The 87,955-nt window shown below is 59.7% G+C and carries 77 protein-coding genes, 1 tRNA gene and 2 pseudogenes (1 of these 80 only partly in view); 43 read left to right on the top strand and 37 right to left on the bottom strand.

Features of this window, described 5'->3' with window-relative positions; genetic code table 11:
• Window positions 1-255: 255 nt before the first annotated feature.
• From CK228_RS08815 to CK228_RS08795, 5 genes are all read right to left on the bottom strand, one after another.
• Complete coding sequence (locus CK228_RS08815; protein WP_095787560.1) at window positions 256-2,028, bottom strand: ATP-dependent helicase; 1,773 nt, start codon at window positions 2,026-2,028, stop codon at window positions 256-258.
• Window positions 2,025-3,830, bottom strand: coding sequence for an AAA family ATPase (locus tag CK228_RS08810; protein WP_095787559.1), 1,806 nt, complete (start codon window positions 3,828-3,830; stop codon window positions 2,025-2,027). Before CK228_RS08810 ends, CK228_RS08815 begins: the two co-directional genes overlap by 4 nt.
• Before the next feature lie 342 nt (window positions 3,831-4,172).
• Window positions 4,173-5,108 carry a pentapeptide repeat-containing protein gene (locus CK228_RS08805; RefSeq protein WP_095787558.1) on the bottom strand — a complete coding sequence of 312 codons (936 nt, stop codon included), beginning with the start codon at window positions 5,106-5,108 and terminating at the stop codon, window positions 4,173-4,175.
• A gap of 158 nt (window positions 5,109-5,266) precedes the next feature.
• A complete protein-coding gene (locus tag CK228_RS35210; RefSeq protein WP_179295848.1) occupies window positions 5,267-5,419 on the bottom strand; it encodes a hypothetical protein in 153 nt (50 codons plus the stop codon).
• A gap of 259 nt (window positions 5,420-5,678) precedes the next feature.
• Window positions 5,679-6,257, bottom strand: a complete 579-nt coding sequence (locus tag CK228_RS08795; protein ID WP_095787556.1) for a hypothetical protein — start codon at window positions 6,255-6,257, stop codon at window positions 5,679-5,681.
• 119 nt (window positions 6,258-6,376) lie between these two features.
• Here CK228_RS08795 and CK228_RS08790 point away from each other — a divergent pair, with 119 nt between their 5' ends.
• On the top strand, window positions 6,377-6,616 hold the full coding sequence (locus tag CK228_RS08790) for a helix-turn-helix transcriptional regulator (protein ID WP_095787555.1): 240 nt from the start codon (window positions 6,377-6,379) through the stop codon (window positions 6,614-6,616).
• Here the strand turns inward: CK228_RS08790 and CK228_RS08785 are convergent.
• Window positions 6,613-6,810 (bottom strand): AlpA family phage regulatory protein, encoded by a 198-nt coding sequence (locus CK228_RS08785; RefSeq protein ID WP_095787554.1) that lies wholly within the window; start codon window positions 6,808-6,810, stop codon window positions 6,613-6,615. The genes CK228_RS08790 and CK228_RS08785 overlap by 4 nt on opposite strands.
• Window positions 6,811-6,937: 127 nt before the next feature.
• The gene (gene traA, locus CK228_RS08780) at window positions 6,938-9,985 is read right to left on the bottom strand and encodes a Ti-type conjugative transfer relaxase TraA (protein ID WP_095787553.1); all 3,048 of its coding nucleotides are present in this window, start codon (window positions 9,983-9,985) and stop codon (window positions 6,938-6,940) included.
• Between the two features lie 172 nt (window positions 9,986-10,157).
• On the opposite strand from traA, the gene CK228_RS08775 reads away from it, so the two are divergent.
• Both CK228_RS08775 and CK228_RS08770 read left to right on the top strand, forming a co-directional pair.
• Window positions 10,158-10,484 (top strand): conjugal transfer protein TraD, encoded by a 327-nt coding sequence (locus CK228_RS08775; protein ID WP_179295854.1) that lies wholly within the window; start codon window positions 10,158-10,160, stop codon window positions 10,482-10,484.
• Between the two features lies 1 nt (window position 10,485).
• Window positions 10,486-10,734, top strand: coding sequence for a conjugal transfer protein TraD (locus CK228_RS08770; protein ID WP_095787551.1), 249 nt, complete (start codon window positions 10,486-10,488; stop codon window positions 10,732-10,734).
• 51 nt (window positions 10,735-10,785) lie between these two features.
• On the opposite strand, the gene CK228_RS08765 is transcribed toward CK228_RS08770, so the two are convergent.
• The 4 genes from CK228_RS08765 to CK228_RS35700 all read right to left on the bottom strand — a co-directional run bounded on the left by CK228_RS08765 (window position 10,786) and on the right by CK228_RS35700 (window position 19,218).
• Window positions 10,786-11,679, bottom strand: coding sequence for a zincin-like metallopeptidase domain-containing protein (locus CK228_RS08765; protein WP_095787550.1), 894 nt, complete (start codon window positions 11,677-11,679; stop codon window positions 10,786-10,788).
• 355 nt (window positions 11,680-12,034) lie between these two features.
• Complete coding sequence (locus CK228_RS08760; RefSeq protein ID WP_095787549.1) at window positions 12,035-12,472, bottom strand: hypothetical protein; 438 nt, start codon at window positions 12,470-12,472, stop codon at window positions 12,035-12,037.
• A gap of 86 nt (window positions 12,473-12,558) precedes the next feature.
• A complete protein-coding gene (gene avs3b / locus CK228_RS08755; protein WP_095787548.1) occupies window positions 12,559-13,326 on the bottom strand; it encodes an AVAST type 3 anti-phage proein Avs3b in 768 nt (255 codons plus the stop codon).
• Between the two features lie 4,230 nt (window positions 13,327-17,556).
• Window positions 17,557-19,218 carry an NACHT domain-containing protein gene (locus tag CK228_RS35700; protein ID WP_245437994.1) on the bottom strand — a complete coding sequence of 554 codons (1,662 nt, stop codon included), beginning with the start codon at window positions 19,216-19,218 and terminating at the stop codon, window positions 17,557-17,559.
• A 383-nt stretch (window positions 19,219-19,601) separates the two neighbouring features.
• Between CK228_RS35700 and CK228_RS08745 the strand changes: the two genes are divergently transcribed.
• The gene (locus tag CK228_RS08745; protein WP_095787547.1) at window positions 19,602-20,774 is read left to right on the top strand and encodes a hypothetical protein; all 1,173 of its coding nucleotides are present in this window, start codon (window positions 19,602-19,604) and stop codon (window positions 20,772-20,774) included.
• A 16-nt stretch (window positions 20,775-20,790) separates the two neighbouring features.
• Here CK228_RS08745 and CK228_RS08740 read toward each other — a convergent pair whose 3' ends face one another.
• Window positions 20,791-21,414 (bottom strand): hypothetical protein, encoded by a 624-nt coding sequence (locus CK228_RS08740; RefSeq protein WP_095787546.1) that lies wholly within the window; start codon window positions 21,412-21,414, stop codon window positions 20,791-20,793.
• A 157-nt stretch (window positions 21,415-21,571) separates the two neighbouring features.
• Window positions 21,572-22,318, bottom strand: a complete 747-nt coding sequence (locus CK228_RS08735; RefSeq protein WP_095787545.1) for a hypothetical protein — start codon at window positions 22,316-22,318, stop codon at window positions 21,572-21,574.
• A 195-nt stretch (window positions 22,319-22,513) separates the two neighbouring features.
• On the opposite strand from CK228_RS08735, the gene CK228_RS08730 reads away from it, so the two are divergent.
• Complete coding sequence (locus CK228_RS08730; RefSeq protein ID WP_095787544.1) at window positions 22,514-24,685, top strand: hypothetical protein; 2,172 nt, start codon at window positions 22,514-22,516, stop codon at window positions 24,683-24,685.
• A gap of 21 nt (window positions 24,686-24,706) precedes the next feature.
• Here CK228_RS08730 and CK228_RS08725 read toward each other — a convergent pair whose 3' ends face one another.
• The 3 genes from CK228_RS08725 to CK228_RS08715 form a co-directional block, all read right to left on the bottom strand.
• Window positions 24,707-25,507 carry a TIGR02391 family protein gene (locus tag CK228_RS08725; protein ID WP_095787543.1) on the bottom strand — a complete coding sequence of 267 codons (801 nt, stop codon included), beginning with the start codon at window positions 25,505-25,507 and terminating at the stop codon, window positions 24,707-24,709.
• Window positions 25,508-25,676: 169 nt separating this feature from the next.
• Window positions 25,677-26,597, bottom strand: coding sequence for a hypothetical protein (locus CK228_RS08720; protein WP_179295847.1), 921 nt, complete (start codon window positions 26,595-26,597; stop codon window positions 25,677-25,679).
• A 140-nt stretch (window positions 26,598-26,737) separates the two neighbouring features.
• A complete protein-coding gene (locus tag CK228_RS08715) occupies window positions 26,738-27,283 on the bottom strand; it encodes a DUF6650 family protein (RefSeq protein WP_095787542.1) in 546 nt (181 codons plus the stop codon).
• 275 nt (window positions 27,284-27,558) lie between these two features.
• Here CK228_RS08715 and CK228_RS08710 point away from each other — a divergent pair, with 275 nt between their 5' ends.
• From CK228_RS08710 to CK228_RS08690, 4 genes and pseudogenes are all read left to right on the top strand, one after another.
• Entirely contained in the window at window positions 27,559-30,321 is a 2,763-nt protein-coding gene (locus CK228_RS08710; protein ID WP_245437993.1) for a UvrD-helicase domain-containing protein, read from the top strand.
• 181 nt (window positions 30,322-30,502) lie between these two features.
• Window positions 30,503-30,958: a MucR family transcriptional regulator gene (locus CK228_RS08705; RefSeq protein WP_095787540.1), complete on the top strand. Its 456-nt coding sequence runs from the start codon at window positions 30,503-30,505 to the stop codon at window positions 30,956-30,958.
• A 492-nt stretch (window positions 30,959-31,450) separates the two neighbouring features.
• Window positions 31,451-32,358, top strand: a pseudogene (locus CK228_RS08695) (tyrosine-type recombinase/integrase).
• Between the two features lie 2 nt (window positions 32,359-32,360).
• Window positions 32,361-33,554 (top strand): IS91 family transposase, encoded by a 1,194-nt coding sequence (locus CK228_RS08690; protein ID WP_095787539.1) that lies wholly within the window; start codon window positions 32,361-32,363, stop codon window positions 33,552-33,554.
• A gap of 633 nt (window positions 33,555-34,187) precedes the next feature.
• Here CK228_RS08690 and CK228_RS08680 read toward each other — a convergent pair.
• Window positions 34,188-35,234, bottom strand: coding sequence for an HlyD family secretion protein (locus CK228_RS08680; RefSeq protein ID WP_095787538.1), 1,047 nt, complete (start codon window positions 35,232-35,234; stop codon window positions 34,188-34,190).
• A complete protein-coding gene (locus CK228_RS08675; RefSeq protein WP_095787537.1) occupies window positions 35,231-36,799 on the bottom strand; it encodes an MFS transporter in 1,569 nt (522 codons plus the stop codon). Before CK228_RS08675 ends, CK228_RS08680 begins: the two co-directional genes overlap by 4 nt.
• Before the next feature lie 205 nt (window positions 36,800-37,004).
• On the opposite strand from CK228_RS08675, the gene CK228_RS08670 reads away from it, so the two are divergent.
• The 7 genes from CK228_RS08670 (at window position 37,005) to CK228_RS08640 (ending at window position 44,402) form a co-directional block, all read left to right on the top strand.
• On the top strand, window positions 37,005-39,386 hold the full coding sequence (locus tag CK228_RS08670; protein WP_095787536.1) for a PAS domain-containing protein: 2,382 nt from the start codon (window positions 37,005-37,007) through the stop codon (window positions 39,384-39,386).
• A complete protein-coding gene (locus CK228_RS08665) occupies window positions 39,383-39,757 on the top strand; it encodes a response regulator (RefSeq protein WP_095787535.1) in 375 nt (124 codons plus the stop codon). The genes CK228_RS08670 and CK228_RS08665 overlap by 4 nt, the downstream gene beginning before the upstream one ends.
• Window positions 39,758-39,910: 153 nt before the next feature.
• Window positions 39,911-40,537, top strand: coding sequence for a VOC family protein (locus CK228_RS08660; protein ID WP_095787592.1), 627 nt, complete (start codon window positions 39,911-39,913; stop codon window positions 40,535-40,537).
• Between the two features lie 400 nt (window positions 40,538-40,937).
• Complete coding sequence (locus CK228_RS08655; RefSeq protein WP_095787591.1) at window positions 40,938-41,213, top strand: hypothetical protein; 276 nt, start codon at window positions 40,938-40,940, stop codon at window positions 41,211-41,213.
• A gap of 228 nt (window positions 41,214-41,441) precedes the next feature.
• Entirely contained in the window at window positions 41,442-42,767 is a 1,326-nt protein-coding gene (locus CK228_RS08650; protein ID WP_095787534.1) for an epoxide hydrolase family protein, read from the top strand.
• A 68-nt stretch (window positions 42,768-42,835) separates the two neighbouring features.
• Complete coding sequence (locus tag CK228_RS08645; RefSeq protein WP_095787533.1) at window positions 42,836-43,246, top strand: cupin domain-containing protein; 411 nt, start codon at window positions 42,836-42,838, stop codon at window positions 43,244-43,246.
• 40 nt (window positions 43,247-43,286) lie between these two features.
• Window positions 43,287-44,402: a redoxin family protein gene (locus CK228_RS08640; protein ID WP_095787532.1), complete on the top strand. Its 1,116-nt coding sequence runs from the start codon at window positions 43,287-43,289 to the stop codon at window positions 44,400-44,402.
• 60 nt (window positions 44,403-44,462) lie between these two features.
• Here the strand turns inward: CK228_RS08640 and CK228_RS08635 are convergent, their stop codons facing one another.
• A complete protein-coding gene (locus CK228_RS08635; protein WP_095787590.1) occupies window positions 44,463-45,512 on the bottom strand; it encodes an alpha/beta hydrolase in 1,050 nt (349 codons plus the stop codon).
• 520 nt (window positions 45,513-46,032) lie between these two features.
• Here CK228_RS08635 and CK228_RS08630 point away from each other — a divergent pair.
• The 12 genes and pseudogenes from CK228_RS08630 to CK228_RS08575 all read left to right on the top strand — a co-directional run bounded on the left by CK228_RS08630 (window position 46,033) and on the right by CK228_RS08575 (window position 58,227).
• Window positions 46,033-46,710, top strand: coding sequence for a type 1 glutamine amidotransferase domain-containing protein (locus tag CK228_RS08630; protein WP_095787531.1), 678 nt, complete (start codon window positions 46,033-46,035; stop codon window positions 46,708-46,710).
• 184 nt (window positions 46,711-46,894) lie between these two features.
• Entirely contained in the window at window positions 46,895-49,849 is a 2,955-nt protein-coding gene (locus tag CK228_RS08625) for a PAS domain-containing protein (protein ID WP_179295846.1), read from the top strand.
• On the top strand, window positions 49,849-50,220 hold the full coding sequence (locus CK228_RS08620; RefSeq protein WP_095787529.1) for a response regulator: 372 nt from the start codon (window positions 49,849-49,851) through the stop codon (window positions 50,218-50,220). Before CK228_RS08625 ends, CK228_RS08620 begins: the two co-directional genes overlap by 1 nt.
• A 59-nt stretch (window positions 50,221-50,279) precedes the next feature.
• Window positions 50,280-50,900, top strand: a complete 621-nt coding sequence (locus CK228_RS08615; RefSeq protein WP_095787589.1) for a response regulator — start codon at window positions 50,280-50,282, stop codon at window positions 50,898-50,900.
• 231 nt (window positions 50,901-51,131) lie between these two features.
• Window positions 51,132-52,529, top strand: a complete 1,398-nt coding sequence (locus CK228_RS08610; protein WP_095787528.1) for an epoxide hydrolase family protein — start codon at window positions 51,132-51,134, stop codon at window positions 52,527-52,529.
• A gap of 125 nt (window positions 52,530-52,654) precedes the next feature.
• Entirely contained in the window at window positions 52,655-53,500 is an 846-nt protein-coding gene (locus tag CK228_RS08605; RefSeq protein WP_095787527.1) for an alpha/beta hydrolase, read from the top strand.
• A gap of 52 nt (window positions 53,501-53,552) precedes the next feature.
• The gene (locus CK228_RS08600; RefSeq protein ID WP_095787526.1) at window positions 53,553-54,293 is read left to right on the top strand and encodes a hypothetical protein; all 741 of its coding nucleotides are present in this window, start codon (window positions 53,553-53,555) and stop codon (window positions 54,291-54,293) included.
• Between the two features lie 65 nt (window positions 54,294-54,358).
• A complete protein-coding gene (locus CK228_RS08595) occupies window positions 54,359-55,180 on the top strand; it encodes an SDR family oxidoreductase (RefSeq protein WP_095787525.1) in 822 nt (273 codons plus the stop codon).
• Between the two features lie 534 nt (window positions 55,181-55,714).
• Window positions 55,715-56,074 (top strand): hypothetical protein, encoded by a 360-nt coding sequence (locus CK228_RS08590; protein ID WP_245437992.1) that lies wholly within the window; start codon window positions 55,715-55,717, stop codon window positions 56,072-56,074.
• A gap of 529 nt (window positions 56,075-56,603) precedes the next feature.
• A complete protein-coding gene (locus CK228_RS08585) occupies window positions 56,604-56,828 on the top strand; it encodes a helix-turn-helix domain-containing protein (RefSeq protein ID WP_095787588.1) in 225 nt (74 codons plus the stop codon).
• A gap of 115 nt (window positions 56,829-56,943) precedes the next feature.
• Window positions 56,944-57,105 (top strand): annotated as a pseudogene (locus CK228_RS08580) (JAB domain-containing protein); the annotation flags it as partial.
• Window positions 57,106-57,456: 351 nt separating this feature from the next.
• Complete coding sequence (locus CK228_RS08575; protein ID WP_095772830.1) at window positions 57,457-58,227, top strand: hypothetical protein; 771 nt, start codon at window positions 57,457-57,459, stop codon at window positions 58,225-58,227.
• A 90-nt stretch (window positions 58,228-58,317) separates the two neighbouring features.
• Here CK228_RS08575 and CK228_RS08570 read toward each other — a convergent pair whose 3' ends face one another.
• From CK228_RS08570 to CK228_RS08560, 3 genes are read right to left on the bottom strand one after another with little or no spacing between them, the layout of a single operon-like run.
• Window positions 58,318-59,280, bottom strand: coding sequence for a 3-keto-5-aminohexanoate cleavage protein (locus tag CK228_RS08570; RefSeq protein ID WP_095772831.1), 963 nt, complete (start codon window positions 59,278-59,280; stop codon window positions 58,318-58,320).
• Complete coding sequence (locus tag CK228_RS08565) at window positions 59,277-60,224, bottom strand: 3-hydroxyacyl-CoA dehydrogenase (protein WP_095787522.1); 948 nt, start codon at window positions 60,222-60,224, stop codon at window positions 59,277-59,279. The genes CK228_RS08570 and CK228_RS08565 overlap by 4 nt, the downstream gene beginning before the upstream one ends.
• A gap of 10 nt (window positions 60,225-60,234) precedes the next feature.
• On the bottom strand, window positions 60,235-61,041 hold the full coding sequence (locus CK228_RS08560; RefSeq protein WP_095772833.1) for an SDR family oxidoreductase: 807 nt from the start codon (window positions 61,039-61,041) through the stop codon (window positions 60,235-60,237).
• Window positions 61,042-61,357: 316 nt separating this feature from the next.
• Between CK228_RS08560 and CK228_RS08555 the strand changes: the two genes are divergently transcribed.
• The 7 genes from CK228_RS08555 to CK228_RS08525 all read left to right on the top strand — a co-directional run bounded on the left by CK228_RS08555 (window position 61,358) and on the right by CK228_RS08525 (window position 67,425).
• The gene (locus tag CK228_RS08555) at window positions 61,358-62,038 is read left to right on the top strand and encodes a GntR family transcriptional regulator (protein ID WP_095787587.1); all 681 of its coding nucleotides are present in this window, start codon (window positions 61,358-61,360) and stop codon (window positions 62,036-62,038) included.
• 263 nt (window positions 62,039-62,301) lie between these two features.
• Window positions 62,302-63,186, top strand: coding sequence for a cytochrome c oxidase subunit II (gene coxB / locus CK228_RS08550; protein ID WP_095773090.1), 885 nt, complete (start codon window positions 62,302-62,304; stop codon window positions 63,184-63,186).
• A gap of 23 nt (window positions 63,187-63,209) precedes the next feature.
• A complete protein-coding gene (gene ctaD, locus CK228_RS08545) occupies window positions 63,210-64,979 on the top strand; it encodes a cytochrome c oxidase subunit I (protein ID WP_095772834.1) in 1,770 nt (589 codons plus the stop codon).
• The gene (locus CK228_RS08540; protein WP_095787521.1) at window positions 64,976-65,680 is read left to right on the top strand and encodes a cytochrome c oxidase subunit 3; all 705 of its coding nucleotides are present in this window, start codon (window positions 64,976-64,978) and stop codon (window positions 65,678-65,680) included. Before ctaD ends, CK228_RS08540 begins: the two co-directional genes overlap by 4 nt.
• A gap of 14 nt (window positions 65,681-65,694) precedes the next feature.
• Window positions 65,695-66,414, top strand: coding sequence for a heme-copper oxidase subunit III family protein (locus CK228_RS08535; protein ID WP_095772836.1), 720 nt, complete (start codon window positions 65,695-65,697; stop codon window positions 66,412-66,414).
• 9 nt (window positions 66,415-66,423) lie between these two features.
• On the top strand, window positions 66,424-66,813 hold the full coding sequence (locus CK228_RS08530; RefSeq protein WP_095772837.1) for a cytochrome C oxidase subunit IV family protein: 390 nt from the start codon (window positions 66,424-66,426) through the stop codon (window positions 66,811-66,813).
• Window positions 66,814-66,951: 138 nt separating this feature from the next.
• Window positions 66,952-67,425: an aminoacyl-tRNA deacylase gene (locus CK228_RS08525; protein WP_095772838.1), complete on the top strand. Its 474-nt coding sequence runs from the start codon at window positions 66,952-66,954 to the stop codon at window positions 67,423-67,425.
• A gap of 155 nt (window positions 67,426-67,580) precedes the next feature.
• Here the strand turns inward: CK228_RS08525 and CK228_RS08520 are convergent, their stop codons facing one another.
• The 5 genes from CK228_RS08520 to tig all read right to left on the bottom strand — a co-directional run bounded on the left by CK228_RS08520 (window position 67,581) and on the right by tig (window position 72,528).
• On the bottom strand, window positions 67,581-68,393 hold the full coding sequence (locus CK228_RS08520) for a DUF2189 domain-containing protein (protein ID WP_095772839.1): 813 nt from the start codon (window positions 68,391-68,393) through the stop codon (window positions 67,581-67,583).
• Between the two features lie 456 nt (window positions 68,394-68,849).
• Complete coding sequence (locus CK228_RS08515) at window positions 68,850-69,785, bottom strand: heme o synthase (protein ID WP_095787520.1); 936 nt, start codon at window positions 69,783-69,785, stop codon at window positions 68,850-68,852.
• 36 nt (window positions 69,786-69,821) lie between these two features.
• A complete protein-coding gene (locus CK228_RS08510) occupies window positions 69,822-70,202 on the bottom strand; it encodes a cytochrome c family protein (RefSeq protein ID WP_027046909.1) in 381 nt (126 codons plus the stop codon).
• A gap of 153 nt (window positions 70,203-70,355) precedes the next feature.
• A complete protein-coding gene (locus CK228_RS08505; RefSeq protein WP_095787519.1) occupies window positions 70,356-70,880 on the bottom strand; it encodes a hypothetical protein in 525 nt (174 codons plus the stop codon).
• 163 nt (window positions 70,881-71,043) lie between these two features.
• Complete coding sequence (gene tig / locus CK228_RS08500; RefSeq protein WP_095787518.1) at window positions 71,044-72,528, bottom strand: trigger factor; 1,485 nt, start codon at window positions 72,526-72,528, stop codon at window positions 71,044-71,046.
• A gap of 371 nt (window positions 72,529-72,899) precedes the next feature.
• Here tig and CK228_RS08495 point away from each other — a divergent pair.
• Window positions 72,900-72,984, top strand: a tRNA-Leu gene (locus CK228_RS08495).
• An 89-nt stretch (window positions 72,985-73,073) separates the two neighbouring features.
• Here CK228_RS08495 and CK228_RS08490 read toward each other — a convergent pair.
• Complete coding sequence (locus CK228_RS08490; protein ID WP_095787517.1) at window positions 73,074-73,466, bottom strand: RidA family protein; 393 nt, start codon at window positions 73,464-73,466, stop codon at window positions 73,074-73,076.
• Window positions 73,467-73,904: 438 nt separating this feature from the next.
• Here CK228_RS08490 and CK228_RS08485 point away from each other — a divergent pair, with 438 nt between their 5' ends.
• On the top strand, window positions 73,905-74,978 hold the full coding sequence (locus tag CK228_RS08485; protein WP_143750541.1) for a hypothetical protein: 1,074 nt from the start codon (window positions 73,905-73,907) through the stop codon (window positions 74,976-74,978).
• Between the two features lie 217 nt (window positions 74,979-75,195).
• Here CK228_RS08485 and CK228_RS08480 read toward each other — a convergent pair whose 3' ends face one another.
• Together CK228_RS08480 and CK228_RS08475 are read right to left on the bottom strand one after the other, a co-directional pair.
• Window positions 75,196-75,780, bottom strand: a complete 585-nt coding sequence (locus CK228_RS08480) for a GDYXXLXY domain-containing protein (RefSeq protein ID WP_095787515.1) — start codon at window positions 75,778-75,780, stop codon at window positions 75,196-75,198.
• Window positions 75,777-76,895: a DUF2157 domain-containing protein gene (locus CK228_RS08475; protein ID WP_095787586.1), complete on the bottom strand. Its 1,119-nt coding sequence runs from the start codon at window positions 76,893-76,895 to the stop codon at window positions 75,777-75,779. The genes CK228_RS08480 and CK228_RS08475 overlap by 4 nt, the downstream gene beginning before the upstream one ends.
• A 235-nt stretch (window positions 76,896-77,130) precedes the next feature.
• Here CK228_RS08475 and CK228_RS08470 point away from each other — a divergent pair, with 235 nt between their 5' ends.
• The 4 genes from CK228_RS08470 to CK228_RS08455 all read left to right on the top strand — a co-directional run bounded on the left by CK228_RS08470 (window position 77,131) and on the right by CK228_RS08455 (window position 80,032).
• The gene (locus tag CK228_RS08470) at window positions 77,131-77,271 is read left to right on the top strand and encodes a DUF1127 domain-containing protein (protein WP_013531315.1); all 141 of its coding nucleotides are present in this window, start codon (window positions 77,131-77,133) and stop codon (window positions 77,269-77,271) included.
• A gap of 49 nt (window positions 77,272-77,320) precedes the next feature.
• The gene (locus tag CK228_RS08465) at window positions 77,321-77,461 is read left to right on the top strand and encodes a DUF1127 domain-containing protein (RefSeq protein ID WP_019858543.1); all 141 of its coding nucleotides are present in this window, start codon (window positions 77,321-77,323) and stop codon (window positions 77,459-77,461) included.
• A gap of 567 nt (window positions 77,462-78,028) precedes the next feature.
• On the top strand, window positions 78,029-79,438 hold the full coding sequence (trmFO, locus tag CK228_RS08460) for a methylenetetrahydrofolate--tRNA-(uracil(54)-C(5))-methyltransferase (FADH(2)-oxidizing) TrmFO (protein WP_095787514.1): 1,410 nt from the start codon (window positions 78,029-78,031) through the stop codon (window positions 79,436-79,438).
• Window positions 79,439-79,549: 111 nt separating this feature from the next.
• Window positions 79,550-80,032, top strand: coding sequence for a T6SS immunity protein Tdi1 domain-containing protein (locus CK228_RS08455; protein WP_095772847.1), 483 nt, complete (start codon window positions 79,550-79,552; stop codon window positions 80,030-80,032).
• 10 nt (window positions 80,033-80,042) lie between these two features.
• Here CK228_RS08455 and CK228_RS08450 read toward each other — a convergent pair whose 3' ends face one another.
• The 6 genes from CK228_RS08450 to yajC all read right to left on the bottom strand — a co-directional run bounded on the left by CK228_RS08450 (window position 80,043) and on the right by yajC (window position 85,718).
• Window positions 80,043-80,993, bottom strand: coding sequence for a sterol desaturase family protein (locus tag CK228_RS08450; protein ID WP_179295845.1), 951 nt, complete (start codon window positions 80,991-80,993; stop codon window positions 80,043-80,045).
• The gene (locus CK228_RS08445; protein WP_095787512.1) at window positions 80,993-81,421 is read right to left on the bottom strand and encodes a hypothetical protein; all 429 of its coding nucleotides are present in this window, start codon (window positions 81,419-81,421) and stop codon (window positions 80,993-80,995) included. The genes CK228_RS08450 and CK228_RS08445 overlap by 1 nt, the downstream gene beginning before the upstream one ends.
• Before the next feature lie 79 nt (window positions 81,422-81,500).
• The gene (locus CK228_RS08440) at window positions 81,501-82,352 is read right to left on the bottom strand and encodes a phytoene/squalene synthase family protein (protein ID WP_179295844.1); all 852 of its coding nucleotides are present in this window, start codon (window positions 82,350-82,352) and stop codon (window positions 81,501-81,503) included.
• A 1-nt stretch (window position 82,353) separates the two neighbouring features.
• Window positions 82,354-82,749, bottom strand: a complete 396-nt coding sequence (locus tag CK228_RS08435; protein ID WP_179295843.1) for an Mth938-like domain-containing protein — start codon at window positions 82,747-82,749, stop codon at window positions 82,354-82,356.
• 26 nt (window positions 82,750-82,775) lie between these two features.
• Entirely contained in the window at window positions 82,776-85,325 is a 2,550-nt protein-coding gene (gene secDF / locus CK228_RS08430; RefSeq protein ID WP_095787511.1) for a protein translocase subunit SecDF, read from the bottom strand.
• 51 nt (window positions 85,326-85,376) lie between these two features.
• Entirely contained in the window at window positions 85,377-85,718 is a 342-nt protein-coding gene (yajC, locus tag CK228_RS08425; RefSeq protein ID WP_010909882.1) for a preprotein translocase subunit YajC, read from the bottom strand.
• Window positions 85,719-86,006: 288 nt separating this feature from the next.
• Here yajC and CK228_RS08420 point away from each other — a divergent pair, with 288 nt between their 5' ends.
• Entirely contained in the window at window positions 86,007-86,897 is an 891-nt protein-coding gene (locus CK228_RS08420) for an ATP-binding protein (RefSeq protein ID WP_095787510.1), read from the top strand.
• On the opposite strand, the gene CK228_RS08415 is transcribed toward CK228_RS08420, so the two are convergent.
• Window positions 86,887-87,711 carry an AraC family transcriptional regulator gene (locus CK228_RS08415; RefSeq protein ID WP_095787509.1) on the bottom strand — a complete coding sequence of 275 codons (825 nt, stop codon included), beginning with the start codon at window positions 87,709-87,711 and terminating at the stop codon, window positions 86,887-86,889. The two genes, CK228_RS08420 and CK228_RS08415, sit on opposite strands and share 11 nt — an antisense overlap.
• Window positions 87,712-87,822: 111 nt before the next feature.
• Between CK228_RS08415 and CK228_RS08410 the strand changes: the two genes are divergently transcribed.
• Window positions 87,823-87,955, top strand: partial view of an NAD-dependent epimerase/dehydratase family protein gene (locus CK228_RS08410; protein WP_095787508.1) — the beginning only. Its footprint extends 758 nt past the window's final position; the window shows 133 of its 891 coding nt (coding positions 1-133); it begins with the start codon at window positions 87,823-87,825; its stop codon lies beyond the right edge, outside the window.

Here is an 87,955-nt window from a genome sequence, read left to right as displayed (position 1 = left end):
ACTGGATGGAGGCAAATCGCTACATCAACATGGACGACCTGCGCGAGCACAAGAAGCTCGCTCTACGCCAAGCCGCTTGACCAGCACAATGGCCGCCCCCTTTTTGCAGAACTTGACGCACACAACCAACGCCGATTACCGCCGACTCATGTCGCCCTTTCTCATCCAAACCTCGGGAGACGTCTATTGTGTGTGGGTGCGCTGCGGGTAGCGCCCCTAAAGCTCAGTGGCTGGCAGAGATGCTGACGGCAGGATTCAGTTGGATCGAACGATGCCGCACTCCCTGATGAAGCGCGTGGGACGGTCACGATAATCCAGTTGATGCGATGCGATCAGCAGAAGTTTTTTTGGGCGCGTGATGCCGACATACATCAAGCGCCTCGCTTCATCGAACTCCGCTTGAGTTCGTGCGGAAAAATGCGGGACGCTTCCTTCGTTCATACATACCAATGCTGCCGCGTCGAACTCCCGGCCCTTTGAGTTATGAAGTGTGATCAGCTTGATCGCTCGGTCAGGATTCGCAAAAAGACCAAGGTCAGAGATTTGTAGGTTAGCGACATCGACATTTCGTCTTACCATGTCGGCCTCCATCTCGTCGACCGAACTCCGCAGAAGCCATTTTTGCGGTTCGGGTATCCAACCATCCCGAGTTAGAATTTCTGCGCACTGCTCCGAGCAAACCCTCATCCATTCAAGGCCGCCTGGATGCTTTAGAGCAATCCTCTTTGCCTCATAGACCAGAGAAAGAGCTGTCTTGCGACCCTCGTACGAAAACACATCGAAGCGCGTTACGCCGACTACCTCTTGCGAGAGGCCAAAAATGGCCTTCTCAACTCCTGGCAGCCCAAGCAAATGGTCTTGCTCAACGCAGGCACCAAGTTGCTCCGCAAGCGCGGCGAACGTTCGTCGACGCTGATACGGACGAGCGCCCGGACCGAATACCGGCACGTCGAGATCTCGCAGGTGCCTTCCGATGGGAACAAGATGTGTCCACCAAGGGGCCAAGATTGCGCATCTTCCAAGAGGAATTTTATGCGCATCGATCCAAGGCAGAAAGTAGTCAGTGACCGCAACCTTAGGATCGTTGACGTGAACATAGATCGGCGCCTCACCGTAATTTGACGCCGCTCCCACGCTCTGCATTCGTGGTGTGCGTGCTATGAGGTTTTCGGCAGCGTCGACGATCTTGGGACCGGACCGGAAGTTTCCTGAAAGGGCAAAGTCAAGCGATGCGTCAATATGATCCGCAAAGTCCTGTGCCATTGCCGGCTTAGCTCCTGCAAAGCCGTAGATGGACTGGTTCTCATCGCCCACCAGAAAGAAGCTGCTTCTTTTGTGGGCGAAAATGAGCTTGAAAATCTCAATTTGGACGGCTGTGGTGTCCTGAAATTCGTCGACAAGAAACCACTTGAATTTGGACGCGGCGCCGGTAGCCACGAAGCCATAACTGCTAAGGATCTTATACGAGTAGTAGAGGATCATCGAGAAATCGATAAATCCGTTAGCTAGCATCAATTGCCATAGCCGTTTTGCTAGCGGCACCGAGCCTACTCCCCGTTCAATACCGGGACCGAACGGCTCGCCATTCAGCCCCATGCTGATCGACGCGTAGTCATCGAAAGTAGTCCGTCCGACGCTTCGTCCAATCTCATCCTCTACGGCGGTTACCAAGCGCTCGAAATCTTGCGAATCCCTCGTTAGTATTTTAAATTTCGCTGGAACCTCTTTAACCAACCAGCGATATGGCCGGAGTATGTATTGCAAACAGAAAGAGTGGATCGTGCATACTTCAGTAACGTCAATAATGGCGCGGCTGCCAACCTGTTTAAGTCTGCTCTCAATCTCGTCTACAGCAGCGTTCGTGTAAGTGATGCACGCGATCGAGCGTGGCGAGCCAATTTGCCCCTCAGCCAGCAGCAAGAGCTTTGCTGTGATGACACGGGTTTTGCCGCTGCCCGGGCATGCTGACAGATAGATATTGCCTTCTTCAACGACAGGAGCGCGCTGCTCAGCGGTAAGGCTTATCATTTACTGAGCCAGTCAACAGCGTCTTCGATATAACGAGGCAAGGCGGTACAGAGACTTGCGTGGCGAGCACAGACTTGCGCAAACCGGGCCTTTCCGAATCGCTTCGCAGCTGCGAGGACGGCGTCCCCGGCATCCTCCAGAATGGTATCTTCGTCTGCGTCGCCAAAGATGTCTGTAAGCTGTGCAAAACTCTCTTCAAGGTGCATGAAGGTCCTTGTCGCACCCAGGTCTTTTAGAGCGGCGATGAACATAGGCAGGGTACTGACGGAAACGAGCTCACGCTCGAAAGTGGTCGCTCCAGCAAAGACCTCAACGAAGGGACCGCGAAGCGCTGCAAGGTCCGGCGCATCCACATCAACGTCAAAATTCTCGTCGGCATCAGACGGAGAAAGGTCGGCATCTGCGACAATGGCGCACCGTTTTTCCAAAGAGCCTTCGCGGAACAGCTTGGCGTACACGCCGAAATGAATGCCGTAAATGGCGATGACAGAGATGCCAACTCGCTCAAGCTGAATCCCTTTCACGGACTCGACCATAGCGGGGATCAGGAAAATTTCTGCTGGTCCTTCGACCAGCATCACACGGCGCGCAAACAGTAGATTGCTCTTCGTTGCGTCGAGATACCGCTCAAGGTCGGCGACGTCCGATTCATCAAGAGCATCATTCTTTGCGAGCGTCCCTGCCGCAACACTCAGATCTTCCTTACGGGTGAGGGATACGAAGGTCTTGAACGGCGCTTGAGACGTAACCTGCGGGCTATGGGTTGTTAGAATTACCTGTATGCCAAACTGACGGAGCGCAATCAGAAGTGCAGTCTGAAGCTGAGGGTGCAGATGCGCCTCAGGTTCTTCGATCAGTAGGAGCTGACCGGCGCTTGAAGCCCGCGCAATGCGCTTCTGCAGGTATTCAACGAGTATTGCGATATAGAGAATATTGTTCATGCCGAGGCCGTTGCGGGCAGGCTCGAACTTCATCAACGTTGCGTCTGATAGCAGTACTTTGAGGTTGCGGATAATCGATTGAAATGTTGCGGAGGCAAGACCCAGGCCTACATCCATCTCGAACGCCGGGCCAGATACGGTTTTGAACGATTTGTCGACAGCCGCAGCAACATCGGAAATCGTTTTGGCACCCTCAATCTTCGCGTTTGCCTCATTGAGGATTGCAATGAGGGCTTGCTGCTCGGTGGGCGGTACGTCGAATGCTTCTATCAAACGTACGAGGGGTGAAACCCGAGCGTTGCGAAGATCGGCCTCAACGTCACGAAGCGCCGCAAGCGAAACGACCAAATAGGATTGAAGGTCGGCGAAGCGAACCGGCTCGCCTACGTCCTCGTCGTTCCATTCGAGCTTGCTGAGGTCTAAAGCAGGATCACCTCCCGCTCGCAGGTCCCATGAATAGTCCTCAAGCGTAAGTTCACCTGGAGCGATCTCGGAATTGTTCAGCTTTTCGCGAATGCTCGGCTTGGGACGGAACCTATAGAAAATTCTTGCCGTATCCGGCCCCGTTTTCCATGTGCTGACGAGCGCCTCTTCGTTGACCTTGCCTTGAAAATCGGAGAGTTCAATCCCGATCAATACTTGGTTGGGGACCGAAATGTCGACTGACGAATTAATATCTTCCCGTATAAGGGAGCGATAACTGGACGGCAGTGTGACATCAAGACATATCTGGATCGCTCTCAGGAGAGCGCTCTTTCCCGTATTGTTTTCGCCGATAACGCAACAAAGCCCTTCACAAACACTTATGTCGACGGCAGCAAGCGCCCTGTAATTACGAACGACGATGCGAGAAATTTGCATGCTAGTCCCCCCTTTCTATATGCTTTAGAAGGGAAATTGGTCTGACGCAACTGCGCTAGATCATTGAGTGCAAAAGAATATTTGCGATATGAACATCGCCCTCTTCAGGCCTACGGCGCTTAAGCGCGGCGCTTTGCACCGCCACATGGGCTCACGGTTTCAAGGGCAGGCCTTCAATTTGGTGTGCTCCAACGGGAGCGAAAAGCCCTTCCCTATGCTTGGATGGAACGGCGTGTGTAGCTATAGTTAGATTAGGCTCGATGCCGGCGCCCCCGAACAGTTTCGAACTCCTGCCCGCCAGATTCGTAGAGAGTGTCATATGACGCCACCTTGCCCAATGAGCTAGGATTTGGAAGATGCTGGCGTCTGGCCATCATCGAAGTGGCAGGTTTCCAGCCCCGTTGCACCAACGAAAATCGCTTTCTCGATATTTTGGGCACCGCGAAAATCGGCATTCTGAAATCGCACTTTTTTGAAAATGCAATTCGTTAGGTCTGCGCCATAAAAGGCCGGGTTGTAAATCTGGGCATAAATCGGTGAACCGTCTTCCGCTTCATCGACAAGTTCTTGCCAATCGGCTTCATCGGCTATGACTCTTTCGACCGACCAATTCAAAGAGGTTCCGTTGAATCTAGCACCAACAAGAGATGCGCCCTGAAAAACGCAGTCATTAAACGTAGCCAAAGAAAACTCGCCGCTGCTGAAACAAACGTCGCTACAATCCACTCCAGTGAAAGCCACTGAATTGAGCTTCGCGAAGTTTTTCATTTCGTCGTCAAAGTAGAGACCATCCGAGATTACAGCGCCAGAGATAGAGCGGATCCCGTTACTGGGAAAGGAGAAATTAGTCAGCCGTGCGCCACGCAGGTCGATGTCTGTAAGGCCGAATTTGGCAAGTCCGCGTATCGCGGAACCTATGATACTATGCGCACGCGGATCATCGAACCTTTTCACGTCTTCGATACGCCCACGCAAACGGGCAATGTCATCGCTCCGACGACGAAATTGCTCATAAGCTCCAAATGTGAACACCACCACAACCACGTCGAAGAATCCCGCCGTGGTGTTTGTGGCTACGCCTTTCCAATACTCGTCCAACCGGTCGTAAACGTACCAAAAGAAGACTGCGATGCCGGCGGAAAGCAGAAGAACAGTGACGGCCACAGTCCACCAACTTGAACCGACGGCAATCACCGTCTTGCGCCAGTTCCAAGTTTTCTTTTTTGGCAATAGGAACCTCCCCGCCGATTTCAGCCAGTCGGCTGTCGCTGCGCTCACATCCTAAGCCTGCTGGGAGAGCGCCTGGAATATAGGCTAGCGGTGTCTCAGATTCTTCAATGCCGATTAGTCGGCCATGTTCTTCTCGCATGCGAAGCATGCTTCGCCCGGATGACTTTCGTATGCCTCTTTAAGGAGGTCAGTGTATTCGCGGGCTTTCATGGCGGCAGCCCACGGAACAGGCCCAGTAGCACCACGGTTCTGGTGCCGTGGGCCTCGCAGCGTTCCATTCTTTCGATGTCCACTAGGTAGGACGCAGCCATAGCCAAATTTTCTTCGTGTTCCATCATTGCCGCCTTAACACCACCCATGATGTTCTCCTTCCCTAAAACACAGCGCAAGTATCCGGCCCGGCGGGACGACGCAAGGTAGGTGGGCACTGGCATTTGATGAAACAAGATGTCGTAAAGGAAAGCTTACTTGACTACGCGTCCCATGGCGCGGCCCGTCGTATTTCCATGGCCTGATTGGCAAGGAGTCTCCCCGGCGACCGCCGATCCGTCTGGCTACGCGCCGCTTTCATCAATCCGCCGCGCAACATCTGCATCTCGGTAAGGTCGCCGAATCGCGTCATTCCGAGTTGATGCCAAATGCAGGCCGGCGCCCCAAATGCGGGTCGGTGGCCTGCCTTTCCAGACCGACGAAGTCAGCGGCTATCGCTTGATATGATCTACAATCCTCTTGAACGATTGATCGATCAGGCCGCTCAAGCGGCAGGCTTCCGGCGAGTTTTTTCAAATCATCAAGGACAGAAGCTATATGCGGCCAGGGGAAGTCTGTTGGATCATCGATGTCGCGATCCGCGCCAGCGATGATTTCGAGCTTGGCGACAATGCCTAGAAGCGATCGCGCCGGTATCCGGGGGAGTTTGTCTTGAAGCTTCAAGGCCGCTGTCGTGGCCTCGACCTCCGCCTGATAGGCGATCGTGTAGCCGACCTTTTCATCAATCGCTTCCGGGCCTGCAGCGTCGAGAACGCGCCTCTCTAGACGCTGTTGTAGTCGACAAAGGACCTGCGAAACGCGTTGTGCCCGCAACCAGTCTCGCAGCAGGAGAATCGCGGGGTCTGGACCGCATAACCCGCTCAAGGCGTTGGGGGCCTGGCCATGGGTGACGGAGGGCGTGGTCGTGCTATAGTCGGAATCAGCCATGATCCGAGCTCCGATAAGCTTAGGCGTGGTCAGACTGCGGGAAGTGGACGCACCTCCTCCAACGGTCGCTTCCTAAAACAAGCATATTTGCACTTTTTGTGCAACAGGGCATTTGAACAATGAAGGTAAGTGCGGCCCAAATTCGTGCGGCTCGTGGGCTACTCGACATTTCTCAACAGGAGCTGGCGGATATATCCAAGGTAAGTTTGAGGACTATCGTGCAGTTCGAACGTGGTTCGAAACCTGCATCTGAATCGATCCTGCAGGCACTGAAGCTATCACTCGAAGCTGTTGGGATAGAGTTCATTCCGAATAATGGCGGCGGCCCCGGTGTTCGTTTGTCTCGCAATCAGAACTAACGCTCTGCTCGCCATGCAACAGGATCGTCAACCCATCGATTGACATCGGATTCCCGCCAGCCAGCCCCGTTGACACTGATCTTGATCTGAGCCGGGAACGTGCCTTCGGCGATCTTGCGATATATGGTTGAACGGGACAGACCCGTCCGAGCAAGGACGGTTTTGAGGCGTATGATACGATCCGGCTCGGACATAACTGCCTGCACCTCAGTGGTTGTCGCTGATTTCTGCTGGGACAGACAAGACGAACTCATGCAGGAGGCAATCAGGTTTGTCGCCTCAGCCAGCTGCGGAGTGCAAACGGCGGCAAATCGGCATGCCTTAGATCCCAATGCCCCGCCCCTTACCGATGCCATGGCTGAAGGCGAGTTCGGCGCCCAGGCGACGACCCGAATCCCCGTTGATGCCAAGTTCGCGTTTGCGGTTTGCCAGTAAGGATTCAAGTTGAGGATCGCGTTCGAGGCTCTTGGCCATATCGGACATGGCCAAGCGCGTTGACTTGTAGCCAGACATGTCGCCGGCCTGGTACTGGTGTTGGCTCTTACGGTCGAGCTTCTGCCAGCCTTCCACGAACCGGTCGGCGCGGCGGCTGGGATCGATGTCCCTCCCGGTGCGGATTTCCGTCTCAAGCTGGAGGGCAAGCACGATGCGGCTGACGCGGCCGGCCCCTGCCTCGCGGACAAGTTCGGGGTTTTTCACATAGGCCGCTTCGGCATCGCGCCAGCCATACGGCCGCACCGTCTCGAAAGCGCTGCGGGCATCCCTCAATTCGCGCATCTGCTCGGGACTACCCTGCCCGTCCACATTTCCAGTGCTGAGGATCGCGTCGAGCGCTCGCGCGTGACGCACTAGCGCCTGCGTGCGGGCTCGGCGAATTTCTGCTTCGGGGTTCCCCGGCAGATTAGTGTCGCGCGGCGCTCCCCTGGCAGCAGGATCTCTTCTAGGCGTGGCGCCAACATCTCCGATCTGCGCCCCAACATTTTCCCTTCCCGGCCCGCGCCCACCTTCCTGGCTGGGCCCGCCGTCTCCGGGCGAGCGCAACCCGTCCAGCAATCCGCCGATCCTGTCGCGCAGCTTCTCCGGGACAATCCGGCGCACGATCTCTACCACGCGCTCGCGGAACGTGATGCCGCGCCGCTCGGCATAGATCTGCGCCGGATCGATCTGCTCGTAGTCCGACGCCATGTCCTTGGCGCGGTCCCGTGACAGCGTGCGGTCCAGCCGCTCCCGCGTACTGAAGTCGTCGCCGCCGTAATGCAAATCCATCCTATCTCGATGCCGCGACAGTGCGACGTAGCTGCCATGTGCATCCATGCCAGGCGTAGCGAGTACATGGGTCCGATCGACCGTCATGCCCTGCGCCTTGTGAATGGTCGCGGCATAGCCGTGGTCGATGTGCGCGTAGTCTTTCAGGTCGAAGCGAACCGATCTGCCATCATCGACGCGAGCCGTCATGCTCTGTTTGCTGACTTCCTCCACAATGCCAAGCGTGCCGTTCTTGACGCCAAGCCCGCGCTCGTTGCGCAGGAACATGACCCGGTCGCCGCTGGCGAAGATTCTCACGCCGCGTTCGACGCTTATCGGAACATCGTCGCCGAGATCTCCCGCAATGCGCATGCGCTCGCGCGCCGCCTGGTTCAGGGCGCGCACTTCGTCGTTTGTGTGGGTGAGGATGATCCGGCTCGCCTCTGGATGCGCCTGCCTGTCGCGATCCCAGCGTTCGATGAGTTCACCTCGCGCTTCGTCGCGCGTTGCAGCCTGATGCACCATGCCTGGCGCGTCGTAGGCGCTGATCGCAGCATTGATCCTGCCGGCTGCAAGATCACGCGTGGCATCACGCTGCCAGTCCTCGCGCTGCCGACGCACTTGGCCAATTTCGACACCGCCGTGGCGTTCGTGAATCGAGCGGAATGCAGCGCCGGCTTCGATTGCCTGCAACTGCTGCGGATCGCCGACGAGGACGACTTTTGCGCCAACGTCCGCAGCATGGGAAAGCACGCGCTCCAACTGGCGCGTGCCGACCATGCCGGCCTCGTCGATCACCAGGACATCCCGCGCCGTAAGCATATCGCGGCCCTGCCCCCAGCCGTGTTCCATGCTGGCGATGGTGCGTGACGGGATGCCTGATCCGCCTTCGAGATTCTCGGCGGCAATGCCGGAGAGTGCGGCGCCTCGAACCTCGTAGCCCGCCGCTGCCCATGCCTGGCGCGCAACGCCAAGCATGGCGCTCTTGCCGGTTCCGGCAAAGCCGACGACGACACCAAGACCACGACCATCGGTGATGTGCGCAAGCGCTTCGGTCTGCTCGCCTGACAGGACAAGCCCGCGTTGCGCAGCTCGCGCCAGTGCTGCCTCGCGATGGGCGTCACTCACCGCGTGTCGCTCGTCCAAATCAATACGCGCCGCCGCGCGGTGAAGGCGCTGTTCAGTGTCGATCATCTGCCGGGTGGTGAAACGGTCTTCGCCACGTCCGTCCTTGCCGAGTTCAATCAGATCGGTTGCACTGCTGATGGCTCGCGCAACCTCGTTGAACTGCTCGATACCGTCGCTGTGGCGATGCGCAAACTTCGCAATGTCTTTTTGGGTGAAGGTCGATTGCTGATGCGTGATGGCATCCAGCGCCACGGATGGATCCACAATAATCCGCGCGCCATTGTTGCGCGCGATCTCGCGGTGCAGTTCGGCGCGATCGGCTTCAGCATTCCCATCATCAAGGCCGTCGCCCTCGATGCGTTGCGCCGGTGCACCAATCTGGGTCTGCGGCTCCAGGGCAATGCCCTGCGCTTCCAGGCTGCGATGATCGATGCGGGCGTCTATGTCGAGTTCGGCAAGCCGCTCATTGGCAAGTTCGGCCCATCGCTCGCGCCAGCGCTCGACAAGCTCGGTCTGGTTCCAGTCTCGTACCTTTGCGCCAAATCCGTTCTCGTCCACGGAGCGCATGGTGAGCATGACATGGGCATGCGGCTTGGGACTGCCATCCTCTGCCCTGTCCCAATGCACATTGAGATCGGCGACCATGCCTCGGCTGACAAACTCGGCCTGAACGAAGTCGCGCGCCAGCTCGATGCCTTGCGCCTGGCTCAGTTCGCGCGGGAGGGCAAACTCCACCTCGCGGGCAAGTTGGGCATCCTTGCGCATCTCGAAGGCTTCGACATCGTTCCACAGCCGTTCGCGGTCGCTCCAGGCTTCGGGCGCATTCTCCGGCAACATCACCTCGGAATGGACAACACCGCGCTTGCTGGAAAAATCCTGCACACGATCAATGCGCTCGTCGCGCAACCGCGAAGCCGAGCGGTAGGCGGCAGACGCCACAGCGCTTGAGCCGGCCTTGCGGCCAATGACCTTGACGTGAAGATGATAGATCGCCATCGCGACCAAATCATTTGCACGGCAAAGCCCACGTCGGCACGACGTATAAGCGCGCCCTCCCTCGAAAAATTCTCGGGATGGACCAGCCCGTCCCGGGCTGTCTCGGCAACCCTGAAGCCTTCCGGCAAGCGCTCCCCTATCATCCTCCGATCGACAATCGATGGAGACAGCCATGCGCAAACCCCGAGACTTCGACGCCGAAATGAAAGCACTGGAAGACAAGGCGCGGGAGCTCAAGACGCGAAAGGTGCAGCAGCTTGGCGAATTGGTGATCGCCACCGGCGCCGATCAACTCAGCAGCGAGGAACTCGCCGGCGCGCTGGTCGCAATCACTGAGACGAAAGACACCGCAAAGCGTGAGGCATGGGCTAAGCGTGGAGTGACGTTTTTCGAAAGCAGGCCCCGGCGAACTGCTCCGGCATCTCAGCGCAACCATCGCAGCGCTGCAGCGCAACCGGGCAGCACACAATCGCCGTCAGGCGGCACGGGCTCGCAATGATATGCGCGCTTGGCAGGTTGAGCGACGCAAGCGAACCCGACATCTGATTGAACTCGGCGGTCTGGTCGTTAAGGCGGGTCTCGTCGAGTTGACCAATGATAATCGCGCCATCATCTACGGCGCACTGCTCTGGATCGCGGCTAAGCTGCAGAGCCATGAAGGCGAGCATGCGCGAGACCTGTCGGCCGCGAAAGGAAGGCAAGCGTTCGAAGCGGAACAGCACGAGAAGAAAAAGGGGCCACGAACTTAGCGGCGGTCGGCGCGAGCGGTGGGCGGCAAAGGCTCCGACAGCCTCAAAGGGTCACGCAGCCAGACCCTCAACCTTCGCCCGCGCATGCAGAAATTCCACCGCGCGCCCGGCATGTGATGCGGCGTTGAATATCGCCCGCGTGTCGTTCTTCAACACTTTCAGCCAGCTTGCGACATAGGCCGCATGGTCGTCGCGCGTCTCGGGCGTCAGTTGAAGATCGGCGCAAAGAAAAGCCGCGCCGAGTTCCGCCACCAGCTCTTCCATGGCGTATCCCTCATCGCCGAAGCGCTTGCGCCCAAACTCCCGGTCGAGGCGCGTCGGGTGCTTCGTCCAATGCACAGTTTCATGGCCGAGGGTGGCGTAATAGCTCTCGGCATCGCGGAAGGCTTCAAAGACCGGCATCCGCACCTGGTCGCGGGAGATGACGTAGCACGCTGAATTGCCGCCATGCTCGATATCGGCGCCGAGCGCGGCGAAGAAGCTCTCGGCCCGTTCAATGCGCGTGATCGTATCATCGCGCGGGGCCGGTCTCGCATAATAGGTCTCGGGCAAGCCTTCCACCTGTTCGGCATTGAAGACGGTATAGCCTTTGAGAAACGGAATGGAGGTTTCGGATTCCTCGCCGGTTGCCGTGTCGGTCTCGGTACGGGTGATGCGGTCGGCATAGACCACAAGGCTGCCCTTCTCGCCCTTGCGGACGTGCGCGCCGAGATCAAGCGCCTGTTTGAAGGTAAACCAGAACGGGGTTGCGTATCCCTTCTCCACCGCTGCCGCCCACAGCATCAGCACGTTGATGCCCTGATAGGGAATGCCGCCCGCGCGCAGCGGCCGGGTGATGCGGCCGGCGGCATGTCCAGCATTCCACGGCTGATGCCACGGGCGCGTGCCCTGTTCGAGGGCGCGGATAATCTGGTCGGTGATCTGTTGATAGAGGTCGGTTTTCATGGCGGTCTCTTTTGGTTTGGGGTTCAGCTCCGTCTGAACCCCTGACCGTCGGCGAGACCGGGTTAGGGGGAGCAACAAGAAAATCGTCAGGGGGAACCACCCGGTTCGCAGCGACTGAGGCGGAGCCGAGGGAGTGAGAATTGGGGGATGGCGATTTTCTTGTTGCTGGGGGTCGTGAGGGCGGAGCCCTGTCGCCCCCATCTTGGGCAAGGGATCGTCACCCGAAGGGCGAAGACCCTGCGTAGCTCTAGCGAAGCAGGGGCTTCGGGCGCGTGCGCCTAGAGCCCGGTCCAGTAGAGCAGGATGACCCATGTCGGCCAGTTCCGAGGCCGCCTCGCGTCAATTTCTGGCCGCGCTACGCGAGAAGCGCGGATACAGCGGGCACACGTCCCTGCGCCTCACGCAATACCGCCAGAGCCTCGCCCACGAGGGTTGCGTCTCTTGCCCAGGTCTCTGATCCACCCTGAAACTTTTCGCCATGAACGTAGCTGTTTCTTACGCGGCAAACTCCCTGCACGATGAGCTGGTGGACATTGGCAAGGGGCGTGGGGTGCTCCGGCTGCCATGTCAGGCCCTCACTCATCAACTTTCGTGGCGGGTCACCGATAAGCGTTGCGGCAACTCCCGCGTTCACGATGTCAGCAAAGAATGTCGGGCCAAGCGCCTTGGCGAAAGCATCCCAATCAGCTTGAGCGTCGGATCTGTTCTTCAAGAATCCCGTGCGCTTAAGAGCATGCTCAAAACGGCCAAAAAGCCGGGCAAGCTCTCTCCCGTCATTATAAGGATCAGACATCGGATTCCTCCAAGTTGACAGGATCGCAAGTCTGCAAGACAAGCTTTGGGATGACCCCACAAATCGTCAGGTGGTTTATCGAGGGCTTAACGCTTCTTCACTGCCCTCTTGCGGCGAGACCGACGCTCTTCAACGATCAACTGTGCAGGCTTGGCCAAACGGGAAACAGCAGGCGCCTTAAGGGCTTTGGGTTTTTTGGCTTTTGCGCCCGGCTTTCCGTTAAGTTGACTGTCGTATTCCTCGATAACCGTCGTTGCGAGTTCCACAAATCCGCGTAGCTTGTCCGCGCGATCCTTCAGAAGCTTCCGCTGCTCTTCGTCGGGATCGGTTGCGTCGGCAAGGTCGCCGTCCGCAATGATGATGCGCAAAATCGGCAATTCAATCTGCTCAAGGCCGGCCTTCTGGGCAAGCGCGACCCATACCCTTGATTTATCAATTGCGTTATCCGCTGCGTTCGCCAGGCATTGCCTGATGAGGATGCGCGCAGAATAGTCGAGGCGCTCCGCCAATTGCAGCCATTGTTGCGATGCCTTGCTTTCTTTGCGCGCACTCTCGGGTGGCAACGGAGGCGCGAAATAGCGATATGGCCCTGCGTCAGAATCAAGCGACGCCAGTGTTCTTATTATCGGTTCGAGTTCCTGAAACGGGCGGCTGCCGCTTGGCAACTCGTGTCTGTGTTGCCAAAGGGCGAGGATCGCATCGCGGCACGCTATGACGCGCTGCGGGTGATCCTTCGCAGCTTTCTGTTCGGCATTTTTGATTTGCTCCGCAAGGTAATGGACCATCCAGCGCGACAACGTATCATTGGTGTCGGCGAGCTTCAGTTCGGCGATGAGCTTTTTGCCAAGGGCCAAGATCGCGTCAGCATGTTTCGATACTTCCGTCGGATTTGATGAGGAAGAGTTGGACCGTGGGCGGGACTTTCTTGTTGTCATCGTCATCTCGGCTTTCGTATCGAGAGTAGCTGCGCCGCCGCTCGATTTCCACTTTAACGATCATGTCCATATCGAGCTTGCGCAACAGCTGCCGGATGAATGGTAACGACGCGTGGACCCGACTGCCTCGGTTGTCGCTGGTGTCATCGTCCCTTTCGTGAAACATCCCCCAGGTTTCGATCACCATGGAGGCCGGTTCCTTCGCGTCCAGCCGCCAGTGCCGGCCTTCGCGGTCGGCTACCAATTTCATGCCATCAACAATTTCATTCGACGGGCGGGGCGCCGGGCAGCGAATTTCCCCCGCCCAAGGGTCTTTGTCGTCAATTCCCCGGGCACGGGTGCGGTCAATAACCCAGCCTTTCAGCTGAAATGCCCCGGAATTGATTTGCCAGTCACTCGTGGCTTCAGGGATCGCGTAATCGTTCTGGTCATCAGCACTGTGCAAGGCACGGAGGAGTGCCGAGGACCTTTCACGCGAAACAAGCGCGCTTCGGATCGTGCACTCTTCCTGTTGTCTGCCTGACGAAGCGTTCCAATAACCCCAGGGGGCGACCACCCCCGGCGACGGGAAGAACACGCGGTCTATATCTTCGCGGCCAACCGATGAGGGCCAGTCGGCGTCTTTGATGTCATTTTTACAGGAAAGAATATCGAGCGGGATAGGGTCTCGCCGGTCGGCAAGCCAATAGCCGTCCTGGCGGGACAGGTCATGGTATGACCGGAACCATTCTGAAAAGTCATCCTCGGTTGAATCGGGGCTACGATAGGTTGGTGTGGTGTCGAGAAGCCCGCCAGCCACGATCATTGTAGCGTGGGAACCTAAGTAGAAACGGAGGTCGTCAACACTTGGGTATGAGCTATTCGAATGCCGTGTGTCTTCGTATTCGAACATCTTCCGGCGGCTTCGCGCATCTTCTTGCCAATGCAACCGGCCGGGATACTGCCAGTCATCCGTAACGACGGCTGCCACCCGTCGCTCGATATCGCTGCTCAAAAGACCGAAGCACTTCGCCAGTGGCGGGAACCAATAGGATTCCATGTCATGGTCAAAATAGAAATGGTCTTCGTCATACGTCTTCGGCGACGAACGTGCGCTTCCGCGCTCATAAGAGCGGGCTTCAATCGCCGGGAACGGCGATACATTCACTGCCAAGATTTGTGCGCGTAACTCCGGATCAAGCAATCCAGCATCGATCAGCGCAAGCGCTGCACGTTTCGCCAACTCACGAAAGACAACGTGAGCCTCTGGCGGGCGCATATTTTGGAAGATGAAATCAGAATGAGCAGCGACAATATCGGGGCAATTCCTGGCTGCCCGTGCAAGAGCAATCAGAAACCACTGACGCGCATGCAGGTTGTAGAAAAACAGCCCGGCATCGGCAAACGCGCCGCCCACATTGCCGCGAACATACGCTACCAACGCCGAAATGACCGGGCGATGCCGAAGCTCGCAGAACGCATGAACGACGTGCGCGGCCTCCCAGCGTCGTGTGGCGCGGGGTGAGGCCAGCGCGCCAAAGACATACCCCGCAACCGCGCTATCGATATCCCCTCCAGGCGCGAGCGCGGCAGACCACGGCCCGTCGCCGTCGGTATCTTTAAGGACTGCATCGAAAAGTTTCAGACCGAAGCCAAGCGCGTCGGATGCTTCGCTTCGGGTTAGCTTGCCGGCAAGCAGGCCCACCAGCGTAAACAGCCGGCCGACATCTAAAATCTCAGTAACCTCACCGATACCCGTCAGAACGACTTCAATGACATCGCCCTCAAGAACGCCGGCCAATTCACAGGCGGTCTTGAACGGCAGTACTTCGTAGTGGCGGCCGCGAGTCACATCCAGGCAATAGCGGCGGCCGAAGCTGCGTAAGGCGGCAGCTAGGGCTGCCTTGATGGAAAGCCTCGTTTTCCACGCGGCCGGAAACGCCTCGAGGAAGCTCCGGAGGTGGTAAAGGTCAAATTCTGGCGCCTCAGCCAAAGCGATAACAAATTCCGCTTCTTTCCCCGCAGGAATGCGTGCAATGGCCTGCTGAAAAAATTGATCTTGATAGAATGGCGGTTCGGATTTGCGGAATCGCTGCTGGGCTTTTGAGAGTTCGTTTGCCACGACCGGATTGACGCCCCGGAAAACCGCGCGCCAATCCTTTTTGGCATCTTCGTTCCAGCGTTTCGACGGGCGCCCGTTGCCGCTCGCTTCATTGTCCGCATCCAGCTTCCTCTCATCGCGGTCGAGCTGGTCAAGGCGCGTTTGCAAATCAGGCGCGGCAATACGGTGCTTGGCGAACAGGTCTCGAACCTTCCGCCATGTCGCAACGGTGTGTCCTTGCATCTTGATGTAGTGGTAGCCGAGATCCGCGACAGACTGTTTCTCGGCTTTCGTCCCGCAGGCATCGAGCGCGGAAGCGAGTATATCTGCCTCATTCCATTCCGCACGGAACCCGATCAGAGGCAGCGCCTTTCGCGCGTCCAGCACTTTTCGCTCAATAAGGTACTCTACTGCTGCCGCCAAAACCCTGCCGGGTCGGCCAAAGGCACGGTCGCGCCACCGGCTTAATATGGCGAAGGATGATACGGGGCAGAGAGCTGCGATGGCCTCAACTGTCCGATGCCAGTCGAAATGCTTGTCCCGTGCAACATAGTCGTAGGTCACTTCGGCGCAGCGCGCGAGGTTGTAAGCCATTTCAGGCGCCGGTTGCGCCTGATCGGCGGCAGCTTCCGCCAAATCCAAAAGCGCTGCCCAGCGGTCCACATTTTCGTTGCCAACCTTGCTGGCAACCTCAACAGCTTGGTTGAAGTACGCCTCGGCTTCCGACCGGCTTGTGGCGAGCACCGATCTTGCCAAGGTTACATACATTTCGGCTTTTGAATCGGCGTGGTCGCGCTCATCCTTTGTCAGCTGAAATGCTTGCGCCGCGTATTGAAGCGCATGAGTTGATAGCCCTGCAGAACGCGCCATGGAACGCGCAAGCCCTGCAAGCGTCGGAGTATAAAGGGGCCTCTTTAGCCCTGCGGTCCAGTCAACAAGCCTCTTAATGGATGTGCTGTCGGTCGTCTTGGCGCGCACAAGGATGGCCAACCAGAGGTGAGCAACCTGATCGGCGGTACGCCACTCTTCGCGGTGGTTGATCCGCGCGGCAGAAGCGGATTCCGTGATTGTCCGCGAAATGGCGCGTGCCAGCCCTGCCTTACCGGCCCCTTTTACCAGCCGTTCCGCCCAAAGCGTGTGCCATGGCAACAAGGCCCCGACGTCTTCTTTGAACTCCCGGGCTTCTTGCGACTGGGAATAATTGTTTTCCTTCTCAATCTCCGCACGAAGCTCGGCATGCGCAAGGTCGAGCAAATTCAGCGTCTTTCCGAGCAATGCCGCGTGCAGGGCGTAGGCGAGAATGATCGGTGCCCGCGCATCATTGAAACGGGTGCCTAGTCCCCGTGGTGGCTCCTTGGGTAGATAGCGCGACAAAAGCTTTGCAAGTACCGTTGTCGTGCCGACAGACAGGCGATGGCATGCCTCGACCAACGCGGTCACCGCCATCAGCGGGCGGTCGTGAGCGTTCCAGTTGTCGCCCGCGTCGAATGTGACCAATGGCTTGCACAATTGCTTGAGGCACTTTGCAAGAGCCTCTTTTGGGGGCGTGCGGTCGACCTCACGCAATTCCACGACAATAGCCAGCAGGAGGTAGATGTTGTCGCCTGCAGCAAGCGCGAGGTCATCAAGGTCTTTGTAGCGGCTGTGATCGACGAAGCGATGTGCAAGGTACCGGCCGACGTTGAAGGGAACCGATGGCGGCGTCCACCCCATTAGGCTGTTAGCGCATGCTCGTGCGCCGTGGATATTGAAGTATGCGATGGCCATTTCGCCGATATCTTTGTCGGTCATGGTTTCGCGGCCGCGTTCCTTCTCAGAAAGCCGTGACCAGTTGCGTACCCATTCTGTGGCCATGCGTAATCGGCTGCGCGCATCGCCCTGCAGCTCGGCATAGCCGGACATCAGCGCCGCTTCATAAGCATTGTGCGAGCCGACCCAACGCGATCCAAAAATCTTGCGCGAAACGAGTTCTTGAGCGCGGCCGGCTTCCATGAGGGCCGAAACCAGATCCGTGTTTCCTTGGAGAAGTGCCCGTTGGCGCTCATCACCTGCCGTCTCGCCGCCGGCCTTTAAGGCAAGTTTGGCAGCATCGAGATAGCGCTTGGCACGAAGGCTCGCTTTAAGTGCAAATTGCAGGCGCTGAAGCTCGACATCACGCCGGTCGAGCGGATTGAGCTCCGGCAACGCTTCCGAAGAGAGCGCGAGCGCCACCAACTCTTCAAACTGTCCCGCCTCCAGCATAAGTTGCGGCAGTGCCGCTGCAACATAGGCGCTACCTGAAGAAAGCGGCTTAATATGCTGTCAATCTGGGTCTTCCCCACCGCGCCGGCTTCATCGCGCATCTTGGCTATGGCTGCAGCCAGCAGGTTTCCAATCGCCTTCTCGACCGTGGTCGGATTGGGGCCTAGCTCACGCAGAATTTCTGCCAAGGTCCCACCACCTGAAAGGGCCAGTGCCTGCACACGTGGGTTTTTCGAGCTGAGGCGATGAAATTCGTCAATGTCCTGTTCACTGGCGTCCGGAAAAGCGTGACGCAGATGTGCGGCGGTCTCATCCCGGTCGAAAGATTCCAGCTCAAGCGGCAGCGCGTTTGGCGGCGGGTCCAGTTTATCCTGGCGATGCGACCTGCAGAGCGCAACGATACGCACGCCGTCCGGTATCTGTTCTCTTAGCAAATCGCGGATGAATGCCCGCGCCTCGCCAATTTCCTCCGCCGCCATCTGCGCGTTATCCGCGGCATCGATGATAATGCACAGTAAGGCCCGCGGGTTCTTCGCGCGAAGAAGGCTAACGGCTTGTTCGAGCCGAAAGATAAATTTCTTAAGATAGTCGACCGCTCCTGCATGCGAGGTCGGAATCAGCAAGTGACATAAGGTCTTGCCGGCGAGCTCGTTGATGATCTGGACGAGCGCATCCTTATGGCGATGACGGTACCCGGTTGCGCTGCGATACTGGCCGTTTCCGAAACAATCATAGAGAACGCTCTCAGAGCCAGGCGGCAGCCCGAGATGAATGCGGGTGGCGAAAATCGACTTGCCAATCCCTCCCTCGGCATGCACCACCACCGGCCTGTTTCCGGCGCGAACAATGGCCTTGATCAGGTCGCCTTCTTGCTTGCGCGGGATGGCGTCGCTCAATTGCTCGATAAGACAGGGCGCAGGATAGAGACGCCCCTCGTCAGCCTTCAAGGCCCGCAACACGTCCATCCGTTCAATACTGGGATTGGATGCCGCCTCGGAGAGCGCCTTGCGGTTCACCAGTTCCTTCAGTTGCGTCGGTGCATCGACATCGGCATCTGGCAAATACTGGCTGACATCCTGGAAGAGGATGTTTCGCTGATCCCACAGTGCATCATGTCTGCCCTCAAGCTTCAGCACTTTGCAGAAGTCAGCGAGCTTGGCTCCCTTCAGCCCGGTATATGTTTCCAGTTTCTTCAAATCCGCTGGCTTGACCGCAATTCCTTTCGCAGCGTTCTCGACCGCTTCCGTCACTGCCTGGCTGATTGGTCGGTTCGATACGAAAAGAAACTCGAGGGTCGGGAGTCTTCCGGTCTTAACCGAAGCCGTAAGAATGGCTTTGTATCGCTTGGCAAAGCCGGTGATCGTGTTTTCAAGCCCGCTTGCCGGCCATGGCTTGTTTGGAGCCTCGGTCGAATGTTTGAGCTGGATGTAACGAACAAGGGTTGCCCTAGCAAGATCACGATCCCCGAAATACTCGGCGAGATCGATCACTTCCTCTCCGGCTGTAATTGGTCCCTTTGCAGTCCTGTCTGACGGGGATGCGCCCTCGACAGTAACCGACCTGAGGTCCGATCCGGGAGGAAGAAGACTAAGGCAGCGGCGCGCAGCCCACAGGTAATGAAACTGGTCACCGTCACGGCTGGGCCTAACCAGATTGGTCGTCGTGACCTTCTTTTTCGCAGGCTTGCGCAAGGGATTATCAACTCGTCATGATGGCGTGATCGGAAGTTTGTGCGATTCTGATTCGCAATCATAGTCCGGGCTAATACTTCCAAACGAAAACTTTCAGCTAACCGCTTCAAGCGGCTGTAGATTACTACTTCCCAGCGTATTTGACCGGCTACGATGACGGCAACCTTTGGTAGGAACCCATATTGGAAACGCTTGGCCGTAAGTTTCTTCTCCCGAAATTCGTTGCCCTGGATTCTTCCCATCTCGGCGCTATCGCCGGGGACAAGGCGGGTAAGGACAGCGCGCGCGTAAGGCGGGCCGAAACCTTCGATCAGGCTTTCATGGAAACCGGTAGTGTTTTGCTGCTGTCATGGCATCATTTTCAGGAGCTGTTCTCGCACCGAAGCGAGGAAGTGGCCGCGCAACGTGCCGCGTACCTTCAGTCGCTGTCGCTGGTGGCCTCCATCACCTCGTTCCAGAAGGAAGACATTGTTGGCTCCGTCGCCAGCCTGCAATCCTTCGAAATTGCCGCCGCATTCCAGAATCCGGCTGCGAGCACCGCAGTGGTGCGCGAAGAAGCGGCAAAAAATATGTTTCGCCTCACCAGCGGCGCTGACCTTGTGCGGCCGTTTCTCGAAAGCTGGACGATTCTGCGCGAGAGCTTTGTGCACAGCGAAAAGCGCACCCGTGAAGTGGTGGCAATTTCAAAATCCGACTTCGCCGGCAACGCCAATGCCAAGGTCATGGACCTTCTCAAGGATCGGATACGCGCGCCGGATGATATGGTGCAGCAGTTTCAGCGCCTCCATGGTCGCCTGGCGGCAGATATCCGGCAGCGCGGCGACCAACGCATTCCCGACGCGGACGATACATCGCGTACTTTTATGAAAGACGTCATACGCATCGGCGCGGAAATTGTCCGGCCCGACAACCCGGGGCTTCGGATTCTGCAAGCTTGGGGATTTGATCTGTCGGATATCGGCCCTGACACGACCCTCGCCGACCTCGGCGATATGGCGGTTTTCCGCAGGAAGCTGGAAGTGCTGAACATGCAGTTGAACCTACCCTGGCCGGAGCTCATTGCGCGGGTAAGGGAGGACCAATTGCCCTCGGGCGTCATCTACAATGCCATTCGACGCTTTCACCCTGACACTCATGAATGGGACGGCAGTGAACTGACAGACCGCTATCTAGCCTGCCTCGCCGCCTATGCCGACGTGACCTACGTCGACAAGCGAACCTATGAAGCCTGCAGGCTTGCCCGGCAGAAATCGGAAACGTTTGCCGCCCTCGCTCGACATGTCGAAAAGGCCGGAAGCTATGAAGCGATACCCGGCCAGCTCGCGGCGCGGTTTGCGCAAGCGGCGACCACCTAACTTTCAACGCCCACCTTCAATACGGCACGTCGACCACGGCGCCTGGCTCCCCGTCAGCCAATCCCCAAAACCGCGTTACAGCACGCACGTAGCGCGCGAAGTCGCGGTCAGACAGCTGGATGCCTTCGCTGAGAATGGCATGCTCTTCCGACTTTGCAGCGACGGTGTTGTCCGCATAACGCCAAAGGTGAGGAGCACGGTCACGCAACTTGGTCAGAGAACCTCCGTCGCCATGCCGCACGGCGTTTCCCAGCAGGTGTAATTCCTCGATTGTCGCCCTTACTTGCCCTGTTTCCAGGTCAAGGCCATGACGCAAACCGGTCCCTCGGACAAGTTTATTGATTTCCACGGTGGCAATACCGGCACGCCGATTTTCCGGGACATGTATCCTCGCCCAAATCCGGAGCTGGCGCTCAAAGAGCCCGTCCAGCGTGAGCGCGAAGCTGCGCCGCGCTTCGAAAGCAAGCATGTTCGACGTGTGCATCTGGGCGTGATCGAGAAACTCCGCCGTAGATGCCGCAGGCCCACTGATCTTTACGCCGGTATGGAGTGGCAGGTTGTCCAGCGCAGGCAGCACGACGCGCGTGTAGAAACGGTGAAGGTCGGCCTGAAAAATTCGAGGCAACAAATCTTGGGGCATAGGCACTGCTTCGATGAAAATTCGCTGCTGCACCGACAGTAGCGATGATGCAGACGGCCATTCAAGAGCTGCGGCGCCACTGGCTTAGCCAACGGGCCGCCATGGCAATAGCAAGCCGCTGAAACGCTCGTGAGACAACAAGAATTCGCAGACCGACCTAACGCGGCGACTTCAACACGCCAGACGCGAGGCAAGATACGCCAAAGAGCTTCATCTCCCGTTTGATGTTCGCCGTTTCAGCGGGGCTTGCATGAGGTGTAATCATCACTTGATTGATGAACGTCTTCGCCTCGATGTCGACATAGACAGCCTCTCTCAATGCCTGCTTGTCCAACCAAAGGAGTCTCACTTCGTCTTCGAACTTGAAGGCCCGCCGCTTGTGCAACAGCATGGTCGCGGCCATCCGGGTAACTTCTTTCTTCGATCCTTCTGCGATCGACTGAGCCAGACGAACAAGAGTTCTCTCGCCACGATACTGGGCGCGGCCTAGAAAAGCGGAGCCGGCGCTGTTCACGAGGAGGCCTTTTGCCGCGTTCACCATCGCGTCCACACGACAGCGGATTCGCACAACAGGAGTTTCCTTGTCGGGGCCAAAGCCTGCCATTCGCCAACGCGGTTCGTCATGTGCACCTGTGGTCCAACACGAGCCGTACGATTGAAATCCCGACAACGGACCGGGGCGATTGAACAGACGATCGCACCACCACCGCTCATAGGGGTCCTGCCAACATCGAACGGGCGAGAGCCGCAGTTTGTTTGTTTCGAAAATCAGCTTGGCGTAACGCCATTCCAGCATGTGATAGAGGAATGGTTTTGTGATTGCGGGATCCGTCATCACTTTCCGGCCGTCTGCGCCGCGCTCGACGAGGGACCAAGAGATGGGATGCTTCTGGTCGATGATCATGACAGATTCCCAAGAGCCAGCTTGGCACTCTAATCGGCTCATTCAGTAGCTAAACCAATAATTTTCACGGTGAGCCGTGTAGAGTTCTCAACTGAATGTTGCACGTGCCCTTGCGAAAGCACCAGATCTGCGCTCAGAGATTGCAGCCATTTGGTTGAAAAGGACTCCGGCGCATTCAAGCCGCAGATAAGTCACATGGAAAAGCAACTTAGTGAAGGCGAGATCAAAGACGCCCTCGACGACTTGTCGTGGCAAAAACTTAAAGCTCACCTAGACGCGATCGAGCTCGATGAAGCGCTCGCCGACGAACTGCTGGGCCACGTAAAGCGATGCGGGCGGTTAGTTCTCAGGCATCCAGACCCGAAGCGCGAGAAGCTACGAGACGGTCTGCTCGACGGACTGGCCGGATACCTCAGGGAACGCTTGGGAGACGGCGCGCTGTCTAGCTTTGAGAGCGTCCGCACGACGTTTCGAACGATCGAGAATGGCTACCGCGCCATTCTAACATTGCTTTCTCGCGCTGAGATATCGAAGTTGCTGCCTGACGTACGGGTAGCCGCTTATCTTCAGCGCGCAAACGCTCAGTATAAGGACGTAAATAAGCGCGTCGCTGCGGCCATACGCAAGGGAGAAACCCTTGAGGCCATGGCAGGCGTTGTCCTGAAGGACGACGATGGCAACGACTTTTCGCCTGATGCGGCCACCGACGCGATCGTCAGGACTCTGACCAGCACCCTCTTGATGGAAGGGCATACCAACGATTGGTTCGACAAGAACGGCCTGCTCGTCGTGCCAGATTTCGAACCTGCGGATGAGGAAAGTATCTACAAGGCGGGCTCCACCGAAATCCTCGGTATCTGTTGGGGTCGGTGGGAACGCACCGAGGAACACCACAGATTTCTAGAGACGGAGTGGACCGAACTGACGGGCGAGGCCCGTCCAAAGGGGCTGCCCGACAATATCCAGCGCGTAATCGACACAGGCCCGACGGAAACGTGGCTGTGGGATTTCATCGCCAACGAACGGCTCCAGGACCGTCTGGTGCAGACATTCCTGGAGATGTCCTTTGAAACGCGAATGCGTCAGGGACTACGCGGCATCGCTGGCCCTGCTCCTCTGCTTCCCGATGCTTACGTGTCGGCCGAGGAGGCTCATTCGGCCGTATCGTTGTCCGCAATACTAGGCTACGCGGTGGTCGAGGATCTTGCTCGGCCCGGCAAACTCCGCTTGGTCGAATGGCTGCGTGGCTACACATTCTTGAAAGGCCTAGCGGAGGAGCGCTTCGAAAGTAGCCCTGCTGGCGTAATCCTCATCGAAGAGGCCGAACTGTCGGCCAGATTGCAGCAAGTAGGGCTCTCTGCGGAGGCGACGCGAATCTTTCTCGGGCATGTGTCCTTGGGACGGACTAGCCGTGACATGTATGACTGCCCGCTGGTAAGGACCTCCAGCGGGAAGCTTCTTCTCTTCGCTCCGGCCGTTCTCGCCACCCATATCGTCAGCGTCGTCCTCTCAAACCTCTCCAGACTGCGTGAGCAGCTGTCACGCAAGGGAGCCGCTTTCGAGACCAGCGTACGCAAGTTTTTCATTGATCGCGGAATGGATTGCCGGGGCTTTAAGGTCAAACGCCAGGGAGAGGTATATGAATTCGATGCCATCCTTGTCTGGGGCGACCGTGTTTTTCTGTTTGAGTGTAAGAATCGCAGCCTCTCGGGCCGAAACCCGGTACAGGCATATTACTTCGCGCTTGAAAACCGCTCTAACGCGCGCCAACTCCAGCGCCTGGCGGGCGCGCTTCGGCAATATCCGGATATCCTAACCGAGGAATTTGGCCCGGACGCTGCAAACAAGGAGCTCATCCCTTGCATCCTGAATTCGCTGCCGTTCTCTTTGCCAGGGTTGCAGGATGGCGTCTACTTCACGGACTGGTCTGCTGTTACGAGGTTCTTCCAGGACAGGTATGTGCACGCAAAGACGGCGCACCACGTCACCGATGATGTGACTCTGCTGCATCGATCCGCTCTCTACGATTTATGGCACGGGGATCAGCCGACGCCGGATCGTTTCATCCGGGCTTTGGACAACCCCTTCCAGTTGGAAATCGTGGGTAACCACATAGATATCCACCGCAGCATATTCCCCGTTGGTCCCGAGATGGCAGTGGTTTCTCGCGAATTCATGCGGGAAAACACCACGGCGGAATCTATAGCTGAGACTTTGGGCGCTTCACCAGATCGGCTGCGTGCCGACATCGCCAAGGTCGGACACGCGGTTAAGAACGTGCGTGCAAGGCATAAACAGTCACTCCTACGAAGAGAAGACCGCGCGTGGCGCGAACTTCGAAAGCGGCGTCCGGCTTTAGGCGAATAGAGGGGGGCCAACCGCCTTCTATCAGCTCCGCGGAGGCATGCTGGCAGCGTCCAGGCGACGGTGAATCAACGAAACAAGCGACAGCAAGTCTTCGGCGTCTTCCTTTGACATCGCCCAGTTTATTCGCGCCTCATGTGCCGTGGGATTGCGGAACATCCCGAACGTCCCTTTCAGGAGATTGCCGAAGCCCTTCTGCTCGTCCTGCTCGCTTTTGGTAGCGAGGGCATTGATTGCCAGCATCGGAAGTGTCCCCGAGAACGCCCTATCGACGAGCACGGCGCCGTCGTCATCCAGCCCGGTGCGAGATCGCACCTTGGCGGCGATGCTTTTCACCGCTTCGAGCACAGCGTGGAAATAGTTGTCCTGCACCAGTTCTTGCCGACAGAACTTCATTACGTCCGGATGCACGCCGCGTGAGGCGAGGTCTTCGCGCAGCTCTCGCGCCCGCCGCTCTGCCTGCCCGAGCGTCTCGACCTTTTCTGCCTTTGATAGCTCGCCAGAAGCGGCGACCGAAAGCCCGGTGAACGCGAGCGCCCGGTTGAGGTTCGCACGCATTGGTTCGAAGCGTTCAGGCTCGCGGACAAATCGCGCCGGCTTCATGGCCTTCCGGATGAACCCAATGATGCGAGTGCGATCGCGGCGCGTATTCTGCTCATGGGTGAAGGCGTTGTAGAGACGATGTCTCTTCGTGATAGCGGGATCGGTATCCTTGATACGACAGCTCGTCAGAAGGTGACCAATTTCGGAACCTCTCAATCCCTCCGAAGTATCCGCGAGTGCATCCGCAATTGCCTGCAGCTGCTCTTGGGAAAACGAAGCCATAACACCCTCTGCGCTCTGACGTGGTAGCGTATCGACCCCAATTTGTCACAGGGCATGTGGAGTCCCCTAGATAGCCAAGCGGCGACTAGTTTGAAGCGGACAACGGCCAAAGGTACAGGAACTGAGGCTGAAAGACCCAAAAGGGAGATTATTGATTAACGACGTTGAGTCATGCTCTCTGATTAAGCAACGCAGCCCAGTCGATTGCGGCAGTTCCGCCAGAGAGTTTAGGAGGAGCATCAGCCCGAAAGTAATTTTCACCCTCTCGAAAATCTACAGCAAGGATTCTCTCATCCGCAAATATGCAATTCGAGAAATCACATTTCTCAAAAGCATATTTATAATTCGCATGATGATTCAGTGAATCAATCGAGCCGACACGAGCGATACCACAATTCTTAAACATGGATCTCTCAAATCGACCGTCCACCGTTACGCGCTTCCATCGCGCTATTGTAACCCCGTTAAACGATGCATTTTCCAGGCTATCAATTTCGTATTCGTCGTCGATCGGAAATTCCCCTCCAAAATATCTTACTGAGGCGAATCCTGGAATGTAGTGCCAGTATACAGTATCATCGTCGTAGTGGTAATCCTCTTCGGGTTCCACAACGTAGAAGGTAATGCTTCGACCGGTGTTAAAACCCGCCTCGTCCCCGGACCGCATGACGCCGGAAATCTCTTCTCGATGCCGGTTGCCGTGATAGTTACGCATGTGATCTTCGACAAAATCAGCGAGCAGGTTCATTGCGCTCCGCGCGTAGTCCCCTTGCCCGCTATGAATCAGCACGCTTAGAGTAGCGACACCGGCAGACACATGGGATGGTTTGCTTGGCTCGCTCAAAAGTTTAGCTCCCTCCTGAAGGAGTTTTGCGCGCCCTTCGTTCTCAGCTTGATTGGCCTGCCGAACGCTAATGGAACCTCGCCAGCTAACAGTGCAAAAAGTTACCAGCGCGAACAGTGCAACACCGAACGGGGCGAGCGCTTGGGCTAAGCGGGTATCACGCTCGCCATCGAAGCCGTCACCGAAAATGAACAGAAAAGCGGCTACGATAGCGACGGCCGTGAACGTCGCACTGACGATAGCCAACACATACCAATGCTTTTCGGTGATAGTTGGCCACTCGCCGGTTGAATCCCTGCCCCTACGCCCGGTCACATAATCCCCCAGCCTTGACGTTTATCCGCACGCACATGTCAGCATGGCGTCAATCTTGAAGCGCTACAGATTCAATCGTGGCGCTCAACAGCAATGGGGAAGATTGACGCAAGGTCTTCCTCCACGTCTATCTCAAATTCAGCGGCGAGTGCCGAAAGCTGAAATCCGAAGATTGCCCGCAACTCCCCCAACGCCACGAAATAGCCAGGCGTCAACGGGCGCTCGCCATGATCATGCCGCCGGATCGGGGATCCATGATCGACGTCATTGCGCAGGCGATATGCGATGTTTCGGTAGTCAGGCGGCGCATCCTCCAGAAAACGCCGGGAGGCTGTGCGCAGATGCCGGACGCGCCGTGCAGCTGGCGAATTCTCGGGAAGGTCGTTCAAGATTTGCGTAAGCTCATTGCGAATCTGAATCACAGACTGATCAACTTGGTCCGGAACCTCGAAATGCATCGGAACGTAGAGCACACGCCGATTCTCCAAGAAATTGAAAAGCCGCAAGATCACGGTCCGTTGTGCGACTGGCGGATTCCAGCTCGCGCTAATACTGAGGAACCCGATGCCGGTGAGCCTGCTGCGAATGGCGTCGAAGCTTCGCCGAACGATTGCCATCTACTATCCCCTCCACTCCAGATTCGCATCATTGGCGCGGTAGGACGTAAAATGAAAGTCCGGCGTTTGGTAGGGTGCAACTCTTCGCAACTATCTAGTGAGACCGTTGACGCGCCGACGCGGTTGCATTGTTTCCCGTGACGGTCGACGAAAGAGAGCCGCAGCCTGCATCGCGGCCCGAGCAATGTCCGACCACGATGATTTGGAACATCTCAATCTGTTGCTGATATTCGCTCCTGAGGAGTTCTTGCCGACCGAGCGTATTGAACGTGGCCTTGACCAAATTGCTATCTGCCCGCTCGCGGACCTACCGCCCAGGTTTCTTTGCGCGGATGTTTCCAGCGGGAAAATGGAAGCTGACCGTAGACCCGAAAATCTCGGGACATTTCCGGCTGGCTCAAGATAGCGAAGTAGAGCTCAGCTGCCTCGATATCGTCTCGATTTCCACCAGCAAGGCTCTCTTGTGGCACACTGTCGAGATCCGCGCTCGCGGCAGAACAGATGTGTTATCGGCGCTGTCGGGGGACGCAGCCGCACAGCTGGCCGCAGACCTTCACGCCTTCATCAACACTCACCTCTTTGGGCTGATCGCCACCGAAAAAGATCGCCTGCTTGATGTCGACGCAAGGCTTCGCGAGATTACCGAAGGCAACAGACAGTATCTTGCACAGGCCGACCTGGGCAGGGCCGTTGCCGGCGTCGCTGGCACCGCAGCGGCCGCCCTCTCTCACCCGCTTCTCGACCCGGATCTGATGCCGGCGGGACTCAAAGCCTCCCTTCCGGCCTCGTTCGCCATGATAACGAACCCGGGCGTGCGCCACGCCTACAACGAGGCTTTCGTCAGCTCGGAATTGAGCAGGTTCCAGTCCTTTTTCGACGACCTCGACCGGCGCTCATTTTCCGACCAGCAGCGCGAGGCTTGCATTCGCCTGGAGGACAACAATCTGCTGGTGGCCTCGGCGGGCTCCGGCAAATCCGCGACGATGGTCGGCAAGGTCGCCTACGTGCTGGAGAAACAGCTCTATCGGCCCGACGAGATCCTGCTGCTGGCCTTTAACAAGAGCGCAGCCGATGAACTCAAGACGAGGATCGCTGCCCAGCTGCAGGTTGCTGAGAGTGCCCTGGAGTGTCGCGTCACGACATTTCATGCGCTCGGGCGCGGAATCATTGAGGAGGTCGAGGGCCGACCGCCCCAGCTCGCCAACTGGGTGGATCATCCCGCTGGCGAAACCAGGGTCATCGAGGCGATAATCCAGAACCTTGTCGAGAGCGATCCGGAATTTGCCCGGATGTGGGCTGAGCTTCTGGTCGTGCATCCCAAGGCCGACATCCCGATAGAGGTATTTGACGGGGAGGCCGACTACCGGCGCTACGTATCGGACACCCTCAGAAAGGGTAGCGCCACGATCGGTTCCTTGTCCGCCGTGATCGTAAAGTCGTTGCAGGAGAAGAAGATCGCCAACTGGCTTTGGCTGCATTCGGTCGCCTTCGAATATGAACGGCAAATTGCGGTGGAGGAAGACGGTGGCAGCGTCCGTCATCTGCATCCGGATTTCTACTATCCGCAGACCGAAACTGTGCATGAGCATTTCGCGCTCGATTCGGACGGAAGCTCACCCTTTGCGGACTACGCCGAGCACGCTGAAAACAAGCGGCAGGCATATCGCCGCAATGAGATCGACTTCTTCGAGACGACTTCAGCGCAGGCCAACAACGAGACGCTGCTCAGCACGCTCGAATCCGAACTGACGCGCCGTTCCATACCTTTCGAGCGCAAGGCCTACGCCGAAATCACCAAGGCGCTCGATCCAGTGGTGATCAAGCACTATCACCAGCTGATAGCCACATGCTTGAAGCACATACGTGCCAGCCACCTCACGCTCGACATGCTGCTCGAACGTGCCAAGACCTTACATGACAAGGGGCGTGCGAAGATATTCGCGCACGTAGTCTGGGCGATCAGTCAGAGGTATTCCCAAAAGCTTGAGGAAACGAAACGGATCGACTTCGATTCGATGATCGCGGATGCGGTGCGGCTGGTCGAGACCGGACGATATCGGAGCCCCTATTCCCTCATTCTCGTGGACGAGTTTCAGGACATTTCCGAGCCGCGCGCTAACCTCATCAAGGCGCTCAAACAGCAGAAAGCGTTCAGCAAGGTGTTCGCGGTCGGAGACGACTGGCAGTCGATCTATCGCTTTGCCGGATCGGACATCACGATCTTTACGCGGTTCGAAGCGAATTTCGGGACCAGTTGGCAGGGGCGCCTGGAGCAGACGTATCGCTGTAACCAACTCATTGCCGAGACGGCCGCGAAGTTCGTTCAGCGCAATCCCGAACAGATCAAGAAGTCCGTCCGCTCGACGCGCCCGGCCGTCTCGCGATCAATCCGTGTCATTCCCATCGATGATAAACGCGACAAGCCGGACTTTGCGGTGGCATGCCAGCGCCTGCTCGAACGGCTTGATGGCGCTTTGGGGGGTATTGCCAACCGGTGGCGCGACGAAAAGCGCGACAAGCTTAAGGTTCTGGTTTTGTGGCGCTACAACGCCCTCGATCCTTTTGAAGGAAGGCCGCCATCCTTTGCCAACATAGAGGTGACGGGGCTGTCATTTCACAGGGCCAAGGGCCTTGAGGCAGACTATACGGTCCTGCTCGATGTCAGCGAAGGCAACTATGGAGTGCCAAGCCGCATCGAAGACGATGAGCTGCTGAACCTAGTCATTCCCCGCCCCGAGACCTTCGCGTACGCGGAAGAACGACGCCTGTTCTACGTAGCGCTTACGCGTGCCAGCCGAGGCATCTACATGCTCACCAATCGCCGTCAGCCATCCCGCTATATCAAGGAGCTTTGCGAGATCGCCGGCGACGAAGTCCGCTTCGAGACGGTTGAGGGAGGCGAATTGAGCCAATGCCCAGCTTGCCTCGTCGGCCAATTGGTGGAGCGGCGCAACAAAGACGGACCGATGTTTCGTGGATGCAATCAGTTTCCAGACTGCAAGCACACGGAACCGGCGAGCATAGTGCGAAGACGGTAACCGCCTGCACTCATTGTGACGGCGAACTGGGACCCTCTGGGAACTCATGCTCTACGAGCATTGAGCTGCGTTGGCCTGACGGGGGAAAGAAGCGGCTGGTAGATTTATCTCGGTATCGCTCAAAATTGCGATATACGGAAAATGGGCGATGCGGACGTGACCCCATACTAGGAGCGAATACTTGAGTGATCAAAACGAAGCCGTGACAGCTGATCTGGTCGGGCTGACGGCAGACATTGTCTCTGCCTATGTCAGCCAAAACCCCCTGCCCGTCGCCGGGCTGCCAGATCTTATCGCGTCGATCCATTCGTCGCTTACAGGCCTTGGTCAGCTGAATGTGCCCGAGCCGTCTCAGCAGGAACCCGCCGTCAATCCGAAAAGGTCGGTAACGCCGGACTACATCATCTGCCTGGAAGACGGAAAGAAATTCAAATCGCTGAAACGTCATCTTGCGGTTCACTACGGGCTCACGCCAAACGAATACCGCGAAAAGTGGGGATTGAAGCCAGACTACCCGATGGTAGCACCGAACTACGCGGCCCAAAGATCTACGCTCGCGAAGGCTGCGGGGCTCGGACGCAAACCGCAACCAGCGCCGGCCAAAAAGGGTCCTGCCAAACGCAAACCCAGGGCTTAGTGAAGCCAAGCAGTCGGAACGTCCAACCTCGGGCGCCTCAACAGGTGCGGGTAGCCAATCGAGACCACCCGCGCGTCCACCATCATTCCGGGCGATCTTCGGCGACGTTTGCGCTTTAGACTGAGCGTCGCCGATAGCAGAAGAGTGCTTCCTCGATAGTGGGTCTCGCGATGTAGCGGTCTACCGACTCGAACCCCCATAGATGCTTGGATCAAGGTTGCACCACAGCGGATCCAGACACCACGACCTCCTTCAGAAGCGCGCGCATCTCGACGGGAGCAGCAAGACAGAAAGTTCGAAAAGCTTCCAGGAACCCCAGTCGATGGCCATTTGTAGAACCGTCCGACGCCCGCCGTGGAGCCGGGGAACGAACCCGCTGCGCGGGAGGGCGCGTGGGGTGAGGTAGAGATCACGAGCCGGACGTCGCGCTCGCATTGAGGGTGGTTCGGCAGCGGCAGAGCATCACGGGCTTCTTCAACAAGGAGCCTGACCATGCCCTATCCTGTTCTTGATGCACCGATCAGTCCACTTCGCCAGCGGCTGATTGACGACATGAACATGCGGCGTTTCTCACGGGAGACGCAGCGCAACTATCTCCGCGACATCGGACGCCTGGCGACATTCCTCGGGCGTTCACCAGACACAGCGACCACCGACGACCTGCGTCGGTTCCAGATCGAGCAGCAGGACGACGGTGTTCCCGTGCCGACGATGAACAGCATCGTGTCGGCGCTGCGCTTCTTCTTCCCCATACGGTCGATCGTCCCGATCTGGCGCGCAAGCTCGTTCGTCTGGCGCACCCGCGCAGGCTGCCGGTGGTACTGAGCCGCGACGAGGTTGCCCGGCTGCTCAACGCCACCACCTGCCTCAAGCACCAGGCTGCGCTCTCGGTCGCCTATGGCGCGGGCCTGCGCGTGGCGGAGGTGTCGACGCTGAAGGTCGCCGACGTCGACAGCGAGCGCATGCTGCTGCATGTCGAGCGCGGCAAGGGCGGGCGATACCGCAACGCCATGCTGTCGCAAGACCTGCTCTTGTTGCTGCGCCAGTGGTGGAAGGTCGGACGCCAGCAGGGGGTGATGCATCGCGACGGCTGGCTGTTTCCGGGGCAGCATGCGATGAAGCCCATCAGCACCCGCCAGCTCTATCGCGTGGTCGTCGAGGCAGCGCAGGCGGCCGACATCGCCAAGCGGGTCGGGCCGCACACGCTGCGTCACAGCTTCGCCACCCACCTGCTGGAGGACGGCACCGACATCCGGATCATCCAGGTCCTGCTCGGGCACGCCAAGCTAAATAGCACCGCCTTCTACACCAAGGTTGCAACCCGCACGGTGCGCACCGTCACGAGCCCGCTCGACAAGCTTGGCCTGTTCAAGCCGGAAGAGATCTCACCCGACGGCTGAGCGTGCGCGCCTCGATCGAGGTTGCCGATATCTTCCGCGCCGCCGGGCCCGCCTACCGGGTCGCCCATGCAGGGCATCTGAGCCTCGCCCAGCTCAAGGTCATGTCGGCGATCGAGCACTGCCGTACCGCGGCCCTTGGCGGTCACGTCGAGGCGTCCGAGGACTGCGGCCAGTGGCGCATCGCCTATAACTCCTGCCGCAACCGGCACTGTCCGAAGTGCCAGGGTGCCACGGCGCGGACATGGCTTGCCGAGCGTGAGGCCGACCTGCTGCCGGTCGGCTACTTCCACGTCGTATTCACGCTGCCGGTCGAGGTCGCCGCCATCGCCTTCCACAACAAGGCGGCGGTCTACGACCTGCTGTTCAAGACGGCATCGGAGACGATGCTGACCATCGCGGCGGATCCGAAGCATCTCGGCGCACGCATCGGCATCACCGCCGTCCTTCACACCTGGGGTTCGGCGATGACCAATCATCCGCACGTGCACATGATCGTGCCGGGCGGCGGCATCTCGCCGGACGGAAGCCGCTGGATATCGTCGCGTCCGGCCTTCCTGTTGCCGGTGCGCGGGCTCGGCAAGCTGTTCCGCCGCCTGTTCCTCTCCCGGCTGGTCGCCCTGCACGAGGCTGGCCGGCTCGTCTTCTTCGGCGCCATTGCCCATCTCGCGGAACGGCGGGCATTCCTGCGCCAGCTGTCGCCGGTCCGGAAGAAGCGCTGGGTGGTCTACGCCAAGGCGCCGTTCGCGGGACCGGAAGCGGTGCTCGCCTATCTGTCGCGCTACACGCACCGGGTCGCCATCTCGAACAGCCGCCTCATTCGGTTCGAAGAGAACGGCGTCACCTTCCGCTACAAGGACTACCGTCGCGAAGGCGCCGAGCGGCAGCAGGTCATGACACTCGCCACCGACGAGTTCATTCGTCGGTTCCTGCTGCACGTCCTGCCGCGCGGCTTCCATCGCATCCGCCACTACGGCTTGCTTGCCAGCGGCGCCCGCAAGGCTAGCCTCACGCTTGCACGCGAACTCCTGAACGTCGCCGCATTGTCCGACGATGATACCACGGACGAACCGGACAACTTCCGCCCGCCATGCCCCTGCTGTGGCGGCCGCATGATCATCATCGAGACGTTCGAACGATGGAGGCAGCCGCGCGGACCGCCGGGCGCAACCGCGACGAACCGGGAGAACGCACCATGACCCGGCATGGTATCATCCAGCATTCAGCCGCAGACCATCGGCCTCCGGCACCGGATCCACGCGTGTCCAGGGTGATCATCGATGCCGACACAGCCGCGCCCAGCCGCGTGCCGGGCCGACAACATCGCTTGGAGGCGCAACGAAGCGGTCTGTCCGCATCGAACCCGCCGTCCCCCGGCGACGGTCGCGCCATCGCCGACATCTGCCGAAATCCGAAATCCCCATAGCCATCGCCTGGGGCCCGCGGGTTCCTTCCTCGGGGACTTTCGTACGCCTGCCGGCGCCCGAAACTCTTCACGAGAGCGGACTGGCTGCTTTAGGAGTGAGACAGATTACGAGCGGACGTTCAGTCGCCGCTAACGGCCCTGCAACGTTAAGGCTAAGGCGCCTCGCTATTGCTCTTCCGTCGATTTTGGAACCTCTCTTCAGAAACGAGGTCAACTCGCACTTGAGGGTACAGACATCGTCGCTCTCTGAGGGCACGGCGGCAACCGCGATGCTTTTCTAGCCCGCTATACCGAGCGGGGTTGAAATCAAACAAGACTCGTTGCGCTGTTCCACTCAGCTGGCAGCTCCACAAGGCGATGGGTTGCACCCGCAAGGCATCCTCGGCCACAGCAAACCTCCCGTCAGCTAGTTCGCGGAATGATTGGCGGGCAACAGGGCCACGAAGGCTGACATGCCGGGTCGCAAATGATCGAGTCCTGGCTGCCGAGCATCGAAGGCGATCTTGACCGGGATGCGTTGGACTATGCGTGTGAAATTGCCGGTCGCGTTATCTGGTGCCAAGAGAGCAAACTGTGCGCCGCTGGCTGGCGAGAAGCTTTCGATGCGCCCTTTGAATCCTGCGCCAGGCACAGCATCGACTGAAATGGCAATGCTGTCGCCGATCTGCAGCGCGGCGATCTGGGTTTCTTTGAAATTGGCAACGACCCAGAAGTTCCGAGGCACGACCGCGACCAATAGAGTGCCTGCACGGACATACTGTCCGACCCTGGCCTGGCGTTCGCCAACCCAGCCGTCAGCTGGCGACTGCACGACTGTATTTGCGAGCTCGATACGGGCCAGCGCGAGAGATGCCGCTGCTGCGGTGATGTCGGCGTCAAGCTGCGGGCGCTGGGTCTCGATCACGTTCATCTGCTGTCGGGCGGCGGCCAGATTTGCTCGCGCTTCGGCGCTCTTGGCGCGCGCCCGGAGATTGTCGGCTTCCATCTCATCGCTCACCGACTGGGAAGCCCAGCCGCCTTGGTTCAGTTCTTGAGTACGCTCGAGGCTACGCCCGGCGCGCTGGGCTTCGGCTTCGGCGCCTTCCAAAACCGCCGACGCCTGGTCAATAACCGCGCTCTGCAGATCGAGCCGGCTGGTCAGATTCGCGAGGAGCGCACCACGCATGGCAAGCTCGGCGGCAGCTTGGTCGACCCGAGCGCGATAGTCGCTGTCATCTATTCGAAACAGGACGTCCCCGGTATTCACCGCCTGATTGTCATGTATGGCGGCCTCGGTGATGTAGCCGCTCACCTTGGGGCTGATTGGCGTGACGTCGCCGCGCACATATGCGTTGTCGGTTGACGTCGATTGCAGGCTGGCAAACCATCGTCCGGGGGCCATCGAGGTCGAGGCTGCGACGAACACCGTTACCGCTGCGAGAAGACTGCCCAGCCCAGCGCTCAAAAGCTTCATTGTGGTTCTCCCTCGACAACGTTCAGCGGCTTCAAAGCCGGCGACGGCCCAATCGCGACAATGCCGATCGCACCGATCAGCAACACACCAGCTACCAATAGGAAGCCGTCGTTAAACGCCAGGACCCACGCCTCGCGGCGCACGAGGGCGGCCAAGATGGAGACCGCTCCGGCCGTCGACCCGCTGTCGTCGACCAACCGGTTGGCAAATGCTCCCGAGAGCGCCGTCAGGCGATCGGCATCGAGAGCGTCGTAGACCGATACATTCGAGGCAATGATATTGGAGTGGAACTTTTCGCGTTCGGCTACCAAATTTGACGCCAAAGCGATGCCGAGGGTCGTGCCTCCGAGCGTCGCTAAATTGAAGGCAAGTGATGCGGTCGGCAGGTCAGCGGGCTTAAGCGCGGTTGCGCCAACCACCAGAGCTGGGGCCAGAAAAAGCAACTGGCCCACCGCAAAGACCACAAGGGTCGGGCGAAACTGCTCGGCGGCAAAAAGAGCCGTCTCATCAGCCACCAACGCTGTTCCAACCGCGCAGAGCATCAAGCCGAGCGCCATGACCAATCGCATGTCGAGCCGATGCATGATCCACCAGACCAGCGGCAGCGCGAAAAGCTGCGGGATCGCGGCCCACAAGGACAGCTCGGCGAGTTGCAGCGGCCTATAACCTTGCACGACTGCGAGAAACTGCGGCACGAGATAGGAGATTACGACCAGGCCGACGCGAAACACCAGATTGAGCGCGATTGGGATGCCGAACTTGCGCGTCGCAAGAAGCCGGGGCGATATGACGGGCAATGGTGAGAGCCGCAGCAGGAAAACGAAACCAGCCCACGCGCCGAGTGAAGCCGCTGCGACCCAGACAATCAATTCGCTCTCGAACCAGAACCGCCGCGTGCCTTGGGTTAGCACCAGCATCAGCGTCGCCAGCGCAAACGAGAGCAGGATCACCGCGGTCCAATCGGTCCTGAGCGCCGACCAATCCAGATCTTCCTGACGCGGCATCCAGATCCAAGCCGCGCCGGCCAGTATCGCGCCGAAGGCTGCCTGGATCAGGAACAGGACTTGCCAGCCAAAGCTGTTTTCGGCAAAGCCCGACACCACCGGTCCCAGCGAGCCAGGAAACAGAAGCACGAACGCGAGCAAGGTGACGCCAAGCGGAAGCCGCGGTCCGCCGGTGACCATGAAGACAGTGACGAAGGCGGCTGGACCAAAGCCCCCGGCCACGAAACCCTGAATTGTCCGCAGCGCGATCATCACCCGGATGTCGGGAGCGGTGGCGCAGGCCAACGCTATGATCGCGAAGACAGAAGCGCTCACCGTCAGATATCGGCCGATGCCGAGGAACCTGATGAATGGCCCCGAGGTGACGATCCCGGCGAAGCTCGCCATGGTGTAGACTGTCAAGATCCAGGAGGCTTCGTCCGGAGTAGCAAAGAGCCCTCCCTGGATGTCGGCGATATTGGCCGAAGGTAATTGCGCGGACAGGCTGATGAGCAGCGATCCTGCAAGGCCGGTGGCAAGAAAAAGCGCTTTGTTTGGCGTCAATGCACTCGGCGTCGTCACTGCAAGCGCTCCTCGACGGTTGGCGATCCGCAACGGTACCGCCACGTGGCGTCCAGTCCATTGGACGATGGTGTCGCCGATACCTTGAGATGGGTCGCCCGCATGGTCAGCCAGGGTGCGCGCTGCCGACCGACACCAACGCACAATGGACGGCGGTATCGCGCCAGCGCATAGTCCGCGCACGCGACACCGCGAAGGGGACGAAATGGAGATCGATCGGCACCGTGTCTTGGATGCACTGCCGGCCATGATCTGGATCGCGCTGCCGGATGGGCAGGCTTGTTTTGTCAACCAAAGCTGGTCTGCCTATACCGGGCTCGACCTGGAGCAAGCGCTAATTTCGGGATGGCAGGCAGCGATAAATTCGGAAGACCTGCCAAACCTTCTCGAACGCTGGCGAGCCTTGCTCGCATCGGGTCAGCCGGGCGAAATGGAAGCGCGCTTGCGCAGCGCTGCCGGGGGCTACCAATATTTCGCGATCAATTGCAGTCCTGTGTTCGACGATAATGGCCGCATTGTCGAGTGGTTCGCGATCAGCACCGAAATCGGGCACAGGATACGCGCCGAAGAATCGATCCGGCAACGCGAGGCTAAGTTGGCCGCAGCCGAGCAGGATTTCCAGCAGAAGGCACTCGAACAAAACGAGCGAACTTTTCAACGGATTCTCGGTTCGATCCCTACCTTGGCGTGGACTGCGGAGCCCACTGGCGCAGTTGAGTTCTTAAGCAGGAATTTCCTCGACTATCTCGGCATTACCGCTGAGGAAGCCCAGGGCTGGGGTTGGACCGCATCAGTCCACCCAGACGACATAGCTGGCTTGACTTCGACCTTGCAGGCCATTCTGGCTTCAGGAAGGCCCGGAGAGGCCGAGGCGCGATTGCGCCGTGGTGACGGACAATACCGATGGTTCCTGACCCAAGCCTATCCGCATCGCGGCGACACCGACAATGTCGTGAAGTGGTACGGCAGCATTATCGATATCGAGGATCGCAAGCGCGCGAGTGAGAGTCTAAGGGACAAGGGACGCAATCTTGGCCTCATCGTCAACACCATTCCCGTGATGGTGTGGTCGGCGCGGCCCGACGGTTCCGCGGAGTTTTTCAACCAGCACTATCTCTACTATGTCGGCCTCTCCATGGGTACCAAGGACTGGGAACCGACCACCGAGCTGTCCGAATATTGGGATCTGACCGCGTCGGTCCATCCAGACGACGCAGCCGGCCTTGATTCAACCTTACAAGCGATATTCGCGTCCGGGCAGCCCGGTGAGGCTGAAGCACGCCTGCGTCGCTATGACGGCGAGTACCGATGGTTTCTATTCCGTGCGAACCCGCTTCGGGACGAAACGGGAAACATCATAAAATGGTATGGCACAAACACCGACATCGATGACCGCAAGCGAGCCGAAGAGGCTCTGAAGCGCAGCGAAGCATTCTTGGCGGAAGGTCAGTATCTCGCCGGCATGGGGAATATTTCATGGCATGTTACAACCGGCGAGATCCTTTGGTCAGAGCCTCTTTACCGGATCTTCGACTTCAAGCCCGGAACCGTCATAACGCTTGAGCGGATCGCCAGCCGTGTCCATCCGGAAGATGTCCATCTGATGGGTGACATGCTGGAAATGGCACATCGGGGCGAGAGCGACTTTGAATTTCAGCACCGGATTGTCTTGCCCGATCAGTCGGTCAAACACCTTCACCTGATTGCGCACCTTGCGCACAGCGATTCCGGCCAGATCGAATACATCGGTGCGGTTCTCGACATCACACAACGCCGGCGGTCTGAAGAAGCGTTGGAGAAGATCCGGTCCGAACTTGCACATGCGACCCGGATCATGAGTTTGAGCGCCCTGACCGCGTCAATCGCGCATGAAGTCAATCAGCCGCTCTCAGGCATCGTAACCAACGCTGGCACCTGCCTTCGCATGCTGGCCGCCGACCCGCCGAACGTCATTGGAGCGCGCGAAACCGCTCGGCGCACCATCAGGGACGGCAATCGCGCGGCCGACATAATCGCGCGGCTTCGCTCTCTGTTCGGCAAAAAGTCTGCGGCGATCGAGCCGGTTGATCTCAACGAAGCCGCTGTAGAGGTCATCGCACTATTTTCGGGGGAACTTCAACGAAATCGGGTGCTCCTTCGTACCCAGTTTGCAAGCGGACTCCCCTTCGTCGGCGGCGACCGCGTTCAACTGCAGCAGGTCATCATGAATCTGCTCCGCAACGCCGCCGACGCAACGATCATGGTCGACGATCGTCCAAGGCTTGTCGTGCTGGGAACCGAACCAGGCGAGGACGGCGATATCCGTCTTTTCGTTCAAGACGCCGGAGTCGGGCTCGACCCGCACGTGTCGGAGCAGTTCTTCGAAGCGTTCTACACGACCAAAGCTGACGGCATGGGAATCGGTCTTTCCGTCAGCCGTTCCATCGTCGAAAGCCATGGCGGCCGTCTTTGGGCAGAGGCAAACGACGGCCCAGGGGCAACGTTCTCCTTTTCCATTCGCGAATATGTACGGCCTGATATTCCTTCACACCCCTCCTCGGTGACCTCGGCGCCTGCCAGCGCCACAATCAACCGAGGCCTTTCATGACGGCCATCCACCCCCTCGTGTCGATTGTCGACGATGACGAGTCTGTACGCGAGTCGCTGCCCGATCTGGTGAGAGAACTCGGTTTCCGTGCCGAAGCGTTTTCTTCGGCCGAGCAGTTCCTGGGATCTGACATCATCGAGGAAACCGACTGCCTTGTTCTTGACGTCCATATGCCCGGAATGACCGGACCGGATCTCGAACGAGAGCTGGCACGCCGCGGTCAGTCCATTCCAATCGTGTTCATCACGGCGCCAAGAGACGAAGCGGTTCGACCGATCCTCCTAGAAGGGCGGGCTGCGGGATGCTTGCTCAAGCCGTTCAGCGACGTTGCGCTGCAGAAAGCGATCGACTTCGCACTGGAGGCCGATTGAGAATGCCTGCGGCGAAAGCACCGGGGTCGGCATCTGGCAAGCCAAAGGTATCGCCGACACTTTCGTGCAATTGATCTTCGCAGGGTGTCGGCCAAATCTGGCCTCAGCATCCGAACTGTGACGGATGCAGCCACGCAAATAAAGGAGATCAAAATGAACGCCATTCTGTCGAGCGGCGAAGCCGCGCCCGAAATTTCGAAAGCGCAAGCAGTCGACATGAAACTTGAGGTCGCCGTCATCCCTGTCGCGGATGTCGATCGCGCCAAGAGCTTTTACAGTGACCTGGGTTGGCGGGTCGATGCGGATTTTGTCAGGGGCGACGGCTCCCGGGCCGTTCAGCTTACGCCCCCCGGCTCGCCGTCCTCGATACATCTTGGCGAAAACCCGGTGCTTTTTCTGGTCGTGTCGGACATTGAGGCGGCGCGCGCCGAACTCGCCGACCACGGCGTCGAAATTACTGAAGTGTTCCATCGGGGCAATTCAGGTCCGGTAGGCGGCCCGGCCCCGAACCACGCCAGCTACGGTTCGCTGGCCTCCTTCAGCGACCCGGATGGCAATCGCTGGCTGCTCCAGGAAGTCACCACTCGATTGCCGGGACGCGTGGACGCGAACGTCACGACGTTCACCTCGCCAACCGAGCTTGCTGCCGCGATGCATCGCGCGGCGGTTGCGCATGGCGAGCACGAGACTCGCAACGGCGGCCAGCGGGATGAGAACTGGCCTGCCTGGTATGGTGAATACATGGTTGCCGAGCAGGCTGGCAAACCCCTTCCCATATGAGAGGCGCGGCCGTCGGTTGGAATCGGCTCGCCACCGATCAGCCACCGCCCGCTGCGTTTCCATCTCTGCGTAGCTGACGGGCGAGGAACACCGCACATGACATGATGATCGTGGTTCGCCGGCCTGTGGGGCCGTTGGCAAATAAACGCCCGACATTCCTGCCCTCGACCTTCAGACAAGTATTTACAATATAACTGACGTTAAGAAAATCACTCTCTTCATCTGATTTTTTACCATGCGAAATTCAATCTTAACACTAAAGTATTGCCGACACCTTAGCACAATGTATCTTTAACTTTCACTTATTGCAAGTTCACATCTCATCTGTCTTTTTGTCGGATGCATCGCTGGCGCCGTTGTCATTGGGACGGTGGCGAAAACCCTGGAGAGGAACTACGTCATGAAGATCAAAGCAGTCAGTCTCGCCGCGCTCGCTTTTTCCGCACTCGCCGGCCCGGCACTCGCCGGCGCACTCGATGCCGTCGACGACCTGGCGCCCTTCTATACCGACTCGTCGATGAAGACGCTGAAGCCAATGCCGGAGTTCAAGGCGGCATTCATGGCGAAACCCAAACCCATGCGCGAAATGATCATGCGCGAATGCAACGACGCGGCAATGAGCAAACCCTATGCCGAGTTCTGCGCCAATGTGAATGCGCTCGGCGGAATGAAGTAGGTCGTCCGCCACTCCACCGCCATGGATGACGGGCAGTTCGCCCGTCATAAAATTTGCTCTCTTGATTTCCGCTGGCCATCGCTCAGGCCAGCGTCACCGATGCCGGTCGCTGGCCTCGTCAGGCCCCTCCCCCGCCGCGTGCGATGGTCTCGAACGGCATCGGTTCTCATCTACGGCAGGCTCGATGGGCGTGCCTGGAAAATAGAACCGCACATGAGGATTGGACGAATGGACAAGACGCATGCTTCAGGAGGTATTAATCGGGATCGTCGCCGACTTTTGGCCGCGGTCACGACAGGCGTCGTGGTCGCTGGTGCAGCGATCCTGTTGCCGTCGCCGCTAATTGCGGCGGCCAATGCCGACGCCATCCGTCCCTTCCATATTCGTGTGCCTGAAAGGGATCTCGTCGATCTTCGTCGGCGACTTGCCGTCACACGCTGGCCCGACAAAGAGACCGTCGACGATCAGTCGCAGGGCGCTCAGTTGGCCAAGCTACGCGGACTGGTCCACTACTGGCGCACCGATTATGACTGGCGCAAAATCGAGTCAAAACTCAATGCGCTGCCGCAGTTCATCACCAGCATCGACGGGGTGGACATCCACTTCATCCACGTGCGTTCCCGGCACAAGAATGCCCTTCCTTTGATCGTCTCGCACGGTTGGCCGGGCTCTGTCATCGAACAGCTCAAAATCATAGGGCCGCTCACGGATCCGACGGCGCATGGAGGAAGCGCCGAGGAAGCGTTCGACGTTGTCATCCCTTCATTGCCGGGCTTTGGTTTCTCGGGCAGACCGACTGGTACCGGATGGGATCCCGACCACATCGCCAAAGCATGGGCGGAGCTGATGAAACGCCTCGGCTACACAAATTATGTCGCCCAGGGCGGCGATTGGGGCAGTGCCATCAGCAACGCCATGGCGCGTCAAGCAGCACCCGGATTGCGCGGCATCCACGTCAACCTTCCAGCAACCGTGCCCCCGGAGGCAGCCGCTGCCCTCGGCGGGGCGCCGTTGCCGGCGGGCGTCTCCCAAAAGGAGCGCGCCGTCATCGAAGCGCTCATGATGTCGGGAAAAAACGGCAACCTGGCATATTTCACCATGATGTCGGCGCGGCCGCAGACTGTGGGCTATGGCATGACGGATTCTCCCGCCAGTCTTGCGGCGTGGGTTCTCGTGCATCCCGGCTTTTCGCACTGGTCCTACGGCGCCGATCCTGGCAACTCGCCGACGAAAGACGATGTCCTGGACAACATCACGCTCTACTGGCTGACGAACACCGGAGCCTCGTCTGCGCGGCTCTACTGGGAAAATGGCGGCCACGGAAGCATTATCATCGCGGCTGCCCAGAAGACTTCCGAAATCTCGCTTCCCGTAGCCATCACCGTGTTTCCCGAGGACGTCTACAAGCCGCCAGAGACATGGGCGCGCCGTGCTTACCCCAACCTGACCTATTTTCACGAGGTCGACAGGGGCGGACACTTCGCGGCGTGGGAGCAGCCGGAGCTGTTCAGCGCCGAACTCCGCGCAGCCTTCCAGGCGCTTCGGCAGGCCTGACAATTTTCGACACATGCCACCCGGCCAGAGACGGCCGGGTGAATCATCCATAACCGTAGGAGGCTGACATGAATGCAAGGCTGATTGGCGCGATCCTGTTGATCGCTGGAAGCAGCATTGGACTAAACGCCAGCCGGGCGCAACAACTCGAACAAATGCCTGGCATCAAGCGGACGGACCTGCAGAGGCATGACATCAGCGTCCCAGGACACGAGGCTATTCAGACGCGCGTGGACTTCGCACCGGGAGCGGCATTTCCCATGCACAGGCATCCCGGCGAGGAGGTCATCTATGTCATCGAAGGCTCTATAGAATACGAGGTCGAGGGCCAGCCTGCTGTAACGGTCGACGCCGGCGGCGTGCTGTTTGTTCCCGCCATGGTGGCCCATGCGGCGAAAAATGTCGGCACTGTCACTGCGGCCGAGGTTGGTACCTATGTCGTCGAGAAGGGCAAGCCGCTCGTCGAATTGGTGAAGTGAGCATCCGGAGGCCACGCTCGAACGCTGGAGGATTTTCCGCATGAAGACGAACCAATTGTTGGCCTCGTTCTTGTTCACCACCGCGATTGGCCTGTCGAACGCCAGTTTCGGAGCGGAAGCAAAAGGACGGCCCATGACTGCCAAAGCCACGCCGGTTTCGTCTGTTCATGGCTCCATTTTCAGATGGATCGCCGGCCGATCGGAGTTGGCGTCTCTTGATCGCGCCGACGAGTGGCTCAACTCGCCGCCACTGACACCGGAAGCTCTGCGCGGGAAAGTCGTCCTCGTCAGTTTCTGGACCTACACCTGTATCAACTGGATGCGCGTACAGCCCTACCTCCGTGCCTGGGCGGAAAAGTATAAGAGCCAGGGATTGGTTGTGATTGGCGTCCACTCGCCGGAATTCCAATTTGAAAAGAACATCGAAAACGTCCGCCGCGAGGTGAACGCGCTGGGCGTCGACTATCCCGTCGCCATCGACAGCGAGGCAGCGATCTGGAGCGCCTTCAACAACAATTATTGGCCGGCACTCTATTTCATCGATGCGCAAGGAAACGTTCGCGACCAGCATTTCGGCGAGGGCTCGTATGAACAGTCGGAAATGACCATCAAGCAGCTGCTCGCAGAGGCTGGCGCCGAAGGCGTGGGCGATGATCTGGTGTCGGTCGACGCGCGCGGCCTCGAAGCCGCCGCGGACAAGGCCAACCTCAAGTCGGGGGAAAACTACGTCGGCTACAAGCGAACCCAAGGCTTTGCGTCCCTGGGCGGCGCGGTCCGCAATAAGCCGCACCTTTATGAAGCGTCGGCACAGTTGCATCTGAACGAATGGGCGTTGTCAGGCGACTGGACGATGGGAAGCGACGGAGTCTCGGTACAAAAGGCCAATGGCCGCGTGACGTACCGTTTTCACGCCCGCGATCTTCATCTTGTCATGGGGCCGGCGGCTCCTGGAACCTCGGTGAAATTTCGCATTCTGATCGATGGTCAGCCACCAGGCGGATCTCACGGCATGGACGTTGACGAACAAGGCAACGGCACGGTGAGCGAGCAACGCCTGTTCCAGTTGATCCGGCAACAGGGACCCATCGCTGATCGCCAGTTCGAGATCGAATTTCTTGCTCCCGGCGTCGAGGTTTTCTGCTTCACGTTCGGCTGATCCATAGGACGACCTGCTCGGCTTGTTCAGACCGCCAATCGACTGGTAGCGCCGCCGCAATTAACCGCTCGCGACATCCAGGACCGCCTGCGCGAAGGCCTCGGGCGCCTCTTGCGGCAGGTTGTGCCCAATCCCCCCCTCGATGACGCGGTGTGAATATTTGTTCCAGAACATCTTGGCATAGGCACCCGCCTCCGGGTGCGGAGCGCCATTGGCGTCGCCTTCCAGGGTGATCGTCGGCACATCGATGAGGGGCGCCTGGGCAAGCTGCCGCTCGTAGTCGTCATATTGCGGCTCGCCCCCGGCGAGGCCGAGTCGCCAGCGGTAATTGTGCATCACGATGTCAACGTGATCTGGATTGTCGAACGAGGCGGCACTGCGTTCGAAGGTGGAATCGTCGAAGTTCCATCGCGGCGACGCCGTCTGCCAGATCAGCCTGGCGAATTCGCGCCTGTTCTTCTCGTAACCGGCGCGGCCGCGGTCGGTGGCGAAGTAATATTGATACCACCATTGCAGCTCGGCCTTAGGCGGCAATGGCAGCTTGCCGAGCTGCTGGTTGCCGATGAGATAGCCACTGACGGACACCATGGCCCTGCACCGGCTCGGCCACAATGCAGCGATGATGTTGGCCGTGCGGGCGCCCCAGTCGCAGCCGCCGATCGTGGCCCCTTCGATCTTCAGGACATCCATAAGGGCAATGGCGTCGGCCGCGAAAGCCGACTGTTGGCCATTGCGCTGCGCTTGATCCGACAGGAAGCGCGTCGTGCCATAGCCCCGCTGGTACGGAACGATCACCCGGTGCCCCTGCGCCGCCAGCAAAGGCGCAACATCAACATAGGTGTGGATGTCATAGGGCCAGCCGTGCAGCAGAACGACAGGCGCGCCGTCGGCCGGCCCCAGTTCGGCATATCCAACGTTCAACTGCCCAGCGTCGATCTGCCTGAGCGGGCCGAACGATTTCGGCGGCGGCGTTGCCTTCGCTGTCTCGCTGGACGCAGCATCCGCTTGTGTGCCTGCACCAAGCTCGAAGGCGGCGAGCGTCACGGCCGCGACGCCGATGAGATGCCGCCGGCGGTGGTTGATTGTCTCGGAACGGCAGGTCGTGGTCATGATCGAACTCATCCTTTGATTGCTATGGTTGGAATCACGCGGGGTCAGCGCCGCGACACCGAGGTCGACCGTCTCTTCCATGACGTCAGCAGGGACAGCGTCAGCTCCCAGAACAATTGCCACGGCGCCGGAGCGCCCCGCGACGATCCGGGACGCGTGCCGATGGCGCCGGCAACGGACGACGTAGCGAGAAAGAACTCGATCATGGCGCTTCAATTCCCATGGGGCCCGCTCGGGTGCGAAGGACAGACTTGACTGACGTGGCACGCAAATCCATTGCACCAAGGTATCGCCGACACCTTCGAACCAATCGCACGAAGAAATTGGAGACATCAGCGTTTGCGACGGGAGGCGCGCCTCTTGCGCGCACACCGTGGATGCGCGGTTGGAAAATCCCTGGGGCCCCAACAGAGCAACCGACACTTACGAACAATAGGAACCTGGAGAAGGTAGATCCATAACAACGGCAAGCCAACGCACGCGTGGCTATCCCAAGGCCACCAAACGATGGAGACCGACGATGAAGATCCTGATGGTTTTGACGTCGCATGACAAACTCGGCAACACGGGCGAGCCGACCGGGTTTTGGCTCGAGGAGTTTGCTGCTCCCTATTACGTTTTCAGGGACGCCGGCGTGGAGGTTACCTTGGCGTCGCCGAAAGGTGGCCAGCCGCCGATCGATCCCAAAAGCGACGATCCGGCAAACCAGACCGAGGCGATGACGCGTTTCAAGGAAGATGCCGCCGCTCGGGCTGTCCTGGCCAACACCACGGTGCTTCGCGATGTCAAAGCCGCCGACTTCGATGCGGTGTTTTATCCTGGCGGACATGGCCCCATGTGGGATCTCGTCGATGACAGGAATTCGATCGCCCTGATCGAGGACGTCTACAACGCAGGCAAGCCGGTCGCTGCCGTCTGTCACGCCCCGGCCGTTCTGCAAAAAGTGACTTATCAGGGACAGCCCATCGTCAGTGGCAAGCGCGTCACCGGCTTTACCAACACCGAGGAAGAAGCCGTCCACCTGACGAACGTCGTACCCTTCCTCGTCGAAGACGAGTTGAGGCGTCTGGGCGGTCTCTATGAGAAGAAAGGCGATTGGGTCGATTTCACGGTCGTCGATGGGAGGCTGATCACAGGCCAGAACCCGTCCTCGTCGGGTTCAGCCGCCGTCGAGTTGCTCGGGGTTCTGCGCGCTTAGGTCGCGCTGTGGCACAGGACGAGGTGGGCGACAATGAAATGTGCGGCACGAACATCCGCCGCTGTGAGCGCCGTCCGCTTTCAGCCATTCATCGCAAACCAACACCAAAGCATCATCGCTTTCGCAACGCATGTGGCGCATCTTCGTGTCAGAGACTGTCACCGATGGCCGCGAAAGGACTGGCATGGAGAGCGAACTCAGCCACGTGGTCGATGCTCTCCCCGGTCTGGTTTGGGCCACGCTCCCGGATGGCCACACTGACTTCGTCAATCGACGCTGGTGTGACTACACCGGTCTTTCGCTCGAGCAAGCCAGCAGCCAAGGCTGGCAGGCAGTCCTACACCCGGACGACGCGCCCCGTTTCGTGGAAGGCTGGGATGCCATCGTAGCTTCTGGCTCGCCAGGAGAACTCGAAGCCCGGTTGCGGCGCGTCGACGGCGTGTTCCGTTGGTTCAATGTCCGCACCTGCCCATTGGTCAATGCCAATGGTGAAACCGTCAAGTGGTGTGGAATAAACACCGATATCGAAGATCGGAAGTGCGTAGAGGAAGCCTTTCGCGTCGAAGAGAACCGTTTTCGCGTTATCGTCGATGGCTTGCCGGCGATCGTTACGCTCATGTCGGCGGATGGCCAATTCGAGCACGCCAACCAGTACATGCTCGACTATATCGGCGTTACCCTTGAAGACATGAAGAGGAAGGACCGGCCACTCGGCAAAGCCTTCCATCCTGATGACCGGCCGGCCATCCTCGTGAAATGGATGGAATGCGTCCGGACGGGCGAGCCTTATGATTATGAAGCCCGCCTATGCCGCGCGGACGGCGAATACCGCTGGTTTCACACGCAAGGCTTCCCCTTGCGCGACGTGAATGGGAAAATTGTTCTTTGGTATCTCCTTCAAACCGACATTGACGACCGCAAACGTGCCGAGGCACTGCTGTCGGGTGAGAAATCTTTGCTCGAGATGGTCGCGTCCGGAAGCCCGCTTCCCGGTGTCCTGGATGAGTTGTGCGTCTTGCTCGACAAGATGGCGAACGGTTGCGTCAGCGGCGTTCTGCTCCTCGACCGCGCGGGTCTGAAGGTCGAACGCTCGATCGGCCCTGGACTGCCGGCCACCTACAGCAAGGCCCTTGAGGGCAAGACTGTCAGTCCCGAAGCTGGTCCGTGTGGGATGGCGGTCTGCCAGAAGATCCAAGTTATCGTTTCGGATGTTGCGACTGACGCAAGATGGGACCAAACAGGCTGGCAGACACTCGCCCTGGCGCATGGTTTGAAGTCCTGTTGGTCGACGCCAATTATCGCAGCAACGGGTGAGGCACTCGGAACCTTCGCAATCTATCGGCCGGACGGGGGTCTGCCCACCACCTTCCACCAGTCGCTTATGCAAAAGCTGACGCATGTCGCCAGCATCGCCGTTGCACGAACGCACAGTGAAGACGACCGGCAGCGGGCCGAAACGCTGCTCGCTCACGAAAAGCGGTTGCTCGAGATGGTGGCTTGGGGCCACACGCTTCCCCTGGTCCTCGACGCCTTGTGCCGTCTTGTCGAAGAGATGGCCAGCGGCTGTCATTGCGGCATCCTGTTTTACAGCGCGGACGAAACGACATGGCAGCACGGCGCCGGCCCTGCCCTTCCATCCGGCTACAACGAGACCATGCATGGCAGGCCGGCGCATAGAGCATCAGGACCTTGCGGTTTGGCGGCTTTCGAGAAGAAGCAGGTGATTGTTTCGGATATTGCAGCCGATCTGCAATGGGACAAACACGGATGGCGCACGCTAGCCCTATCCCATGGTATCAAGGCGTGCTGGTCATCGCCGATCCTGTCACACGACCAAAAGGCCCTGGGTGCCTTGGCCTTCTATCAATACGAGCCAGGACTGCCCACAGCCTTCCAACGCGAACTCATCGCCCAGCTGTCGCAGATCGCCAGCATCGCGGTCGAACGAGCCCGCAGCGAAAGCGCGCTGAAGCGCAGCGAAGCTTTCCTGTCCAAAGCCCAGCAGCTCAGCTCAACCGGGAGTTTCTCCTGGCGTGTCGGGACAAGCGACATCACCTGGTCGGAGCAGGCTCATCGGATATTCGAGTTTGAACACCGAGTGCCTGTGACGATTGAACTCCTCGGTTCCCGCATCCACCCGGATGACCTCGAACTGCTCAGTGAGACGATCGATCGGGCTCGTAGCGACGGCAGCGACTTCGAGTATGAGTGCCGACTGTTGATGCCCGACCGCTCGGTCAAATACCTGGATGTGGTCGCTCATGGCACCCGCGATCACGATGGGCGGCTGGAGTACATCGGTGCGGTCCAAGATGTCACCGAGCGGCGCCGTTCAGAAGAAGCACTCGGCAAAGTTCGGTCGGAACTGGCACACGTTGCCAGGGCCACGACACTCGGGGCTCTGACCGCATCGATCGCGCACGAGGTCAATCAGCCCCTTTCAGGCATAATTACCAACGCAAGCACGTGTCTGAGAATGCTTGCCGCGGATCCGCCCAACGTGGACGGGGCGCGCGAAACGGCGCGGCGCACACTTCGCGATGGCAAACGTGCATCGGATGTCATCGTTCGATTGCGTGCACTCTTTGCCAAGAACAACGCGCTGACGGACTCCGTCGACCTGAACGAAGCGACTCGGGAGATCATCGCGCTGTCATCGAGCGACCTTCAAAGAAACCGCGTCACCCTCCGCGCGGAGCTTCGAGATGACATTCCGCCAGTGACGGGAGATCGTGTCCAGCTTCAGCAAGTCGTTCTGAACCTTCTGCTGAATGCATCGGATGCGATGAAGGGCGTCAATGACCGTCCAAGGCAATTGCTCATCCGGACGGATCGTGACGACGGCGAGCACGTTCGCCTCACCGTACAGGATACAGGCGTGGGTTTTGAGCCTCATGTGGCCGAAAGGCTCTTCGACGCCTTTTACACCACGAAGACCAGCGGCATGGGAATCGGCCTGTCCGTCAGCCGCCACATTATCGAAAGTCACCAAGGCCGTCTCTGGGCCGCACCGAATGAGGGACCAGGCGCGACGTTTTCATTTTCCATCCCCCGAAAGTCCGAGCATTTGAGCGACGGTGATCGCTTGGGCTACATCTCTGCCAATGCAGAAATTCTGCAAGCCATGAGGAATGATTGATGGTAATTAAGTCACTCGTGTCGGTCGTCGATGATGACGAGTCCGTTCGCGAGTCGTTGCCCGACTTGCTTAGAGAGTTCGGCTTTGCAGTTCAGGCATTCTCGTCAGCAGAAGACTTCCTCGCCTCTGATTGGGTAGACCGAACCGACTGTCTGGTTCTCGACGTGGTTATGCCAGGAATGACGGGCCCTGGTCTCCAGCAGGAACTGAAACACCGCCGGCGGAATATTCCTATCGTGTTCATGACCGCACATGAAAATGAGGCAATTCGCGCGCGCGCGCTTGAAGACGGCGCGGTGGATTGCCTTTCAAAACCATTCAGCCAGACTGCGCTACTCGACGCACTTACCATAGCGCTTCGCGTGAACTGACACCCCGCGGCAAGCATTGCTTTTCAGAATTTGCTGTTTACGAGGGAATGGAGCCATCCATGTCGCATACCACACCAATCGTGTTCATTGTCGATGACGATATCTCGGTCCGGGAATCATTGGAGGCACTTATCAATCTCACGGGCTCACAGGCCGAGACATTTGCGTCGGCCGAGGAATTCCTGGCGAGACCGCGCGTATCTGTCCCGAACTGCCTGATACTCGACGTTAGCCTGCCCGACCTCAATGGTCTGGATTTACAAAAGCAAGTCACGGCTGAGCGGGCTGAGATGCCGATCATTTTCATAACGGGCTACGGCGATGTACCGACAACAGTTCGGGCGATGAAAGCCGGGGCCGCCGAGTTTCTGACGAAGCCTGTCAGCGACGACGTGCTGTTAGACGCCATCGGCAAGGCGATTGAGCGCAGCCGGGAAACGATTGTCCGGGAAGCCGAATTGCAGGCGCTGAGAGACGATCAAGCCACGCTCAGCCGTCGGGAATGGGAGGTCATGACATTGGTGATTTCCGGCCTGATGAACAAACAGGTGGGTTTCGAGCTCGGCATCAGCGAGATCACCGTAAAGGCCCATAGAGGCCGTATGATGCAGAAAATGAAAGCTCGCTCGCTCGCCGAACTGGTGAGCATGAACGCCAAGCTCCGTCCCCCGCTGCAGTGAGGCAGTCGGCGCTCCGGTCCGCATGCACGCCATCCTCAATGGCGAGGTTCTCCAGCTGAGGCAGCACCGTCTCAAAATCACAGTTCCGCCCCCGTTGATGCGAAAGTATCGTCGACACGTTCGTCCAATATATTTGAAACGACCCTTCTGACGTTATTGCCCAGGCATTGACCGCATCAATCTTTCCGGTCTTCGCGGATCCACAATGGGCAACTTCAAAAGGAGAAGAACATGACCCAACACGATGGTGTACAGGGTATCGTCGATGGCGGCGCACGTGAAGGCCGGGATAGTGACGTAAACCTCTCATTGCCGAAGACGGGCACTGCCATTGCATTGTCGTCGCCGTCTCGGCGTGGTTTTCTCTCCCTCTCCGCGGCGGCGTCCATTGCAACGCTGGGTACGGCGGGCACTTTCAGTCTGCTTCCAGCACGGCCGGCAGCAGCCGCCCAAGAAGGTGCCGTCTATCCATTTCAGGTCAACGTCCCCGAAGAGGCACTCGTCGATCTTCGCCGGCGTGTGCTGGCCACTAGGTGGCCGGCCAAGGAGACCGTGAAGGATGAATCGCAAGGCGTGCAGCTGGCCAATCTGCGGAAGCTCGTGCGCTACTGGGGTACCGACTACGACTGGCGCAAGGTAGAGAAGACACTGAACGCCTTGCCGATGTTCCTCACCGAGATCGACGGCCTGCGCATCCAGTTCATCCACGTCAAGTCCAAGCATCCGAATGCGCTGCCGCTGGTCATCACGCACGGCTGGCCGGGCTCGATCCTGGAACTTCTCAAGGTCATCGGCCCGCTAACCGACCCGACTGCTCACGGCGGCACCGCCGAGGATGCGTTCGATGTTGTTCTGCCTTCAATGCCGGGCTACGGGTTCTCGGACCAGCCGACGGAGCCTGGCTGGAATGCCGACCGCATCGGTGTGGCCTGGGACGTCCTGATGCGGCGACTGGGATACGAACGCTACGTCGCCGCAGGCGGGGATTGGGGTTCGGTCGTCTGTGACAAGATGGCTCATCAGGCGCCGGCGGGCCTGCTTGGCATCCACGTCAACATGCCGGCAACCGTTCCTCCCGAAGTCGCCAAGTTCATGCGCGCCGGGGATCCGGCCCCTGACGGACTGTCCCTTGACGAAAAGGCGGCCTACGACCAGCTCAACACCTTTTTTGCGAAGAACGGCGCCTACGGCAGCATGATGACCACCCGCCCGCAAACTGTGGGCTACGGGCTGTCGGATTCTCCCGCCGGACTGGCCGCCTGGATGTACGATAAGTTCGCCCAATGGACATACAGCGGCGGCGAGCCCGAACGCTCGCTTACCAAGGATGAAATGCTCGACGACATCACGCTTTACTGGCTCACCAACAGCGCGATCTCGTCGGCACAGCTCTATTGGGAAAACAACGCGAACAATTTCAACGCCGTCGATATCTCGATCCCCGCGGCTGTGACGATTTTCCCCGGCGAGATTTATCGTGCGCCGCGCAGCTGGACCGAGCGAAGCTACCACAAGCTCATCTACTTCAACGTCGTCGACAAAGGCGGCCACTTCGCCCAGTGGGAAGAGCCGGAACTGTTCTCTGCCGAAATGCGTGCGGCGTTCAGGTCCCTGCGCCAACTGACGTGAAACAGCCGGCGCGCACGGTGTGTGCGCCGCTCACTGCTCCGGGCCTAGCTGTCGGGGGCGAAGCAAAAATCCAGAACCAATCGTCGCAACCACGTCGACTCGGCCCGCTGAGGCTGCGCCGTCCCATGGAGGACATTGCCGTGACCAAAACTCTCACCGTCGGGATATTTTTCGCCTTCCTGAATGCCACCAGTCTCTCCGGCTCCGTCGCCATGGCACAGCCGGCGCCAGTGCCGACCAAGCGGCCGGTTGTCGCAACTATCAGCCCCGTCGCATTCGCTGCGGCGAAACCGACGATCGTGCTCGTCCATGGCGCGTTTGCCGACGGCACCGGTTGGCAACACATTATTCCGATTCTGCAACACGACGGCTACACCGTTATCGCCGTGCAGAACGCGCTGACCTCGCTTGCCGATGACATCGAGACGACCAGGCGGGTGATCGAGGCTCAGAAAGGCCCGGTGGTCGCCGTCGGCCACTCCTATGGCGGCGCAGTGATCACCGGGGCCGCTGCCGGCAACGACAACGTGAAGGCGCTCGTCTATATCGCCGCCTTCGCACCGGAAGCCGGCGAGGCGATCGGCGCGCACACGAAGGAGTTCCCATCGGCGCTCGGCCCCGCGCTCAGACCTGACGCAGCGGGGTTCATTACCATCGACCCGGCACAATTTCGGGAGCTGTTCGCTAAGGACGTTCCGGCTGAGGAAGCAAGCGTGATGGCAGCGGCGCAGAAGCCGATCATCGGCAGCGCGTTCGCTTCGTCCGTGACGGCGGCGGCCTGGAAGACCATCCCGTCATGGTACCTCGTCGCGCAACAAGACCGGGCGATCAATCCCGACCTTGAGCGGTTCTATGCAAAACGCATGGGCGCGACCACGGCCGAGATCAAATCCAGCCACGTGCCTTTCGTGTCCCATCCGAAAGAGGTCGCCCGGCTGATCGAACAGGCGGCAAGTGCCCCGACGAACTAGCCCGCCGTGCTGCGGGTGACCTCAAAGAAAAATCATCGCAAAGGAACATCCCATGGACAAGCTATTGACTGCGGTACTCGATGCGCATGGTGGACTAGAGAACTGGGCCAAGATCGCCAAGATCACGGCCCGGATGTCGCTGGGCGGCCCGTTCTGGGAAGCAAGGGGGTGGCCTGACGTCTACGCGAACCAGACGGTCGTCATCAATCCCCATCGTGAGCACATTACGTTCGCGCCTTTCACGGGACCCGACCGCATGTCGCAGCTGGAGGTCAATCCCGAGCGCGTTGTCATTACCACGCTCGCGGGTGAGCTGGTCGAGCAGCGTATCGACCCTCGCAAGTCTTTTCCGACGAGCTTCATCGACGCCAGCACGCCGTGGGATGCGATCCAGGTCGCTTATTTTACCAGCGCCGCCGTGTGGAACTATTTCACCGGGCCTTTCGCCTTCACCTATCCCGGCGTCGAGGTTAACGAAATCGCGCCGTGGGTCGAAAATGAGCGAAACACCTGGCGCCGGCTTGCGGTTAAATTCCCGGAGAGCATCGCCAACCACAACGCCGATCAGGTCTTCTACTACGACCACAAATTCATGCTTCGACGGATGGACTATTCGCCTGATGTTACCGGCAGTCCGCCTGTAGCCCACTACACCTATGACCCAAGGGAATTCGATGGGTTTGTTTTTCCTATGCGAAGGCGGGTGCTTCTGCGTGACGCCGCGGGCGTAGCAAACCAGGAGTTCGTACCGATCACGATCGACGTTACGGATGTGACGATCGACCGGGTGTGACGTGCTGCGTGGCGAGGATCTGAAACAGGCGCTGTCGCCGGCGCGATAACCAACAGGAAACGACCATGACAACTTCTGCGAACGGTACAGCGCTCGTTACTGGCGCCTCCTCGGGCATTGGCGCGATTTACGCCGATCGGCTGGCGCGCCGAGGCTATGATTTGATCCTTGTCGCTCGCAGCCGTGAACGTCTCGAAGAGCTGGCAAATCGCCTCCGCGGTGAGACCGGCAGGATCGTGGAAGTCGTCGTTGCGGATCTCAATGACCGAAGGGACCTCGGCCGTATTGAAACCCTGCTCAGCACCGACAACAGAGTCACGATGCTGGTCAACAATGCAGGCATCGGCGCTATGGACACGTTGCTTGCGTCCGATGTGGACAAGATGGACGACATCATCGCCCTAAACGTCGTCGCACTGATGCGTTTGACCTACGCCGTTGCGCCAGCTCTCGTGAGCAGAGGCGGCGGCGCGATCATCAACCTCGCATCCGTCGTGGCCATCACCCCCGAAATCCTGAACGGTGTTTACGGCGCCTCGAAAGCATTCGTCCTTGCGCTTGGGCTTTCGCTTCACAAAGAGCTCGGGGATAGGAATATCCATATTCAAACCGTACTTCCGGGCGCCACCGCAACCGATTTCTGGGAAACAGGCGGGATGTCTCTTGACCATCTTCCCGGCGAAGTCGTCATGAAGGCCGAGGCAATGGTCGACGCTGCACTCGCAGGCTTCGACCAAGGCGAATGGGTCACAATCCCATCGCTTCCCGATGTCGCCGATTGGGACGCATACGAGCGCGCCCGGCAGACGATGATGCCGAACCTGTCGCTAAGAGTTCCGGCGGCACGCTACGGGACAGGTTACGGCTTGAACGTCAACACGGCGTGACGCGGCGTTGCCCAGGTCCTCGGAAATCGGCCGCCGGGAGCAAAAAGGCGATATCTCGCGTCGCGTTTCCCGCAGTCAATTTGAAAGGCGCAGCAGATGACGATGGACACTGTTTGTCCGCTTGCAGGCGAACGTGAGATCGGTCCACACGAACAGGAGCCAAGCGCACAGCTGCCGTTCATATTGGAAGATGCGTGATGACGCGCGCTATACGAACAACGAGCATGCCATAAGCCGGTGCCTCACAACCAGCCCAAAAACCGAATCTACTATCCCGTTCTGTCCATAAGCACCCGCAATTCCGGCTGAGGGGCGACCCAGAAAGTTCGAAAAGCTTCCAAGAACCCCAGGGAAACGGGATACCTCGGCGGTTGAGCCGGTCGGAATTGAAGAGGAGCGCTTGGTCGCGCGCTAAAGTCGCGTTTCAAGGGCGTGCCACTTGGGTGCTGTGAAAACACCAGAAGCCTGTGAATGCCGCTATGCTAATCGCGGCAAACAGCGCACTGTTGCCAAATGGCGGCTGGGCACGTTGAGTTGGTTCTGTTTGAGCAGTCGATTGCTAATCCCGACGGCATCCAGCGAGCGTTTTCTGACAGGGTGGGAGACGCTGCGGAGAAAACCAAGGGTTCAGTGCTGTTTGATGTTCGTATAGACGGCGACATTACCGTCCAAAGATTGGCCGCGATAGGATACGGCCAGGCGGACGCCGCCGTCGTCGTGCTCGAGAAAAGCGGTCATCTAAAATGCACCGCTGTCAATGGTGATGCATCCGCCCTGATCGAGACTCTGGCCACATGGGAATCGGCCCCGCTTAGCGAACATGTGAGTGCCCAGTACCATGGCACAGCATTGATCCTGCTGGCGCAGCTACGCGGATCTGGCCACATAGAGTAATCGCTATTCTCTATCGCCACAACGTGGCGTGGGCGCTGATCTGTGGCATTGTATCGCGATCAAGCCACACTGCTGATTTGGGTGCTACCGCTCACCGTCCCCTTGTGTAGCGGTCGATCTGGCGGAGGTTGCATTTCGATACTTCGTCAATTGGCTCTCTCAGGTGCGGAGGGCGAGATTGAACGATGCGCCCACACCTTTTGGATGATCACCTTCTCGAACGGGCCGGGAACGGATGGAGCACCATTACGCCACGTCCAGCATCAGCTACCGCTAAACTGCGGCGGACCTTCCGGACCGCATGGCCAGCGTCGTTTTTTCCCTCATCCTAACGACGCCGGCCACCAAGGGGCGGCTTGGCGCACTCGCCTCCGATTTCTATCCGGTCATATCCGGCTCATCTATTCCCCCACATTGCGGCTTCCATTTCAGAACCAAATGCAACTCCGTGGCCCTGCAACTAGATGGTGCACAGTTGGCGAACGTGCTTGAGCACGCTCACACGCTTCCAATTTCGAAGGTTGAACTGATGGACGACAGAAAATTTTTGACAGCTGACGAAGTCGCGGAACGCTATCGCGGAAGTATTTCTCTTGGAACGCTGCGAAATTGGCGCGCCAAGAGAATTGGACCGGCCTACGTCAAGCTGGGCAAAGCGGTGTTGTATCCAGTAGACGAACTTGAGGCGTGGGACCGTACGAACACCGTGGCGTGCCGTGCGTCAACGCGATTGGCGATGGACGCCGGTGAGTGAGCGTGATTGGATACGATAGAGTTCATAGCACCGCACCCAAGCGACGACCCTTGCGCCGATGGTATGAATGAAGTTGTACATATTTTTCAGCAAGTTAGCATCTCACCGAAGGAAGTTGCACAACCACCCGTCAGGCGATCCGACGCCATCGCGCGCCGACATCGAGATGACGAAAGAGATCATCGAAGCGGGCAAACGGCTGGGCATCGGCGTGCACGACCACATCATCATCGGGCGCAAGGGATACGCCAGCATGAAGGGCCTGCTGCTGATCTAGGGCGACGACCAATGGCGACCATGCCGTCTTCGCTGAGAGCAAAGCCATGGCGTTCCTGCCTCACGCATTCGGCCAGGCTTTTCGTCATCGACTTCCGGTATTCCAACGCGTTTCCGACCGACATTGTCTGACGGACGGGACCATGGTCCTGGCTGGTATGGGACTTCAGTAGCACAGCGACCTCACGGCGCCTATTTGCATGAAATATCAATAAGTTAAGCCACAAGCCATTACCAGACTCGCGCATTGCGACCGCATTTGTCTAAAGTTTACTCCGTACGATTAGTGGATTCTCATATTACGCTGATCTAGCGCGGTTGGGCGGAGGTGGCGATTCCCCGAGGAGACACCATGACAAACCGAAAAACTCTGTTCGCGGCGCTTGCCGCATTGACGCTTCTGGCGTCGCCGGCGCTCGCCGGGGCCGGCGGCAACGGGCACGGTGGCGGCAATGGCAGCGGCCACGGTGGCGGCAACGGCAATGCTGGCGGCAATGGCAAAGGCAACAGCGGTGCCTCGCATGGCAAGTCTGCGTCGGCCCCCGGACGTGTTGGCAAGGTGGATGCTGATGCCACGACCGACACCACGGTCGACACGACCACCAAGGTCGCAGCCGTGCCGAAGGAGAAAAACATCCATGCCAAACTCGGCCGGCTGAATTCGCTGCAGCGCAACATCAACGCCTATATGAATTCCAAGAGCAAGAAGTTCGCTGCCCTACAGGCCTTCGTGACACAGTCGGCGAAAGCCAAGGTTGCCCAGGCCGCAGCTGAGACGGCAGCCGCCACGGCCGCCGCCGCGCAGGCCCAACTGGATAAGCTGAATGCGCAACTGACCGCGCTGCAGGCTGATCCGAATGCCACGGCTGCGCAGATCCAGGCTGTGAAAGATCAGATCACCGCCCAGCAGGCCGTTGTCGACGCCGACAACGCAGCGGCGGACCAGGCTGAGGCGGCGGCTGCCACGGCAACCGTCGGCACCGACCAGGCATCGCTCGATGCAGCGCTGACGGACATGGCCAACAAGCCCGTCGACGACGACGTCACCGCCTGGGCCGAAGGCGTCCTTGCAGACAAGATCGACCAGATGGCTACCAAGATCGAAGCGCAGACGACGCCTTAGGCGTCGACCGGAACGGCAATAGCAAGGCCGCCGGCGGCCTTGCTATTTCTTGACCATCGAGAAAAACTCGCACCCTCGGTCCTGGCCGGGTCAGAAGGCGACCTTGTCGCCGCCCTTCAGGGACAGGATCTCGCGCGCCTCGTCAGGCGTCGCCACCTCCATGCCAAGCCCTTCGATGAGCTTGCGCGCCAGCAAGACCTGTTCGGCGTTCGACTTGGCGAGCTTGCCCTTGCCGGCCCACAGGCTGTCCTCCAGCCCAACGCGGATGTTGCCGCCGAGTGCTGCCGATTGCGCGGCGATGCGCAGCTGGCTGGCGCCGGCGCCCAGCACCGACCAGCGGAACTGGTCGCCGAACAGCCGGTCAGCTGTGCGCTTCATATGGGCGACGTCTTCGGGATGGGTGCCGATGCCGCCGAGCAGGCCGAACACCGACTGCACGAAGAACGGCGGCTTCACCAGCCCCCGATCGGCGAAGTGGGCGAGGTTGTAGAGATGGGCGATGTCGTAGCACTCGAACTCGAAGCGCGTGCCATTGTCGTAGCAAGTCGCCAGAATGTATTCGATGTCCTTGAACGAGTTGCGGAAAACGAGGTCGCGCGTCGCCTCCAGATGCGGCTTTTCCCAGTCGAACTTGAAGGTCTCGTACTTGTCGGCGAGGTGATAGAGCCCGAAATTTATCGAGCCCATATTGAGTGAGGCGACCTCAGGTTTGAACTGGGCAGCCGGGCGCACGCGCTCCTCGACCTTCATGTACGGGCTGCCGCCTGTGGTGATGTTGATGGCGGCATTGGTTCCTTGCTTGACGTGCGGCAGGAAGCGGGCGAACGCCTCCGGCGTCTGGTCGGGCTTGCCGGTTTCCGGGTCTCGCGCATGCAGATGCAGGATCGCAGCACCGGCCTGCGCCGCCGCGATCGCTTCCGAGGCGATCTGATCCGGCGTGATCGGCAGATAGGGCGACATGGTCGGCGTGTGGATCGCACCCGTCACCGCGCAGGTGATGATGACCTTGCCCTTGGCCGCCGATGCGCCTGATTTGCGGCTGGTTTCTTTCATTGTCCGAACTCCTGATCCGATTTCTTCTTGTGTGCCGCCAGCGCCATCAGCCGGCGATCCCGCCAGACCTGCCGGTCACCCAGGCTTTCCCTCGGCAGGCGCTTGCTGCGCTCGGCCTCGACCGTTTTCATGACATCGCCCGCCCAGTCGACGCGGCGCAGCATCTGCGGGAAGATGTTGGAATAGATGCCTTGGTAACGATCGACATAGTCGCGCACGCCGCCGGGTGCGTTGAGGTCGATGGTCTCGAACGGTCCCATGAAGGACCAGCGCAGTGCCAAGCCATCGCGAATGCCGATATCGACATCCTCGACACTGGCGTAGCCGTCCGCGACAAGCCGGAAAGCCTCCTCCAGCAAGGCCCCTTGCAGGCGGTTCATGATGAAGCCGTCGAGCTCGCGCCTCATCACCAGCGGCGCGTGGCCGGCGTCGATGAGGAAGGCGCGCGTCTTCTCCAGCGTCTCGGCGGAAGTCCACGGCGCCGGCACCACCTCTGCCGCCGGAATGAGATAGGGCGGGTTGATCGGATGCACGACTAGGCAGCGGTGCCGCCCTTGCAGATGGTCGGTGAATTTCGACGGCAACAACGCCGAGGTGGAACTGGCGATGATCGTTTGCGGCCCGGCAAGCCGATCGATCAGCGAGAACACCTCCCGCTTCACATCCAGGTTTTCAGGCGTGTTTTCCTGGACATGGGTTGCGCCGGCCAGCGCCTCCGCCAGCTCGCCAACGATGGCGATGCGGCCAAGCACGGTGTCGACGGATTGCCCGCGCAGCAGGTCGTTCGCGGAGAGATCGCCGAGCACGCCCTCTATGTAGTGGCGCGCCCCGCCCGTCGCGGCAGGCGACTGATCCCACATGCGCACATCATGGCCGGCGCGGGCGAAGCTGATTGCCCAGGCCCGCCCGATGAACCCGCTTCCGACAATCGCGACATTGGCCATGGCTTGGTCCTCAAAGTGTTTCGACGTTGCCGTCGACGCCGAGCGACTGGCCGGAAATGTTGATGCCCGCATCGGAGAGCAGGAACGCCACCATCGAGGCCACGTCATAGGGGCTGGTCATGCGGCGCAGCGAGATGTTCTGCAGATAGCGGCCCGTCATCTCCTCGTGGCTGATGCCGACCTGTTTGGCGCGCGCCGCGATGACGCTTTCGATGCGTGGCCCCTCGATGATGCCGGGCAGGATGGCATTGACCCTGATGCCGTGCGGCCCAAGCTCCTTGGCGAGGCTTTGCGTGAAACCGATGACGCCGAATTTGGCGGCCGAATAGGGCGTGCGGAACGCGTAGCCATGGCGGCCGGCCGCCGACGACATGGACACGATCGAGCCGCCGCCGGCTGCCTTGATCAGCGGTACGGCGCGCCTTGCGCAGAGGAACTGCCCTGTCAGGCAGATATCGATGCAGCGCCGCCAGTCATCCGGTTCGATCTCGTCGACACCGCCTGTCGGCCCGGCAATGCCGGCGTTGTTGATCAGCGCGTCGAGCCCGCCGAGTTTCTCCTTGACCGTCTCGAACAGCCGGTCGACGTCCTCGTCGCGCGAGACATCGGCCTTGACCGCCGCGACCAGGTCGATCTTGCCGGGAGCCGCGGCCAGCGCCTCGTCGGAGATGTCGCAGACGACGATGCGTGCGCCGAGCCGCGACAGCGTGTCGGCGATGGCGAAGCCGATGCCGCCGGCGCCCGCCGTCACCAGCACGCGCTGCCCTTTCAGCCCGGCCAGAAATTCGTCCGCCGATGCGGGTGCCTTTGCGCTCATCGTCCTGTCCTTTTCATTGCAGCCGCCGTTCGCGCAGCGCCATGACGGCGCCCAGAACGACCAGCCCGTAAAGAATTGCCCTGGTGGCGTAGGCAGCGTGGTGCCGGCCAGCAGCATCTGCAGCGCCGTCAAAAGCAGCACGCCGCCGAGCATGCCCGCGTCATTCGATGTCGGAGACCGTATCATCATTTGATCAACGATCAATGATGAAATATCTTACATCAAGACTGGGGCGCCGACGCTTGACGCGGCAGCCGGAACCCTGCATTCCGGGAACGAGTTATGGCGCGGCCTTTGCGCCGAAAGGTTGATGGAAATGGCCGGAGCGGCGTTCAGGAAGCCGGGTGTCGAGATCGTGCCCCTGTCCAAGGAGACCCTGCAGGACAGGGTCTATCGCCACGTCACCGAATTGATCCTCGACGGCAGCATCGTGCCTGGCGAGATGGTGACGGTGCAAAGCCTGGCCGACGCCTTCGGGGTCAGTCCTATGCCGGTCAGGGAGGCATTGCGGCGACTGACCGCGGCCAATGCCCTGATGGTCGTTTCAGGGCGCTCGATCGGCATTCCCGCACTCAGCCGCGCGCGCCTCATCGATCTCAGGAATGTCCGCTTCGAGATCGAGGCGATCGCCGCCGCCTGGGCGGCAGAGCGCATCGACGATCAGGGCATCGCGCAACTCGGCCAGCATCTGGCAGCGCTCGAACAGGCCAACGCGGCGGGAGACGTCAAATCCTATCTGCGCGCCAACTACGCCTTTCACTTCTCCATCTACCGCGCGGCCGGCTCGGAAAACATCCTCAACATCATCGAAAATCTGTGGCTGCAGATCAGTCCCTATTTCAACATGCTGCATGATTCCGGAAATTATTCGACCGCCAACGAGCATCACCAGGAGATGTTCGCGGCACTGCGCAACCGCGATGCCGAAGCCGTCCGCCAGGCCGTCCGCGCCGATATTGACGCCGCCTTCGACGTCCTGGTCGACCTGCTGAAATAGCACTGGGAATCCGGCTAAAACAGCGTCCGCTCATATCCTCCTCAAGCGCCGTTCGGAATTCCTGCTCGAACGATCGTTGAGGCGGTCAGAAGGTCATTCCAGCCTGCTGCTGATCCAGGGATAGCCCGTCTCGCCGCGGCAAAGGGCGCATTTTTCCCGTCAAGATAGTAGCCTCTGGAATTGCGACCCCAAATTAAGCTATGATGCGCTTGGCATTTCTTGCGGGCGGCTTCGCTCCCCCTTGAATGCCGGAGGAACGGGACATGGCCGTAGCGCTTGTACTCGTTTTGATCGTCGTGGGCTCGGTGTTGTTTCACCTCCTGAGCCCATGGTGGTGGACGCCGATTGCCTCGAACTGGGCCTATATCGACAACACCATCATCATCACTTTCTGGATCACCGGCGTCGTTTTCGCCGCCGTCGTGCTTTTCATGGCCTATTGCGTGTTCCGCTTCCGTCATCGGGAAGGCAATCGTGCTGCGTACGAACCGGAGAACAAGCGGCTCGAATCGTGGCTGACGATCGTCACCGCGGTTGGGGTCACGGCGCTACTGGTTCCCGGCCTGTTCGTCTGGAGCCGATTTGTTACCGTTCCACGCGACGCGACAGAGGTCGAGGTCATTGGCCAGCAATGGCAATGGAGTTTCCGCCTGCCCGGCAGGGACGGCAAGCTCGGTACATCAGACACGCGCGACGTCGGTGCCGACAATCCGCTGGGGGTCATCCCCAGCGATCCCAATGGTCAGGACGATGTCGTGGTCGCAGCGGCCGATCTGCATCTGCCGGTCGGCAAACCGGTCAAGATGCTGCTCCGCTCGATCGATGTGCTGCATGATTTCTATGTACCGGAATTCCGCGCCAAGATGGACATGATCCCGGGCTCGGTGACCTATTTCTGGTTCACCCCGACCAGGACCGGAACCTTCCAGGTCCTATGCGCCGAACTTTGCGGCCAGGGACATCCGATGATGCATGGCGTCGTGATGGTCGACACCCAGGAAGATTATGTCGCCTGGCTCGGCCAGCAGCAGACTTTTGCACAATTGTCGGCCCCCCAGAAGACGGGGTCGGCAGACGAGACGACGGGACAGACCGCGGCAGCGGGTCCCGAAATTGCAGCAGGGCTCGAAACGGTAGGGTCTCGCTGAAAAAAGGACACGGAGGTGTTCCTATGGTCGACATCACCCCTGCAGATGGCATCCCGCCGGCCGAAGTCGCGGAAGTAGAACTCTACCATCCGCACAGTTGGTGGACCAAATACGTCTTCTCGCAGGACGCCAAGGTCATCGCCGTCCAGTATTCGGCAACGGCAACAGCAATCGGCCTGGTCGCCCTGGTGCTGTCCTGGCTGATGCGACTGCAGCTTGGCTTTCCCGGCACGTTCGACTTCATCACCCCGGAGGCCTACTACCAGTTCATCACCATGCACGGCATGATCATGGTGATCTACCTGCTCACCGCCCTCTTCCTCGGCGGCTTTGGCAACTATCTGATCCCCCTGATGGTCGGCGCGCGCGACATGGTCTTTCCCTATGTCAACATGCTGAGCTACTGGATCTACCTGCTCGCCGTGCTGGTCCTGGTGTCGAGCTTCTTTGCGCCCGGCGGACCGACGGGCGCCGGCTGGACGCTCTATCCGCCGCAGGCCATCATGAGCGGGACGCCAGGCGGCCAGGACTGGGGCATCATCCTGATGCTCTCCTCGCTGATCCTGTTCATCATCGGCTTCACGATGGGTGGCCTCAACTATGTGGTGACCGTGCTGCAGGGTCGCACCCGCGGCATGACGATGATGCGCCTGCCGCTGACCGTCTGGGGCATCTTCACCGCGACCGTCATGGCCCTGCTTGCCTTTCCGGCGCTGTTCGTCGCCAGCGTGATGATGCTGCTTGACCGCGTGCTCGGCACCAGCTTCTTCATGCCGGCGATTTCCGAGATGGGCGAGCAGTTGCAACACAATGGCGGCAGCCCGATCCTGTTCCAGCACCTGTTCTGGTTCTTCGGCCATCCCGAGGTCTACATCGTGGCGCTGCCGGCGTTCGGCATCGTATCCGACCTGATCAGCACCCATGCACGCAAGAACATCTTCGGCTACCGGATGATGGTCTGGGCCATCGTCGGCATTGGCGCGCTGAGTTTCGTGGTCTGGGCGCACCACATGTATGTCAGCGGCATGCACCCTTATTTTGGCTTCTTCTTCGCCACCACAACGCTGATCATCGCCATTCCGACCGCCATCAAGGTCTATAATTGGGTGCTGACCCTGTGGCGCGGCGACATCCATCTCACCATACCCATGCTGTTCGCCCTGGCTTTCATCGTCACCTTCGTCAATGGCGGGCTGACCGGCCTGTTCCTCGGCAATGTCGTCGTCGATGTTCCGCTGTCCGACACGATGTTCGTCGTCGCCCATTTCCATATGGTCATGGGTGTCGCCCCGATCCTCGTGGTCTTTGGCGCGATCTACCATTGGTACCCGAAGGTCACCGGCCGGATGCTCCACGAAACGCTGGGCCGGTTCCATTTCTGGGTCACCTTCCTCGGCGCCTACCTGATTTTCTTCCCCATGCACTACCTCGGCTTGATGGGCGTGCCGCGGCGCTATGCCGAACTGACCGACATGACGATCATGACGGAGTCGGCCCATCACCTGAACTCTTTCATCAGCGTCATGGCCTTCATTGTCGGCTTCGCCCAGATGGTGTTCCTGTTCAACCTGATCTGGAGCATCCGCCATGGCCGCGAGGCCGGCGGCAATCCGTGGCGGGCCACGACCCTCGAATGGCAGACGCCGCAAACACCGCCGGCCCACGGCAATTTCGGCAAGGACCTGCCGATCGTCTATCGCTGGGCTTACGATTACAGCGTACCGGGTGCCAAGGAAGACTTCATCCCGCAGAACATGCCGGGCTCCTTCGGACCCTCAAGGGAGCCGGCATGAGCGTCATCCTGGTCTTCCTGCTCGTCATTGCCGGTTTTGCCGGATGGTGGCTTTCGCACCAGCGGCTGATGACGAAGCCATGGCTCGAGCAAGGTCTGGCCGGTGATTTTGTCGAGCTCGACCGGTCGGCCCTGCCAACAGCCAAGATAGGTCTCGGCGTTTTCCTTGCTGTCGTCGGCTGCCTGTTCGCGCTCTTCACCAGTGCTTATTTCATGCGGATGGCGGTGTCGGACTGGCAGCCGTTGCCCCTGCCGCGACTGCTCTGGCTCAACACCGGCGTGCTGGTCCTGAGCAGCGTCGCCCTGCAATGCACTTCGGTGGCGGCGCGCAGGGGTCAGATCGACACTGTCAGGCTCGGCCTTGCCACGGCCGGGCTCACCGCGCTCGCCTTCCTGGTCGGTCAGTTCATGGCATGGCGGCAACTGACCGCCGACGGCTATTTCCTGGCCTCCAATCCGGCCAACAGCTTCTTTTACCTGATAACCGGTATGCATGGCCTGCACGTCTTGGGAGGGCTGGTGGGTCTGGGCAGGACGACCACGAGCGCCTGGACTGGAGCGCGGCCGGAACGGCTTCGCCTCGGCGTGGAACTATGCGCCATGTACTGGCATTTCCTGCTCTTCGTCTGGCTTGCCATCTTCGCGTTGCTGGCCGGCTGGGCCGCGACGTTCATCGACATTTGCCGGGAGTTGCTGACCTAAAGGGGATCAAGCGGATGGCAGAGACACTGACACATATCGGCCATACGGAGCCACGGCCTACAGGCTGGCGAGGCATTGCCGCCGATTGGTCCTCGGATCAGCGTGCGTTCAAGAACGTGTCCTGGGGCAAGGCCATGATGTGGATATTCCTGCTCAGCGACACCTTCATCTTCGGCTGCTTCCTGCTCTCCTACATGACCGCGCGCATTTCGACACGGGTGCCGTGGCCCAATCCGAGCGAGGTCTTTGCGCTTCGTATCGGCGGCTCGGATATCCCGCTGATCCTTATTGCCATCATGACCTTCGTGCTGATCTCCAGCAGCGGAACAATGGCCATGGCGGTCAACTTCGGCTATCGCCACGACCGCCGCAAGACGGCCATCCTCATGCTTCTGACCGCGGCACTCGGCGCGACCTTTGTCGGCATGCAAGCCTTCGAATGGACAAAGCTGATCACTGAAGGGGTGCGACCCTGGGGTAATCCCTGGGGTGCCGCACAATTCGGGTCGTGTTTCTTCATGATCACCGGTTTCCACGGCACGCATGTGACGATTGGTGTGATCTTCCTGATCATCGTGGCGCGCAAAGTCTGGCGCGGAGACTACGACCTCGGACGGCGCGGCTTCTTCACCAGCCGCACCGGCCGCTACGAGAATGTCGAGATCATGGGGTTGTACTGGCACTTCGTCGATCTGGTCTGGGTGTTCATCTTCGCATTCTTCTATCTTTGGTGAGAGGCAGACATGGCTGAAGCAACCGCAAACGGCCTAGGACAACACGCACTTCATGCGGCAGCGCCGGCGGCCGTCGCCCGTGCCGACGTGCATCAGCAACATCCGATCAAGCTCTATCTGGTGGTCTGGGCGTGGCTGTTCATCCTCAGCACCTGTTCCTACCTGGTCGACTATTTCGGCCTCCACGGCTATCTCAGATGGTCGCTGATCCTGATCTTCATGATCCTCAAGGCAGGGCTGATCGTCGCTGTCTTCATGCACATGGCCTGGGAACGACTGGCGCTGGCCTATGCGATCATCCTGCCGCCGATACTGGTGCTGGTGTTCGTGACAATGATGGTCTTCGAAGCCGACTACACGCTTTTCACCCGGCTGGCATTTTTCGGAGCCGGACCCTGAGGCACGAACCGCATTCAGATCTTGCCGCCGCGCCTCGAACCATCAGCAGCTGGTCTATTTTAGTATCGGAAACGACATAAGGAGAATGACTGCCCTCGTTTCCCCACCCGTCGCGAACTCCGGCAAAGGGAGGCCAAGATGACGATCGCTACCAGACTGAAGGACTTTATCGACAGGAAGGGAATTTCATACGACACAGTCGCCCACCATCGCACGTCCACCAGCAGACAGTCCGCCATCGCGGCGCATGTACCCGGCAGCATAGTGGCCAAATCGGTCGTTGTTCACCACGAGCTCGGCTATGCGTTGGCCGTGGTTCCCAGCACGCACAGGATCGAGCTCGGCACATTGCAAGACGTCATGGACAAGCGTCTCGGACTGGCCTCCGAAGACGAGGTGACTTCGCTCTTCGCTGATTGCGATACCGGCGCCATTCCGCCGATCGGAGCCCCCTACGACGTGCCGGTGATTGTCGATGACAGCCTTGGTGATGCCGCCGACATCTACTTCGAAGGCGGCGACCACAGAACGCTGGTGCATGTCAGCGGCGAGGATTTCCGCAACTTGACGATGGGCGCATACCGCGCCCGCTTCAGCCACCGGGCTTACTGACGGCTTCGATCAAACCCGCACCGGCATCCTGAGCAATCCAGGAAAAGTGTGATCGGTTTTCCGTCCGGAATTGCGTTAAAACAAAGAGATAGAGCATTTTACCGTTTCCATGAAACGGTAAAATGCTCTGGCCGGTGCGGTGAAGCAAAACGTCCTTAACTCGTCGGTCTGGCGGGCGACTCCACAACCTTGCGGTAGACATGCCAGGTGGCATGGCCGAGGATCGGCAACACGACGGCGAGCCCGACGAACACCGGCAGCGAGCCAATGATCAGGCCGACGGCGACGATCAGCCCCCAGACAGCCATCACGATCGGGTTCGCCAGGACCGCACGCACCGAGGTGTGGATCGCTTCATAGGCACCGACATCGCGGTCGAGCAACAATGGGAAGGCGACGACCGTCGTGCACAACACCACCACGGCAAAGACAAAGCCGATGGCGTGCCCCAATATGATCAGCGTCCAGCCGCGTCCCGTGGCAAATATCGCGTTGATGAAGCTGGATATCGATTCCGGCGGAGCCGGGCCGAAAAGATATTCGTAGAATATCTTCGCCGTCAAAAGCCACGTGATGAAGATTGCAAACAGCATGATCCCGACCGCCGCGATGGCCGGCAGCGCCGGAGAATTCCTGACCTCGAAAGCGTGCCTCCAGGAGGTGTCGAGCCCGGCTTCCCGTCTACGGCTGATTTCATAGAGGCCTATCGCCGCGAATGGGCCAACCAGCGCAAAGCCAGAAACCAGCGGAAACAACAACGGTAAGGCATTGGCGCCTGAAGTCCAGGCGGCGAGCACGACGCCCACGAGCGGATAGATCAGGCAGAGAAAGATGATATGCGACGGTTTGACCATGAAATCATCGACGCCCCGCCTGAGCGCGTCAAAAAGGTCGGAAACAGAGATTTTTCGAATTTTGGTATGTTCCAGCGTCTCGCTGGCGCCTGCTATCACATGAAAGCTTGCCATGACCGTTCCTCCAGACCGGGTCCGGAAAGGTCGCGATTTAGCGGTGCTGACGTTTGCGTGACTGGCCACGCAAAACCGCGACCTGCACCGCCACCAATATACTCTCTTGTGAGGGACTTGTCGCCCGTTGTTGGGCCGCATGGCTGGCTCTGGAAACCCTTCTTCGATATGCTCATGCTGCGCCGCATGTCTCTTTTTGGGGCACGTAAAGGCGCTGGACCACTTGGATCCTTTGCGAACCGGAGAGCGGCGCAGCAGAGTCGATCCCGATCCTCAGGACCATGCACTGGGTCGAAGGCGAAGGTCATGGACGCAAGGACGCTTCTCATAGTCGGCCTTGGCATAATCATTCTGCTGTTGCTGGGATTCTGTGCGCTGCCATCGTGACGGCACTGCGCCGTCTTCGGCACGGCACTCGCCGGCCGGCCAGAGCGGTTCGCGGATGGCGATCTGCGCTCAGATCCCGGCTGAGAGCAGCGCGCGCATGGCAATGGTGTCGGCAAGCAGCGCGGCGAAGCTCGCGAAAAGATAGAGGATCGAATAGGCAAACAGCGCCTTGGCAGGTTTCAGCTCCGTTTCGGAAGCGGCCAGAACCTTCCATGAATGCCAGATGAAACCGACGCCCAATGCGGCCGAGGCGATTCCGTAGTAGCCGCTGGTGTATCCGAAGAGCCAAGGCAGCACGCCGACCGGCGCCAGAAGCAAGGCATAGACAAGGATTTGCCTACGCGTCGAAGCAGGGCCGGCCACATTCGGCATCATCGGAATGCCGGCAGCGGCGTAGTCGCCAACCTTGAACAGCGCCAGCGCCCAGAAATGCGGCGGCGTCCACAGAAAGATGATCAGAAACAGGATGAGGCTTTCGATGCCGACGGCGCCGGTTGCGGCCGCCCAGCCAATGACAGGAGGGAGGGCACCAGCCGCGCCGCCGATGACGATGTTCTGCGGTGTCGAGCGCTTCAGCCACATCGTGTAGATGACGATGTAGAAGAAGATGGTGAAGGCCAGCAGCGATGCGGCAAGCCAGCCTACCAGTACGCCGAGTGTCATGACCGAAAGCGCGGAAAGCACAAGGCCGAAGCCGAGAGCTTCGCCCGGCGCGACGCGGCCCGACGGAACCGGCCGTCTTGACGTGCGCGACATCAGCGCGTCGATGTCTGCGTCATACCACATGTTGAGGGCCCCCGCCGCTCCTGCTCCGATCGCAATCGAACCGATTGCGATCACGGCGATGACCGGATTCATCGCGCCAGGCGCCACCATCAGGCCTACGAAAGCGGTGAATACGGCAAGCGCCATGACCCGTGGCTTCAAAAGCGCGAAGAAATCGGCCGCCGTCGCTTCCGAAAGGCGGATGGAGGTATCCTTGAGGGGGCTTTCCCTAGTCGACATCTCGGACGACCACCGATGGGTGGCGAGGGGGCCAGGTCACTTGGAGAAGGTTTTCAGATAGGCAATGACGTTGGCCACGTCCGCATCGTTCTTGAGGCCGGGAAACGTCATTTTGGTGCCTTTGACCATGGCCTTGGGATCGTGAAGGTAGGTCGTCAGCGTTGGCTCGTCCCATTTGACGCCGGATTTGCCGGCCGCAATCATGGCATCGGAGTATTTAAAATCCGGATGAGTACCGGCCGTGCGACCGATGACGCCGTGCAGCGATGGACCGATCTTGTTCTTGTCCTCGTTTGCGATGTGGCAGACTTGGCATTTGGTGAAGACCTTCTCACCAGCCGCGGCATCCTGTGCCTGCGACGGATGCGCGATGAAGATCGTAACGGACACCCCAGCAAAAAACGCTATAGCGCGCATGGCATTTCCTCCCTGATCGCCATTTATGCCTCGGACGATCGCGCCTTGGGCAGAATATCTCTCCCCAGTGGAATTGCGGTACAAACATACCATGGAATCCAGGCGGCGGGTAGAAAAAGCCAAGCATTGCGAAGGTTTAGAACCCAGCCACGCTCAAGGCGGATCGGTCCGGCAGCTTCCGGCGATCTGCTCAACCGCCTCTTCGAGCCCCGCAAGGTCGAAATCCGCCTGGCCGCGGCCTGACAACAAGCCGAACCGCCATGAAAGCGACAGCCGGCTTGCGGGAACAAGGCGCTTGATGCCGTCGGCGCCGTCGCGCACCAGCATTCGGCCGCGCGATCCGACCGACCAGCTCTCGTCGAACTTGCCGCCGTCGTCAACAGTGACGGACATGGTGATCTTGCGGCTGGCCGAAACCCCGTCATTCAACTGCAGCCATTCGGTCCAGCGCGGTTCTCCGTCTGCCCGGCAGGCAATGGTCAACACCGGGCTGTAACTCAAGGCACCGCCACCCGTGATCAGCTTGTTGGTGCCATGAAGCGAAGCGGTGACAAGGCCATCATCGTCCGTTCCGAAGCGCCACTCGCCGGCAAGCGCGCCGGCCTGGGCAACATCGCAGGCGAAGGCCAGAACGAGCGCCAGGGCGACGGGACGCCCCTTTTCGAAGAATAGGCTCAACGCCCCCTCCAGGAACCACACGGTTTGCAACAGCAGCGCAGATAATGCTCAACGCCAGGTATCGCCAAGTGCCATTTCCCGCAAAGCGAATCGGCTGTTGCAGTTTCGCAACGAAAAAGGCCGCCTCGAGGGCGGCCTTCGTCGATTCCATCAAGCTCGGGACTTATTCGGCGTCCTTGGCGGCCTTTTTCTTCGGCGCGGCCTTCTTCTTCGGCTCTTCCGCCTCGTCGCCGGCCTCGCTCGCCTTGGCTTCAGCCTTCTTGGCCGCGGCCTTCTTCGCGGGCTTCGCCTTGGTCGTGGTTTCCGCGTCCTCGTCGTCGGCCATCAGCTCTTCCTTGCTGACCTTGACGTCGGTGACCGAGATCTGGCCGAGAAGGTGGTCGACGACCTTCTCCTCGAACATCGGCGCGCGCAGCGCATTCAGCGCCTCGGGGTTGCTGCGGTAGAACTCGAAAGCTTCCTGCTGCTGGTTGGCCGGGAAGCGGCGAACCTGCTCGAACAGGCCACGCTGCAATTCCTCGTCCGATACGGTGACACCGGCCTTCTCGCCGATCTCCGCCAGCACCAGGCCGAGACGCACCCGGCGTTCGGCAAGACGCTGATATTCGGCGCGGGCTTCTTCTTCGGTCGTCTCTTCGTCGGCGAAGGTGCGGCCGGCGGCCTCCAGGTCGCGGGTGACCTGAGCCCAGATGTTGTTGAACTCGGCCTCGATGAGCTTCGACGGCGCTTCGAACAAATAGGCGGCATCGAGCTGGTCGAGCAGCTGGCGCTTAACCTTCTGGCGCGTCATCGAGCCGAACTGGTTCTCGATCTGGCCGCGCACGATCTCACGCAGGCGCTCCAGCGATTCCAAGCCAAGGTTCTTGGCGGTCTCGTCGTTGATTTCCAGCTCGCCCGGCTTCGACACTTCCTTGACGGTGACGTCGAACGTGGCTTCCTTGCCGGCCAGATGTGCGGCCTGGTAGTTTTCCGGGAAGGTCACGGTGACCTGCTTTTCGTCACCGGCCTTGGTGCCGATAAGCTGGTCCTCGAAGCCAGGAATGAATTCCTTGGAGCCCAGCACCAACGGCTGGTCGGTGCCGGCGCCGCCGGCAAAGGCCTCACCATCGATCTTGCCGACATAGTCGATGCTGACGCGGTCGCCTTCGGCGGCCTTGCCGGTCTTCGGCTCATAGCTGCGTGCCGATTCGGCAACGCGCTTGACCTGGTCGTCGATCTCGGCCTCCGGTACGTCGAACACCTGACGCGTCACCTTGATATCGGAGAAATCCTTGATCTCGATCGCCGGGATGACCTCATAGTTGAGGCGGAACTCGAAGTCGGTCCCGCCGGCCAGGATCTTCTCGGCTTCCTTCTCGTCCTCGGTCATGATGACTTCGGGCTGCATGGCGGCCTTTTCGCCGCGGCCCGTAATGATCGAACGGGTGGAGTCGTTGAGGATCTCGTTGACCACTTCGGCCATGAACGACTTGCCATAGACCTTGCGCAGGTGCTGCACCGGCACCTTGCCCGGCCGGAAGCCGTTGATGCGAACCTTGTTGCGCGCGTCCGAGAGCCTCGCCATCAGCTTGGCTTCCATGTCACCGGCCGGCACGGTGATCTTGATCTCGCGCTTGAGACCGGAATTAAGCGTTTCGGTGACCTGCATCGTAAAACCTTTGTTTTCACCAATGAGACTGCCACGGCCTCTGCCGTTTACAGCCTGCCGGTATATTCTTGCCGGGAATGGCTTTTGGTACGGAACCTGGCGATTTGACCGAAATTACGGCTCAAACTCTCCCAAACTGCGTTCCAAAATGTGAATAAGTTCTTGTTTTTCCTACTTCTTATCACATTCTGCAGAAGCGGATCGTCGCGTCCCGTCACATTTGACACGCCTTTTGTCACAGGCGAGCCTAATTTTCAACAGTCTTCGCGCTTAGGCGAATAACCAACATTTCGGCCCTAGCCCACATCTCGTCTCTGACATCTCGTCTCCGACATTGACAGAATGATGGCTACATGGGATTGCCGGGCGATGCGGATGTGGCGGAACTGGTAGACGCCCTGGATTTAGGTTCCAGTGCCGAAAGGCGTGGGGGTTCGAGTCCCTTCATCCGCACCACCCTTCGCTCTGCGAGCTTCGGGTCGCAGGCCACCTGAAGCTCGCTAGATGCAAAGAGTCTCCTCGGAAGCTAGCTTCTGATGGCCTCGTCAAATGACCGCTATCGCATCGACCTCTATGAGGTAGCCTGGGGACATTATCGCCACCCCGACCACCACATTGGCTGGCTTGTGATCTCCAAACAGCGAAATCTGCGCTTCTTCGATGATCGGCACATGTTCGTCGCGCTTGTAGTCGACAATGTAGATCGTAATCTTGCAAACCTGCTCGGGCCGCGCGCCTGCCGCACTGAGCGCCCGGCCGAGATTGCCGAATGCCAGGCGCGCTTGCGCCGCAAAATCACCATGCCCAACCAGCTTGCCGTTTATGTCTTCGGGCTGCTGACCTGAGATGAATACCAGCTTGGATCCCGTCGCGACGACAACCTGTGTGTACATCTCTGGAACTGGCAGATCATCGGGGTTGATGAGTTCGAGCGACACTGGACAATCTCCTGCTTTGTTCGGCTGAAATCGATAGTGATGATCACCGCGCCGCTGGCACACAGGGCGACAGCGCCGGGCGCGTGACATCAACGGCACGGCCCCGCGCGAAATCTCCCAGGGCGACGACGCGCTGGCCAGCGCGCCGATTGGGGTCAACGCCATCAACACGGCTAACTCAGTGCATTTCGCATGGGGTGTCCGGCAATGATTGGTCAGTCGACAGCGTACTGTCAATTGATCCGGCCGGCGCGCGGTGGCGCATCCACATGTCGCCGGAGCATGCGGATTTGGCGGAACTGGTAGATGCCCTGGATTTAGGGTCCGGTGCCGAAAGACGTGGGGGTCCTTCATCTGCACCAATCTTTTCGGCGAATGGCCCCCACGTAATCCAACTTTCAAAGAAGGCTCTTGAAATAGCGCGTAGACAGGTTCTTATTGGCTGAAGGCAGGTTGGGGCTCTGTCAGTTTGTGCGTGTATTGTCTCTAGTTCTGGCGGTAGGGTCGATTGTAGCGGCGGCAACATCTCAGGTTGAGGCCCTAGAATACACGCCTGTTTCGTCTCCAGGGCAGCAGCCGTTTCTTGTTGTTTCCGGAGAGTTCAAAGACAATGAACCCCTGAACGCCTTTAGCAACGCGGTTGCGGGCAGCGGGGCCCGGATGATCGTATTCAACTCCCCCGGCGGCAACGTCGGCAGCGCGCTTCGGTTGGGGCGTATGATCCGCGCGGCGGGGTTGGATACGCTTCAGGTTCGCCAATTGCAGTGCGCTTCAGCCTGCTCACTGGCCTTCTTGGGTGGCGTCCACCGTGTTGCCGAACCAGGTACTATCGGCATTCATCGGGCTTGGTTGAAATGGACTGACGGGATTTCCAGAGAAGAAGCCAAGGCCCGTGTCGAGCTCGGAACGGCCGCAATCACATCCTATGTAGTCGAGATGGGAGTGGACCCCGAGCTGATTGAATTGGCGTCGAGCTATGACAAGCATGACATAAGATACCTATCGGCCAGCGAAATGGCAGAGTTGCGTGTGACCAATGTCGCAGCGAACCAATCGCCCGTGGATACGTCGCAGGTGTCGACGCGGCCAGATCCTGCGCCCGTGCCAGTGCCTGCACCCGACGCAAGGCAACAGGCGGAGAGCGCTGCGGTCGCCTTCGTCAAGGATCTGATCGAGCATCATGGCGACAACGACGATTTCGCTCTTGCTCAAGTTCAGGCGTCCTACGCTCGCACCGTCGACTATTATGGCAAGTTGACGAACCTGAGTTCGATCATTCAGGACAAGAGGAACTATTACCGGCGATGGCCTGAACGCATATATAACGTCCGCATTGACAGCATTGTGGTCACCTGTGCAAACGATCGCTGCATGGTTTCTGGCGTGTATGACTGGGTCGTGCGCAGCCCCTCGACACACAAGCAGGACAAAGGCGTAGCAGACTTTAGCTACACCATATCGACTGGCCCCTATCTCAAAATCATCGCCGAGACGAGTAGGGTCCGGAGTTGACCAGCGGAGTCCTCCATCCTGAGTCGGTGAACTCTCTTGCGAAAAATCTGTTCAGCTATTTCGCATAGTGGCACTCGCCCCTCCCGGTGGGCACCACAGTTGATACAAAGTGAGTCCATTCCGGTGCCGCGCTGCCGCAACGCTTGTACGGCAAGGCCTTACACTGATTTAGAGGCGTCTGGTCTTGCTTCGCACCGATAACCGGCATCCATCGTTATTAATATAGCGGTTCCTCGAATAGCGTCTTGTCGCCGTCGACCAATGCCTTGATCTGCGCGGTGCCGTCGCTGGCGAGCGCAAGCCTTATGCCGAACGGGCGCACCCGCATGTCGCTCTGGATCGCCATCCCCTCGCCTTCCGGCAGGTAGAACCGCTCGATGCCGTAGTCCGGCGCGATGGTCATGCCCTCGCTGCGCAGATCCCAGCCTTCGGCGACATGGCCTGCAATATCAGCCTCGTCGGCAGCGGTCGGCGCCGGCGCCTTGCCGAACCAGGCGGTGGTCGGCGTCCAATAGCCGTCAGCACCCTTTTTCAGGCGGACCACGATCGACGTATCGTCGCTGGAGAATTTGCCGGCGGGAATGTTGGCGATCATTTTCACCGGAATGCGCGAAATCGCGTAGCCGAGGATGATGTAGTCGCCGCGCAGCAGATCGCGCGGATCGACGGGTTCGATCCTCAGCAGCACTTCCTTGCCGTTGCGCAGGATCGCCGCCCGGCCGGCGATGATCCAGCTCAGGAAGCCGATCTGGACGAGCGCCAGCACCAGCGCCGAGATAACAAGCCTCTTTCCGATCATCATGCGGTGGCTCCCCCCGTTGCCGGACCCTTCATGCGTTTTTCGACGCGAATGATGATGATCGCCAGGATGCCGAGCAGCACCGCGGCGGCAAGGAAGAAGCCGGCCGTGTCGAGCATGGACTGCAAGGTCACGACATAGATCATGGCGAGTTCGAAGGCGAAGCCGAGATAGGCAAGCCAGCGCAGGCCACGGCTCTCCCGTCCCGCCAGCACGATGGCGGCGACGATGCCGGCCAGCGCGACGACCGAGGCAATGGCGAAACCGCTGTTGTAAGTACTTTCGTCGGCCAGTTCGAACTGGATGATGGCCAGCCCGGTAAGAAAGGCGAGCAGCGCATGCAGGGGCAAGCGGCCGCCGAGTTGCACGATCCTGTCGACAGGTTCCGGTGCGAAGACAGAAGCCGCGAAGAGCACGGCGGAGACGATGACCAGAGGGATCGCCACCGGCAGCGTCGCGTGATTCCCGGCCAACAGCACGAGATAGAAGAGCAGCGACAGGATGATCAGATGCCGCGCGGCCTGGCTGCGGGTCCAGAACGAGACGGCAAACAGCACGATGGCCATGACGACGAAGGCATGCGGAAACTCGCTGCGGCTGTAATAGTCGAACCCCTTCAGGAACAGCCAGGCGTCGGCGATGCCGACCGAAGCGACGGTCAGCGGGTTCGACCGCAGCGCGACCGCCGCCAGCGCCGTTCCGGCGCCCCAGGTGACCAGCGCGGAAGCCTCGTCGCCGGACAGATGGTACATCTGGCCGATCAGCGCGATCGAACCGCCAAAGGCAGCCGCCGCCACGATCCACAGGGCTTCGCCGATCGCCGCATGGTCGCGCGTCTTCAGCACCGCGCCGCCGACATAACAGCCAAGGATGATGGCAAACAGCGCCGCGACCCGCGCCAGCCGCGGAATGGCATCCCAGTTGGCAGCGACGAAGATCAGGATGGCCGCGCCGAACAGCAGGGCCGCCATCATGGCCAGGATCGAACCGAAGCTCAGCGACTTGCGCGTATTCGCCTCGACGTCTCGCGTCAGGGCGTCGGCCGTCGCGGCGTCGATCAGGCCTGCCTGGAGCCACCGCACAATGTCGGATCTGACCCGTGTCGAATAGCCCGCCATGTCCTGCATCCCCCGCTAGGTCGTTTTTTTAACCGAACCAGCCAAACCGTTGACGTCACGGCACTTTCCGATTCTGGCTTCTTTGTGTCGGGTCCATGAAGGCGCGTTAATGTTGCATTGCACAATTTGCATTGCTGCCATGCAGCCATAGCGCTTTTAAATCGATATGAGCCCGCCTATTTATAGTTCGTACACAAACGGAATGATCCGCAAGAAAGACGAAACGAGAACTACCATGAACCTGATCCGCAACTATCGCAACTGGCGCCGCTACAGGGACACAGTGTCCGAGCTGAGCCGCCTGAGCAACCGCGAACTGACCGACCTCGGCATCAGCCGCAGCGACATTCCTTACGTCGCTCGCAAGGCGGTCTAATTTTTCGGACCGCAAATGGTCCGAACAAGTTTCCGAAAAGAGAACGACAATGAACCTGATCCGCAACTATCGTAACTGGCGCGTATATCGCGAGACGGTTACCGAGCTGGGTCGCCTTTCGAACCGCCAGCTGCATGATCTCGGTATCGTCCGCGACGAAATCAAGATCATCGCCCGCCGGGCGATCTAACGGAATTTCGCTGGGGTCGACCTCCTCCCCGACCTCCAGCGAACGGTCAGCCCTTATCCTCCTCCCGAGGGTTGACCACCAAAACGGCGCCCGCCGCACCTCCTCCCGCGGCGGGCGCTGTTCCCGGGGCAAACGAATTTTGCTCCAAAGGGTTTTGCCCCTTTTAAAAGATGGCAAAAGAGATTTCGTCAAAGCCGACCTCCTCCCCGGCAATGACGAATAGGTCCAACCTTCACCTCCTCCCGAGGGTTGGCCAACCAAACGGCGCCCGCCGCACCTCCTCCCGCGGCGGGCGTTGTTTCCCCGGAGCAAAATGAATTTTGCTCCAAAGGGTTTCGCCCCTTTTCAAAACGCGAAAGAGATTTCGTCAAAGCCGACCTCCTCCCCGGCGATGGCGAATACGGTCGATCTTCACCTCCTCCCGAGGATCGACCCCCAAAACGACACCCGCCGGACCTCCTCCCCCGGCGGGTGTTGTTGTTTTCGGCGCCTGGTTCACCATCTGCGGTTTGCCCGCACCAAGCACGGCAATTGCAATCGCCGCCCCAAGCGATTATTCCGGCGCTCATGAGCAAAAATCCCATACACATAATCGGCGGCGGTCTCGCCGGTTCCGAAGCCGCATGGCAGGCCGCGCAGGCCGGTGTTCCCGTCGTGCTGCATGAAATGCGCCCAGTTCGCGGCACGGACGCGCACAAGACCGATGGCCTGGCCGAACTCGTCTGTTCCAATTCCTTCCGCTCCGACGACGCCGAGAACAACGCGGTCGGCCTGCTGCACGCCGAGATGCGACTGGCCTGCTCTCTGATCATGAGCGCCGGCGACGCCAACCAGGTGCCGGCCGGCGGCGCACTGGCCGTCGACCGCGACGGCTTCTCCGAGGCCGTGACGAAGAAGCTCCAGGCGCACCCGCTGATCACCATCCAGCGCGAGGAAGTTCCCGGCCTGCCGCCGGCGGACTGGGACCAGGCGATCATCGCCACGGGACCGCTCACCGCCCCATCGCTGGCCCAGTCGATCGCCGAGGCGACCGGCGCCGATGCGCTCGCCTTCTTCGACGCCATCGCGCCGATCATCCATTTCGACACGATCGACATGGACACCTGCTGGTTCCAGTCGCGCTACGACAAGGTCGGCCCCGGCGGCACCGGCAAGGACTACATCAACTGTCCGATGGACAAGGAGCAGTATCTCGCCTTCGTCCAGGCGCTGATCGACGGCCACAAAACCGAATTCAAGCAATGGGAAGGCACGCCCTATTTCGACGGCTGCCTGCCGATCGAGATCATGGCCGAGCGCGGCGTCGAGACGCTGCGCTACGGGCCGATGAAGCCGATGGGCCTGACCAACGCGCACAACCCGACGGTCAAGGCCTATGCCGTCGTCCAGCTAAGGCAGGACAATGCGCTGGGCACGCTCTACAACATGGTCGGCTTCCAGACCAAGCTGAAGCATGCCGAACAGGTCCGCATCTTCCGCACCATTCCGGGCCTGGAAAACGCCGACTTCGCCCGCCTCGGCGGCCTGCACCGCAACACCTACATCAATTCGCCGACCTTGCTCGACGCCTCGCTGCAGCTGAAATCGCGTCCGGGCCTGCGCTTCGCCGGCCAGATCACCGGTTGCGAGGGTTATGTCGAAAGTGCCGCGATCGGCCTGCTCGCCGGCCGTTTCGCCGCCGCCGAGCGGCTCGGCCATGCGCCGTCCCTGCCACCGCTCACCACGGCTTTCGGCGCGCTGCTCAACCACATCACCGGCGGCCACATCGTTTCGGACGACGAGCCGGGCAAACGCTCCTTCCAGCCGATGAATGTCAATTTCGGCCTGTTCCCGCCGGTGGAAGCGGTGAAGATCGAAGGCAAGCGTCTGCGCGGCAAGGACAAGACGGTTGCCAAGCGCCATGCCATCACATCGCGCGCGCTGGGCGATTGCCGGCAATGGCTGGGTTTGCCGGCGCGGGCAGAGGCGGCAGAGTAGCCTTTAATTGCATACTCCAATCTGCCCCGGTCTCGGCCGCATCAAGTAGAGTTCTTCACGGACTAGTTGCAGAAGTTCTCCATCTAGCTCTACCTTCATGGTGGAGGTCCGATGAGCGTCACCTGGCCGGAGATCGCTTTCCAACTTGAACCGGACGTCGCGCTGGCGGCGGCAAAAGCGTGGTCGTGGCTTTTACCGGAGCCTTGGAACCCGGTTGTTTGCTCAATGGTTGGAGGCGTGTTTATCGAGCAGCCGAACAACGGGGTTCACTGGCTCGATACCGGGACGGGCTTGGTCGAACAGGTGGCTCACAATCGGGCGGATTTTGAGGAGATGATCAGGCTTCGTACTGATCTCGTTGACGAGTGGTTCCTCCCGCCGCTTGTGGAACGCCTTCGCGCCGCAGACAAGAAGCCGAAGACGGGAGAATGCTACGGCTTCACCATCTTGCCCGCCTTTGCCGAGGGCAAATTCGATGTCGAAAACATGTTTGTGGTCCCCGTGAGTGAGCAGTTCGTAGGCATGGCCGATATTCATCGCCGGCTGAGCGAATTGTCCGACGGCTCAAGGGTACGGCTCAAGGTGATCGATTAGGCGCGTAACGCTACTCCGCCGGCTCGGCACCCGCCATCGGCAATCCCGGCTTCCCCGCCTCGGCAGGATTGCGCCTGACATAGGCCGCCTTCAGGCTCTCCGAAGTTTCGCGCGAGCCGTCATGGCTCCAGCCGGGCGGCTTGATCAGGTAGTTCAGGCGATCGCTGAGCGTAATACCCGGCGCAAACGCATCCCTGAACATGCCGATCCATTCGTGGAACGCCACTTTCAGCGGGTTGAAGGTGCCGAGATTCCTGACGATGCCATAGCGCGGCCGGTCCTCTTCCAGCTCTTCGACGAAGCTGCCGAACATGCGGTCCCAGATGATCAGCGTGCCGGCATAGTTGGCGTCGAGATAGCGTGGATTGGCGGCGTGGTGGACGCGGTGGTGCGAGGGCGTGTTGAAGATGAACTCGAACCAGCCCCACATCTTGCCGATGGCCTCGGTGTGGATCCAGAACTGCCAGACAAGGTTGAAGCCGAAGGTGAAGGCAATCACCGCGGGGTGAAAGCCGAGCAGCACCAGCGGTGCCTGGAGGACGAACATGAAGGTGAACAGGCCCGTCCAGCTCTGCCGGAGCGCCGTCGACAGATTGTAATGCTGGCTTGAGTGATGGTTGACGTGTTCGGCCCACACCCAGCGCACCCGGTGCGCGATGCGGTGATAGACATAGTAGCGCAAATCATCGAGCAGGAAGGCGGCGAGGAACACCCAGACCGACAGGCCGAGATTGAAGACGCGGAACTGCCACAGCCACAGCAGCGCCCAGTAGGAGACGACGCCAAGCAGCAGCCCGGCGACGACATTGCCGGTGCCCATCATCAGGCTGGTCAGCGTGTCGCGCGTCTCGAACGAGCCTTTCGCGCGGCCGGTGCGCACCAGCCAGAGCTCGATCAGGATGGCGGCGACGAAGAACGGAATGGCCAACTGGGTAACTTGCGGAAAATCATAGCTGTCCATCACGCGGCCTCCCTGGCGGCATGGCGTGCTGCAAGAGCCTTGAGCAAGGCCTGTGCATCGCCGGCATTGGCGAAGCGGAAGCGGCCGCCCTTCCAGGTGAAGTCCTTCAGCCGCAATTGAATTGTGTTCGCCTGGTCGGACCTGGACACCGAGACGTCCGTAGCCGTGACGATGCGCGTCAAGAAGCAGTCGCCGATGCCGTGGACGATGCCGGTGCGCCCTCGTCCAAGGTCCAGAAATGCCGTTTTTGCGTCCGCCGTCAGGCGAACTGTTGCAACCATCTCGTCGGGAAAATCCTCGGCGAAACGGTGCAACGCCTGATCGGGATCGGCCAGCGTGGCCGTCTTGCTGCCGCCGGTGAAATGCACCGCTGCAACCGACAGCGCAATGCCAAGGACGACGATCACGACCAGAAAGGGCAAGCTCATGGATTTCCTCCGGGCCGGCCTGTCATCTCTGGCGACAGTTCCCGGCACGGCCAAATCCTTAGCACGATTGACGTTTACGTCAAAGTGCCGGCCAGCCCTTGCTCGCCCGCCGCACCAGCAGCCAGTGCCGGCGCAAGGCGGACAGCCGCGCGACGCCGTCGAGCGGCGAATGGCGCGAGCCTTCCATCCTGTCGAGATAGGCGCGCGACAGCGCCAATGGCAGGAATGCCGGGCGCAACGACGCCGGCAGCACGGCGGCGCCTTGCTCGAAAGCTGAAAGGTGTTCGCGTGCCAGCGCGGTCATCGCCGCTACGGCGCGCCGCGCCCCAGGCCCGCCATCGCCGGCAACAAATTCCTCGGGCGTCGATCCCGCCGCCGCCAGAATGTCGGCCGGGACAAAACACTGCCCGCGCCTGTGATGCAGCGGCAACAGAAGCAGGAGACCGGTCATGGCCTGCGCGCAGCCCGCCCTGCCCGCCAGTTCAGAGAAGCGAGGCGCCTCGACCGGATCGAGCACCATCGCCGCAAGCTGGATCAGTGCGGCAGCCGTCTCGCCGCAATAGCCTTCCAGGTCGGTGCGCGACGGCATCGGATCGTCATAGAGATCGAAGATGCGCGCCTCCAGCATGTTGTCGAACGCCAGTTTCGGCAGGTGATGGCCAGAAATTGTCGCCTTCAATGCGTCGGCGACGGGATGGCCGACGGCTGCGCCGTCACTGTCGGCGGCGATGAGGTCACGCCACCATTGCAGCCGAACCTCGCCCGGCAATGCTTCATGGATGCGATCGCGGATGCCAGCGATTTCGGCATTGAAAGCGTAGAGCGAAAACAGCGCATCGCGCTTGTCGGCCGGCGCGTAGAGTACCGTCAGATAGCGGTCATGATCGGCGGCGCGCACCGCGTCCATGACGATTTTGGCATTTTGCGACATATCACTCGACGGCGATGAGCGCGGCAGCCACGGCGCGGTCTTCCGCCAGGAGGACATTGTAGGTCCGCACCGCAGCCCCGGTCGACATCGGGTCGGAGGCAATACCGGCCTCCTTCAACGCCGCCCGCAGCGCCGCCGGCAATGGCCTCAAATCCTTGCCCATGCCGACCAGCAGGATCTCGACCTTGTCGGCCTCGGCCAGCAGTTTTTCGAAATCGGCCACTGTCAGCGCTGAAGCGTCCGCCGGCTCCCAGCCATGGATGCCGGATGGCAGGCACAGCAGCGAACCGCGATGCGACATGTCGGCAAAGCGGAACCCGCCATTGCCATAGGCCTCGATCGACGCGCGGCCGGGGAAGTGCGCCTCGCGGATGACGATGCCTTTGCCGGTCACCACTTTCGTCACCCCTTCGGGGCCGCGCGTCAGGTCGCGACCGCCTTGCCGCCGTTGACCGGCTTCTCCTCGTCGGCCGAAGCCTGCGGCCGCAGCTTGAACAGGATCAGCAGCGGTGCCGCGATGAAGATCGACGAATAGGTGCCGAAGACGACGCCGAACAGCATGGCCAGCGTAAACGAGCGGATCACCTCGCCACCGAACAAAACCAGCGCCAGCAGGGCCAAGCTGGTCGTCACCGAGGTCAGCGTCGTTCTCGACAGCGTCTCGTTGATGGCGTTGTTCAACAGTTGCGGCAGCGGCATGCGCTTGTATTTTCGCAAATCCTCACGAACGCGGTCATAGACCACGATCGTATCGTTCAGCGAATAGCCGATGATGGTCAGGATCGCCGCCAGCGATGACTGGTTGAATTCAAGCCCGGAGATGACGAAGAAGCCGAGTGTCATGACCACATCGTGCACCGTCGCCACGATGGCGCCGACCGCGAACTGCCATTCGAAGCGGAACCAGACATAGACCAGGATGCCGACCAGCGCGACCAGCATTGCGATCGTGCCTTGCTTGGCCAACTCCCCGGAAACCGTTGGCCCCACAACTTCGACGCGGCGGAAGTCATAATTGTCCTGCAGCTCGCCGCGCACCTTGTCGATGACCGTCTGTTCGGCGTTTTCACCGGCATCCTGCGTGCCGACGCGGATCAGCACGTCGTTTGGCGCACCGAACTGCTGCACCTGGACCTCACCGATGTTGAGATCCGACAGCCGGCCTCTGATGTCGGCGATGTCCGCATTGCCGTTCTTGGCCTGCACCTCGATCAGCGAACCGCCCTTGAAGTCGATGCCGTAATTGATGCCGACGGTCATGAACGTCACCACGGACAGGATCGACAGCGCGCTCGAGAGCGTGAATGTCCAGCGACGGATGCCCATGAAGGGAATCTTGGTGCCCGGCGGAATGAAGGTCACCGGGGCCTTCGGCAATTCCTTCGGACGGGCGCGGCGCAACCAGATCGACACCAGCATGCGGGTGAAGGTGAACGCGGTGAACACCGTGGTCAGGATGCCGATGGCGTAGGTGATGGCAAAGCCCTTCACCGGGCCGGTGCCGAGATAGAACAGCACCACTGTCGCGATCAGCGAAGTGACATTGGAATCAATGATCGTCGCCAGCGCCTTCGAGAACCCGGTATCGATCGCCTGGATCACCGAGCGGCCGGCGCGTCGCTCCTCGCGGATGCGTTCGTAGATCAGCACGTTGGAATCGACCGCCATGCCGATGGTCAGCACGATACCGGCGATACCCGGCAAGGTTAGTGTCGCGCCGAGCAGCGACAGCAGGCCGACGATCATCGCCACGTGCACCGCCAGCGCGATGTTGGCGAGGAAGCCGAGGAAGCCGTAGGCAACGAACATGAAGGCAACGACGAGGATCGAACCGATGATGCCGGCCACCTTGCCGGCATGGATCGAATCCTGGCCAAGGCCCGGTCCGACAGTGCGTTCCTCAATGACCGTCAGTGTCGCCGGCAGCGCGCCGGCTCGCAAAAGCACGGCGAGATCATTGGCGCTCTGGGCGGTGAAATTGCCTGATATCTGGCCGGTGCCGCCGAGGATCGGTTCACGGATCTGCGGCGCCGAGATTACCTGGTTGTCGAGGATGATGGCGAACAGTTTGCCGACATTTTGCGAGGTCGCCTGGCCGAAGCGGGCGGCGCCCTTCGAATCGAAGCGGAATGAAACCACCGGCTCGTTGTTCTGCGAATTGTAGGTCGCCTGCGCGTCGACGAGGTTTTCGCCCGAAACGATGACGCGGTTTTCGATCAGATACGGAACTGGCGGATCGTCCTGGGAATAAAGCACCGAGGAGCCTGCGGGCGGGCGCCCCTTGAGCGCGTCCTGCACCGGCATCGACTGGTCGACCATCTGGAAGGTCAGTTTCGCGGTCTGGCCGAGGATTTCCTTCAGCCGCTGCGGATCCTGCAGGCCTGGCACCTGCACAAGGATGCGGTCGTCGCCCTGCCGCTGCACGATGGGCTCGGTGGTGCCGAGTTCGTTGACGCGGCGCTCGACCACTTCGATCGACTGCGCCAATGCGGTCGATGTGCGGTATTTGATGCCAGCGTCGGTGACGGTGAATTTGAGCAGGCCCGGCTCGGAATCATCCAGCGACATTTCCTGGATGGAGCCACCGGAGAACAGGCCAGCGGCGACAGGATCGGTCAAAGTCTTCAACGCCTTTTTCGCGGCGTCGAGCTGGGCCGGGTCCGTGATGCGCACCTGCAAGGTCCGCCCGGTGCCGGCAAGGCCGGTATAGCCGATCTTGGCGTCACGCAGCAGCGTGCGGATTTCGTCGCGCGTCGTCTCCAATCGATCCTTGATCAGATCGTTCTGGTTCATCTCCAGCAGAATGTGCGAACCGCCCTGCAGATCGAGGCCGAGCGTCATCTGCCGCTTCGGCACCCAGCTCGGCAGCTGGGCCAACGTGCTGGCGGGGAACAGATTGGGCGCGGCGAGGATCACTGTGATGGCGACGGCCACCCAGATCAGGATCATCTTGAAGCGCGAAAAATACAGCATATGGCGTCGTCCGTCAGAGCGTGTCCGCGGATCGCTCCGCCTTGAATTGGGTTATTTCTTGGCGTTCTGGTTGGCCACCGGTTCGCCCTTGACGCGCACATCGGCGATCGTCGAGCGCAGCGCCGTCACCTTGGTGCCACCACCAAGGTCGATCTCGAGCTCGTTGTCGTCGATCACCTTCGTCACCTTGCCGACGAAACCGCCGCCGGTGACGACCGTGTCGCCGCGGCGGACCGCCGCCAGCATCTCGCCGCGCTTCTTCAGCTGCGTGCGCTGAGGGCGGATGATCAGAAAATACATGATCACGAAAATCAGGACAAACGGCAAAATGCTGATGAACATATCGGGAGAGGCGCCGCCAATGCCTTGGGCGTATGCCGGTGTCACGAACATCGAGGTACTCCTGAATTTTGAAAACAGCCGCCAACCGTCCTGCGGAGTTTGGCGGCCCCTTGAAATTTGGCCGGAATATAGTCGGTAAAGTTGTCAATGCAACTGCGCGACCGACCAAATCGGCTGCTTTTCCGGCCTGTTCGCCCGTGTTAGAGCAGGATCGCGAAAAGCGAGAGCCGGTTTACAGAAAAGATCACGCTCGAACAAAAGGTTGGGACCGGTTTCGAACCCGACGGATTCGAACGTGTCCCACCTGCCTGCCCCACGAAACGAGCCAGAAGACCTGAAATGACCGACAGCATCATCGACGCCCTCAACAAGAAACTTGACCGCCTGATCGAGGCTGTCGGCCGCCTCGCCCCGCCGCCGGTGCCTGAAACCGACCTCCGCGAGGCCGACTGCTTCGTCTGGCAGGCGGATCCCGGCTATCTTGAGCCGGTGCGCAAGGTCAATCGCGTCGACATCGGCCTGATCCGCGGTGTCGATCGCGTCCGCGACATCCTCGTCGACAATACCGAGCGCTTCGCCGCCGGCTTTGCCGCCAACAACGTGCTGTTGTGGGGCGCCCGCGGCATGGGCAAATCGTCGCTGGTCAAGGCCGTGCATGCCGAGATCAATGCCCGGGCCAAATCACAAAAGGCTAAATCCGACCTGCCGCTCAAGCTGATCGAGATCCACCGCGAGGACATCAATACGCTACCGAAGCTGATGGGGATGCTGAAGACCGCGCCCTTCCGCGTCATCCTGTTTTGCGACGACCTGTCCTTTGATCATGACGACACGTCCTACAAGTCGTTGAAGGCGGCACTTGAAGGCGGCGTCGAAGGCCGCCCGGCCAATGTCATCTTCTACGCCACCTCGAACCGCCGCCATCTGTTGCCGCGCGACATGATCGACAATGAGCGCTCGACCGCCATCAACCCGTCCGAAGCGGTCGAGGAGAAGGTCTCGCTCTCCGACCGGTTCGGGCTTTGGCTCGGCTTCCACAAATGCTCGCAGGATGAGTATCTCGAGATGATCAACGGCTATGCCAGCCATCATGGCCTCGACATCGACCCCGGGCAGCTGCGCGCGGAGGCGCTGGAATGGGCGACGACGCGCGGCAGCCGCTCGGGCCGCGTCGCCTGGCAATTCACGCAGGATCTGGCCGGCCGGCTTGGCAAGCCGCTCAAGGATTGAGGCGTCGCGCCCGTCGCACGTCGCGCGGCGTTTGGCCGATCTCGCGGCGCATCCAATGCGCCAGATGTGACTGGTGCGCGAAGCCCGTCAATTCCGCGACCTCGCTGGTGCTGAGATCTCCCTGCTGCAGCAGGGCACGCGCGCGTTCGACCCGACGTCGCAACACATAGCGATGCAGTGTGACGCCCGTCGCCACCTTGAACCATGTCCGCAAGTGCGAGCTGCTCGCGCCGGCCACCCGGGCCAGCCGATGGATCGAGAGCGGCTCGTGGAGAGCGGCCTCGATGTGCTCCAGGACGCGCTTGAGCTGGATATCCGACAGGCGGTTCGTTCGTTCGATGTCCATATCGTCGGCACCAAGCAGCCTGACCGCCAGCGCGGCGCCAATGCTGTCGGCGAATAGAGAGCCACTCGGTGCGCCCGCATCGAGATCGCTCTGGAGCGCGCGAGCGAGATGCTCGATGCGCTGGTCACGAAGCAGGTGGCGCGTGTCGAGCCGCGACATCAGCGCCCTGCCGCCAAGTTCCGCCGCTACCCTTTCCATCAGGGCTGGCTGCAAGACGATCTCGATCGTGTCGAACGCGGTTTCGGCCTCGAAACCGCCCTCCTCGCCAGCTGGTACCAGGTCGATATCGCCGGCGCGCCTGACGAAATGGCGCCCAACCTGATTGCAGTAGGAGCGTGTCGCCGCGCTTGCATGCACCATGACACGATGGTGCGGCGCCCGCGGCAGACGATGGACACCTGCCTCGATGTGCCGGGAGATCATTGCGACGTCGGATGGGGATCGGGCCGGAGCGAATTGTGGACGCATGCTCTCTCGATTCGTGGCGAAACCTGTTCAAGATTTGGCAATTCCCGCGCGATTTTCAATGCCGCGAACCTGTACGCACGCCTCTCCATCAAGCTTGGAAGAGAGGTTGCCATGAGTTTCTATGTTGTCGTCGGCGCGGGCCCGGTTGGACGCGAGACCGCGCGCCTTCTTGGAGAGGAAGGACATGATGTCGTTCTCACCAGCCGAGGCGTCGGTTCGAACGCGCTGCCGAACGTGCGGACCA

Origin of the sequence: Mesorhizobium sp. WSM4312 (assembly GCF_002294875.1) — a bacterium.
Classification (GTDB): domain Bacteria; phylum Pseudomonadota; class Alphaproteobacteria; order Rhizobiales; family Rhizobiaceae; genus Mesorhizobium.
The sequence above is the reverse complement of the archived record's forward strand: the minus strand, read 5'-3'. Positions and strand labels throughout refer to the sequence as shown.

Coding starts and splice junctions, on each gene's coding strand:
- CK228_RS08815 (WP_095787560.1), bottom strand. CDS start 2,028: ATGATAAGCCTTACCGCTGAGCAGCGCGCTCCTGTCGTTGAAGAAGGC.
- CK228_RS08810 (WP_095787559.1), bottom strand. CDS start 3,830: ATGCAAATTTCTCGCATCGTCGTTCGTAATTACAGGGCGCTTGCTGCC.
- CK228_RS35210 (WP_179295848.1), bottom strand. CDS start 5,419: ATGGGTGGTGTTAAGGCGGCAATGATGGAACACGAAGAAAATTTGGCT.
- CK228_RS08795 (WP_095787556.1), bottom strand. CDS start 6,257: ATGGCTGATTCCGACTATAGCACGACCACGCCCTCCGTCACCCATGGC.
- CK228_RS08790 (WP_095787555.1), top strand. CDS start 6,377: ATGAAGGTAAGTGCGGCCCAAATTCGTGCGGCTCGTGGGCTACTCGAC.
- CK228_RS08785 (WP_095787554.1), bottom strand. CDS start 6,810: ATGTCCGAGCCGGATCGTATCATACGCCTCAAAACCGTCCTTGCTCGG.
- traA (WP_095787553.1), bottom strand. CDS start 9,985: ATGGCGATCTATCATCTTCACGTCAAGGTCATTGGCCGCAAGGCCGGC.
- CK228_RS08775 (WP_179295854.1), top strand. CDS start 10,158: ATGCGCAAACCCCGAGACTTCGACGCCGAAATGAAAGCACTGGAAGAC.
- CK228_RS08770 (WP_095787551.1), top strand. CDS start 10,486: ATGCGCGCTTGGCAGGTTGAGCGACGCAAGCGAACCCGACATCTGATT.
- CK228_RS08765 (WP_095787550.1), bottom strand. CDS start 11,679: ATGAAAACCGACCTCTATCAACAGATCACCGACCAGATTATCCGCGCC.
- CK228_RS08760 (WP_095787549.1), bottom strand. CDS start 12,472: ATGTCTGATCCTTATAATGACGGGAGAGAGCTTGCCCGGCTTTTTGGC.
- CK228_RS08740 (WP_095787546.1), bottom strand. CDS start 21,414: ATGCCCCAAGATTTGTTGCCTCGAATTTTTCAGGCCGACCTTCACCGT.
- CK228_RS08735 (WP_095787545.1), bottom strand. CDS start 22,318: ATGATCATCGACCAGAAGCATCCCATCTCTTGGTCCCTCGTCGAGCGC.
- CK228_RS08730 (WP_095787544.1), top strand. CDS start 22,514: ATGGAAAAGCAACTTAGTGAAGGCGAGATCAAAGACGCCCTCGACGAC.
- CK228_RS08725 (WP_095787543.1), bottom strand. CDS start 25,507: ATGGCTTCGTTTTCCCAAGAGCAGCTGCAGGCAATTGCGGATGCACTC.
- CK228_RS08715 (WP_095787542.1), bottom strand. CDS start 27,283: ATGGCAATCGTTCGGCGAAGCTTCGACGCCATTCGCAGCAGGCTCACC.
- CK228_RS08680 (WP_095787538.1), bottom strand. CDS start 35,234: ATGAAGCTTTTGAGCGCTGGGCTGGGCAGTCTTCTCGCAGCGGTAACG.
- CK228_RS08670 (WP_095787536.1), top strand. CDS start 37,005: ATGGAGATCGATCGGCACCGTGTCTTGGATGCACTGCCGGCCATGATC.
- CK228_RS08665 (WP_095787535.1), top strand. CDS start 39,383: ATGACGGCCATCCACCCCCTCGTGTCGATTGTCGACGATGACGAGTCT.
- CK228_RS08660 (WP_095787592.1), top strand. CDS start 39,911: ATGAACGCCATTCTGTCGAGCGGCGAAGCCGCGCCCGAAATTTCGAAA.
- CK228_RS08655 (WP_095787591.1), top strand. CDS start 40,938: ATGAAGATCAAAGCAGTCAGTCTCGCCGCGCTCGCTTTTTCCGCACTC.
- CK228_RS08650 (WP_095787534.1), top strand. CDS start 41,442: ATGGACAAGACGCATGCTTCAGGAGGTATTAATCGGGATCGTCGCCGA.
- CK228_RS08645 (WP_095787533.1), top strand. CDS start 42,836: ATGAATGCAAGGCTGATTGGCGCGATCCTGTTGATCGCTGGAAGCAGC.
- CK228_RS08640 (WP_095787532.1), top strand. CDS start 43,287: ATGAAGACGAACCAATTGTTGGCCTCGTTCTTGTTCACCACCGCGATT.
- CK228_RS08635 (WP_095787590.1), bottom strand. CDS start 45,512: ATGACCACGACCTGCCGTTCCGAGACAATCAACCACCGCCGGCGGCAT.
- CK228_RS08630 (WP_095787531.1), top strand. CDS start 46,033: ATGAAGATCCTGATGGTTTTGACGTCGCATGACAAACTCGGCAACACG.
- CK228_RS08625 (WP_179295846.1), top strand. CDS start 46,895: ATGGAGAGCGAACTCAGCCACGTGGTCGATGCTCTCCCCGGTCTGGTT.
- CK228_RS08620 (WP_095787529.1), top strand. CDS start 49,849: ATGGTAATTAAGTCACTCGTGTCGGTCGTCGATGATGACGAGTCCGTT.
- CK228_RS08615 (WP_095787589.1), top strand. CDS start 50,280: ATGTCGCATACCACACCAATCGTGTTCATTGTCGATGACGATATCTCG.
- CK228_RS08610 (WP_095787528.1), top strand. CDS start 51,132: ATGACCCAACACGATGGTGTACAGGGTATCGTCGATGGCGGCGCACGT.
- CK228_RS08605 (WP_095787527.1), top strand. CDS start 52,655: ATGGAGGACATTGCCGTGACCAAAACTCTCACCGTCGGGATATTTTTC.
- CK228_RS08600 (WP_095787526.1), top strand. CDS start 53,553: ATGGACAAGCTATTGACTGCGGTACTCGATGCGCATGGTGGACTAGAG.
- CK228_RS08595 (WP_095787525.1), top strand. CDS start 54,359: ATGACAACTTCTGCGAACGGTACAGCGCTCGTTACTGGCGCCTCCTCG.
- CK228_RS08585 (WP_095787588.1), top strand. CDS start 56,604: ATGGACGACAGAAAATTTTTGACAGCTGACGAAGTCGCGGAACGCTAT.
- CK228_RS08575 (WP_095772830.1), top strand. CDS start 57,457: ATGACAAACCGAAAAACTCTGTTCGCGGCGCTTGCCGCATTGACGCTT.
- CK228_RS08570 (WP_095772831.1), bottom strand. CDS start 59,280: ATGAAAGAAACCAGCCGCAAATCAGGCGCATCGGCGGCCAAGGGCAAG.
- CK228_RS08565 (WP_095787522.1), bottom strand. CDS start 60,224: ATGGCCAATGTCGCGATTGTCGGAAGCGGGTTCATCGGGCGGGCCTGG.
- CK228_RS08560 (WP_095772833.1), bottom strand. CDS start 61,041: ATGAGCGCAAAGGCACCCGCATCGGCGGACGAATTTCTGGCCGGGCTG.
- CK228_RS08555 (WP_095787587.1), top strand. CDS start 61,358: ATGGCCGGAGCGGCGTTCAGGAAGCCGGGTGTCGAGATCGTGCCCCTG.
- coxB (WP_095773090.1), top strand. CDS start 62,302: ATGGCCGTAGCGCTTGTACTCGTTTTGATCGTCGTGGGCTCGGTGTTG.
- ctaD (WP_095772834.1), top strand. CDS start 63,210: ATGGTCGACATCACCCCTGCAGATGGCATCCCGCCGGCCGAAGTCGCG.
- CK228_RS08540 (WP_095787521.1), top strand. CDS start 64,976: ATGAGCGTCATCCTGGTCTTCCTGCTCGTCATTGCCGGTTTTGCCGGA.
- CK228_RS08535 (WP_095772836.1), top strand. CDS start 65,695: ATGGCAGAGACACTGACACATATCGGCCATACGGAGCCACGGCCTACA.
- CK228_RS08530 (WP_095772837.1), top strand. CDS start 66,424: ATGGCTGAAGCAACCGCAAACGGCCTAGGACAACACGCACTTCATGCG.
- CK228_RS08525 (WP_095772838.1), top strand. CDS start 66,952: ATGACGATCGCTACCAGACTGAAGGACTTTATCGACAGGAAGGGAATT.
- CK228_RS08520 (WP_095772839.1), bottom strand. CDS start 68,393: ATGGCAAGCTTTCATGTGATAGCAGGCGCCAGCGAGACGCTGGAACAT.
- CK228_RS08515 (WP_095787520.1), bottom strand. CDS start 69,785: ATGTCGACTAGGGAAAGCCCCCTCAAGGATACCTCCATCCGCCTTTCG.
- CK228_RS08510 (WP_027046909.1), bottom strand. CDS start 70,202: ATGCGCGCTATAGCGTTTTTTGCTGGGGTGTCCGTTACGATCTTCATC.
- tig (WP_095787518.1), bottom strand. CDS start 72,528: ATGCAGGTCACCGAAACGCTTAATTCCGGTCTCAAGCGCGAGATCAAG.
- CK228_RS08480 (WP_095787515.1), bottom strand. CDS start 75,780: ATGATGATCGGAAAGAGGCTTGTTATCTCGGCGCTGGTGCTGGCGCTC.
- CK228_RS08475 (WP_095787586.1), bottom strand. CDS start 76,895: ATGGCGGGCTATTCGACACGGGTCAGATCCGACATTGTGCGGTGGCTC.
- CK228_RS08470 (WP_013531315.1), top strand. CDS start 77,131: ATGAACCTGATCCGCAACTATCGCAACTGGCGCCGCTACAGGGACACA.
- CK228_RS08465 (WP_019858543.1), top strand. CDS start 77,321: ATGAACCTGATCCGCAACTATCGTAACTGGCGCGTATATCGCGAGACG.
- trmFO (WP_095787514.1), top strand. CDS start 78,029: ATGAGCAAAAATCCCATACACATAATCGGCGGCGGTCTCGCCGGTTCC.
- CK228_RS08455 (WP_095772847.1), top strand. CDS start 79,550: ATGAGCGTCACCTGGCCGGAGATCGCTTTCCAACTTGAACCGGACGTC.
- CK228_RS08450 (WP_179295845.1), bottom strand. CDS start 80,993: ATGGACAGCTATGATTTTCCGCAAGTTACCCAGTTGGCCATTCCGTTC.
- CK228_RS08445 (WP_095787512.1), bottom strand. CDS start 81,421: ATGAGCTTGCCCTTTCTGGTCGTGATCGTCGTCCTTGGCATTGCGCTG.
- CK228_RS08440 (WP_179295844.1), bottom strand. CDS start 82,352: ATGTCGCAAAATGCCAAAATCGTCATGGACGCGGTGCGCGCCGCCGAT.
- secDF (WP_095787511.1), bottom strand. CDS start 85,325: ATGCTGTATTTTTCGCGCTTCAAGATGATCCTGATCTGGGTGGCCGTC.
- yajC (WP_010909882.1), bottom strand. CDS start 85,718: ATGTTCGTGACACCGGCATACGCCCAAGGCATTGGCGGCGCCTCTCCC.
- CK228_RS08420 (WP_095787510.1), top strand. CDS start 86,007: ATGACCGACAGCATCATCGACGCCCTCAACAAGAAACTTGACCGCCTG.
- CK228_RS08415 (WP_095787509.1), bottom strand. CDS start 87,711: ATGCGTCCACAATTCGCTCCGGCCCGATCCCCATCCGACGTCGCAATG.